The 115,343-nt window shown below is 37.3% G+C and carries 103 protein-coding genes and 3 pseudogenes (1 of these 106 running past the window's edge); 55 read left to right on the top strand and 51 right to left on the bottom strand.

Annotated elements, in window-relative coordinates; genetic code table 11:
* Positions 1-308 precede the first annotated feature (308 nt).
* Positions 309-863 carry a gamma carbonic anhydrase family protein gene (locus tag Q4493_RS12820; protein ID WP_303453272.1) on the top strand — a complete coding sequence of 185 codons (555 nt, stop codon included), beginning with the start codon at positions 309-311 and terminating at the stop codon, positions 861-863.
* Here the strand turns inward: Q4493_RS12820 and Q4493_RS12825 are convergent.
* The 3 genes from Q4493_RS12825 to Q4493_RS12835 all read right to left on the bottom strand — a co-directional run bounded on the left by Q4493_RS12825 (position 860) and on the right by Q4493_RS12835 (position 2,432).
* Complete coding sequence (locus tag Q4493_RS12825; RefSeq protein WP_303453274.1) at positions 860-1,096, bottom strand: hypothetical protein; 237 nt, start codon at positions 1,094-1,096, stop codon at positions 860-862. The two genes, Q4493_RS12820 and Q4493_RS12825, sit on opposite strands and share 4 nt — an antisense overlap.
* Positions 1,093-1,908 carry a shikimate dehydrogenase gene (gene aroE / locus Q4493_RS12830; protein WP_303453277.1) on the bottom strand — a complete coding sequence of 272 codons (816 nt, stop codon included), beginning with the start codon at positions 1,906-1,908 and terminating at the stop codon, positions 1,093-1,095. Before aroE ends, Q4493_RS12825 begins: the two co-directional genes overlap by 4 nt.
* Positions 1,909-2,060: 152 nt before the next feature.
* A complete protein-coding gene (locus Q4493_RS12835; RefSeq protein ID WP_303453279.1) occupies positions 2,061-2,432 on the bottom strand; it encodes a diacylglycerol kinase in 372 nt (123 codons plus the stop codon).
* Positions 2,433-2,545: 113 nt separating this feature from the next.
* Here Q4493_RS12835 and Q4493_RS12840 point away from each other — a divergent pair, with 113 nt between their 5' ends.
* On the top strand, positions 2,546-3,553 hold the full coding sequence (locus tag Q4493_RS12840; RefSeq protein WP_303453282.1) for a GGDEF domain-containing protein: 1,008 nt from the start codon (positions 2,546-2,548) through the stop codon (positions 3,551-3,553).
* Here Q4493_RS12840 and hemF read toward each other — a convergent pair.
* The 3 genes from hemF to Q4493_RS12855 all read right to left on the bottom strand — a co-directional run bounded on the left by hemF (position 3,520) and on the right by Q4493_RS12855 (position 6,723).
* Positions 3,520-4,431: an oxygen-dependent coproporphyrinogen oxidase gene (gene hemF / locus Q4493_RS12845; protein ID WP_303453284.1), complete on the bottom strand. Its 912-nt coding sequence runs from the start codon at positions 4,429-4,431 to the stop codon at positions 3,520-3,522. The genes Q4493_RS12840 and hemF overlap by 34 nt on opposite strands.
* Positions 4,428-4,976 (bottom strand): Sua5/YciO/YrdC/YwlC family protein, encoded by a 549-nt coding sequence (locus Q4493_RS12850; RefSeq protein ID WP_303453286.1) that lies wholly within the window; start codon positions 4,974-4,976, stop codon positions 4,428-4,430. The genes hemF and Q4493_RS12850 overlap by 4 nt, the downstream gene beginning before the upstream one ends.
* Before the next feature lie 103 nt (positions 4,977-5,079).
* Complete coding sequence (locus tag Q4493_RS12855) at positions 5,080-6,723, bottom strand: acyl-CoA synthetase (protein WP_303453289.1); 1,644 nt, start codon at positions 6,721-6,723, stop codon at positions 5,080-5,082.
* A gap of 347 nt (positions 6,724-7,070) precedes the next feature.
* On the opposite strand from Q4493_RS12855, the gene purE reads away from it, so the two are divergent.
* Positions 7,071-7,553: a 5-(carboxyamino)imidazole ribonucleotide mutase gene (gene purE / locus Q4493_RS12860; RefSeq protein WP_303453291.1), complete on the top strand. Its 483-nt coding sequence runs from the start codon at positions 7,071-7,073 to the stop codon at positions 7,551-7,553.
* A 10-nt stretch (positions 7,554-7,563) separates the two neighbouring features.
* Complete coding sequence (locus Q4493_RS12865; RefSeq protein WP_303453294.1) at positions 7,564-8,724, top strand: 5-(carboxyamino)imidazole ribonucleotide synthase; 1,161 nt, start codon at positions 7,564-7,566, stop codon at positions 8,722-8,724.
* Between the two features lie 40 nt (positions 8,725-8,764).
* Here Q4493_RS12865 and Q4493_RS12870 read toward each other — a convergent pair whose 3' ends face one another.
* The 4 genes from Q4493_RS12870 to Q4493_RS12885 form a co-directional block, all read right to left on the bottom strand.
* Positions 8,765-9,325 carry a topoisomerase DNA-binding C4 zinc finger domain-containing protein gene (locus tag Q4493_RS12870; protein ID WP_303453297.1) on the bottom strand — a complete coding sequence of 187 codons (561 nt, stop codon included), beginning with the start codon at positions 9,323-9,325 and terminating at the stop codon, positions 8,765-8,767.
* Between the two features lie 129 nt (positions 9,326-9,454).
* Complete coding sequence (locus tag Q4493_RS12875) at positions 9,455-9,928, bottom strand: DUF494 family protein (RefSeq protein WP_303453300.1); 474 nt, start codon at positions 9,926-9,928, stop codon at positions 9,455-9,457.
* A gap of 12 nt (positions 9,929-9,940) precedes the next feature.
* Positions 9,941-11,029: a DNA-processing protein DprA gene (gene dprA, locus Q4493_RS12880; protein WP_303453302.1), complete on the bottom strand. Its 1,089-nt coding sequence runs from the start codon at positions 11,027-11,029 to the stop codon at positions 9,941-9,943.
* Between the two features lie 124 nt (positions 11,030-11,153).
* Positions 11,154-12,242: a LysM peptidoglycan-binding domain-containing protein gene (locus Q4493_RS12885; protein WP_303453304.1), complete on the bottom strand. Its 1,089-nt coding sequence runs from the start codon at positions 12,240-12,242 to the stop codon at positions 11,154-11,156.
* Positions 12,243-12,368: 126 nt separating this feature from the next.
* Between Q4493_RS12885 and def the strand changes: the two genes are divergently transcribed.
* The 4 genes from def to trkA are packed head-to-tail and all read left to right on the top strand — an operon-like array spanning position 12,369 to position 16,573.
* Positions 12,369-12,884, top strand: coding sequence for a peptide deformylase (def, locus tag Q4493_RS12890; RefSeq protein WP_303453307.1), 516 nt, complete (start codon positions 12,369-12,371; stop codon positions 12,882-12,884).
* 28 nt (positions 12,885-12,912) lie between these two features.
* Positions 12,913-13,887 (top strand): methionyl-tRNA formyltransferase, encoded by a 975-nt coding sequence (gene fmt, locus Q4493_RS12895; RefSeq protein WP_303453309.1) that lies wholly within the window; start codon positions 12,913-12,915, stop codon positions 13,885-13,887.
* Between the two features lie 4 nt (positions 13,888-13,891).
* Positions 13,892-15,187, top strand: coding sequence for a 16S rRNA (cytosine(967)-C(5))-methyltransferase RsmB (gene rsmB / locus Q4493_RS12900; protein WP_303453311.1), 1,296 nt, complete (start codon positions 13,892-13,894; stop codon positions 15,185-15,187).
* Between the two features lie 6 nt (positions 15,188-15,193).
* A complete protein-coding gene (trkA, locus tag Q4493_RS12905) occupies positions 15,194-16,573 on the top strand; it encodes a Trk system potassium transporter TrkA (protein ID WP_303453313.1) in 1,380 nt (459 codons plus the stop codon).
* 9 nt (positions 16,574-16,582) lie between these two features.
* Here trkA and Q4493_RS12910 read toward each other — a convergent pair whose 3' ends face one another.
* The 5 genes from Q4493_RS12910 to Q4493_RS12930 form a co-directional block, all read right to left on the bottom strand.
* Positions 16,583-17,332 (bottom strand): ABC transporter substrate-binding protein, encoded by a 750-nt coding sequence (locus Q4493_RS12910; RefSeq protein ID WP_303453316.1) that lies wholly within the window; start codon positions 17,330-17,332, stop codon positions 16,583-16,585.
* Between the two features lie 168 nt (positions 17,333-17,500).
* The gene (locus Q4493_RS12915; protein ID WP_303453319.1) at positions 17,501-18,952 is read right to left on the bottom strand and encodes a TrkH family potassium uptake protein; all 1,452 of its coding nucleotides are present in this window, start codon (positions 18,950-18,952) and stop codon (positions 17,501-17,503) included.
* Between the two features lie 30 nt (positions 18,953-18,982).
* Positions 18,983-19,594, bottom strand: a complete 612-nt coding sequence (locus Q4493_RS12920; RefSeq protein ID WP_303453321.1) for a YigZ family protein — start codon at positions 19,592-19,594, stop codon at positions 18,983-18,985.
* A 17-nt stretch (positions 19,595-19,611) separates the two neighbouring features.
* Complete coding sequence (gene pepQ / locus Q4493_RS12925; RefSeq protein ID WP_303453568.1) at positions 19,612-20,931, bottom strand: Xaa-Pro dipeptidase; 1,320 nt, start codon at positions 20,929-20,931, stop codon at positions 19,612-19,614.
* Positions 20,932-21,076: 145 nt separating this feature from the next.
* Entirely contained in the window at positions 21,077-22,987 is a 1,911-nt protein-coding gene (locus Q4493_RS12930) for a transglycosylase SLT domain-containing protein (protein ID WP_303453322.1), read from the bottom strand.
* A gap of 143 nt (positions 22,988-23,130) precedes the next feature.
* On the opposite strand from Q4493_RS12930, the gene Q4493_RS12935 reads away from it, so the two are divergent.
* Together Q4493_RS12935 and tusA are read left to right on the top strand one after the other, a co-directional pair.
* Complete coding sequence (locus Q4493_RS12935) at positions 23,131-24,030, top strand: SPOR domain-containing protein (protein ID WP_303453323.1); 900 nt, start codon at positions 23,131-23,133, stop codon at positions 24,028-24,030.
* 14 nt (positions 24,031-24,044) lie between these two features.
* Complete coding sequence (gene tusA, locus Q4493_RS12940; RefSeq protein ID WP_303453324.1) at positions 24,045-24,287, top strand: sulfurtransferase TusA; 243 nt, start codon at positions 24,045-24,047, stop codon at positions 24,285-24,287.
* A gap of 111 nt (positions 24,288-24,398) precedes the next feature.
* On the opposite strand, the gene glyS is transcribed toward tusA, so the two are convergent.
* From glyS to dnaA, 6 genes are all read right to left on the bottom strand, one after another.
* On the bottom strand, positions 24,399-26,465 hold the full coding sequence (glyS, locus tag Q4493_RS12945) for a glycine--tRNA ligase subunit beta (RefSeq protein ID WP_303453326.1): 2,067 nt from the start codon (positions 26,463-26,465) through the stop codon (positions 24,399-24,401).
* Positions 26,466-26,472: 7 nt separating this feature from the next.
* Positions 26,473-27,387, bottom strand: a complete 915-nt coding sequence (gene glyQ / locus Q4493_RS12950; RefSeq protein WP_303453329.1) for a glycine--tRNA ligase subunit alpha — start codon at positions 27,385-27,387, stop codon at positions 26,473-26,475.
* A 256-nt stretch (positions 27,388-27,643) separates the two neighbouring features.
* Positions 27,644-30,088 carry a DNA topoisomerase (ATP-hydrolyzing) subunit B gene (gene gyrB, locus Q4493_RS12955; RefSeq protein WP_303453332.1) on the bottom strand — a complete coding sequence of 815 codons (2,445 nt, stop codon included), beginning with the start codon at positions 30,086-30,088 and terminating at the stop codon, positions 27,644-27,646.
* 10 nt (positions 30,089-30,098) lie between these two features.
* Positions 30,099-31,184, bottom strand: coding sequence for a DNA replication/repair protein RecF (gene recF / locus Q4493_RS12960; RefSeq protein ID WP_303453333.1), 1,086 nt, complete (start codon positions 31,182-31,184; stop codon positions 30,099-30,101).
* Complete coding sequence (dnaN, locus tag Q4493_RS12965) at positions 31,185-32,288, bottom strand: DNA polymerase III subunit beta (RefSeq protein WP_303453335.1); 1,104 nt, start codon at positions 32,286-32,288, stop codon at positions 31,185-31,187. It abuts the gene before it with no gap.
* A 28-nt stretch (positions 32,289-32,316) separates the two neighbouring features.
* On the bottom strand, positions 32,317-33,681 hold the full coding sequence (gene dnaA / locus Q4493_RS12970; protein WP_303453337.1) for a chromosomal replication initiator protein DnaA: 1,365 nt from the start codon (positions 33,679-33,681) through the stop codon (positions 32,317-32,319).
* Positions 33,682-34,138: 457 nt separating this feature from the next.
* On the opposite strand from dnaA, the gene rpmH reads away from it, so the two are divergent.
* The 5 genes from rpmH (at position 34,139) to mnmE (ending at position 38,054) form a co-directional block, all read left to right on the top strand.
* The gene (gene rpmH / locus Q4493_RS12975) at positions 34,139-34,273 is read left to right on the top strand and encodes a 50S ribosomal protein L34 (RefSeq protein WP_033080930.1); all 135 of its coding nucleotides are present in this window, start codon (positions 34,139-34,141) and stop codon (positions 34,271-34,273) included.
* 40 nt (positions 34,274-34,313) lie between these two features.
* On the top strand, positions 34,314-34,667 hold the full coding sequence (gene rnpA, locus Q4493_RS12980; protein WP_303453344.1) for a ribonuclease P protein component: 354 nt from the start codon (positions 34,314-34,316) through the stop codon (positions 34,665-34,667).
* Positions 34,637-34,885, top strand: coding sequence for a membrane protein insertion efficiency factor YidD (gene yidD, locus Q4493_RS12985; RefSeq protein ID WP_303453346.1), 249 nt, complete (start codon positions 34,637-34,639; stop codon positions 34,883-34,885). The genes rnpA and yidD overlap by 31 nt, the downstream gene beginning before the upstream one ends.
* A gap of 6 nt (positions 34,886-34,891) precedes the next feature.
* Entirely contained in the window at positions 34,892-36,535 is a 1,644-nt protein-coding gene (yidC, locus tag Q4493_RS12990; protein WP_303453348.1) for a membrane protein insertase YidC, read from the top strand.
* A gap of 148 nt (positions 36,536-36,683) precedes the next feature.
* Complete coding sequence (gene mnmE / locus Q4493_RS12995; protein WP_303453350.1) at positions 36,684-38,054, top strand: tRNA uridine-5-carboxymethylaminomethyl(34) synthesis GTPase MnmE; 1,371 nt, start codon at positions 36,684-36,686, stop codon at positions 38,052-38,054.
* 4 nt (positions 38,055-38,058) lie between these two features.
* Here the strand turns inward: mnmE and Q4493_RS13000 are convergent, their stop codons facing one another.
* Positions 38,059-40,470: an RND family transporter gene (locus Q4493_RS13000; RefSeq protein ID WP_303453352.1), complete on the bottom strand. Its 2,412-nt coding sequence runs from the start codon at positions 40,468-40,470 to the stop codon at positions 38,059-38,061.
* Positions 40,471-41,337: a VacJ family lipoprotein gene (locus Q4493_RS13005; RefSeq protein WP_303453354.1), complete on the bottom strand. Its 867-nt coding sequence runs from the start codon at positions 41,335-41,337 to the stop codon at positions 40,471-40,473.
* Between the two features lie 173 nt (positions 41,338-41,510).
* Between Q4493_RS13005 and Q4493_RS13010 the strand changes: the two genes are divergently transcribed.
* The 20 genes from Q4493_RS13010 to glmS all read left to right on the top strand — a co-directional run bounded on the left by Q4493_RS13010 (position 41,511) and on the right by glmS (position 62,451).
* Positions 41,511-41,954, top strand: coding sequence for a flavodoxin domain-containing protein (locus Q4493_RS13010; RefSeq protein WP_303453356.1), 444 nt, complete (start codon positions 41,511-41,513; stop codon positions 41,952-41,954).
* Positions 41,955-42,359: 405 nt separating this feature from the next.
* Positions 42,360-44,249 (top strand): tRNA uridine-5-carboxymethylaminomethyl(34) synthesis enzyme MnmG, encoded by a 1,890-nt coding sequence (gene mnmG / locus Q4493_RS13015; protein ID WP_303453358.1) that lies wholly within the window; start codon positions 42,360-42,362, stop codon positions 44,247-44,249.
* A 33-nt stretch (positions 44,250-44,282) separates the two neighbouring features.
* The gene (rsmG, locus tag Q4493_RS13020) at positions 44,283-44,906 is read left to right on the top strand and encodes a 16S rRNA (guanine(527)-N(7))-methyltransferase RsmG (RefSeq protein WP_303453360.1); all 624 of its coding nucleotides are present in this window, start codon (positions 44,283-44,285) and stop codon (positions 44,904-44,906) included.
* 24 nt (positions 44,907-44,930) lie between these two features.
* On the top strand, positions 44,931-45,695 hold the full coding sequence (locus Q4493_RS13025) for a ParA family protein (protein ID WP_303453362.1): 765 nt from the start codon (positions 44,931-44,933) through the stop codon (positions 45,693-45,695).
* A 51-nt stretch (positions 45,696-45,746) separates the two neighbouring features.
* Complete coding sequence (locus Q4493_RS13030) at positions 45,747-46,649, top strand: ParB/RepB/Spo0J family partition protein (RefSeq protein ID WP_303453364.1); 903 nt, start codon at positions 45,747-45,749, stop codon at positions 46,647-46,649.
* A gap of 176 nt (positions 46,650-46,825) precedes the next feature.
* A complete protein-coding gene (locus tag Q4493_RS13035; protein WP_303453366.1) occupies positions 46,826-47,218 on the top strand; it encodes an ATP synthase subunit I in 393 nt (130 codons plus the stop codon).
* 33 nt (positions 47,219-47,251) lie between these two features.
* A complete protein-coding gene (gene atpB / locus Q4493_RS13040; RefSeq protein WP_303453368.1) occupies positions 47,252-48,019 on the top strand; it encodes a F0F1 ATP synthase subunit A in 768 nt (255 codons plus the stop codon).
* 41 nt (positions 48,020-48,060) lie between these two features.
* Positions 48,061-48,282: a F0F1 ATP synthase subunit C gene (gene atpE / locus Q4493_RS13045; RefSeq protein ID WP_076417406.1), complete on the top strand. Its 222-nt coding sequence runs from the start codon at positions 48,061-48,063 to the stop codon at positions 48,280-48,282.
* Between the two features lie 45 nt (positions 48,283-48,327).
* Positions 48,328-48,798: a F0F1 ATP synthase subunit B gene (gene atpF, locus Q4493_RS13050; RefSeq protein ID WP_303453371.1), complete on the top strand. Its 471-nt coding sequence runs from the start codon at positions 48,328-48,330 to the stop codon at positions 48,796-48,798.
* Between the two features lie 14 nt (positions 48,799-48,812).
* The gene (gene atpH / locus Q4493_RS13055; protein WP_303453373.1) at positions 48,813-49,346 is read left to right on the top strand and encodes a F0F1 ATP synthase subunit delta; all 534 of its coding nucleotides are present in this window, start codon (positions 48,813-48,815) and stop codon (positions 49,344-49,346) included.
* Between the two features lie 13 nt (positions 49,347-49,359).
* Positions 49,360-50,901 (top strand): F0F1 ATP synthase subunit alpha, encoded by a 1,542-nt coding sequence (gene atpA, locus Q4493_RS13060; protein ID WP_303453374.1) that lies wholly within the window; start codon positions 49,360-49,362, stop codon positions 50,899-50,901.
* A gap of 28 nt (positions 50,902-50,929) precedes the next feature.
* Positions 50,930-51,790 carry a F0F1 ATP synthase subunit gamma gene (atpG, locus tag Q4493_RS13065; RefSeq protein ID WP_303453376.1) on the top strand — a complete coding sequence of 287 codons (861 nt, stop codon included), beginning with the start codon at positions 50,930-50,932 and terminating at the stop codon, positions 51,788-51,790.
* 44 nt (positions 51,791-51,834) lie between these two features.
* Positions 51,835-53,220 carry a F0F1 ATP synthase subunit beta gene (gene atpD / locus Q4493_RS13070; RefSeq protein ID WP_303453379.1) on the top strand — a complete coding sequence of 462 codons (1,386 nt, stop codon included), beginning with the start codon at positions 51,835-51,837 and terminating at the stop codon, positions 53,218-53,220.
* Positions 53,221-53,279: 59 nt separating this feature from the next.
* On the top strand, positions 53,280-53,699 hold the full coding sequence (locus Q4493_RS13075) for a F0F1 ATP synthase subunit epsilon (protein WP_303453381.1): 420 nt from the start codon (positions 53,280-53,282) through the stop codon (positions 53,697-53,699).
* A gap of 248 nt (positions 53,700-53,947) precedes the next feature.
* Entirely contained in the window at positions 53,948-55,501 is a 1,554-nt protein-coding gene (locus tag Q4493_RS13080; protein ID WP_303453383.1) for an alkaline phosphatase, read from the top strand.
* Positions 55,502-55,533: 32 nt separating this feature from the next.
* Entirely contained in the window at positions 55,534-57,435 is a 1,902-nt protein-coding gene (locus tag Q4493_RS13085) for an alkaline phosphatase (protein WP_303453386.1), read from the top strand.
* Positions 57,436-57,492: 57 nt separating this feature from the next.
* A complete protein-coding gene (locus tag Q4493_RS13090) occupies positions 57,493-58,227 on the top strand; it encodes a hypothetical protein (protein WP_303453388.1) in 735 nt (244 codons plus the stop codon).
* An 86-nt stretch (positions 58,228-58,313) separates the two neighbouring features.
* Complete coding sequence (gene glmU / locus Q4493_RS13095; RefSeq protein ID WP_303453390.1) at positions 58,314-59,672, top strand: bifunctional UDP-N-acetylglucosamine diphosphorylase/glucosamine-1-phosphate N-acetyltransferase GlmU; 1,359 nt, start codon at positions 58,314-58,316, stop codon at positions 59,670-59,672.
* A gap of 162 nt (positions 59,673-59,834) precedes the next feature.
* Complete coding sequence (locus tag Q4493_RS13100; protein ID WP_303453393.1) at positions 59,835-60,596, top strand: DeoR/GlpR family DNA-binding transcription regulator; 762 nt, start codon at positions 59,835-59,837, stop codon at positions 60,594-60,596.
* A gap of 22 nt (positions 60,597-60,618) precedes the next feature.
* Positions 60,619-62,451, top strand: a complete 1,833-nt coding sequence (gene glmS, locus Q4493_RS13105) for a glutamine--fructose-6-phosphate transaminase (isomerizing) (protein ID WP_303453395.1) — start codon at positions 60,619-60,621, stop codon at positions 62,449-62,451.
* A gap of 104 nt (positions 62,452-62,555) precedes the next feature.
* On the opposite strand, the gene Q4493_RS13110 is transcribed toward glmS, so the two are convergent.
* The 9 genes from Q4493_RS13110 to Q4493_RS13145 all read right to left on the bottom strand — a co-directional run bounded on the left by Q4493_RS13110 (position 62,556) and on the right by Q4493_RS13145 (position 69,043).
* Positions 62,556-62,906 carry a YciI family protein gene (locus Q4493_RS13110; protein ID WP_303453398.1) on the bottom strand — a complete coding sequence of 117 codons (351 nt, stop codon included), beginning with the start codon at positions 62,904-62,906 and terminating at the stop codon, positions 62,556-62,558.
* A gap of 13 nt (positions 62,907-62,919) precedes the next feature.
* Positions 62,920-63,765: a VOC family protein gene (locus Q4493_RS13115; RefSeq protein WP_303453400.1), complete on the bottom strand. Its 846-nt coding sequence runs from the start codon at positions 63,763-63,765 to the stop codon at positions 62,920-62,922.
* A gap of 17 nt (positions 63,766-63,782) precedes the next feature.
* Complete coding sequence (locus tag Q4493_RS13120) at positions 63,783-64,172, bottom strand: YciI family protein (RefSeq protein WP_303453402.1); 390 nt, start codon at positions 64,170-64,172, stop codon at positions 63,783-63,785.
* A 108-nt stretch (positions 64,173-64,280) separates the two neighbouring features.
* Positions 64,281-65,540: an RNA polymerase sigma factor gene (locus Q4493_RS13125; RefSeq protein ID WP_303453404.1), complete on the bottom strand. Its 1,260-nt coding sequence runs from the start codon at positions 65,538-65,540 to the stop codon at positions 64,281-64,283.
* A 114-nt stretch (positions 65,541-65,654) separates the two neighbouring features.
* Positions 65,655-67,043 (bottom strand): MATE family efflux transporter, encoded by a 1,389-nt coding sequence (locus Q4493_RS13130; RefSeq protein WP_303453405.1) that lies wholly within the window; start codon positions 67,041-67,043, stop codon positions 65,655-65,657.
* A 356-nt stretch (positions 67,044-67,399) separates the two neighbouring features.
* A complete protein-coding gene (locus Q4493_RS17755) occupies positions 67,400-67,501 on the bottom strand; it encodes a hypothetical protein (protein ID WP_368506787.1) in 102 nt (33 codons plus the stop codon).
* A 10-nt stretch (positions 67,502-67,511) separates the two neighbouring features.
* Positions 67,512-67,751 (bottom strand): hypothetical protein, encoded by a 240-nt coding sequence (locus tag Q4493_RS13135; RefSeq protein WP_303453407.1) that lies wholly within the window; start codon positions 67,749-67,751, stop codon positions 67,512-67,514.
* A 102-nt stretch (positions 67,752-67,853) separates the two neighbouring features.
* Positions 67,854-68,408, bottom strand: a complete 555-nt coding sequence (locus Q4493_RS13140; RefSeq protein ID WP_303453409.1) for a dihydrofolate reductase family protein — start codon at positions 68,406-68,408, stop codon at positions 67,854-67,856.
* Positions 68,409-68,422: 14 nt separating this feature from the next.
* A complete protein-coding gene (locus Q4493_RS13145; protein ID WP_303453411.1) occupies positions 68,423-69,043 on the bottom strand; it encodes a glutathione S-transferase family protein in 621 nt (206 codons plus the stop codon).
* 151 nt (positions 69,044-69,194) lie between these two features.
* On the opposite strand from Q4493_RS13145, the gene Q4493_RS13150 reads away from it, so the two are divergent.
* From Q4493_RS13150 to Q4493_RS13160, 3 genes are all read left to right on the top strand, one after another.
* Positions 69,195-70,154 carry a YafY family protein gene (locus Q4493_RS13150; RefSeq protein WP_303453414.1) on the top strand — a complete coding sequence of 320 codons (960 nt, stop codon included), beginning with the start codon at positions 69,195-69,197 and terminating at the stop codon, positions 70,152-70,154.
* 396 nt (positions 70,155-70,550) lie between these two features.
* Positions 70,551-71,258: a helix-turn-helix domain-containing protein gene (locus tag Q4493_RS13155; protein WP_368506788.1), complete on the top strand. Its 708-nt coding sequence runs from the start codon at positions 70,551-70,553 to the stop codon at positions 71,256-71,258.
* A 101-nt stretch (positions 71,259-71,359) separates the two neighbouring features.
* The gene (locus Q4493_RS13160; RefSeq protein ID WP_303453421.1) at positions 71,360-72,274 is read left to right on the top strand and encodes a DMT family transporter; all 915 of its coding nucleotides are present in this window, start codon (positions 71,360-71,362) and stop codon (positions 72,272-72,274) included.
* A gap of 317 nt (positions 72,275-72,591) precedes the next feature.
* Here the strand turns inward: Q4493_RS13160 and Q4493_RS13165 are convergent, their stop codons facing one another.
* Together Q4493_RS13165 and Q4493_RS13170 are read right to left on the bottom strand one after the other, a co-directional pair.
* Positions 72,592-73,950: a DUF1501 domain-containing protein gene (locus Q4493_RS13165; protein WP_303453423.1), complete on the bottom strand. Its 1,359-nt coding sequence runs from the start codon at positions 73,948-73,950 to the stop codon at positions 72,592-72,594.
* Positions 73,951-73,967: 17 nt separating this feature from the next.
* Entirely contained in the window at positions 73,968-75,671 is a 1,704-nt protein-coding gene (locus tag Q4493_RS13170) for a DUF1800 family protein (protein ID WP_303453425.1), read from the bottom strand.
* A gap of 253 nt (positions 75,672-75,924) precedes the next feature.
* On the opposite strand from Q4493_RS13170, the gene Q4493_RS13175 reads away from it, so the two are divergent.
* The 3 genes from Q4493_RS13175 to chrA all read left to right on the top strand — a co-directional run bounded on the left by Q4493_RS13175 (position 75,925) and on the right by chrA (position 80,207).
* Positions 75,925-78,267, top strand: a complete 2,343-nt coding sequence (locus tag Q4493_RS13175; protein WP_303453427.1) for a TonB-dependent siderophore receptor — start codon at positions 75,925-75,927, stop codon at positions 78,265-78,267.
* Positions 78,268-78,282: 15 nt separating this feature from the next.
* Positions 78,283-78,963, top strand: coding sequence for a Fe2+-dependent dioxygenase (locus Q4493_RS13180; RefSeq protein ID WP_303453430.1), 681 nt, complete (start codon positions 78,283-78,285; stop codon positions 78,961-78,963).
* A gap of 89 nt (positions 78,964-79,052) precedes the next feature.
* A complete protein-coding gene (gene chrA / locus Q4493_RS13185; protein WP_303453432.1) occupies positions 79,053-80,207 on the top strand; it encodes a chromate efflux transporter in 1,155 nt (384 codons plus the stop codon).
* 94 nt (positions 80,208-80,301) lie between these two features.
* On the opposite strand, the gene yihA is transcribed toward chrA, so the two are convergent.
* The gene (gene yihA, locus Q4493_RS13190) at positions 80,302-80,919 is read right to left on the bottom strand and encodes a ribosome biogenesis GTP-binding protein YihA/YsxC (protein WP_303453435.1); all 618 of its coding nucleotides are present in this window, start codon (positions 80,917-80,919) and stop codon (positions 80,302-80,304) included.
* Positions 80,920-81,120: 201 nt separating this feature from the next.
* Between yihA and Q4493_RS17760 the strand changes: the two are divergent.
* The 11 genes and pseudogenes from Q4493_RS17760 to Q4493_RS13240 all read left to right on the top strand — a co-directional run.
* A pseudogene (locus tag Q4493_RS17760) lies at positions 81,121-81,771 on the top strand (cytochrome c); the annotation flags it as partial.
* Between the two features lie 117 nt (positions 81,772-81,888).
* Positions 81,889-82,383, top strand: a pseudogene (locus Q4493_RS17765) (cytochrome c); the annotation flags it as partial.
* A gap of 166 nt (positions 82,384-82,549) precedes the next feature.
* On the top strand, positions 82,550-83,182 hold the full coding sequence (locus tag Q4493_RS13200) for a paraquat-inducible protein A (RefSeq protein ID WP_303453441.1): 633 nt from the start codon (positions 82,550-82,552) through the stop codon (positions 83,180-83,182).
* Positions 83,166-83,789 carry a paraquat-inducible protein A gene (locus Q4493_RS13205; RefSeq protein ID WP_303453444.1) on the top strand — a complete coding sequence of 208 codons (624 nt, stop codon included), beginning with the start codon at positions 83,166-83,168 and terminating at the stop codon, positions 83,787-83,789. Before Q4493_RS13200 ends, Q4493_RS13205 begins: the two co-directional genes overlap by 17 nt.
* A complete protein-coding gene (locus Q4493_RS13210) occupies positions 83,779-86,796 on the top strand; it encodes an MlaD family protein (protein WP_303453446.1) in 3,018 nt (1,005 codons plus the stop codon). Before Q4493_RS13205 ends, Q4493_RS13210 begins: the two co-directional genes overlap by 11 nt.
* A 30-nt stretch (positions 86,797-86,826) precedes the next feature.
* Positions 86,827-88,323: a DUF418 domain-containing protein gene (locus Q4493_RS13215; RefSeq protein ID WP_303453448.1), complete on the top strand. Its 1,497-nt coding sequence runs from the start codon at positions 86,827-86,829 to the stop codon at positions 88,321-88,323.
* 160 nt (positions 88,324-88,483) lie between these two features.
* Positions 88,484-90,175, top strand: coding sequence for a M1 family metallopeptidase (locus Q4493_RS13220; RefSeq protein WP_303453451.1), 1,692 nt, complete (start codon positions 88,484-88,486; stop codon positions 90,173-90,175).
* A 232-nt stretch (positions 90,176-90,407) separates the two neighbouring features.
* The gene (locus tag Q4493_RS13225) at positions 90,408-91,337 is read left to right on the top strand and encodes a tetratricopeptide repeat protein (RefSeq protein WP_303453453.1); all 930 of its coding nucleotides are present in this window, start codon (positions 90,408-90,410) and stop codon (positions 91,335-91,337) included.
* Positions 91,338-91,445: 108 nt separating this feature from the next.
* Positions 91,446-92,018 carry a HutD family protein gene (locus tag Q4493_RS13230; protein WP_303453454.1) on the top strand — a complete coding sequence of 191 codons (573 nt, stop codon included), beginning with the start codon at positions 91,446-91,448 and terminating at the stop codon, positions 92,016-92,018.
* Positions 92,019-92,145: 127 nt separating this feature from the next.
* Positions 92,146-93,651, top strand: a complete 1,506-nt coding sequence (locus Q4493_RS13235; protein ID WP_303453457.1) for a S10 family peptidase — start codon at positions 92,146-92,148, stop codon at positions 93,649-93,651.
* 174 nt (positions 93,652-93,825) lie between these two features.
* A complete protein-coding gene (locus Q4493_RS13240) occupies positions 93,826-94,209 on the top strand; it encodes a PleD family two-component system response regulator (RefSeq protein WP_303453460.1) in 384 nt (127 codons plus the stop codon).
* 84 nt (positions 94,210-94,293) lie between these two features.
* On the opposite strand, the gene Q4493_RS13245 is transcribed toward Q4493_RS13240, so the two are convergent.
* From Q4493_RS13245 to tatA, 11 genes and pseudogenes are all read right to left on the bottom strand, one after another.
* On the bottom strand, positions 94,294-97,137 hold the full coding sequence (locus Q4493_RS13245) for a pitrilysin family protein (protein ID WP_303453463.1): 2,844 nt from the start codon (positions 97,135-97,137) through the stop codon (positions 94,294-94,296).
* A gap of 36 nt (positions 97,138-97,173) precedes the next feature.
* The gene (locus Q4493_RS13250; RefSeq protein WP_303453466.1) at positions 97,174-98,565 is read right to left on the bottom strand and encodes a pitrilysin family protein; all 1,392 of its coding nucleotides are present in this window, start codon (positions 98,563-98,565) and stop codon (positions 97,174-97,176) included.
* Positions 98,549-99,889, bottom strand: a complete 1,341-nt coding sequence (locus tag Q4493_RS13255) for a pitrilysin family protein (RefSeq protein WP_303453469.1) — start codon at positions 99,887-99,889, stop codon at positions 98,549-98,551. Before Q4493_RS13255 ends, Q4493_RS13250 begins: the two co-directional genes overlap by 17 nt.
* Positions 99,890-100,065: 176 nt before the next feature.
* Positions 100,066-100,932 carry a DMT family transporter gene (locus Q4493_RS13260; protein ID WP_303453471.1) on the bottom strand — a complete coding sequence of 289 codons (867 nt, stop codon included), beginning with the start codon at positions 100,930-100,932 and terminating at the stop codon, positions 100,066-100,068.
* On the bottom strand, positions 100,933-101,973 hold the full coding sequence (gene hemB, locus Q4493_RS13265) for a porphobilinogen synthase (RefSeq protein ID WP_303453474.1): 1,041 nt from the start codon (positions 101,971-101,973) through the stop codon (positions 100,933-100,935).
* Positions 101,966-103,312: a diguanylate cyclase gene (locus Q4493_RS13270; RefSeq protein ID WP_303453476.1), complete on the bottom strand. Its 1,347-nt coding sequence runs from the start codon at positions 103,310-103,312 to the stop codon at positions 101,966-101,968. The genes hemB and Q4493_RS13270 overlap by 8 nt, the downstream gene beginning before the upstream one ends.
* Positions 103,309-104,097, bottom strand: coding sequence for a TatD family hydrolase (locus Q4493_RS13275; protein ID WP_303453477.1), 789 nt, complete (start codon positions 104,095-104,097; stop codon positions 103,309-103,311). Before Q4493_RS13275 ends, Q4493_RS13270 begins: the two co-directional genes overlap by 4 nt.
* Before the next feature lie 10 nt (positions 104,098-104,107).
* Complete coding sequence (locus tag Q4493_RS13280) at positions 104,108-104,653, bottom strand: hypothetical protein (RefSeq protein WP_303453479.1); 546 nt, start codon at positions 104,651-104,653, stop codon at positions 104,108-104,110.
* The gene (tatC, locus tag Q4493_RS13285) at positions 104,640-105,407 is read right to left on the bottom strand and encodes a twin-arginine translocase subunit TatC (protein WP_303453481.1); all 768 of its coding nucleotides are present in this window, start codon (positions 105,405-105,407) and stop codon (positions 104,640-104,642) included. The genes Q4493_RS13280 and tatC overlap by 14 nt, the downstream gene beginning before the upstream one ends.
* A 59-nt stretch (positions 105,408-105,466) precedes the next feature.
* Positions 105,467-105,757 (bottom strand): annotated as a pseudogene (gene tatB, locus Q4493_RS13290) (Sec-independent protein translocase protein TatB); the annotation flags it as partial.
* A 3-nt stretch (positions 105,758-105,760) separates the two neighbouring features.
* Complete coding sequence (gene tatA / locus Q4493_RS13295; RefSeq protein WP_303453486.1) at positions 105,761-105,991, bottom strand: Sec-independent protein translocase subunit TatA; 231 nt, start codon at positions 105,989-105,991, stop codon at positions 105,761-105,763.
* Positions 105,992-106,186: 195 nt separating this feature from the next.
* Here tatA and Q4493_RS13300 point away from each other — a divergent pair, with 195 nt between their 5' ends.
* Positions 106,187-107,122 (top strand): hypothetical protein, encoded by a 936-nt coding sequence (locus Q4493_RS13300; RefSeq protein ID WP_303453488.1) that lies wholly within the window; start codon positions 106,187-106,189, stop codon positions 107,120-107,122.
* Between the two features lie 17 nt (positions 107,123-107,139).
* Here the strand turns inward: Q4493_RS13300 and Q4493_RS13305 are convergent, their stop codons facing one another.
* Both Q4493_RS13305 and rpoH read right to left on the bottom strand, forming a co-directional pair.
* Positions 107,140-109,758, bottom strand: a complete 2,619-nt coding sequence (locus Q4493_RS13305; protein ID WP_303453490.1) for an EAL domain-containing protein — start codon at positions 109,756-109,758, stop codon at positions 107,140-107,142.
* Positions 109,759-109,926: 168 nt separating this feature from the next.
* A complete protein-coding gene (gene rpoH / locus Q4493_RS13310; RefSeq protein ID WP_303453492.1) occupies positions 109,927-110,793 on the bottom strand; it encodes an RNA polymerase sigma factor RpoH in 867 nt (288 codons plus the stop codon).
* A 243-nt stretch (positions 110,794-111,036) separates the two neighbouring features.
* Here rpoH and Q4493_RS13315 point away from each other — a divergent pair, with 243 nt between their 5' ends.
* The gene (locus Q4493_RS13315) at positions 111,037-112,251 is read left to right on the top strand and encodes an EAL and HDOD domain-containing protein (RefSeq protein ID WP_303453494.1); all 1,215 of its coding nucleotides are present in this window, start codon (positions 111,037-111,039) and stop codon (positions 112,249-112,251) included.
* 57 nt (positions 112,252-112,308) lie between these two features.
* On the opposite strand, the gene ftsX is transcribed toward Q4493_RS13315, so the two are convergent.
* Genes ftsX through ftsY form a run of 3 tightly spaced genes read right to left on the bottom strand, consistent with a single transcriptional unit; the run spans position 112,309 to position 115,201 of the window.
* Positions 112,309-113,295 carry a permease-like cell division protein FtsX gene (ftsX, locus tag Q4493_RS13320; protein WP_303453497.1) on the bottom strand — a complete coding sequence of 329 codons (987 nt, stop codon included), beginning with the start codon at positions 113,293-113,295 and terminating at the stop codon, positions 112,309-112,311.
* Between the two features lies 1 nt (position 113,296).
* The gene (gene ftsE / locus Q4493_RS13325) at positions 113,297-113,980 is read right to left on the bottom strand and encodes a cell division ATP-binding protein FtsE (RefSeq protein ID WP_303453500.1); all 684 of its coding nucleotides are present in this window, start codon (positions 113,978-113,980) and stop codon (positions 113,297-113,299) included.
* A 27-nt stretch (positions 113,981-114,007) separates the two neighbouring features.
* The gene (gene ftsY / locus Q4493_RS13330) at positions 114,008-115,201 is read right to left on the bottom strand and encodes a signal recognition particle-docking protein FtsY (protein ID WP_303453503.1); all 1,194 of its coding nucleotides are present in this window, start codon (positions 115,199-115,201) and stop codon (positions 114,008-114,010) included.
* Between the two features lie 113 nt (positions 115,202-115,314).
* Here ftsY and rsmD point away from each other — a divergent pair, with 113 nt between their 5' ends.
* Positions 115,315-115,343, top strand: partial view of a 16S rRNA (guanine(966)-N(2))-methyltransferase RsmD gene (gene rsmD, locus Q4493_RS13335; protein ID WP_303453505.1) — the beginning only. 577 nt of this gene lie beyond the right edge of the window; 29 of the gene's 606 nt are visible here — the first part of the coding sequence; the start codon lies at positions 115,315-115,317; its stop codon lies off the right edge, out of view.

The following is a 115,343-nucleotide window of genomic DNA, read 5'->3' on the forward strand; positions in this document are numbered from 1 at the left end:
ATCAATACGGATAACTAAACCACTTAAAACTCGCTTCTCAGGTCTCCCTTAAGAAGTGGAGCGCATTTTAGGGATTTCTGTGAGAACGTCAACAACTATTTTCAATTAAATATTTGTTTGCTTGGTTTTCGTACAAACCGCATGTTAATTGACGTTTATCCAACAGTTATCGCTAGATTATTAACCAGCCATCTCTTGTTATGTCGTTTATCCTCAGTAAAGTTCTAATAATTCAATTCGCGTTATTTAACGATAAAGCGTACTCTTTTATTATTGATTTTGTTAAAACGTATACTAAGAGCTCGTTTATGAAAAATAATACCTTAAGATCTTACAAAGGAATTACGCCAACTATTGGTAATAATTCTTATGTCGATGAAAGTGCCGTGTTAATTGGTGATATTGTTATTGGTGTTGATGCTAGTGTTTGGCCATTGGTTGCCGGAAGAGGAGATGTAAATAAGATACGTATTGGTGATAGAACGAATATACAAGACGGTACTATTTTGCATGTTACTCGACGATCTAACCATCAACCAGATGGGTTTCCACTAATAATTGGCGATGATGTTACTGTTGGACATCAATGTATGCTGCATGGTTGTACTTTGGGCAATAGAATTTTAGTTGGTATGGGCGCGATCATTATGGATGGCACTGTTGTTGAAGACGATGTTTTTATCGGTGCTGGCACCGTTGTTCCTCCAAATAAAGTACTACGCAGTGGTTATCTTTATGTCGGCAACCCAATGAAAGAAGCACGATTACTCAAAGATAAAGAGCTGGAATTTTTAAAGCAATCTGCTGATAACTATGTCGTTTTGAAAAATGAATACTTAGAGGAATGCGTAAACGAAAGTTAATCTTTCATTTTTATATGAATTTCATCCCCCTCTGGTTCGTTTTTTTCGAGCCAGAGTTCCGCCACTTCTTCTAAATCAAATTTAGTGCAAGAATCAATGTTATCTAAACGCCCTAACGAGAAGGAATGAAAATAAAGCGTAATACATTGTCCTGACATCATACCAGTAAAGCACCAAGCATCATGATTTTTGTCGAACCTTAGGTCATCATTAAAAATTATCGCTTGATTCATTTCAATATTTCTTCTCTTAATAACGCTAAAACTTGTTTTGTCTCTGGCTGAGTATTTCGCCAGATAGCAAAGCTAACTGCAGCCTGGCCAACTAACATTCCTAAGCCATCAATTAGTTTTACCGCGTTTCGTTGCTTAGCTAGTTGTAAAAATGGCGTTAATGTTTTGCCATAAGTCATATCATAACAAGTGACATTTTGCTGTATCACTTCTTCTGATATAGGTAACGCTTGCCCATTTAAACCTGCTGACGTTGCATTAATAATGACATCGAACTTATGATCAGTGACCTCTTCAAAAGAACAACAAGTTATAGGATGTTTTGGATATTGCTGAATAATTGCTTCGGCTTTCGAAACAGTTCGATTAGCAACCACTAGTTGTGCTGGAGATTGTTCTAATAAAGGAAGTATCACACCTTTTGCTGCCCCACCCGCACCTAACAGCAATATTTTTTTATTCTTCAACACAACATCATTTGCTAGTAAGTCATTGACTAAGCCATCACCGTCGGTTGTATCGCCCCATACTTCGCCATTAACAAAAGAAAGTGTGTTAACTGCTCCCGCTAATTTTGCTCGTTCTGTTAATTTATCGCATAACGCCATCGCTTCTTCTTTAAATGGTGCCGTAACATTCGCACCTTTACCACCAACGCTTATTAAGTGTTGAACCGCTTGAGCAAACTCACCTATCTCAACATATTCACTTTGATAATTTAATTGCTCATTTGTTTGTTCAGCGAATTTTTGATGTATAAAAGGCGAGCGAGATTGCTTTATAGGGTTTCCGAAAACGCGATATTGATCCATAACGACTAATGATAAAAAGAATGTGATAAGGGTATAACCATAATAAACCTATAAATACAAAATAACAGGGATTAACTATCGATAACCTCTGTTATTTTATTATGAGTTATATAGATTTTAACTTACATACATGCGGTGCACTAGAAAATACCTTAAAAGAGCAGCGTGTAAAATTTATAACCCCACACTAATAGAAAATATAAGATAGCAACAAAGACGGCTGCTGAGCCTAAGTCTTTCGCTCGACCGCTTAATTCGTGTTGCTCAAGGCTAATTCTGTCGATTGCGGCTTCAATGCCAGAATTAAGCAATTCCGCAATCAAAATACCAAATATTCCAGAAATTAATAAACAAAATTCGACAAAATCATTTGCCAAAAAAAAAGCCGTGGGCAATAAAACAATGAGTAAAAACACCTCTTGCCTGAATGCTATTTCGTACTTATATGCGGCTTTCAAGCCCAATAAACTATGTTTAATTGCAGGAATGAATCGACCAAGATGAGTATGTTGTTTAGCTGACAAAGTAAGACCTAACCTATTTAATAACAACAAAAAAATAACTGTTCAAAAAGTTAAATTAAATCATTGCTGCTATACTAAAATTTAGATGAAATAACTAAGTAGATCATATTAGAATGCTAGCAAGAAGTACACTACAACAACGGATCCTGTGCGTAATGCCTTGTTTATCGGCAGCCGGGATTCTGCCGTTAACTATTTATCGATTTATTCAAGCTGAATGGGATATGGCCTTACTAGATTTAGCTATTTTCATTTTAATGTGCATAATTGGTTACTTTGCTTACCATCGAAAGCACGTCAGTACTATTAGACTACTTTTTTGCGTATTAGCCGTTATCGGCAGTTTATCTACTCTTTATTTAAAAGGCGAAAGCCAATTATTTTGGTGTTATCCAACGATAGCAATGCTCTTTTATTTCTTGACTGTTCGTGTAGCGGCAATCAGTAGTCTGTTAACATTAATTGGAGTTGCTATATTAGCCGCGCCTTTATTATCAAATTTATTACTTGCTAATGTGCTCATTACTTTAATGATCACAGCCAGTTGTTCATTAGCTTTTAGTTATGAGACAAGCAAACAAAATGAACAGTTAGAAACCTTGACTAAAACAGATCCTCTTACCAAAACACTTAATAGAAGAGCATTTACGGAAGTCGCTGAGCGGCAGATAAGTAATTTTCAACGCAATCCAATTGCAACAAGTATGATTTTACTCGATATAGATCATTTTAAGACTATTAATGATCAATATGGCCATAATCAAGGCGACGATGTATTAATCAAAGTGTGTCAATTAATACAACAAGAGCTCAGAAACAATGATTATCTATTTCGTATCGGTGGTGAAGAGTTCATTATTTTGCCCTACGCTATTAATCAAGATCACGCTATTCAACTTGCTATTAAATTAAAAGAGCTTATAGCAGAGCATAATTTTATTGAAAATCATCGAGTAACAATTTCATGCGGTATCGCGGAATATACGAATAAAGAGGAGACACTAAAAGAATGGTATGCTGAAGCCGATAGCGCGTTATACCGAGCAAAATCAACGCGCAACACCGTTTGTCCAACCAAAGGAAACTGTTATTCAGATAGCCAATCTCGTGCCACTAAATAATCAGTTAATTTGGCTTCTTCTGAGCCTTGTTCGGCTTGAAAGTTGTACTCCCAACGTGCCAAAGGAGGCATAGACATTAATATTGATTCAGTGCGACCACCAGATTGTAAGCCAAATAATGTACCGCGATCGAACACTAGGTTAAATTCAACATATCTGCCACGACGATAAAGCTGAAACTGTCGGTGTTCATCATTAAACTTAGTCTCTTTACGCTTTTCCATAATTGGCACATAAGCATCAATGAAACCTTGACCAACCGCTTTGATATAATCTAAACAAGTGTCAAAGTCCCACTGATTTAAATCATCAAAAAATAAACCGCCTACACCACGTGTTTCATTGCGATGCTTTAAATAAAAATATTCATCACACCACTTTTTATGTTCAGCATAAATATTCTCACCAAAAGGAGTACATAAATTTTTTGCGGTTTGATGCCAATGAATAACATCTTCCATAAAAGGATAAAAAGGCGTTAAATCAAAACCACCACCAAACCACCAAACCGGATCCTCACCTTCTTTTTCTGCAATAAAAAAACGTACATTAGCGTGTGAAGTTGGAATAAATGGATTTTTGGGATGAATCACTAATGACACACCACACGCTCGCCAAGTTCTACCAGCAAGTTCAGGGCGATGAGCCGTTGCTGAAGGCGGTAGTTTATCTCCAGAAACTTCTGAAAAGTTAACTCCGCCTTGCTCAATCACTGTACCATTAGTTAATACTCTTGTTCTGCCACCGCCGCCTTCGGCACGAGTCCAATTATCTTCAACAAATTTGCCGTTACCATCTGCTGACTCCAGTGATTGACAAATGTTGTCTTGTAATTGTTTTAAAAATTCGATGACTTGTTTGAAATTCACTTGGCTCATGCGCGAAATTGCTCTCCGGTTAAAGCATCAATAATAGTTGACGGTTGTTTGTACCCTAAAGTTTGCCCTTTAATAATAAAGTCTATTTTATCAATTAATTGGCTCGATAATGACTGCCAAGTTCGCGCAGGTAATTCACCTGATAAGTTAGCACTTGTTGAAACAATCGGTTTATTTACTTGATTACATAATGCAACAACGTCTGCTTGGCTAGTGATACGTACAGCAATAGAGTCGAATTTTCCCGATAATAAGGCATGGCAGTTTTTATTTTTCGGAACGACTTGAGTAATGCCATCCGGCCACCTAGAAAGTACAGTAAAGCGTTTATCTTGCGGAATTTTAGCGTCATCAATATACGGCAATAATTGTGAATAATTTGCCGCTAACAAAATGAGGCCTTTTTCAGGTGAACGCTTTTTAAGTAACAAAAGTCTTTCTATAGCGTCAATATTATCAGGGTCACACCCTAAGCCAAATACGGCTTCAGTTGGGTAAGCGATAATGCCGCCATTTAAATAGCTGTCTACTGCGGTTAACGTCATAATAAAAAGTTACTAAAATTAAATTAGCAGTGATTATACGGAGTTTTTACCCCGGTTGCCTAATGAAAACATACTGTTTAACAATTTAAATGGTCGTTTTCTTCTATTGAGTTTCATCCTCAAACAACTCTTTGACTTTCGCACGTAAAATAAATTTTTGAATTTTACCGGTAGACGTTTTGGGTAAATCGCTAAACACGATTGTTTTTGGCGCTTTGAAGTTTGCCATATGCTCCCGACAAAAAGTAATAATCTCAGATTCTGTCGCATTTTTTCCTGCTTTTACACTGACAAATGCGCAAGGAGTTTCACCCCATTTTTCATCTTTTCTCGCAACGACTGCCGCTTCTAAAATAGCAGGATGTTGATATAGCACACTTTCAATTTCTACAGAGGAAATATTTTCACCGCCTGAGATGATAATATCTTTAGAACGATCACGAATTTCTATAAAACCATCTGGATGTTTTACCGCTAAATCTCCCGAATGAAACCAGCCACCTTTAAATGATTCCGTCGTTGTCGTGTCATTTTTTAAATAACCTTTCATGGTGGTATTGCCGCGAAACATAATTTCACCAATGGTTTCGGCATCAGCTGGAACGGCTTGCATTGTATCGGGGTCTAAAACATCAACTTCTTCTTGAGTAGGATAACGCACACCTTGTCTTGCTTTTAATGCCGCCCGCTCATCGTCATTACATTGATTCCATTCTTCTTTCCACTCACTGACCACACACGGTCCATAAACTTCAGTTAAACCATAACCTTGCGTAATATCAAAGCCTCTAGATTCCATGCCTTTGATCACGGTTGCTGGTGGCGGAGCACCTGCAGTCATAATACTAATTCCGCGAGGTACTTTATTTAATAAATCATTTTCGGCATTTAAAATCATATTTAAGACAATTGGAGCCCCACAAAAATGACTCACTTGATGATCAATTAAGCTGTTAACAATGGCATTGACTTCAACTTGTCGCAAACAAACTTGCGTTCCAGCCATTGCAACAATTGTCCATGGAAAACACCAACCATTACAATGAAACATAGGTAGCGTCCATAAATACACCGACTGATTATTAATCGGCCAAATCATATTATTACCAACAGCATTTAAATACGCACCACGATGAGAGTAAACCACACCTTTTGGATTACCTGTGGTGCCCGAGGTATAATTGAGCGCTAACGCTTGCCATTCATCAACAATATGATTGCCTTGATAGTGTTTATCTCCTTCAGCTAATAGCGCTTGATATTCAATTTCTCCGAGACATTCCGCCTCTTCACAATCTACATCATCGTCGATATCTATCACAAGAGGCTTACGTGAGCACAATGCTAAAGCTTTTTTAACCACTGGCGCAAATGCCGTATCCGTTAGTAATACATCACATTCACCATGATCTAAAATAAATGCAATTGCTTGCGCGTCTAATCGAATATTAATCGAGTTCAGCACAGCTCCCGTTAATGGCACGCCATAATGTGCATCTAAAAAGGCAGGAATATTAGCGGCAATAATACTGACAGTATCTCCCGTTTTTACACCTCGCTGAACTAAAGCAGACGCTAAGCAACGAACATTATTTCGGTATTCTCGATAAGTAATCTTTTGCTCACCATGAATAATAGCCACTTTATCAGGATATACATCAGCGGTTCGGTTTAAGAAATTGATCGGAGTTAAAGGTTGGCTGTTGGCAGCGACCTTGTTTAGTCCTTGATGATAAATATTACTCATGACTCAACCTCACTATTTTAATGTTATGACTTTGCTAAGCATAATGTTAGATATGGTTATTTTACGTACATTAAAATTTTTACCTATCCTCCTTTGGTCTAATACTGTCGACAATTAATAGATTAATTTTTAAAAAATGCCTACATACCGGATGAAATAAGAATTATTGTCTACAACAAAACAGTTCTGTTTTTATATATCAAAACAATCTTATTTTAGTCATCGCTTTTACAAACAAAATAGCCCAACATATTTCCGTATTAAAGCAAACGAAGGTATAATGCGCGGCTTATTTTCGGTGATGCTACAATCACTACTTCGGCACTTAAACTATAAGGTGATAAATCATGAAAGTCGGTATAATTATGGGGTCAAAGTCAGATTGGCCAACAATGCAACACGCAGCAGATATGCTTGATTTATTAAAAGTTCCTTATGAAACAAAAGTAGTATCGGCACATAGAACACCTCATTTACTGGCTGAATATTCTGAAACAGCAAAAGATCGTGGCATTAACGTAATTATTGCCGGCGCTGGCGGTGCAGCTCATTTACCAGGTATGGCAGCCGCTTTTACACCCCTCCCCGTTTTAGGTGTACCAGTACAATCAAAAGCGCTAAATGGTCAAGACTCTTTACTTTCAATTGTTCAAATGCCAAAAGGCATTGCTGTAGGTACATTAGCAATTGGTACTGCTGGTGCTGCGAATGCAGGCTTATTAGCCGCACAAATTATTGGTACGCATAATCCAGAAATCATGGCAAATATTGAAGCTTTTAGAAAAGAACAAACAGAAACTATTTTAAGTAACCCAAACCCCGCTGAATAGGTTTATTACAATGAAAAAAGTGTTGGTATTAGGCGCAGGACAATTAGCCCGAATGATGGATTTAGCGGGCGCTCCGTTAGGTATGGACATTAAAGCATTTGACGTACGAACGAATAAAGTTGTTCACCCTGTTGATCCTGAACATATTTATGGGGATTTACCTAACGGTATTGCACAGTGTGATGTGATCACCGCAGAATTTGAACACGTTGCTCATAACACTTTAAATGAATGTGAAAAAAGCGGTAAGTTATTACCAAGCAGTGATGCGATAAAAATTGGCGGCGATCGTCGGCTTGAAAAAGCTCTACTTGAGTCGTGTAATGTAGCCAACGCAAAACATGTAGTAATAGCTACGAAAGCTGATTTTGAACAAGCGCTTCAGCAACTAACTTTACCAATAATTTTTAAAAGTGCTTTAGAGGGCTATGATGGCAAAGGCCAATGGCGGTTAAAATCTCTAGAGCAAGCAGAGGCCATTTGGCAAGAAATGGCAGCATTTATCGCCAACGCAACATCTTCCGTAGCTCAAGGCATTGTGGCTGAACAAATGGTACCTTTCGATCGAGAAGTATCATTAGTTGGCGCACGAAATACTCATGGTGAAATCGCTGTTTATCCTTTAACTGAAAATCATCATACCGATGGTATTTTAAGTGTTTCAGTAGCTGCGCCTAGCGAAGTAAGCCTACAGTCAAATGCTGCTGAAGTATTTGCAAAAATTGCTGAAAAATTAAATTATGTTGGGGTACTTGCGATAGAGTTTTTCCAAGTGGGCGAACAGTTACTAGTGAATGAAATTGCCCCAAGAGTACATAATTCAGGACATTGGACACAACAAGGTGCCGACACTTGTCAATTTGAAAATCACCTTCGCGCTATTTGTGGTTTACCATTAGGCGGCACACAACTGATTCGTCCAACAGCTATGGTCAATATTATTGGTGAAGACGATATTTCTGATGAAATTTACTCAATACCAAGTGTTGCAATGCATTGGTACGATAAAGCCAAGCGTGAAGGTCGAAAAATGGGCCATATCAATCTTTGTGGTAAAGACGAAGCAGAATTAGCCGAGCGTCTAGTTCAATTGTCATCGTTATTAAAGCAAGAATCTTTTCCTGATTTAAACGATTTTGCCAAACGTTACCTCGCGAAGGTATCTCAATAACTTATAAAAGAACAGCATAAAGACCGTAGTGTTACGGTCTTTATGCTGTTTGAAAATGACTACACTTTTTCTGCGCACATTGCAGTTTTTTACCCGCCGACATATTTCTTTTCAACAACAGCTCAAAACCACATTGCTGACATGTTCCGGCAACGGGTGGATGATTGACAATAAATTTGCACTTTGGATAATTATCACAAGAATAGAAAATTTTACCGTAACGACTGGTGCGTTCGATTAACTCGCCCTTCTTGCATTTAGGGCAATTAACGCCAGCATCTTCATGATGGTTTTGGTCTTCAATATGGTGGCACGCAGGAAAATTGCTACAACCGATAAACATACCGTAACGACCTTGTTTAACTGCAAGTTCATGACCACACTTAGGGCATTCACTTCCCGCCAAAATTTGATCTTCAACTTTTTCATGTTCAACAATGGGGCGAGTAAAAGCGCAAGCCGGATATGAAACACACCCCCAAAAAGCGCCCGATTTACCATGTTTTATCGCTAATTCACTACCGCATTCAGGGCAAGGCTCATTCGCTTTTTCAAGTGCATGTTCATGATGTGAAAACATTGAATCGTCAGGATCAGACATATAAAAAACACAAGTAACATAATATACGACTATTATGCCATAAGAGGGGTTTGTGAGAATAGCCTAATTTATATTCGACTATTCTCGCTAGCTGATATGAAAAGCTTAATTAACGTATGGTCCGTTTAATTAATGTAACGGCCCTTCTTGTTCATCGAAGATCAAATCTTCCATTTGAGAATAAGCAGATTCTTTACCGGGTACATTAAATAACACCATTAAGACAACCCATTTTAAATCATCAATAGTGAAGTACTTGGTATCAAGCTCCATGACCCTATCAATCACCATTTCACGCGTGGTGAAATCTAGTACATTTACTTGTTCTAAAAACATCAAAAAGCCACGACATTCTTGATCAAGTATTTGGCTTTCGTCTTCGGTGTAAATACGAAATGAACGACTGGCTTCACGCGAATAATACGGATAGCTGTCGGTGTCTTGCAAAGCGGCTAATTTTTCTAACCAAGCAAGTGCTTTATATATTTCATCTTGGTGAAAGCCAGCCCGTGTTAATTCATCAGTGAGTATGTCGTGGTCTACCATTACCTCGGCTTCACTATGAATATAGTTTTCAAAAAGGTACATCAAGATATCAAACATATTTAGCCCCTATTAATTTTTAAGGTAGCCCCCTGGCACCGCAGACACCAGACCTCTAAGCTCAAGCATTGTTAATCGGGTTAGCACTACGTCTGTGGGTAGTTTACTCCGAGAAACCACCGTATCTACGGGAGTGATTTCATATCCCACACTAGCTAACAATGAATCGTTAAACAAGTCCTGATCACAACTTTTTTTTGACTCTTTTTCTTTCTCTTTGTTTCTACTCTGCTTTAATCTTAAGTCTAGACTATTTTTTGAATCAAAGCTTACTTCTTCCATTATATCGGCAAGTTCCTCAACTAATTTAGCCCCTTGTTTAATTAACCAGTGACAGCCTTTAATTTGCGGATTATTAATATTGCCGGGCACAGCAAAAACATCTCGATTTTGTTCCAGAGCAAAACGTGCAGTAATTAACGAGCCGCTTCTCATTGCCGCCTCGATAATCAACACGCCAGCAGACAAACCACTAATAATACGATTTCGTTTTGGGAAATGTCCCGCTTTAGGTGGAGTACTTGGTAAAAACTCACTGACAATGGCCCCGCCATTTTCAATAATTGCTTTTACTAAAGGTTTATGGCGAGCCGGATAACAGCTATCTAACCCTGTGGCGATAACCCCAATGGTTGCACTGTTATTATCAACAACTCCTTTATGAGCATGAGCATCAACACCTAACGCTAAACCACTTGTGACAACAATTCCTTGTTGAGATAATTCACGGGCAAATCGATACGCCGTTTCTCGGCCGTGAACACTGACATTGCGGCTACCGACAATCGCAAATTGAGGGCGGTTTAGCACTTTACAGTCGCCTTTAACGAACAACACCAAAGGCGGATCATATATTTCTTTTAGTTTATGTGGATAATCAGCATGATCAAAAGGAATAATAGTGGCGTCGAGTGACTTTACACTTTCTATGATGACGTCTATTCGCTGCCAATCGGGCGAGATTAACGCTTGATATTGTTTCTCTGTGAGTGAGATATTGCTATGAAGCGGCGGTTTGGTAAATAAATCTATAATGGTATATTGCTCAACGAGCGCTAACTTTTTATGAATGGCAAGTCGTGGAATAAACTTTAAAGCCAACCAAAACCGCACATTATTTGTGTGGTTCGGTTGGCTTAATGCTTTACTTTTTGTGCAGCTTCATCCTGAGATTGCATCTGTTTTCTCCTTAAAACAGTCCAATAATATTTATTACGCGGTTTTTTTATGGCGCCGTTACTGAATCTTGAAGCCTTAACGGTTTTTCAGAATTCAAAATGATCGCCATACTGACTTGTTCAAACACTTTGAAAACCATCATTTTACCAATAGCTTCTTTCGGCATTTGATAATCAGATTCAGCGTCGTTAGCCATTCTATTCCAACGAGATGCATCAGTCGTATACACAGGACCATCGTTAGTTTCTACTACGCCAGGGCTTAATCGATTTACCGATAAAACATCACCTTGTTTTACGCCGTGGCTATTACCTTGGTCAATAAACACCACTTCAAGCTTGCCAAATTCTCGCATGCCATTGGATGCTTTAATGATTTCACCTTGAACGTCATGACTTGCCGCTTGCATGGTAAAAAATGAAGGTAACATTTGTCCTTCATTGACTGGTTTTACAATATCGCCAGCACGAATTTCTCTTAAAGCGCCTTCCACATAAATAGTGGCTGGCGTTTTACTGGCTTTATCACCTTGTCGAATCGCTTTACCAGTGCCAACTAAACGAGCATGATAACCAATAATTTCTTCAGTGGAAGGTGAAATGATTGCATCGGCTTTTTGATAAACCCCATAAGACTTACCTGTCGCTAAATCACCGTTAACGTAAAGCTTAACGCCATCCACGCTTGATTTATAACCGTCATCACTGCCTAAAATATAAGGGCCGCTTTCAATGTCTTCTCCTGAAAGTACGGTGTCATATTTAACAAAAGGAGATAGAACATTAAGCGAAATGGTTTCAACCGGATTTTGATCTTTAAGTGCAGTACGAACTTTAGGAGACCATTTTAATGCAGGTTTTCCTTTCACCAACATTGGACGACCTTGTTCATCATATATAAGGTTCAGTTCTTCACCTGGATAAATTAAATGAGGATTTTCAATGTCAGGGTTAATTCTCCATAATTTTGGCCATAACCATGGTTGCTGTAAAAATTTTGCTGAAATGTCCCAAAGTGTATCGCCTTTTTTTACAACATAAGACGTTGGTGCATTCTTCGTCAACTGAAGCTCATCTGCTATAACACTCAACGGCAAAATTAAACAAAATATCGTTAACGTTATCCTTTTTAGCATATTTATCCGCCTATTCTTCTTTCAATTAACCTAAAGTAACGTAAAGCACTAGGATTAATTATATTTAATGGCTAAAATTGAAACATAACACTCTATGCGAAATTTCGCGAATTCTTTTGAAAAATTATGGCTATATTAGACGTTTTACGATTTCCAGATGAAAGACTACGCACTAAAGCAGCGCCCGTTGCTGAAGTGAATGAAGATATTAAAAACATTGTTGCTGACATGTTTGAAACTATGTACGCAGAAAATGGTGTGGGCTTAGCGGCAACCCAAGTAAATATACATCAACGGATCGTGGTAATTGATGTTTCCGAAGACAAAGAACAATCTTATGTTTTAATTAATCCTGAAATTATCAAGAAAAATGATGAAATCATGATTAACGAGGAAGGTTGTTTGTCGGTGCCAAGCAACTATGCAAAAGTAGAACGCCACACAGAAGTCACTGTAAAAGCACTTGATATCAATGGCGAAGAATTTGAACTAGACGCAACCGAGTTATTATCAATTTGTATTCAACATGAGTTAGATCATCTTGATGGAGTGCTTTTTGTGGATTATTTATCACCACTAAAGCGTAAGCGTATTCAAACAAAGTTAGAAAAAGAAGCTCGTTTAGCAAAAGCTGGCGCTTAATCACTATTATTAAGAATAGAATCTACCTATGTCACAACCTTTAAATATTATTTTTGCCGGTACTCCTGATTTTGCCGCCAAGCATTTAGCTGCACTGATCAATTCTCACCACAATGTTATTGCGGTGTATTGTCCACCGGATAAACCTGCTGGCCGAGGTAAAAAACTCACGGCATGTGCTACTAAGCTGTTAGCCATTGAAAACAATATTCCCGTTGAACAACCGCAGCATTTCAAAGAAAGTAAAGATCAAGCAACATTATTAAATTACCATGCAGACATTATGGTGGTGGTTGCCTACGGTTTATTACTGCCTAAAGTTATATTAGACGCGCCCCGACTAGGCTGTATTAATGTTCACGGTTCTATTTTACCTAAATGGCGTGGCGCCGCCCCTATTCAACGCGCTGTTGAAGCAGGTGATGTAGAAACCGGTGTTACCATCATGCAAATGGATGAAGGTCTTGATACTGGCGATATGATTTTAAAAGCGATTTGTGAAATCAGCCAACAAGATACCAGTGCTAGTATTTATGAGAAACTTGCCGAATTAGGGCCTCAAGCTTTAACCGAAACATTGCAGTTAATGGCTGAAAATAAACATCACGCTGAACCACAAAGTAATGATTTAGCCACGCACGCAGCTAAACTTAATAAAGATGAAGCAGAATTTGACTGGCAATTATCAGCAAAAACTTTACATCAAAAGCTTCGTGCTTATATTCCTTGGCCTGTCGCTCAGTTTACTTTTAATGATGACAAACAAAAACAACACCGTATTCGCGCTTGGCAAGCCAGTATTGTTGAAGATGATTTTAGCGAGACTCCTGGCACCATTATCAATGTCGATAAAACAGGTGTCACCGTAGCTACTGGTGATCAGGCGTTAAAATTAGAAATTTTGCAATTACCGGGCAAAAAAGCGCTGCCGTTTTCTGACATATTAAATGGACGCGCTGAATGGTTTCAAAAAGGTCAATCTATTAATGGTTTAGGTGAATAACATAATGGCAACAAATGTAAGAGCCCTAGCCGCTAAATGTACTTATGCCGTCATTGATAAAGGACGTAGTCTTGCTGATGAGTTACCAACACAGCAAGAAAAAGTAGTAGGTAAAGATAAAGGGCTACTACAGGAGTTATGTTATGGCGTATTACGCTACTTACCTGAATTAGAGCATGAAGTAAGACAACTGATTCAAAAGCCATTAGTCGCTAAACAAAGAGCGGTGCATTTTTTGCTGTTGGTAGGTATTTATCAAATAAAGTATACCCGCATACCAGATCATGCAGCAGTCAGCGAAACCGTTGCTGCCACTAAACCTTTGAAACATCAACATTTAAAAGCTTTAGTTAATGGTATTTTGCGTAATTTTCAGCGTAAGTCATCTGATAACAATGAAAATTTGCCTGATGCAATAAAATTTAATCACCCTGGCTGGTTTATTAAAAAAATACAAAATGCTTACCCAAATGACTGGCGGGCCGTTCTAAACGCCAATCAAGAAAAACCACCAATGTGGCTAAGAGTTAATCAACAGCATCATACGATTAATCAATATCTCGAATTATTAGCAAAGGCTGATATCGAAGTAGATAGCTGTGATGAATTCTCTGGAGCAATAAAGTTAGCTCAAGCAACAGATGTAAATAATCTGCCGGGCTTTGAGCTTGGCCATGTATCGGTACAAGATGGCGCGGCTCAGCAAGCGGCTGTACTTTTAGATTGCCAACCCAATGATCACGTACTTGATTGCTGTGCAGCACCCGGTGGTAAAACATGTCATATCTTAGAGCTTAGTCCGTCGATAAAATCAATGACTGCCATTGATATTGAAGATAAACGCTTATTACGTGTAAAAGAAAATCTCGCTCGACTTAACCTAACTGCAAAAGTTATTGCCGCCGATGCGTCTAAACCTGAACTATGGTGGGACAATCAAGAATATGACCGCATATTACTTGATGCACCTTGTTCTGGCACTGGTGTGATCAGGCGTCACCCAGATATAAAATGGTTAAGAAAATCAACAGATATTGAAGCACTGACGTTATTACAACAACAAATATTGAAAAATATATGGTCATTGCTTAAACCCGGTGGTACTTTGCTTTATGTTACTTGTAGTATTTTACCTGAAGAAAACTGTGAACAAATTCAGCAGTTTATTTCAGAAAATTCCGATGCAGAGCTGATAGCAATAGAAAATACCCAACAGAAAATAGGCTGGCAAATATTACCGAATGAACAGTCTATGGATGGTTTTTACTACGCTAAGCTAAAAAAGAAAAATAACGGATAGCATCCAATGAAAATAGTCATAATTGGCGCAGGACAAGTTGGTGGCACACTCGCGGAAAATTTAGTGGGTGAAAAAAACGACATCACTTTAATTGATACCAACGCAGAAATATTGCGCGAGTTGCAAGATAAAATGGACCTGCAAGTGGTAGTAGGTCAAGGTTCACACCCTGATGTATTAAAACAAGCGGGTGCTGAAGATGCTGAACTTATTGTTGCCGTAACCAGTGACGATGCAACCAATATGATTGCCTGCCAAATTTGTTATTCATTATTTAATACCGCCACAAAAATAGCTCGTATACGTTCTGCTAAAATTTTGAAATATCAAGATGAGTTATTTCAGCACGAAAATATTCCTGTCGATCACGTTATTGCACCTGAAGAATTAGTTACTCGAGATATCGCTCGATTAATTGATTACCCAGGTGCATTACAAGTATTAGAATTTGCTAAAGGTAAAGTGAGTTTAGTTGCTGTTAAAGCCTATTATGGCGGTTTATTAGTAGGTCATGCCCTGTCAACTCTGCGAGAACATATTCCTAATGTTGATACGCGGGTTGCTGCTATATATCGTAACGGTAAGCCTATTCGTCCACTTGGCACAACCGTGATTGAAGCAGATGATGAAGTGTTTTTCATTGCCGCTACTATTCATATTCGTGCTGTTATGAACGAATTACAAAAACTTGAGCCTGCTTACAAACGAATCATGATTGCTGGTGGTGGTAATATTGGAGCTGGCTTAGCTCGCTTATTAGAAAAAAATCATCAAGTGAAACTAATTGAGCACACACCTAAACGTGCCGCTTATTTAGCTTCTGAGCTAAACGATACCTTAGTCTTTGTCGGTGATTCATCAGATCAAGAACTATTGATGGAAGAACATGTTGACCAATTTGATGTTTTTATTGCTGTCACAAACGATGACGAAGCCAATATTATGTCATCTTTACTCGCAAAACGTTTAGGTGTGCGCAAAGCCATGGTGTTGATACAACGTAGCGCCTATATTGATTTAGTCCATGGCAGTAATATCGATATCGCCGTTTCTCCACAACACGCAACAATTTCAGCATTATTAACTCATGTACGTAAAGGTAGTATTAATAATGTTTATAGTTTACGAGGCGGTGCAGCGGAAGCGATAGAAATTGTAGCCAAAGGTAATGAAAACTCATCTAAAGTTATTGGCAGAACTATTGCTTCATTAAAGTTACCTCCAGGTACAACCATTGGTGCGATAGTGCGTGATGAAGAAGTTATCATCGCCCACTCTCATACTGAAATTTTAGCCGAAGATCATGTGATTTTATTTTTAGTGAATAAGAAATATATTTCAGATGTAGAGAAATTATTCTATGTTGATCCGCTTAAGTTCTTTTAAGGGAATAGACTAATTTACAGAGCAAGTTACGTGCAGGTTATCGATATAATGTTGCTTTAATTGTCCGCTAATACGCATTTCTTCTAAAGCTTTATTAAATTTATCAATAAAACTCTTTGAAACTGTCTTTTTATTAAACAAAAAATATATCGGGGTTTCATAAAGTACTGATGAATGAATAGTTATTTCAGGGAAAGGGAGTCGATTTAATTCGTGACATAGAACAATACTATCGTCGATAACAATATCTACTCGCTCATAATTAAGCATTTTTAATCGCTTACTCACCGTGTCACTATAAATAAAGTTATTACTATCTGCTTTTGCTTTTTCAATTTCCTCGCCATACCAACCAGCAAGGTTTATAGCGATGATTTTATCTGATTCAATAATATTCTTAATATTGGTAGATTCACTAATACTCCTATCATTTGTACGATAGGCAAATTGATTGATTTCATGTCTATACTGGTTACTATACCAATATGCTTGAGCTCGTTCCTTATTAAAGCTAGCGCCAAGACCAATATCAACATTACCTTTTTTTAATTCAAACAAAGAACGTCTTTCAGGAAAATGTACGACTTTTAATTCACAGCCAACTTCATTTAAAATAATTCGAAGTAACTCAATATCAGCTCCCATGCTAACCCCTTCAGGGCTCATATATATGTATGGATACCAATCAATCGTTGAAGATAATATTAATGGGTTTTCGCAACCGAAGTTTTTAGCAATAACTTGACAGTTAAAAAGCAAAAAAATCATAGTTAAAAAATAAGTACTAAACTTGTTAAATGCTGTGTTTTTAAACATAACTAATTATATGAATTAAAATAATAACTTAAGCCTAGTGTATCGCGAAGATATTTTCAAAATTCAGCAGTCAGACGAATATTCTCATTAGAGTTTATTTTATTAGTCGATTCACGAACGCCAAAACGCAGGGGTAAATAACACCAACAAGGTAAATATTTCTAACCGTCCAAATAACATCGCTAAAATAAGTACCCATTTACTCGAATCGCCCAGGCTAGCAAAGCTAGACGCAACCTCGCCCAAACCAGGCCCTAAGTTGTTTAAACAGGCTGCAACAGCAGTAAAGGCTGTAATGTCATCAACACCTGCAGCTAATAATGCCAACATACAGAGTACAAACACCGCCGCATATGCCGAGAAAAAGCCCCATATTGCTTCAACGACTCGATTAGGTAGCGCTTTATTGCCAAGTTTAATGGTAAAAATAGCTTTAGGATGAACAAGCTTATTAAGTTCTCTTAATCCTTGTAGATACAATAAAACTACCCGAACAACTTTCATACCACCGCCAGTACTACCTGCACAACCACCAATAAAACTAGAAAATATTAATAAAATAGGTAAAAGCGTAGGCCATTCAGCAAATGACGTGGTTGCAAAGCCTGCTGTTGTACTAATTGATACCGATTGAAATAAAGCCTGATCGAAAGCTTCAAAGCCTGTTTCATAAACACCAACAGACATTAATACGGTAAAACAGAGCAAGGTTAAGGCAATTTGAATTGAAATAAACACTTTAAATTCTGGATCATAAAAATATGCCCGCAATGATTTACTATGAACAACAGCAAAATGCAGCGCAAAATTAACACCGGAAATAAGTAAGAAAAACACACAGACAAAATTAATTAAAGGACTATCAAAATATCCCATACTTAAGTCATGAGTAGAAAAACCACCAATTGCTATGGTAGAAAAAGCATGGCAAATGGCATCAAAACCGCTCATACCAGCTAACCAATAACTGATTGAGCAAGCGATCGTTAATGAGAGATAGATAAACCATAAATGTTTGGCGGTGTCAGCGATTCGAGGCGTCATTTTTGAGTCTTTCACTGGCCCTGGTGTTTCAGCGCGATATAACTGCATGCCACCAACTCCAAGCATAGGAAGAACCGCAACCGCTAACACGATAATGCCCATACCGCCTAACCATTGTAATTGTTGTCTATACCACAAAACCGCATGTGGCAGGCCGTCTATTTTAGTGAGTATCGTCGCGCCAGTGGTTGTTAAACCTGAAAAAGATTCAAAAAAAGCATCAGCTACCGACAAGTTAGGTTGGTCTAATAACATCAAAGGTATTGCTGAGAAACTGGCTAAAACAGTCCAAAACAAAACAACAATTAAAAAGCCCTCTCTGGCTCTTAAATCACTTCGTTCCTCTCGGTTAGGATACCAAGCAAATAACCCTGCGATTAAGCAGAATACAAAAGACATTAAAAATGAAACACCGCCACCATCACGATAAATTAAGGAGATTAAAGCAGGTGGCAGCATAGTGACGCTCAGTATGGTCACTAAAAGTCCTAATATGCGGATAATATTTTTATATTGCACGACTAATGGTACTTCTTATTATTCATGTGACTAAACTGACTTTAAGATTAATTGACCAGATGACAACGTTTTTAATTGTTCTTTTAATAACAATACGTTGGCTTCTGGAATAGCTAATGTTAATGCAACATCCACTTGGTAGCATTGTTCAACCACCTCACCACCGATAGTACTAAGTAAATGTAGCACATCATTCACTTGAGTATACTGACATGCTAACGTTTTGTGTACCATAGGAATTTTAGTTTTTGTCTTTAATAAAGTCAGGGCTTGCCTAACACTTCCCCCGTATGCCCTTTGCAGACCGCCAGTGCCTAGTTTTATACCGCCAAAATAACGAACCACTACCGCGCAAACTTCTCCTATGTTACTACCTTGCAGTACATTTAACATTGGACGACCAGCGGTACCTGATGGCTCGCCATCATCTGAAAAGCCATAACATTGGCTATTTTTAGGATGCGAACTGACAAACGCGTAACAATGGTGTCGCGCTTGTGGGTGCAATTCGATGACTTTTTTTAAGAAGGTTTTAGCGGCTTCATTAGACGCACAAGGTGATAGATAACAAATAAATCGACTTTTATTGATAATTGTTTCGTCTGTTACTTCACTCGCCGCTATTTGATATGTTTGTGACACGTTAAACTTTTACTTTTTTAGTCTAATTCTAAATCACGAGTCATATTTTCGTTATGCGATTGATGCACTATAATATTATCTTCAATACGAATACCACCAAACTGGCGCATTTCATCGACATTTTTCCAATGAATCATTTCGCCATTTTTAGATTGTTTTAAATCAGATAATAATGAGTCAATAAAATATAAACCAGGTTCTATAGTAAACACTTGCTCACTTTCAATAATGCGAGACGTTCTTAAGAAAGGGTGATTTTCTGGAGTATTAACATGTGTACCTCGTTCATCTGCCATAAAACCACCAACGTCGTGAGTTTGCAATCCTAAGTGATGACCAAGTCCATGTGGGAAAAAGGTACTCACTACACCAGCTTCAGCAGCCGTTGCCGCATCTACCGTTAAGTAGTCAAATTCATGTAATACATTGGCGATCTCATGATATACGTTGATATGTAAATCAACATAACTTTTACCTGGTTGAAGCCCATCAACCGCATTCAGCATTAATTGATCCATGCGAGCAATTAATTCAGCAAACTTATCACGTTTATATGAGTAGGTTCTGGTAATGTCTGAGGCATAACCATGAAAATTTGCCCCCGCGTCAATTAAGAAAGAACGATGCGCTTGAGGTACCCCTCTTTCTAATGCCGTATAATGCAAAATAGCGGTATTTTCATTAAGCGCCACTATATTACCGTATGGAGTTTCACTGTCGGTTTGTTGGCTAGCTTTTAAATAAGCTTGTTGGATATCATATTCCGATGCGCCATCAAAAAATGCGGCTTTTGCGGCTTTATGTGCTTTAACAGCAATACTATTCGAAAGTCGCATACATTCTTGCTCATATGATGTTTTATAGGCACGATGAAAATGCAAATAATTCAATAGTGTATCAGGGTTGATACTGTCAAATCCTAGCGCTTGGGCCACTTCAACATGTGCACCTATATACGCATACCCTTTTTTATCATAAGGTAAAAGTTGGTCTACAGCTGACGCTTTGTTAAGTATTTTAATATCAAAAAACTCATTCCAGTAACTTTCTGACAACGCAATAACTTTATGCCAAAAGTCAGTCGGCTGGTAATAAATAAGGGTCGGCTTATCTTCACCATTTATAATCAACCAAGAATTGGGGATGTTCACCAAAGGAAGCCAATGTTTAAAATGAGGGTTCACTTTAAATGGGTAGCTTAAATCATCTAAGAATACCTTTAATTCTTGTCCTGAATGAATGACCATTCCCTGCAAATTGTCTCGTTTAAGTGCATTTTTGGCTCTTATTTGCAGTTCAGCAACATGTGCTGGATATAAGGTAGAAAGTTTACTCATTCTCATTTGATCACCCTGATGAAAAATTTTAGCTATCATATCATAGCGATATTTGCAGTTCAGCAATTGTAAGCTCAATCTGCACTAAACTCAGCACGCTGAGCTAACCACCTATACTTTTTCAAATATCAGCAAGTCGTGAATACTATAATTGAGAAATATTTAAACTGTGTAGCTGATCAAATAACGAACTTTCTTCACCTACTTTATGTTGATAAATTTCTTGGTAAGCTAGCACGCTTTTTACATATTCTCGTGTTTCTCGAAAAGGAATAGTTTCAATCCAAATATCAGCAGGTAATTCATTTGCTGATTTTAGCCACTTTTTAACTCGATAAGGCCCTGCATTATAAGCGGCAGTAGCCAGAACTTGGTTTCCTTTATGCCTATCAAGTAAATCTTTTAAATATTTTGTGCCTAAATTAATATTATTTTTACTATCCAGTAAATATTTCGTCGATACTTTCTTCCGTCTTGTTAAATGTTTAGCGGTATCAGGCATTAACTGCATTAATCCTCTCGCTCCTACGGAAGAGTTAGCATCAGACATAAATGAACTTTCTCGTCGAGTAATAGCAAAGGCCCATGCGGGATCAATTGAATACTTGCTCGCGTGTTGTTTTATTTCATCATTAAATGCTAACGGAAAACGCAAATCGACATCATCTAAGTAACCCACTTGTGATAAAGCAAAAATTGCACGGTCATACCAACCAATTTCATTAGCTAACTTTGCAGCAACTAACTTTTGTCGTTCATTTAATTGTCGCAACCAGTAATTCCACTCTAATCGCGCATGGTAATAACGACCTAAATGGAAAAATTCAAAAGCTCGTTTACCAGCTACATTTTTAAATATCTCTATTTTTTCTTGTTCGGTAATTTTCAGTGGCTTATCTTGTAAATTCACTGGCTTATCGCTGTAAGTCGCGGCTAAAAACCCGTAGTAATGGCGGCTATCAGCTAACGCTTCCATTAATTGCTTACCAACAACATCTTCGTTAGTTGCTAATAAGCTTCGGGCATACCAATATTTCCATTGTTGCTTCTGTTGATAAGCTTTAGGTAAAGAAAGTAGTTCTGTTTTAATCGTTGGCCAATCTTGTTTTCTTAATACATCGGCAATTTTCCATTGAATAATATTGTCAGTTAAGTTGTTATCGTCAACTTGCTGTAACCATTCATTAGCTAAATCATGATTTTTACTGGCTAAAGCTAAAGCAAATTTCAACGCAATTTGCTGTTGTTGATCGGTATTAAAATCAAAAGCAGTTTGTGCTTGTTTATATGATTTAAGCGCCCTATTCTGATCTCGCCAAATTAACCTTTTAATACCATAAGTAAAAATGGTGGTTTCTTTCTCGTTTTTATTTGGAAATCTCGATAATTTAGTAATATAAGCGGGATCTCTTCTTACTTTATGCCAAAGCTTTCCCAAATATTGTTCGTTTTTTGGCAACAAACCCGTCAAATATGGAATTAAAGTATGTTTTCCACCATCAGCCGCTAACGATAGACGTTGCCAAACATGCTCAGCGGTACGTAAACCTGCTTTTTGCCATCGTTCGAATAATGGATCACATGATTTAGGTTGAGACTTTCCTACTACCCATAATTCTGCAATTTTAGGGAAAAGTTCAGCTTCTTTTACACCTTTATTTAGTTGGTATTGATAGTAATGACACGTTAAATTAACGTCATAAGTCGGTTGAAAAAACTCGATAAATAACGCCTGACGGTTTCTTTTTATTAAATAGTTCAACCATTTTTTTCGTAATGGCCAATCAAGGGGCGAACCTTGGTATTTATCCAAAAAGTCCGCTATTTCTTTTATCGAAGAAAGACGCATCCGATGAATTAGCCGTTTTTGGTCTAAATAGGGTTGCAATGGATAATAGTTTAACTGTTGGTAAAGGTTTTGATAGGTAGAAGAATCAGACTTCCACAATTGTTTTTCAGCTTTTTCAAATGCTTGCCGAAATTCACCTTCTGTAGAAGCATGAATTAGAGGTACTAGACTGAAAAACAAGGGAATAATCAGAAAAAGGTTACGCATATAAAAACCTGAAATATTTATCTCTCTCTAGGTTATTCACCCTATTACAACAAAGCAAGCATATTTACTTAAAAAACTATTTCGCCATTTGGTAGTTATCAGTATTTACTGTTAATATTAAAAAAAATGTTCGAAATATCCCTATGAAAAAATTAACAATTATCTTTTTAGTAAGTGTATTACTGCCTTTTTCACTGAGCGCTCAAAATACTCACAAAGCAGGTGTAGGACTTAACTATCATCTTGATCAGGAAGATGGTCCTGGTTATCACATTTTTTATCAATGGCAATTTGGTGAATCATTTGAATTTGAAACACGTTATTTTGACAATAGTGATATTCACTTAAAAAACAATGAGTTGGATGTATTTGCTAATTACAGCCAGTTTTCGATTGGTGCCAATTTTATCAAACGCTATAACAAAGATTTATCATTAAAAGCAGGTACAGGCTTAGGGTTTGTGGTTAATAGCTCGAATGAAGCCGTGATAGAAAAGCAAATGTCACCTTATATTATGCTTGCAGCAACATATAAACTTACCAAAAATTTATCTCTTGAGTTTGGTCAGTTTTCTCACTTTAACAGTGAAATAATCGACACAAATCATAGTTTGTTTTTATCACTAAGTTATCAATTTGGTCAAAGTTTTAATAATTATACGCCTGAAGAGCGTACTCCTGAACCCACTTTAAGAACAACGACTACAGAAACGCCAAATCAAGTAAGACCAAGCGTCGCGCCAGTTTTAGTAGAGCAAACACCAAAGAATAGCAAACAACCAATACGTCCGGTTATCAACAAACCTTTCTGGTATGTGCAATTTGGTGCATTTAGTAATATTAGTAATGGTCAACAATCTTTAGTTAAATTACAGCATTCTTATCCAAACATTCATTTTCAATTAGTGAATGCCAACAATTATTTTCGAATTATTAGTCATCACTTTCAATCAAAACAACGGGCGAATGATTTTATCAACATGATAATGACAAATTATAATTTGAATGGGTATGTCACTCAGTTAACCCTTCAAAACAATTAATTGGATAGATGGTTATGGATGAACTTTTTGCAGGCGCTGATCATCATTTAGATGCTATTGGGTTAAGGTGTCCTGAACCTGTAATGATGGTTAGATTAAACATACGTAAAATTAAAACAGGCGAAACATTGTTAGTTTTAGCTGACGACCCGTCAACAGCACGAGATATTCCTAGTTTTTGCCGTTTTATGGAACATCAACTCGTTGCACAACAAAGCGACGATATTCCCTTTCAGTACTTAATTAAAAAATCTTAATCTAGGGGCTATTGATCTTTATAACAATTTAATCATTCTTGAAAACAAAAAAGGTAGCATAACTAGCGAATAGTTAGCTACCTTACTTTTATTACCTGTAATTTATCAGAATCAACTTTGTAATAATGAAATATCTGCAATCGCTAAAAAGCTATTTCTGATTTCATTAAGTAAAGTTAACCGATTAGTTTTTACTTGTTCATCCTCAGCCATCACCATTACGCTATCAAAAAACTTATCTATCGGTTGTTTAATCTGAGATAACTCAGATAATACCGCTTTATAATCTCTTGCTTCTTGTAAAGGTTTTACTTTATTACTGATTGCTGCAAAAGTTTCGGCTAATTCAGTTTCAGCCTTTTCTGCAGCTAATGACGGTTTAAATTCTGTAAATAATTCACCTGTAAATTTCGCGAGTATATTACCAACACGTTTATTTGCTGCTGCTAATGTTTCTGCCTCAGGCATCGATTTAAAGTGACTAACCGCAGAAATGCGTTTTTCAAAATCTAAAGGTGCTGTAGGTGCATTTGCTAAAACGGCTTGAATAACATCAACTGAAATATTTTGTTCTTGATAGTGCGCTCTAAAACGACCTAAAACAAAATCTAATACGTCTTTTTGAGTATTTTCATTCGATAATTTATCACCGTACAAGGTAATACTTTCAGCTACTAACACGGCAATGTCTAAATCTAATTGTTTTTCAATAATAATACGTATCAAGCCAATTGCAGCCCTACGTAAAGCAAACGGGTCTTTATCACCTTTTGGCGGCTGATTAATACCAAAAATCCCAACTAATGAATCAATTTTATCTGCAATGGCTACCGAGCAACCAATGTTACCTTCAGGTAAACTATCTCCTGCATAGCGTGGACGATATTGATCTTCTAGAGCTTGTGCGACAGATTGGTCTTCGCCGTCATGAATAGCGTAGTATTTACCCATTGTACCTTGTACTTGAGGGAATTCTAAAACCATGTCACTCATTAAATCTGTTTTACTTAAAAGTCCTGCACGATGTGCTAGTTCCGCATCTTCATTAACTTGCTTGGCAATAAATTTACTTAAATCAGCGATACGTTCTGACTTAGCTTTTAATGTGCCTAATTGTTTTTGGAACAATACTGATTCTAAACTCGCTAACCTTGATTCAAGTGTTTGCTTTTTATCTGTCTTAAAGAAAAACTCAGCATCAGCAAGTCGTGGACGTATTACTTTCTCATTACCAAAAATAACCTTTTCTGGAGCTTTACTTTCAATGTTTGCAACAAAGATAAACTTGTTGATCAACTGGCCTTGTTTATCATTTACTGGGAAGTATTTTTGATGATCTTTCATTGAGTAAATTAACGGTTCAGCTGGTACTTGTAAAAACTCTTCATCAAAAGTCCCTACCAAGGTTACTGGCCATTCTACTAATGCAGTTACTTCATCAAGTAAATCTTGATCTATCAATGCATCTACCGATAATGCTTGTTCGGTCTGTTTAATTTGCTCGATGATAATTTGCTGTCTTGCTTGATAATCTACAATGACAAAGGCTTCTTTTAAAGTCGCTTCATAATGATCGGCATGAATTAATGTTACTAAGCCTTCATGATGAAAACGGTGACCTTGTAATAAATTATTTGACGATACGCCCAAAGTTTCACCACTAATAACTTTATCACCATACATTAAAGTTAGTGTATGCACAGGCCTAATAAATTGAATACGTTCACTGCCCCAACGCATCGGTTTAGGTATTGGTAATTTATTGACGGCATTATTTACCATTTCAGGAATAAGCATGTCTAAGGTTTTACCTGTTTGAATTGCTTTATGTAATAACCATTCGCCTTTATCGGTTTTTAAACGTTGTGCTTGCTCAATCGTAATCCCATTTGAACGAGCCCAACCTAATGCAGCTTTACTTGGTTCACCTGCTTCATCAAATGCCACATTTACAGCAGGACCACGTTTTTCAATTTCTTTATCTTGTTGCCTTTCATCTAATCCACTTACTTTTACAGCAAGTCTACGAGGTGTTGCAAACCAAGTTGCCGTTTCGAACGTTAGGTCAGCAGCTTCTAATTGCGACGTGATCTGTTCAAAAAATATTGTTGCTAATTTTTTTAACGATTTTGGTGGTAACTCTTCCGTACCTAATTCAATTAGTAATGTATCTTTCATAATCCTGTTACCCTCGCTCTTCTGACTTTTTGCACATTGGAAAGCCTAATTCTTCACGAGTTGCATAATATGCTTCTGCACAAGCCTTTGATAAAGCTCGTACTCTTAATATATAACGTTGTCTCTCTGTTACTGAAATAGCGTGCCTTGCATCTAGTAAATTAAAGGCATGAGATGCTTTCATTACCTGCTCATATGCAGGCAGTGCTAAGCCTGCTTCAATTAATTTTTGACTATCCTTTTCACACTGATCAAACTGTAGAAATAACGCATCTACATCAGCATGTTCAAAGTTATAAGCAGACTGCTCTACTTCATTTTGATGAAATACATCGCCATAAAGTACCTTGCCCATTGGACCATCAGTCCAAACAAGATCATAAATACTATCTACATTTTGAATATACATAGCTAAGCGTTCTAACCCGTAAGTAATTTCACCGGTTACAGGTGTACACTCTAATCCGCCTACTTGTTGGAAATATGTAAACTGGGTAATTTCCATGCCATTTAACCAAATTTCCCAACCTAGTCCCCATGCACCTAATGTTGGTGATTCCCAGTTGTCTTCCACAAAGCGAATATCATGTACTAATGGATCAATGCCTAGCTCTTTTAATGAATTTAAATACAGCTCTTGTATATTCTTCGGAGATGGCTTTAGCATTACTTGAAATTGATAATAATGCTGTAAACGATTTGGGTTTTCGCCATAACGACCATCTGTAGGACGACGACAAGGTTGAACATACGCACTACTAATTGGCTCTGGACCCACTGCACGTAAAAACGTCATAGGATGGAATGTACCAGCGCCTACTTCTAAATCTAAAGGTTGAACTATGACACAACCTTGACGTGACCAATAATCTTGCAATTGCAAAATTAAACCTTGGAATGTTTTACTATTAAACGTGCTCATGATTTTCCGATTTTTTACTGGTTAAATATTTACTTGCGGTAGTATACCGTTTGTCTGATTATTCGCCTAGATACCAAAGCAACTTTATCGAGTTAATACTCAATAAGTAGCGACTTATTCTTTTAATGCTATCTAAATTGATGTCCGTACATACACTAATTTAATGAAACTATCTAATCTGTTAGCAATTGCTTTTATGCTTTAATGAAAAAAGAGCCCAAAGGCTCTTTTTTAAACTAACCATATGATATTTCTACTATATATCTAAGTTCGCCACTTTTAATGCGTTATCTTCAATAAAGTTTCTACGTGGCTCTACATGATCGCCCATTAAAGTATTAAACAATTGATCGGCTGCAATAGCATCTTCAATCGTTACTTGTAACATTCTTCGTGTTTCAGGATCCATGGTGGTTTCCCAAAGTTGATCAGGATTCATTTCCCCCAACCCTTTATAACGTTGAATGTATTGTCCACGTTTAGATTCAGCCATTAACCAATCTAAAGCTTCTTCAAACGTTGTCGCATATTTAACTTTATCGCCACGTTTAACATAACCACCTTCTTCTATTAAACCATTGATGGCTGCATTAAGTGCAATAATAGAGCTAAACTCTTTTGAGTCTATAAATTCATAGCTACAATTATATTCGGTATCAATACCATGTTTGCGAACAATGAAACTTGGATAATAAACATTTCGTTCACTATCTTGTTTTACAACTACAGAATAGATAGAACCATTACCGTCTTGATTATCTAATTGGGCTAATAAGTTTGCAGTCCATGCTTCTACTTTTGCTTTATCTGAGAAATCTTCTTTATTAATCGTTGAGCTATAAATCATTTTTTCTAAGATATCAGCAGGTATCTGTCTAGATAATCTTTTGATAGTAGCGGTTACATCTCTAAACTGATTAACTAACTTTTCCAAAGCTGCTCCTGCAATTGCTGGAGCTGAGTCATTAACATGTATTGCCGCATTATCTAAGGCTAACGTTGTTAAATATTCAGTTAAGCCATCATCATCTTTAATATAACGTTCTTGCTTACCTTTTTTCACTTTGTAAAGTGGTGGTTGAGCAATATAAATATAACCTCGTTCCATAATCTCAGGCATTTGACGATAGAAGAAAGTTAATAATAACGTACGGATATGAGAGCCATCGACATCAGCATCGGTCATTATAATAATACTGTGATAACGTAATTTATCTGGATCGTATTCATCACGACCAATACCACAACCAAGCGCAGTGATTAATGTTCCAACTTCTTGAGATGAAATCATTTTATCAAAACGTGCTTTTTCTACGTTTAATATTTTACCTTTCAAAGGTAATATTGCTTGGTTTTTACGGTTACGTCCCTGCTTAGCTGAACCGCCAGCAGAGTCCCCTTCCACAATATAGAGTTCAGATAATGCTGGGTCTTTTTCCTGACAGTCAGCTAGTTTTCCAGGTAAGCCCGCAATATCTAAGGCTCCTTTTCTTCGAGTCATTTCACGTGCTTTACGTGCAGCTTCACGAGCTCTAGCGGCATCAACTATCTTCATAATAATTGTGCGAGCTACTGCTGGTTTTTCTAAAAGGTATTCACCTAACTTTTCACCCATAGCTTGCTCAACCGCTGTTTTAACTTCAGATGAAACTAGCTTGTCTTTGGTTTGCGATGAGAATTTTGGATCTGGAACTTTAACAGAAATAACGGCGGTTAATCCTTCACGAGCATCATCACCAGAAGCACTGGTTTCTGTACTGCCACCTTTCTTGGTTTTATTTAAACCTTCTTTAACCATATAGCTATTTAACGTTCTGGTTAATGCAGTACGGAAACCACTTAAATGTGTTCCACCATCTTTTTGTGGAATATTATTAGTAAAACAATGAATACTTTCTTGGAAACCATCATTCCATTGCATAGCAACTTCAACAATGATTCCATCTTCTCTCTCAAGATCAAAGTAAAATATTTCTTCATTTACTGCGGTTTTATTAGTATTTAAATAATCAACAAAAGCTTGTATCCCACCATCAAAATGGAAATGGTCTTCTTTACCTTCTTCTCGCTCATCAATTAAACGAATTGAAATACCTGAGTTCAAGAATGATAGTTCACGAATTCTTTTTACTAATAAGTCATAATGAAACAAAGTATCAGAGAATGTTTCAGCACTTGGCCAAAATCTAACTTCAGTACCTGTACGTTCACTTTCACCAATGACCGCTAATGGCGCTTCAGGCTCACCGGCTTGATAAATTTGTTCGTAAAGTTTGCCTTCCCTTCTGATATTAAGTTTTAGTTTACTACTTAATGCATTAACCACAGAAATACCAACACCATGAAGACCGCCTGAAACTTTATATCCAGAATCTTCTCCACCAAACTTACCACCAGCATGTAATACCGTCATGATAACTTCAGCTGCAGAAACTCCTTCTTCAGGATGAATATCCGTTGGAATTCCACGACCATCATCCTTTACCGAAACAGAACCATCTAAATGGATAGTAACTATAATATCACTACAATGACCTGCTAATGCTTCATCTATAGAGTTATCCAACACTTCAAAAACCATATGATGTAAACCAGTGCCATCATCAGTGTCACCAATATACATCCCAGGTCTTTTACGAACTGCATCAAGCCCTTTTAAAACTTTAATACTATCCGAGCCATATTCATTTTCTACTGTCATAGCGTTTAGCCTACTCAATCATTGCTTTAATTTGTCCATGTTTCACGTGAAACATGTTGTAATTATTATCGTCTGGAATTAAAGGTTCCAGTGCGACCCTATCAATTGCCGATATTATTGTTTGACAATTAAGTTGCTGATTTGCACGAAACATAGCTTGTCTAGAACTATGATCTAATTCAGCTCCAATATCATCAATTAGTAAAATTGGCTTTATTCGTTTAACTTGTTCAATCAATTTTGATTGTGCAAAAGTTAACGCGAGTAAAAACAACTTTTGTTGTCCTCTTGATAAACGATGCTCAATAGAAGCGTTATCAATAAGGAAGCGGATATCAAATTTTTGTGCCCCATATAAAGAATAACCTTTCTCTAATTCTCTATATCTGTTTTCGTCTAAGATGGTTTTAAGTTCTTTTTTACTATTCCATCCCTGTAAGTATTGAATTGAAATTACGTCACTACAACTGGGTAACATAATCTTAAGCCATATTTTCAATTCTACTTTTAACTGCTCAATATATGAGTTTCTTAAACGAGCTATATTTTCAGATAAACGACTAAACTCTTCTGTCCAATAATCTAAAAGCTCTAATCCCTGTTTTGTTCTTAAACAAGCATTTCTTTGTTTATATGTTCGCTGAAATAATTTCCACTCATTTGAAAAAGAATGTTCCACGTGGAACAATCCTAAATCAACAAATTTTCTTCTTTCTTTTGGCCCACCAAAAAACAACTTAAAACTTTCTGGTGTTACTATCTGAACAGCAATATTTTTAGCTAAATCAGAAAGCTTTGATGAAAGAACCCCATTGATTTTAATCTTGCTTTCACCTAGTGAATTTCTTTGAATACCTAGTTGAGTATTATCATCTGATTTGACACTGATAATAAAAAAATCAAAATCATTTTGAATTAAACTTTCAACCCTACTGGTTCTAAAAGATTTACCGTGACCTAAATAAAATAAAGATTCTAATAAGCTACTTTTACCACTGCCATTATCACCAATCAAAAAATTTAAATCTGAATGAAGTGATAGTTTATCTGACGCTAAGTTTCTAAAATTAACAACCTGTAATTCTTTTACTGACATTTATAAACGCATTGGCATAACAACATAAATTGCTTCGCCAGAATTTTCACCTTCAATGACTACACTACTGTTTGCGTCAGCAAGAGTAAACTTAACAACAGGATCTTTAATCGCATTCAAAACATCAAGCACATAGTTTACGTTAAACCCAATTTCAACTTCATCATAAGGAAATTCAATTTCTAACACTTCTTCAGCTTGTTCTTGCTCTGGATTATTAGCGGTGATCTTTAGCTCTGAATTTGCAAAGTTAAGTCTAACCCCTTTAAACTTTTCATTAGATAAAATTGAAGCTCTTGATAAAACTTGCTTAAGCTGATCTTTATCGGTATTTAATATTTTATCGCCATTTCTTGGTAAGACACGTCGATAATCTGGAAAACGACCATCTACCAACTTACTGGTAAAAGAAAACTCTTGATCGATAATTCGAATATGATTCGATCCTAAAAATACTTGAACATCTTCTTCAACAGGATCAAGTAAACGGATAATTTCTAAAATCCCTTTGCGAGGAACAATAACTTGCCTATTAGGCAATTCAAGAGATTCATTCGCTAATTTACAAATCGCTAGTCGGTGGCCATCTGTTGCAACAGAACGGATTTCTTTTCCTTCCGTTTCAATAGACATACCATTCAAATAATACCTAACATCTTGATTTGCCATAGAAAAATGGGTACTTTCAATAAGTCTTAACAATTCAGACTTACACAATTTAAATTCTACATCACCCTTCCATTGTTCAATATTTGGAAAATCAGTTGCCGGTAAGGTAGAGAGTGAATATTTACTTCTACCTGAAGAAATAGTCACAGAATCATTTTCTGATTCAAAATTAATTAACGAACCATCAGGGAGGCTTTTACAAATATCAAGTAATTTTCTAGCAGGGATAGTTAACTTACCATCTTCACCTTGATTATCAATAACCGCATAAGAGACCATTTCAAGCTCTAAATCTGTTGCAGTTAAAGTAAGTGACTGTTCACTTACATCAAGCAATATATTACCTAATATAGGTAATGTGCTTTTTCTTTCTACCGCTCCAGAAACGAGTAATAGAGGCTTTAATAATAATTCTCTGTTTAATGAAAACTTCATTTGTTACCTACTGTTCTTAACCTTATTATTAGGATGAAAGAGTTCTAGTCAAGTTAGAATAATCTTCTTTTATATCGTGTGATTCTTCACGTAAATCTTTTACTTTACGGCATGCATGCAACACTGTTGTATGATCTTTACCGCCAAACGCGTCCCCTATTTCAGGTAAACTATGGTTTGTTAACTCTTTAGATAATGCCATTGCTATTTGTCTAGGTCTAGCAACAGATCTATTTCTTCTTTTTGAAAGTAAATCAGCCACTTTAATCTTATAATATTCAGCAACAGTTTTTTGTATATTGTCGATAGTAACTAACTTATCCTGTAAGGCAAGTAAATCTCTTAACGCTTCTTTAACAAAATCAATATTAATCGCTCGACCGGTGAAGTTTGCATTAGCAATAACACGGTTAAGTGCGCCTTCTAATTCTCGCACATTTGAGCGTAAGCGTTTAGCAATAAAAAAAGCAACTTCATCTGCTAGATTAATATGACTTTCTTGTGCTTTGCGCTTGAGAATAGCCACACGTGTTTCAAGCTCTGGAGGTTCAATAGCAATCGTTAAGCCCCAGCCAAATCGAGATTTAAGCCTATCTTCAACATCAACTTCTTTAGGGTATCGATCACTCGTTAGAATAATTTGTTGATTGCCTTCAAGTAGCGCATTAAAAGTATGGAAAAACTCTTCTTGTGTTCTATCTTTACCAGCAAAAAATTGAATATCATCTATTAATAGCGCATCAACACTTCGATAATATTGTTTAAATTTTTCCATGGCATTGTTTTGTAACGCCCTAACCATATCTTGCACAAATCGTTCAGAGTGCATATAAGCTATTTTTGCATTGGGTTTATTTAATAAAATACCATTACCAACTGCGTGCAATAAATGGGTTTTACCTAAACCTGTACCACCATAAATAAATAAAGGATTATAAGCGGAACCAGGGTTATCAGCTACTTGAGAAGCAGCAGCTCGTGCTAATTGATTAGATTTACCTTCGACAAAATTGTCAAAAGTATAATTAACTCTAACATTAGTTTTTTTAGGAATATTAGGCTCGGGATCTATATTTTGCTGAGGTCTACTCTCCTTCATTGAAGGAGCAAAATGACTATCAGAATGAGCAGGAGCAACTGCTGCTTTAGGAATACTACCAACATCGAAGCGCAATAAAGGTGGGTTGCCATTTTCTTCAAACGAAACAAGTTCATTGATCCGTGCAACATACTTATCACGTACCCAATCTAGAACAAACCGATTAGGTGCATATAAAGTCATGATATTATTATCAATAACGCATTGAAGTGGGCGGATCCACATACTAAATTGTTGAGCAGGAAGTTCTTCTTGCAAAATAGAAAGGCAACGTTGCCACAAAGAATGATCCAAGAAAAGCTCCTAGCTAATATAACGCCAACAATTTGAAAAAATGGGTAGGCTTTATTAATGTTATTTTTATTTGATATGGCATTATCTCCTTAGTTATCCACAACTTCAACATATGTCTGAAAAATAAATTAACCAACAAGCCCTAAAAACAATTAACATATTGATAAATTTATAAATAAATGACTTATAATTTATTTACTCAAAAATATAATAGATAGATTAAATTACTATTTAGAACGGTGAAAAGCACAAATAATCAACAACATGATCTGATTTTGTTATCAAACTGTGGATATTAATCAGATCCACTAAAGATCATCAAAGGATCTTTTCTTATTATATTGATATTAGTCGTTGACAATTATTCCTATTATGTATAGAATTCTGCCTCTTTTTTAGACCCAGTGTGCTCAAAACGGCGGTTATGCCAGGGCAACAACAACCGACGGATAGCGTAATGAAAAGAACATTTCAACCTAGCGTATTAAAACGTAAGCGTAATCACGGATTCCGTGCTCGCATGGCAACTAAAAACGGCCGTGCTGTAATTGCACGTCGTCGTGCTAAAGGCCGTGCAAGTCTTAGCGCTTAAGCTTTTTGTTGAATCATCAATAAAAAGAAGGTAACCCAAAATGGTTACTTACGAATTTAATCGGGAGTCACGTTTGTTGACTCCCGGTCAATTCCAAACAGTATTTTCAAAACCTCTACGTTTTGGCTCTAATCATATTACTGTTCTCATAACACCCAATCCAGAAAAAACTAATCGTTTAGGTTTAGCTATTGCTAAAAAACGCGTTAAACTAGCCGTTCAAAGAAATAGAATTAAACGCCAAATACGAGAAAGTTTTCGCCTTAACCAACACAATTTACCAGGTATAGATATGGTAATTATGGTTAAATCGGGTACTGACAAGTTAGATAATCAAGAAATTAGACGACAATTAGAAAAAATATGGCGAAAAATAATTCAACGCCACAAGTAATTGCAATATCTATCGTCAAAGCCTATCAACGTTGGCTTAGTCCACTACTTGGCAACAATTGTCGCTTCAATCCAACCTGTTCTTTTTATGCTATTGAAGCAATTAATCGCTTTGGTGTGTTAAAAGGTAGTTGGTTAGCAAGCAAACGTATACTAAAATGCCATCCATTAAATGCGGGTGGAGAAGATCCCGTACCACCACTAAAAAAAGAGAAATAACATATTATGGAATCTCAACGCAGTTTTCTGTTCATTGCGCTTATGGTAGTAACTTTTTTACTCTACCAACAATGGCAGTTAGATAACGCCCCTGTGCGACAACCGGTAGCAACTAATCAAGTTGATTCATCGGTTCCAAATACATCATCAAACTCTACAAATGATGAATTTGTTCCAGCATCAAGTACAGCAACCTCACCAATAGCTAAACCAACAATATCTAGCGCTGCTTTAGTTGAAGTGACAACAGATGTTTTAAAAATAAAAATTAATACGCAAGGTGGTGACATTGTTGAAGCAACCTTACTTGATTATGAAACAGAACAAGGTAGTGGTGTACCGTTTACCATGTTGCAAAATGGTACCTTTAAATATATCGCGCAAAGTGGATTAACTGGCGCTCAAGGTATTGATAGAGTAGTAAAAGGCCGCCCAATTTATCAGGTAGCAAATAAGCAATATCAATTAACAGGCGAAGAACCGCTAGTTATCGATTTATCATACGTTGCTGACAATGGTTTATCTGTAATCAAACGTTTTACTTTTGAAAAATCAAACTACAAAGTTAACGTAGATTACATTATTGATAATAATTCTAGTGCTGCTGCTAGTGTTGAATTATATGCACAGTTAAAACAATCTTCATTAGTTGATACTTCAAGTGCCTTAATTCCAACCTACCGTGGTGCTGCTTATTCAACAAAAGAAGATCGATACGAAAAGTATGACTTTGAAGATATTGCCGACGCAAACTTAAACGTGACAACACAAGGTGGTTGGGTTGCCATGTTACAACATTATTTCGTTTCTTCATGGATCCCTAATCAAACAGAAGCAAATTTGTTGTATACCAGCTTTACGAGTAATCAAGATGCCGTTATTGGTTTTAAATCACCAGCTATTATTATTGAACCTCAACAACAAGCGACGACTTCAGCAAGCTTTTATGTAGGACCAAAAGATCAAGATGCACTAGAAAAAATTGCAGATGGATTAGACTTAACCGTCGATTTCGGTTTCTTATTTATGATCAGTTCACCATTGCACTGGTTATTACTTCAAATACAAGCGCTAGTAGTAAACTGGGGTATCGCAATCATCATAATCACCATTATTGTAAAAGGCGTAATGTACCCGCTAACAAAAGCGCAATACACGTCAATGGCGAGAATGCGTGAATTAGCACCAAAAATGGCTCAGTTAAAAGAACGATTTGGTGATGATCGTCAAAAAATGTCTCAAGCCACCATGGAAATGTACCGTAAAGAAAAAGTTAATCCAGCTGGCGGTTGTTTACCATTATTAATTCAAATGCCAATTTTCTTAGCTCTTTACTGGGTATTTTTAGAAAGTGTTGAATTAAGACATGCGACATTTGGCTTATGGTTACAAGATTTATCTTCTAAAGACCCGTATTACATTTTACCGGTATTAATGGGTGTTAGTATGTTCATTATGCAGAAAATGCAGCCAATGACCGTACAAGACCCTATGCAACAGAAAATAATGCAGTACATGCCAGTTATGTTTACTATCTTTTTCTTCTGGTTCCCATCAGGTCTAGTATTATATTGGTTAGTCAGTAATGTTATTTCTATTATTCAAATGAAAATTATTTTTTCAGGATTAGAAAAAAAGAAAAATAGCTAACTTACCAAAAATTAAAATCCTAAAAAGCGGCTTATTAGTCGCTTTTTTATTATCTTAAAATGACGAATTTCCAGCATATCCAATCATTAACTAACCGTTTATAATAAAGCTAATTTAATGATGAATACCAAAACCGAGTTAATCTGCCATGTTACAAGCCTATAAAGAAACAATAGCTGCACAAGCAACCGCACCAGGAAGAGGCGGCGTTGGCATCATAAGAGTATCAGGTCCTGAAGTAAAAAATGTCGCCCAAGCTATTTTAGGCAAAGTCCCCGAATTAAGAAAAGCAGAATACTTACCTTTTCATGCGTTGGACAAACAAGTACTTGACCAAGGTATTGCCCTTTACTTTAAAGGACCAAACTCTTTTACCGGTGAAGATGTGCTTGAGTTACAAGGCCACGGTGGCCCTATTATTTTAGATATGCTGTTAAAAGAAATATTAAGCCTAGATAAAATAAGAATGGCAAAACCAGGTGAATTTAGTGAACAGGCTTTTATCAATGACAAGCTTGATTTAACTCAAGCAGAAGCCATTGCTGATTTAATTAATTCAAGTTCAGAGCAAGCGGCTCGCTGCGCTTTACACTCGTTGCAAGGTGACTTTTCAAAATTAGTTAATCAAATGGTTGAGTCGACCATTCACTTAAGAATGTATGTTGAAGCGGCGATTGATTTTCCCGAAGAAGAAATTGATTTTCTTGCCGATGAAAAGATTGTGAATGATCTCAAAGCCATTATTAAACAAGTAGAAGATGTTCAACAACAAGCACAACAAGGCAGCATCATTCGCGAAGGCATGCGGGTGGTCATTGCAGGTCGCCCTAACGCTGGTAAGTCAAGCTTGCTTAATGCCTTAAGTGGAAGAGAAAGTGCCATAGTCACAGATATTGAAGGTACTACAAGAGATGTCCTTTCAGAGCAAATTCATATTGATGGCATGCCATTACATATCATTGATACCGCAGGACTTCGTGACAGCGCTGATAAAGTAGAACAAATAGGCATAGAACGCGCTTGGCAAGAAATCAAACAAGCAGATCGAGTATTGCTAATGGTTGATTCCACCAAAGAGGAATATCAAAACCCCAAAGATATTTGGCCTGATTTTTTTGCAAAATTACCCGAAAACATTGGCTTAAGTGTGATCAGAAATAAAGCCGATTTATCTGGCAAAACTACAGGTATAGAAGAAAATAATGCATTACCCACTATCACCTTATCCGCAAAAACAGGGCAAGGTACAAACGAATTAAAAGAACATTTAAAAGAAATCATGGGCTATCAAGGCAATACTGAAGGTGGTTTTATGGCTCGCCGACGCCATCTTTCAGCATTAAAAGAAGCGCATCATCATTTAATAATAGGTTTAGAACAGCTAGAAGCTTATGTCGCTGGTGAAATTCTCGCTGAAGAATTACGTTTATGCCAAGAAGCACTCAATAAAATTACTGGTGAATTTACCAATGACGACTTATTAGGAGAAATTTTCTCTTCATTTTGTATCGGTAAGTAATTAACTAGCGTACATACTTCTTCAACATCACCGGCAGAATAGTCATGTCGGTGATCAATGCCACAAACATCGCAATACTCGTTAATAAACCAAACAACATACTCGGTACAAAGTTGGAAAATACCAACATACCAAAACCAATAACAATAATCACAGTGGTGTACATTAATGCATACCCTACCGATAAATTGGTTTGTTTGATGATATTCAACTTAGCGGATGTGTCTGCATTATTTATTTGGTTATTACTCGCATTCTCTTCTAAATAACGATGAACATAGTGGATAGTATCATCCATTGAAATTCCCATCGCGACGGTTGCTATGGTGATTGTCATTAAGTCTAACGGAATAGCAAACCATCCCATAATCCCCATGATAATCGCAGTTGTAATAATGTTAGGTACCAGTGAAATAACGGCTATTTTTAACGAAGAAAAAATCATCATTAAGATAATCGTCATTGCCGCATAAACCAGTAATAACGTTAATATTTGCGAATCAACAAGCTTAGTTAAAATATGCTGATATAAAATGAAAAGCCCCGTGAGTTGATAATCACTTTTTGCTAATCCTAAGTTGGCCAATTCTTGATGAATATCTTTTAATAAATCAGCGCGATTCAATGCTTGATGGCTATCTTGAATACGAGTGCTTATACGAAGCTCATTGTTCGAAGGTGAAAAATAACCACCAAATAAATCTCGTTGTATGTCTTTATCTAAGCTTTTATACAACACTGTTAGTTCATATTCGGTGAGAGGCTTACCATTGACCACTTGAGCAATGCGAGTAAAGTCAGCAACGGATGTAATATTACCAATCGCCTTTTGTTGGCTTAACATCGTTTGAATGGCGGTGATGGTTTGTACCGTTTCAGCCGATAAAATTAAATCTTTCTTTTGCTGCGCTTTAGGAATTTTATATAAGACATCGAAACTCGTTGAGCCACCAAATTCTTGATCAATAAAGGTTAACTCTCGTTTAACATCGGTAGAATCTGAAAAGTAATTTAAAAAACTATTTTCAGCCGTTAATTTAAAACACCCTACCCCAAAAGCTAAAGTAACAACGATAGTTAAAAGACTAATTTTAGTCGGCAGGCGATTTACCACGTTAGCCATGCTCGACATAAATTGTTCTATTATTGTATGTTTTGCGACGTGCTTTTGAATCGAAAATATACTCAATAATAAAGCTGGAAAAAATACCAAGCCGACAATAACACTCACCGACATGGCAATAACCATCATCCAACCAAAACTAATAACAGGCTGTACAGAGCTAAAAATTAGCGTAGCAAAACCAACGGTTGTTGTGATGGCAGCAAACAAGCAAGGTTTAAATTTACTTTTAAGGGTTGCTAATACTAAAGCAGTTTGAGTTGTAAAGCGGCCTGTTTCAACGAACTCTTGATACTGAATAATTAAATGAATGATCATCGCAAGCGACAAAATAATTTGCAAAGCAATTACATTGGCTGAGATAACCGTTACTTTTAAAGCAAAAACAGCAAGTAAACCTAGTGTAATTATCACGCTTACTGCGCAACAAAAGATCGGTAAAAACACCCAACTAAACTGTCTAAATAAATAGGTTAAAATAACAATAACCGCAATTAAGATAATACTTCCAAACAGCAATAAATCACTTTCAATAATATTAATTAATTCATAGGCTAATAAGTTATTGCCGCCAAGATAAAACTCCTTTTCTTCACCATATTTTTCAATGATATTTCTAATGAGGTTAATTTCTTTTATACGAGTGATATCAAGTGATTTAGTAATATTATCTTGTTTGATTTTTAAGTTAACGAGTTGATCTTTTTCTGATTGTGTTAAATCACGTTTAAGTAAATGTTGTTTTATGGCAAGACTTTCAGCTTGTAAATTAACGAGTGTTTTATCTTCTTGAAAAACCACTTGCAAAGCTAAAGCGGTTTGTTGTTTATTAACTAATAATCCTTCATACAAAGGATGATTTTTTAACGTTTTTTGTAAAAGTTCAGACGAGTATTTCTGAACTTGCCATGTCAGCGTATTAACATCACCAGAAAAATTAGTCGCATGAGCAAAAATAGGGACATTTGCTATGCTACGTACTTGTGCTACCCGCTCAATTGCCGCTAGTTCATTACCGAGTTTTGTTAATTTATCTAAATTTTCATGTGAAAATATATCAGCATTTTTCGGTTTAAAAGCAATTAAAATAAACTCTTGAGCGCCATAACGGTGATCACTTATTTGGCTAATAATATGATGACGATTGTTATCGACCAAAAGCGTATCAGCGGAGGCATCAATTTCAAAATGTGTCGCTTGCCAACCTAAAAACCCAGTTAAAATCACAAAGAAAAGACAAGTGATTTTTGAAAACAGACTGATTTGCTTATCTGAAAATGAAATGTTTCCCATCTAATTTTTTTCCATTTCATTCGTTTTAGTACTGATAATTACCGGTTTTTCACCAAACTCTTGATCTCTTTTACTGCTTTGGATATATAAATTTCGAATAAACTCATAACGATTATCAACTCCTTCAAGCATTTGAGGGTATTTCGCTAATAGGGGAATTTGGCGATGAATACCATTGATGATTAAAAGCTGAGAAGCCGCTTCGTCATCATTAATATGGTTAAGCGGATGGGCATAATGATCAAATGGCAAAGCGACTAACCCGCGAATATTTGACGGCCCGATAAAAGGTAAAACTAAATAAGCCCCGCGTCCAACGCCATAACTTTCAATGGTTTTCGCAAAACGAGTACGGTCTTGTTGAATATCGAACCAATCAGTCGCCGGATCAAACAATCCAAGTAAACCGATAGTAGAATTGATTAACAGTCGAGATAAATTTTTACCCGAACGTTTAAATTCACCTTGTAATAAATGATTTATTGCAGAAACAGGCTCTGCTAAATTATTAAAAAAATTACCAATACCTTGATCAATAAAGTCAGGCATAACTGCCTGATATCCGCGACTAATTGGCGTTAATAAATATTCATAAAACACATCATTAAAAGTAAAAATAGGTTCATTAATAAACCTAAGCGGATCGTCTATTACTTGATAGGTCACGACAGAAGGTAAATCTGCATTTTTCTGATAAGGCCCTAAATCAGATTGTTGCTGCGATTGATTAACCACTAAGCTATTATCGTTAATATCGTTAGGCGATGAAGAACAAGCGGTAAGTAAACCGATAAAAGATAAAACTACAAAGCCACGTCGATAGTTAAGAAATCGTGTAAAAAGTTTATCCCTGAAAATTTTTACCACTATGCTTTTCCTTCAACTCAATGTTAATAAAAAGATCAATAACTCCTAAGCACTATAACAAAATTTAACCGCGAAAGATCAACAGCCCCTATAGGAACAGAATTAAAACCTTTTAACTATGCCTAGCTAAAAATATAATGCGGCCATTCAATATAAAATTAATTAGGTGAGTTATGGCGTCATTACAAATAATTGTTGGCAGTATGTTAGGTGGAAGTGAATATGTTGCAGAAGCATGTGAAGAAATATTATCGTCTTTAAATCATCAAGCAGAAGTACATTTATCACCCGATTTTTCTCAAATCCCCATCGAAAATCAAACATGGCTAATTTGTACATCTACTCATGGCGCTGGTGAGTATCCAGATAATATTCAAGCCTTTGTTAATAACTTATCAGAATCAACTGACGATCTATCTAAGTTACGCTTCTTTACCATAGGTCTTGGTGATACAAGTTACGATACCTTTTGTTACGCCGCTAAAAACATTAATAATCTTTTAAAATCAAAAGGTTCTATAGAAATCATCCCTTTGAAAACATTTGATATGCTTGAGGATATAGATCCTGAAGAAGAAGCTAAACAGTGGATCATAGAAAATAACGATCGTATTTAATCAATATATCGAAAAGTTATTCACAGCATCACACTAAAAAACAACCAAATGTGGATAAAAATAAAATAAGCTATGAATTAACGGTTATTTTCCAGTTTGTAATAAATTAATAAATACTCATTGTGGATAACTAGATGTTTTGATCAAAGCTTATAAGCTAATTGATCAACGTTTGATCACAATAAATGATCCTACTTAGTCAATTGATCTTTATAAAGAAAAAGGACTTACCCACAGAAAATCCATTTACTAATAAGTAATAATAATAAGATCTTTAAATAGATCTTATATATTATTTAACGATCCACTGAAGATCATTTATTGAAAATGATCGTTTCACTTAACAATAAAAACAGTTAAAATACGTGCCCTTTTATTTTTAAATATTTTTCTAAGGTTTAATTTATGTGGTATCAAGAATCATACGATGTCATTGTTGTTGGTGGTGGACATGCAGGTACTGAAGCTGCATTAGCCTCAGCACGTATGGGCTGTAAGACTCTATTGCTTACTCATAATATTGATACTTTAGGGCAAATGTCGTGTAATCCAGCCATTGGTGGGATTGGCAAAGGACATTTGGTTAAAGAAATTGATGCGTTAGGTGGTTTAATGGCAACCGCTACGGATCATGCCGCTATTCAATTTAGAACACTAAACGCGAGTAAAGGGCCTGCTGTAAGAGCAACCAGAGCTCAAGCTGATAGAGTGTTATATCGTTCATTTGTAAGAAATTTTTTAGAAAACCAAGAAAATTTGACCATCTTTCAACAACCTTGTGATGATCTTATTTTAGAAAATGATCAAGTTGTCGGTGTTTCTACTCAGATGGGCTTAAAATTTAAAGCCCAATCTGTTGTGTTAACCGTTGGTACTTTCCTCGCAGGTCAAATACATATTGGTATGAATAACTATCAAGGTGGTAGAGCTGGCGATCCTGCAAGTGTTAATTTAGCGAATAAATTAAAAGATTTACCTTTTAGAATTGATCGATTAAAAACAGGTACACCACCGCGTTTAGATGCTAGAACCCTTGATTTTTCTCAAATGGAAGAACAACCAGGTGATGATCCAAGACCGGTCTTTTCATTTTTAGGATCGCGAAACGATCACCCAGAGCAAGTATCTTGTTTTATTACACATACCAATGAAAAAACTCACGATATTATTCGAGGTGGCTTAGATAGATCTCCTATGTACACCGGCGTAATTGAAGGGATTGGTCCTCGTTACTGTCCATCTATTGAAGATAAAATTCATCGTTTTTCTGAAAAAGATTCACATCAAATTTTTGTTGAACCTGAAGGTTTAACCACTCATGAGATTTATCCAAACGGTATTTCTACAAGCTTACCTTTTGATGTACAAATGAATTTAGTTCGTTCGATAAAAGGTTTTGAAAATGCTCATATCACTCGACCAGGTTACGCAATTGAGTATGACTTTTTTGATCCTCGTGATTTAAAACAAACCTTAGAAAGTAAATTAATCAAAAACTTATATTTTGCGGGCCAAATTAACGGTACCACTGGTTATGAAGAAGCTGGTGCGCAAGGTTTAATTGCTGCAACTAACGCGGCTGCCAGAGTGCAAGGTAAAGATGAATTAGTACTTGGTAGAGACCAAGCTTATATGGGTGTTTTAGTGGATGACTTAGCAACCTTGGGCACTAAAGAACCTTATCGTATGTTCACTTCTCGCGCTGAATATCGTTTATTATTACGTGAAGATAATGCCGATATTCGCTTAACTGAAATTGGTCACAAGCTTGGTTTAGTTGATGAAAATCGCTGGCGTCGTTTTAATGAAAAAATGGAAAATATTGAAGTTGAACGTCAGCGTTTAAAGTCAAAATGGATCCAAAAAGATCATCCGGCAGCAGAAAAAATAAATCCATTATTGAAAAATCCTATCAGTCGTGAAAATAATCTTGAAGATTTAATTCGTCGTCCTGAAGTTCGTTATGATGATCTTATGGAAATTGAAGGTATTGGGCCTGCGCTTGCAGATAAACAAGCGGCTGAGCAAGTAGAAATTCAAATTAAATATGCTGGTTATATTGAACGTCAATTGGATGATATTGCAAAGAAAAAACGTCATGAAGATACCTTAATTCCGCATGATTTTGATTATGCTCAAATATCAGGGTTGTCTAACGAAGTGGTTGCAAAGTTAACGGATGCAAAACCTGAGTCAATTGGAAAAGCATCACGAATTTCAGGAATAACCCCTGCAGCAATTTCACTTTTACTTGTGTATTTAAAAAAACATGGCCTTTTAAGAAAGTCAGCGTAAACTGTTGTTACTAATAGGTAAAATAATAAAAATATGTCGTTGATATCAGAATTAACATCCTTAATTAAAAAATCAAATATTAAGGTGAATGAAACGCAAGTATCCCAATTAATTCAATATGTTGAATTATTAGTAAAATGGAATAAAGCCTATAATTTAACTTCTGTTCGAGATCCTCATGAAATGTTAGTTAAACATATTATGGATAGCCTAGCGGTTGGTGAAGTTCTCGATGGTGAACATTTTATTGATGTAGGAACAGGACCTGGTTTACCTGGTATTCCCTTAGCTATTTTATTTCCAGAGCGTTCGTTTGTGTTATTAGATAGCTTAGGAAAGCGTATTACTTTTTTAAGACAAGTTGTTTTTCAGTTAAAACTTGCTAATGTTACCCCTTTACTTTCTCGTGTTGAAAAATATCAACCAGAAGTTCCTTTTGATGGTGTATTAAGTCGAGCTTTTGCCTCACTTGAAGATATGATTAATTGGTGTAAACATCTTATTGATCAAGATGGCCGTTTTTATGCGTTAAAAGGTCAATATCCAAAAGATGAATTAACTCAACTACCAAATGATGTATCATTAATAAAAAGTCATGAAATTACAGTGCCAAACCTTATCGGTGAAAGGCATGTAATAGAGCTTAAGAAAAACTAATAACAACAATTGTTCGAGGTTCTAGTGGGAAAAATTATTGCAGTTGCTAATCAAAAAGGTGGTGTTGGCAAAACCACAACAGCAGTAAATCTAGCAGCTTCTTTAGCAGCAACAAAACGTAAGGTCTTATTAATCGATCTTGACCCTCAAGGTAATGCAACTATGGGGAGTGGTATTGATAAATATGAAGTCCCTGCAACATGTTATGAATTATTAGTAGAACAGCTTCCTTTTGATCAAGTGGTTTGTAAGAACACGGAAGGTGTTTATGATTTAATTGCCGCCAATGCCGATGTTACGGCAGCAGAAATTAAATTAATGGAAGTTTTTGCCCGCGAACAACGATTAAAAAATGCCTTAGCACCGATTAAAAAAGATTATGAATATATTATTATCGACTGCCCTCCTTCATTAAATATGTTAACCGTTAATGCGATGACAGCAGCCGATTCTGTATTAGTGCCTATGCAATGTGAATATTATGCCTTAGAAGGTTTAACTGCATTAATGGACACTATTGCTCAACTTACTTCTGTCGTTAACGGCGAATTACATATCGAAGGTATTTTACGTACTATGTATGACCCGCGTAATCGACTGGCTAATGATGTTTCTGAGCAGTTGAAGCGTCATTTCGGTGATAAAGTTTATCGAACCGTTATCCCAAGAAATGTAAGATTAGCTGAAGCTCCAAGCTTTGGTGCACCTGTAATGTATTATGATAAATCGTCGACAGGCGCAAAAGCATATTTAGCATTAGCAGGCGAAATATTGCGTAAAGCAGACTAAAAAATTATCCTAAAATTAAAATAATTACACTGTAAATCAGCAAGGAATATTATGAGCCCTTCTAAACGTAGAGGTCTTGGTAGAGGTTTAGACGCATTATTAACGAATGCACCTAAAAAAGAAGAAAGCGCTGATCAAGCGTTATCGTCAAATGCTGAAGAGATCACTCCACCGCAAAGTGAATTACAAAAACTTCCCATTGAACAATTACAACCTGGTAAGTATCAACCACGTAAAGATATGTCGGCAGATGCGTTAGATGAATTATCTAATTCAATAAAATCTCAAGGTATTATTCAACCAATTGTTGTTCGCCCTATTGGTGAAAACAGTTATGAAATTATTGCCGGTGAACGTCGATGGCGAGCAGCCCAATTAGCTGAAATTGATCTTGTACCATGTTTAATTAAAGATGTACCAGATGAAGCTGCGGTTGCAATTGCATTAATTGAGAATATTCAGCGTGAAGATCTCAACGCTATGGAAGAAGCGATTGCCCTGCAACGCTTATTAACTGAATTTGAATTAACTCACCAAGAAGTCGCTGAAGCTGTAGGTAAATCTCGTACTACAGTCACTAACTTACTTCGTTTAAATAATTTAAATGATGAAGTTAAAACCTTGTTGGAGCATGGTGACATTGAAATGGGTCATGCGAGAGCGTTACTTGCATTGCAAAATGATGAACAAACCACTACAGCACGTGCCGTCGTCGCAAAAGAGTTAACCGTTCGAGAAACGGAAGCGTTCATTAAGAAAATTCAAGATCCTGCAAAAGTAAAAGAAGAAAAAGTGAAAGATCCAAACACTAAATCTTTAGAGCAAAATTTATCAGAAAAGCTCGGTTCACAAGTCACTATTTCTCATAATACTAAAGGTAAAGGTAAGCTTGTTATATCGTATACAAACTTAGATGAACTCGATGGTATTGTTGCTCGGTTTGGTTCTTTTTAATTATTCATAACATCAATAGTTAAAATTACATAATAATCGCACATAAAGAGGGCAACCACCGCCCTCTTTTGTTGCATTAGTGTTGTAATTAAGTATACTTGCGTCGGCTTTTTAAAGTAAAAGTTTTCACTTTAAAAAACTATAAATAATACGAAAAGCTTCGTTTGGAGAATCTTGTGAGTTCCACACAAAATAATGAACTTACCAAGGTTGGAAAACGTTTCGCCTTTAAACAAATTATCGCTATGTTGGTGGCTGTTATTGTTTTGGCTTTCGTGGTTTATTTTAAATGGGGAATTGAGTACGCAAAGTCAGCGTTAGCGGGCGGTGCAGTAACAATAATCCCGAATATATTTTTTGCTTTAAAAGCGTTTAGATATGCAGGAGCAAGATCGTCAGAAAAAGTGATGGAATCATTTTATAGTGGCGAAAAAATGAAAATAGTATTAACGGCCCTTTTGTTTGCGCTAGCCTTTAAATTTTTAGCGATACTGCCGGTACCATTTTTCACAAGTTTTTGTTTAGTAGTGGCAATGCCATTATTAACACCGTTTTTTATTAAACATTAGAATTTTTAAACTTTAATCATTAGGAACCTTAATATGTCTGCTGCTGAAGTTACCAGCCAAGAATATATTAAACATCATTTGCAAAATCTTACTGTTGGAGAAGGCTTTTGGGCACTCCACATAGATACGCTAGGATGGTCAATATTTTTAGGCTTGGTCTTTTTAACCATTTTCCGTTCTGTTGCCAAAAAAGCGGAAACTGGCGTACCAGGAAAATTGCAATGTGCTGTTGAAATGATCGTTGAATTCGTTGATGACAGTGTTAAAAGTACTTTCCATGGTCATAACCCTGTAATTGCTCCATTAGCATTAACCATATTTGTTTGGGTTTTACTAATGAACGCAATGGATTGGGTACCAGTTGATTTAATTCCACGTATTTTTGAGTTGTTCGGTGTTCATTATATGAAAGCTGTACCAACAACTGATCCAAATATGACTTTTGCTTTAGCCTTAGGTGTATTTGTACTAATTATTTACTATTCAATAAAAGTGAAAGGTATTGGTGGTTTCATTAAAGAATTGACCACTCAACCTTTTGGACATTGGTCTTTATACCCAGTGAACTTTATTCTTGAAATGGTTACTTTATTAGCTCGTCCATTGTCACTTGCGTTACGTTTATTCGGTAACTTATATGCGGGTGAGTTGATATTTTTACTGATTGCGACAATTGGTTTATTCCAGTTGCCAGTACACTTTTTATGGGCAGCGTTCCACTTGCTGGTTATCCCATTACAAGCGTTTATTTTCATGATGCTAACGATTCTATATTTGAGTCTAGCTCACGAAGAACACTAATTTTTAACTTTATAACTTTACTTAAATAATCGGAGATAAATATGTTATATATCGCTGTTGCTTTATTAATCGGTCTAGGTGCTCTTGGTACTGCGATTGGTTTTGGTTTACTTGGTGGCAAATTCTTAGAGTCTGCTGCACGTCAACCTGAATTAGCACCTCAACTTCAAGTGAAAATGTTCATCGTAGCGGGTCTTATCGATGCTATCGCGATGATCGGTGTTGCTATCGGCTTATACCTATTATTCGCAGTTGGTGCTTAATTTTAAGTTGTTTTTTAACCGCGAATTTGAATAGGAGATACATAAATGAATCTTAATATGACCTTAGTTGGTGAATTAATCGCATTTATCGTATTCGTAATTTTTTGTATGAAGTATGTATGGCCGCCAATTATTGGTGCCATCGAAGCTCGTCAAGCAACTATTGCTGACGGACTTGCTGCTTCAGACCGTGCTGCTAAAGATCTTGAGCTTGCTCAAGAGAAAGCTACTGCACAACTAAAAGAAGCCAAAGCGCAAGCTGCTGAAATTATTGAAGCTGCTAAAAAGCGTGAAACGCAATTAGTTGAAGAAGCTGCTGAAAAAGCACAAGCTGAGAAAGAAAAAATCTTAGCTGCTGGTCATGCAGAAATAGAGACTGAACGTAACCAAGCGAAAGAAGAATTACGCCAACAAGTGGCTGTTCTTGCGGTAGCTGGTGCTGAGAAAATTCTCGAGCGTTCAATTGATGCCGCTGCACATAGCGACATTTTAGATAAACTTGTAGCTGAACTTTAAGAGGGAATAGAGCTATGTCTGAATTGACAACCGTCGCTCGTCCCTATGCTAAAGCAGCGTTCGATTTTGCTGTAGAAGCAAAAGCAATAGATGCTTGGCATGAAATGCTAACATTTGCTGCTGAAGTTTCTAAAGATGCCACTATTACAGAATATATTTCTGGTGGTGCATCAGTTGAACAAGCCACAGATCTTTTCTTAAAAGTATGTGATGTTCAATTAGACAGTAACGGCCAAAACTTAATAAAAGTGATGGCTGAAAATCAACGTTTGTTGGTGCTACCACAGGTATTAACGCAATTTAGCGAATTAAAAGCTGAATTCGAAAAAGAAATATCTGTCGATGTTACCTCTGCTGTGAAACTAAAAGTAGCACAACAGAAAGTAATTAGCGCCGCGCTTGAAAAGCGTTTGGCAAGAAAAGTAAAGCTCAATTGTAGTGTTGATAAAAACGTAGTTTCTGGCTTAGTAATTAAAGCTGGTGACATGGTGATAGATGGTTCAGTTAGAGGTAAATTGAACCGCTTAGCAACAACAATACAATCTTAACGGGGAACAGAGCATGCAACTGAATTCCACTGAAATCGCTGAACTGATCAAGAATCGTATTGAACAGTTTGACGTAGTTAGTGAAGCTCGTAACGAAGGTACTATCGTTTCTGTAACAGATGGTATTATTCGTATCCATGGTCTTGCTGATGTAATGCAAGGCGAAATGATCGAACTTCCTGGCAACCGCTTCGCAATAGCGCTTAACCTTGACCGTGATTCGGTAGGTGCGGTAGTTATGGGTCCATATGCGGATCTAGCTGAAGGCGTAAAAGTTAAAGGTACTGGCCGTATTTTGGAAGTACCAGTAGGACGCGGTTTATTAGGCCGTGTAGTAAACACTTTAGGTGAACCAATTGACGGTAAAGGACCAATCGAAAACGATGGTTTTGCACCAGTTGAAGTTGTAGCACCAGGTGTTATCGATCGTAAATCAGTTGATGAGCCAGTACAAACTGGTATCAAATCAATTGATGCAATGATTCCAATCGGACGTGGTCAACGTGAACTTATCATTGGTGACCGTCAAATTGGTAAATCAGCGATCGCACTAGATGCAATTATTAACCAGAAAAACACTGGTATTAAGTGTGTATACGTAGCAATCGGTCAGAAAGCTTCTACTGTTGCGAACTTAGTTCGTTCATTAGAAGAGCACGGCGCGTTAGAAAATACTATCGTTGTTGTGGCATCTGCTTCTGAAGCTGCGGCTTTACAGTATTTATCAGCTTACTCTGGTTGTACTATGGGTGAATACTTCCGTGATCGCGGTGAAGATGCACTAATCGTATATGATGATTTGTCTAAGCAAGCTGTTGCTTACCGTCAAATTTCATTACTTTTACGTCGTCCGCCAGGTCGTGAAGCATACCCAGGTGACGTATTCTATCTTCACTCACGCTTACTAGAACGTGCTGCTCGTGTAAACGAAGCATACGTTGAACGTTTCACAAATGGTGAAGTTAAAGGCAAAACAGGTTCTTTAACAGCATTACCAATTATTGAAACACAAGCGGGTGATGTATCGGCGTTCGTACCAACTAACGTTATCTCAATTACCGATGGTCAGATCTTCTTAGAATCTAACCTATTTAACTCAGGTATTCGTCCTGCGGTTAACGCTGGTATTTCTGTATCACGTGTTGGTGGTGCTGCTCAAACTAAAATCATCAAGAAACTTGGTGGTGGTATTCGTTTAGCATTAGCACAATATGCCGAGCTAGCAGCCTTTGCTCAATTTGCATCTGATTTAGATGACGCGACTCGTGCTCAATTAGAGCATGGCCAACGTGTTACTGAATTAATGAAGCAAAAGCAATACAGCCCATTGTCAATTGCTGAAACAGCAGTATCATTATTTGCCGCAGAAAAAGGCTTTTTAAATGATGTTGAAATCAACAAAGTTGTTGATTTTGAAGAAGCATTACGTTCATACGTAAACAATGAGCACGCTGAGTTGATGGCTACTATCAACGAAAAAGGCGACTATAACAAAGATATCGAGTCTGGTTTAGCGAAAGCGATTGAAGCTTTCAAAGCAACTCAAACTTGGTAATTAGTTAACCTTTTCGCGGAGAATAGTCATGGCTGGTGGTAAAGAGATTAAATCAAAGATCGGAAGTGTACAAAATACACAGAAGATCACCAGCGCGATGGAAATGGTTGCAGCTAGTAAAATGCGCAGAGCGCAGGATAGCATGGCTGCTTCTCGTCCATACGCTGAAAATATGCGAAATGTGATCGGTCACATCGCGCTTGGTAATTTAGAATTCCGTCATCCTTATATGGAAGAACGTGAAGCTAAGCGCGTAGGCTATATCGTTGTCTCAACAGACCGAGGTTTGTGTGGTGGTTTAAATATTAATTTATTTAAACAAGTACTTGCTGATGCTGGTAAACAGCAGGAAGCAGGCGCCGAAGTTGAATTTGCTGTAGTAGGTTCTAAAGCTACTGCTTTTTTCAATAATATGGGTGCTAAAGTCGTTTCACAAATTTCAGGATTAGGTGATAACCCTTCATTAACTGACTTAGTTGGTAGTGTTAAGGTTATGTTAAACGCCTATGACAATGGTGAGATAGACAGATTGTTCATTGTATATAACAAGTTTGTTAATACGATGACGCAAAAGCCGACAATCGATCAACTTTTACCTTTGCCTAAGTCAGATGATGACGCAATTAAGCATCGCTGGGATTATTTATACGAACCAGATGCTCAAGCATTGCTTGAACAATTATTAGTTCGTTATACAGAATCTCAAGTATATCAAGGTGTAGTTGAAAATCTCGCATGTGAACAAGCTGCTCGTATGGTTGCAATGAAAGCTGCAACCGATAACGCGGGTGACTTAATTGATGATTTACAATTGGTATATAACAAAGCACGTCAAGCAAGCATTACTCAAGAATTGAGTGAAATTTGTGCCGGCGCTGCAGCGGTATAAGCAAAGGTTCTTAATTTTAAGAGCACAAGATTAGAGGATTAAACATGAGTACAGGTAAAGTCGTCCAAATCATTGGCGCAGTTGTGGATGTAGAATTCCCACAAGATGCTGTACCTCAGGTATATGACGCATTAAATGTAACTGAAGGTGACCTTTCAGGCTTAGTACTAGAAGTACAACAGCAATTAGGTGGTGGTGTAGTTCGTGCTATCGCTATGGGTTCATCAGACGGTTTGCGTCGTGGTCTGACAGTAGAAAACACAGGTGATAACATCCAAGTTCCAGTTGGTACTGCAACTTTGGGTCGCATCATGAACGTATTGGGTGAGCCTATCGATGAAGCTGGCCCAATCGGCGAAGAAGAAAAATGGTCAATTCACCGTGCGGCGCCAGCTTACGCTGAGCAATCAATGTCGAGTGAATTACTAGAAACTGGTATCAAAGTAATCGACTTAGTATGTCCATTCGCTAAGGGTGGTAAAGTTGGTTTATTCGGTGGTGCTGGTGTTGGTAAAACCGTAAACATGATGGAACTTATTCGTAACATCGCGATCGAGCATAGCGGCTACTCAGTATTTGCTGGTGTAGGTGAGCGTACTCGTGAAGGTAACGATTTCTACCATGAAATGAACGATTCTAACGTACTAGATAAAGTATCGTTAGTTTACGGCCAAATGAACGAGCCTCCAGGAAACCGTCTTCGTGTTGCGATGACAGGTTTGACTATGGCTGAAAAATTCCGTGACGAAGGTCGTGACGTATTATTTTTCGTAGATAACATCTACCGTTACACACTTGCTGGTACCGAAGTATCTGCATTGTTAGGTCGTATGCCATCAGCGGTAGGTTACCAACCTACACTTGCTGAAGAAATGGGTGTTCTTCAAGAGCGTATTACGTCAACGAAGAAAGGTTCAATCACTTCAATCCAAGCGGTATACGTACCTGCGGATGATTTGACCGATCCATCTCCAGCAACAACCTTTGCTCACTTAGATGCAACTGTTGTACTTTCTCGTGATATCGCATCGCAAGGTATTTACCCTGCAATAGACCCACTTGATTCTACTTCGCGTCAATTAGACCCGTTAGTAGTTGGTGCTGAGCATTATGAAACGGCTCGTGGTGTTCAATCAACACTACAACGTTATAAAGAACTTAAAGATATCATCGCCATCTTAGGTATGGATGAGTTATCTGAAGAAGATAAGCAAACAGTATCTCGCGCACGTAAGATCCAACGTTTCTTATCTCAACCGTTCTTCGTTGCTGAAGTATTCACAGGTTCTCCTGGTAAGTATGTATCACTTAAAGACACAATTGCTGGCTTTAAAGGTATTCTTGCTGGTGAATATGATGACTTACCTGAGCAAGCTTTCTACATGGTTGGTTCTATTGAAGAAGCAGCTGAAAAAGCGAAAAACATGTAATGTAGGTTGGTGATTACAATCGTTAACTAACGGTTTAATCACCTATTTAGGAGGTCAACATGGCAATACTTTCTGTCAATCTGAATGTAGTAAGTGCTGAAGAGAGTTTATTCTCTGGCGCTATAGAATCATTACAGATCACAGGTAGCGAAGGTGAACTAGGTATTATGCCTGGTCATGCACCTTTGCTGACCTCACTAAAACCTGGAATGGCGAGAATCGTTAAAAAAGGTGGTAACGAAGAAGTTATCTATCTTTCTGGCGGTATGCTTGAAGTTCAACCTAATCACGTAACAGTATTAGCAGATATTGCAGTACGTGGCGATGACTTAGATGAACAAGCAGCACTTGAAGCGAAAGAACGTGCAGAGAAGCATTTGAATGATCAAGGTAATGATATTGATTATGCGGAAGCTGCGTCTGAATTAGCACGTGCAGTTGCGCAATTACGCGTAATTCAAGCAACAAGCAAAAAGTAGCTCCATTCTAATACTTACATAAGTTTTAGTGATTTAAAAAACGACTTTTTACTTCGGTATAAGTCGTTTTTTTGTTGCTATAAAAAATTTATAAACCCTGTCTTAATTCCATCACATAACCGTCAAATGATAGTAACTTTAATGTAACCCAAGCTTAATAGTTGTTGTTTACTTTAGTTCAGTTTTCTTAATTTAATAAATTGAACTTGGAGCAAATATAGATGATTAAACAAGGACTATCACTGGTTATGGCCAGTATACTATCGTCTGGCGCTTTAGCCCAAACGGTACCTACTTCACAAACTTCTAATACTTGGTATCAGCAAGGCCAAGAAAAAATAATAGCAAAGCTTAACCAACAACGATCAATAAAAGCAAAAAATGTCATCTTATTTGTGGGTGATGGAATGGGAGTTTCAACATTGACCGCTGCGAGAATTTTAGAAGGTCAATTAAATGGTGGAATGGGTGAAGAGGGTTACTTAAGTTTTGAAGAGTTTCCTTATTCAGCATTAGTTAAAACGTATAATGTTGATGCTCAAACACCAGACTCTGCAGGCACGATGACAGCGATGATGTCAGGTTTAAAGAGCGACGCAGGTGTCTTGGGTGTGAATGAAGACGTTGTTCGTGGAAACTGCGCGTCAACCAAAGGAAATGAAGTTGTAACAGCTGTTGAACTAGCTGAAATAAAAGGCATTTCAACAGGTATTATTTCAACCGCACGAATAACCCATGCCACGCCAGCAGCAGCTTATGCAAAATCAGCTGATCGTAACTGGGAAGATATTTCTGATATGAATATTGCAGAAAACCCTGAACGTGCAAACTGTGAAGATATTGCTGCTCAACTTATTAACTTTGAAACGAACTTAGAAAAACGCTTTTTAGGTGTCGACGTTGACGGTATTGAAGTAGTTATGGGTGGTGGTCGCCGTCACTTCTTGCCAAAAGATGCGGCATTTAATAGTGCTGATGCGGTAAGTGCAGTGGAAGGAGATCGTACTGATAGCCGTAATTTGGTGAATGAATGGCAAGAAAAATACCCTCAAGGTCGATATGTTATGGATAAAGCGGGCTTTGAAGCTATTGATGCTGAAACGACACCGCAACTATTTGGTTTATTTAATGAATCTCATATGCAATATGAAGCGGACCGGATGAATGATATTGCTGGAGAACCTAGCTTAGCAGAGATGACAGCTAAAGCGATTGATGTACTAGACAATAACGAAAAAGGGTTTTTCTTAACTGTCGAGTCAGGTCGTATCGATCATGGCCATCACGCTGGAAACGCAAGTAATGCCTTAACGGATACCATCGAACTAGCTAAAGCCGTTAAGGCTGCAATGGATGCAACAAATGAAGAAGACACATTAATCATTGTTACAGCTGATCATAGCCATGTATTTACTATTGCGGGTTACCCTAAACGTGGTAATCCTATTTTAGGTAAAGTCGTTGGCGTTGGCTCAGAAGAACCTTCATTAGCAAAAGATGGTATGCCATATACCACTGTGGGCTATGCGAATGGCTTAGGCTATCGAGATTTAGGTAATGAAACGGATGCTGACGCTACTTATAGTGAAGGAGCAATGGCTGGGCGTATTGATTTAACTTCTGTTGATACAACGGCTTCAGGATTCCATCAAGAAACAACGGTTCCATTGGGATCAGAAACCCATGCCGGTGAAGATATTTCTGTACATGCGATGGGGCCAAGCGCTCATCTTATTCAGGGCACAGTAGAGCAAAGTGTCATTTTCCATTTAATTAATCGCGCACTAGGCCTAGTTGACTAATGTCATCCAATAATAATTAAGGATATAAACTTATGAAAAAATATATTATTTCAGCAATCACAGCTTCATTAACATTAGCACTAAGTGCATGTGGTGATGGTGATAACGGAAAAGATGGCGTAAACGGCACTAATGGAAGTAATGGTGTAAATGGATTAACAAGTTTAGTTAAGCAAACAGAATTACCTGTGGGTGACAATAATTGTTTAAACAGCGGCGTTAGAATAGATTCAGGCATTGATGCAAATAGCGATGGTGTATTAGAAGAAAGTGAATTTAGTGAAAGCCAGTTTGTGTGTGCGCCAACTATTAATGAAGTAGCCTCAGCAGATATCGCAACCAATAGTTATAATTCGTGGTTTGTTGCTGGCGCTTCTGAAATAGCTGCAGCTGAAGCTATTTGGCAAGAAGTAAGCGAGCAGGCTAATGCTACCTCATCGGCTACTAAAGTTGCTTTCGCTAACACACAAGCAGAGCTTGATAGTCTTAGAGGTACTGCAAAGAATGTGATTCTTTTTGTCGGCGATGGTATGGGCGTTTCTACAGTAACGGCTGCTCGTATTTTAGATGGACAAAGTAAAGGATTAATGGGCGAAGAAAACCAATTAAGCTTTGATAAATTTCCTTTCTCGGGTTTTGCAAAAACCTATAATGTTGATGCGCAAACACCAGACTCAGCTGGCACAATGACCGCAATGATGTCTGGAATAAAAACAGACGTTGGCGTTATTGGTGTAGATGAAGATATTGCTTATGGTGATTGTTCTACTGTAGCGGGAAATGAAATGATAACCGCATTAGAATTAGCTGAAATAGCAGGTAAATCAACAGGCATTATTTCAACCGCACGGATAACACATGCCACACCGGCAGCTACTTATGCAAAATCTGCTAATCGAAATTGGGAAGATGTTTCTGATATGCCGCAATCTGCTATTGATGGTGGTTGTGAAGATATAGCTTCTCAATTAGTAAACTTTGAAGCGAATTTAGAAGCGCGCTATGCAGGTATTAATGTTGATGGCATTGAAGTGGTTATGGGAGGTGGTCGACGCCACTTTTTACCAAAAGATGCAGCATTCAATAGTGCTGATGCAGTGAGCTCTGTAGAAGGTGATCGCACTGATAATCGTAACTTAGTGACAGAATGGCAAGGAAAATACCCTCAAGGTTCGTACATTATGGACAAAACTGGGTTTGATAGTATTGATACGAATACGACTCGCCAACTGTTTGGTTTATTTAATGAATCACATATGCAATATGAAGCTGATCGCGGTAACGATATTGCAGGTGAACCAAGCTTGGCTGAAATGACAACAAAAGCCATTGATTTACTTGATAATAATGAAAAAGGATTCTTTTTATCAATTGAGTCTGGACGAATAGATCATGCTCACCATGCCGGTAATGCCTACAACGCATTAAATGATGCCATTGAGTTTTCAAAAGCTGTGCAAGCAGCAGTGGATGCGACAAATGATGAAGACACGTTAATTATAGTAACTGCTGATCATAGTCATGTATTTACTATTGCAGGCTACCCTAAACGCGGTAACCCTATTTTAGGTAAAGTGGTTGGTATTGGCTCAGAAGAACCTTCGTTAGCAAGTGATGGCATGCCTTACACCACATTAGGCTATACCAATGGTTTAGGTTACCGAGATTTAGGTGATGAAACCAATGCTGATGCCTCTTATATGGAAGCTGCTGTTACGGGGCGTGTAGATTTAACTAACGTTGAAACACAAACGCCAGGGTTTCATCAAGAAGCATTAATACCTTTATCTTCTGAAACTCATGCAGGTGAAGATGTTGCTGTTTATGCAATGGGCCCAGGAGCACAACTTGTGACTGGCACTAATGAGCAAAGCTTAATATTTCATATCATGGACTTTGCTGCAGACTTGAGCAATGAAAATTCGATGAATTAATATTGTAATGTGACTGGATAGGGAAACCTTGTTTCCCTATTTTTATGGGAAAAATTAATGAAAAATTTTGTTATTCTTTTTTGTTTTATGGCTAGCCTGTTAATGAGCTTTGAAAGTTATGCCACGGAACAATGTATAAATAAAAATCAGCAATTAGGCGCGATTTACTTAATTGAAACCTCACATAAAGATCATGAAACTAAACCAACCAAAGGTAAATTTGAGTTGTGGCGAAATGGCCATGATATTTTACATATCAACCCATCGAAACAAACCACGAACCAGTGGCATAGCTTAAAAAATAATAGTTTTCGAAAAGTAAGTTATTTTGACCATTATCAAAAAGGTATTGAGTTTGAACCCATAGCTTTAACAAAAGCTAAATGGCAATTGAAATATCAGTTAGTTTCAGAAGAACAACTATCTAAAATGACATTAATATCAACTAAAGGTAAACGTTGTGATCGTATTGAACATTATAAATTTACAAACAAAGATCAATCGATAGAACTGTGGTGGCAGCCAGAGTTGCAACTTGCACAAAAAATTATCTATCATGAAAAAGAAACAATAACGGTTTGGCAGTTAAATAAAACCATCTTTTTAAAAAGTGACATAGAAAATACATTTAACAAAATCGAACATTATCAAATGACTGATTACGCAGACATTGGTGATAATGAATCAGATCCGTTTTTAAGAAAAATGATACGTTTAGGCTTTATTAACCATGCGGGCAGTGGTTTTTACGACGCACAAGGTAATCAACTAGCACACGATCATCAACATTAATAACAGGATGTAATATTTAAACTAGCCCAGAAGTAAATAACAAGGTTACAATATTCATTACACCCTAATTAGAACACGGAATTTTTATGTCGCTATCAGTTGTCATTCTTGCTGCGGGTAAAGGTACTCGCATGCGCTCTTCTCTGCCAAAAGTATTACATCCAATTGCTGATAAGCCTATGGTGAGTCATGTAATTGATGCAGCTCGCCACTTAAACGCTGAAAATATTTATGTGGTTTATGGATTTGGTGGAGACGTTTTAAAAGCAGTGGTTACTGGTGACGATTTAACGTTTGTTGAACAAAAAGAGCAGTTAGGAACAGGCCACGCAGTGGATATGGCATCACCTTATTTAAAGGATGATGAAAATGTTTTAGTGCTTTATGGTGATGTGCCGTTAACGAAAGTTTCAACCTTAGAAAGTCTGATAGAAGTAAAACCAGACCAAGGTATGTCTTTATTGACAGTTCATTTATCAAATCCAACCGGCTATGGTCGAATTGTGAGAGAAAATCAAACGGTTGTTGGTATTGTTGAACAAAAAGACGCCAATGAAGAGCAGTTAAAAATTAATGAATGTAACACAGGCATTCTTTTAGCAAATGGTAAAGATTTAAAGCGATGGTTAGGAAATTTATCTAACGAAAATGCCCAGGGCGAGTATTACTTAACAGATATTATTGCTGCTTGTCACCATGAAGGCAAAGAAATAACTACAGCACACCCTGAAACTGAAATTGAAGTAGAAGGCGCTAATAATCGCGTACAACTTGCGGCATTAGAAAGAGCATTTCAATTACGTAATGCTGAAGCGTTAATGATTGCAGGGGCAAGTCTTCGAGATCCTAATCGAATCGATATTCGAGGAAAAATGATGATAGGTCAAGAAGTACAAATTGACATTAATTGTATTTTCGAAGGAGAAGTGGTGTTAGCGCATGGCGTAACAATTGGTGCTAACTGTATTTTGAAAGATTGCTCGATTGGTGAAAATACCGTGATAAAACCCAATACGATTATCGAAGGTGCCGTCATTGGAGATAACTGTTCTGCGGGACCATTTGCTCGTATTCGACCAGACAGCGTAATGAACGAAAACTCTCACATTGGCAATTTTGTTGAGATGAAAAAAACCACCTTAGGTAGTGGCAGTAAATCAGGGCATTTAACGTATTTAGGCAATACCACAGTTGGCAACAACGTTAATATAGGAGCTGGCACAATTACATGTAATTATGATGGTGTTAATAAATCTCATACCACCATAGACGATAACGCTTTTATTGGTTCAAATAGTTCATTGGTTGCTCCTGTATTTATTGGTTCTGGTGCTACTGTTGGGGCTGGATCTGTTATTGCAAAAGATGTAGAAGTGGATGAGTTAGCCGTAGCGCGAGGAAAACAACGCAATATTGCCGGTTGGAAAAAACCGACTAAAAAATAATAAATTCACTTATCTGGGGTATTAAGCCGATTTAATACCCTAACCTTAATTCCTACATACGATTTCATACCACCAAATAATAAATTCTGATTGTTTTTTATCACAACTTTTGCTTAAATGGATAAGTTTTAAAACGAAACTTAATTAAGTAAATCGAAAGTTATGACAAAAAGAAATACTAAACAACGACGCCATATCATTATTACTGAACTAAATAATTCAGGGGAAGTAAGCGTTGATCAACTTTCTAAGAAATTTGATACCTCAGAAGTTACCATAAGAAAAGACTTAGCAGCACTGGAGAATAGTGGGTTATTACTGCGCCGCTATGGTGGTGCTGTTTCATTACCGAGGGAATTAATTGAGCCAAAGTGCGAAAAACTTTCAAAACGAAAGATTAGTATTGCTAAAAAAGCAGCAACTCTCATCCGTGATCATAATCGCATTATTTTAGACAGTGGCAGCACAACATCGGCACTCGTGAACGAACTGAGTAAAAAATCTGGTTTAGTGGTAATGACAAACTCATTATCGATAGCATCAGAAATACATGCCTTAGAAAATGAACCGACCTTATTGATGACCGGTGGTACATGGGATCCTCTTTCTGAATCATTTCAAGGAAAAGTAGCTGAAAGTGTTTTGCGCTCTTATGACTTTGATCAGTTATTTATTGGCGCAGATGGCATTGATATTGAGCGTGGCACTACTACCTTTAATGAATTACTTGGTTTAAGCCAAGTGATGGCTGAAGTGTCTCGTGAAGTGATTGTGATGATCGAATCAGAAAAAATTAATCGTAAAATTCCGAATTTAGAAATCCCATGGCAACAAGTGCACACACTTATTACTGATGACGATTTATCTGAAGACGTGAGAAATAAACTAATAAAACAAGGCATAAATTTAATTTGTGCAAAGTAAAAATTAAAAAGGAAAGATAAATATGTGTGGGATCGTCGGTGCAGTTGCACAACGTGATGTGGCAGATATATTAGTAGAAGGACTTAAACGTCTAGAATATCGAGGTTATGATTCAGCTGGTGTGGCGATTATCAATAATGATAAACAATTACAGCGATCTCGACGTTTAGGTAAAGTTCAAGAGCTTGCAGATGCATTAATTGCAACCCCGCTTTTTGGTGGAACAGGTATTGCGCATACTCGTTGGGCAACACATGGAGCACCAAGTGAAGTCAATGCTCACCCTCATTTATCAAGTGACAATATCGCTGTCGTGCATAACGGCATTATTGAGAACCACAAAGAACTGAGAGAAAAACTACAAACATTAGGTTATGTCTTTGTTTCTGAAACAGATACAGAAGTGATTGCCCACCTAGTACATCATGAATTGAAAACAGCTGATTCACTTGTACAAGCAGTACAAAAAACAGCACTTCAGCTTGATGGCGCATACGGCACTGTAGTGATGGACAGCCAAGATAAAGATCGAATTGTGGTTGCTCGTTCTGGTAGTCCATTAGTGATTGGTTATGGCGTAGGTGAAAACTTTATTGCTTCAGATATGATGGCATTATTACCCGTAACGCGTAAGTTCTCTTTCTTAGAAGAAGGCGATGTTGCTGAAATCACACGCTTTTCGGTTAATATTTTTGATGTTGAAGGTCTACCGGTTGAACGTGAAGCTAAAGAGCGCGAAGTCGCTCAAGACATTGGTGACAAAGGTGAGTATCGTCACTACATGTTAAAAGAAACTTACGAACAGCCTACCGCTATTCGTAATACCCTTGAAGGTCGTTTAATTGGTCACGCATTAGATGTAAACACCTTTGGTGATGGTGCTGACACTATCTTTAAAGAAATTGAACATGTACAAATTATCGCTTGTGGTACTAGTTACCATTCAGGCATGGTGGCACGGTATTGGTTAGAGTCGTTAGCCGGAGTTTCTTGTAATATCGAAATTGCCAGTGAATTTCGCTACCGAAAATCTCATGTTCCTAAAAATGCCCTAATCGTCACTATTTCACAATCTGGTGAAACGGCAGATACTTTAGCAGCATTACGTTTAGCAAAAGAGCTAGGCTATCGAGCAAGTTTAACGATTTGTAATGTCACGGGCTCTTCTTTAGTGCGTGAATCTGATTTAGCCTTTATGACTAAAGCCGGCGCAGAAATTGGTGTTGCATCAACAAAAGCCTTTACCACTCAATTGGTTGGTTTGTTGATGATGACCTTAGCCATCGGCCAACACAATGGCATGAGCGAAAATGTTCAACATGACATTGCTCAATCACTACTAACCTTGCCAAATAAACTTGATGAAGTACTCGCATTAGCTAATTCTATTGAAGATTTAGCTGAGGATTTTGCTGATAAACATCATGCATTATTTTTAGGTCGAGGTGATCAATACCCAATCGCAATGGAAGGCGCGTTAAAGCTAAAAGAAATTTCATATATTCATGCTGAAGCATACGCGGCAGGAGAACTAAAACACGGGCCATTAGCCCTGATAGACGCTGAAATGCCGGTTATCGTGGTTGCGCCACAAAACGATTTAATTGAAAAATTAAAATCAAACGTTGAAGAAGTACGTGCCCGTGGCGGTCTAATGTATGTATTTGCAGATGCTGATGCAAAATTTGAAAGCGATGACACCATGAAAGTGATCAACGTGCCACATTGTGACGACTTAATCGCACCCATTGTTTATACATTACCCCTGCAATTGTTGTCATATTATGTGGCGATTATTAAAGGCACCGATGTTGATCAACCACGAAATTTGGCAAAAAGTGTCACGGTTGAGTAACTTTTGATTGATAAATCACATTCCTGTGGGATAGTAATATAGTTTGACCCTGTTATGGGAAAGTGAAAGCCGACAATTATGTCGGCTTAGTTTTATGTTCAAGCTTAATTCAATTCATTTAACTGCATAATGGGTCTTACTTCTACTGTGCCTTTTTTAGCGGGTGGTAAACTTGCTGCTATCTCAAGAGCTTGGTCTAAATTATCCACATCAACAATATAGTAACCTCCGAGTTGTTCTGTGGTTTCGGCAAAGGGACCATCTGTGATTTGCTGTTTACCATTTCTCACCCGTAAACTAGTGGCGCTAGTAATGGGGTGTAATGGGGCAGAAGAAATCAATTTTCCTTGTGCCGTTAATGCTTCACTGATTGCTCTTGATTTTTTATAACAAGCTTCGCTTTCTTCTTCGGTCCAGCAATTTTCATCACTATAAATTAACAGTATATATTGCATAATAACTCCTTAGTTAAGCGCCATTTTCGGGCAACATGACCATCCAATTAACCCCAAATTTGTCGGTCACTTGGCCGTAGAGTGGTGACCAAAATGTTTCTGCTAAGGGCATGTTTATTTTTCCTTCTTTAGCTAAAGCAGCAAAAATTGCATTGACTTCCTTAGCTGTTTCTAGGGTCAAGGCTAAACTAAAACCGCTCATTTGGGTACCATCTCCACAACCATCTGAGGCTAAAAATCTAGCATTACCAAGCGTAAATTCGCCATGCATGATTTTATTTTTATATTCTTCGCCTGATAAATCATCAGGTAAAGGCTCTGGGCTTTCACTAAAGCGCATTAAAAAATGAATTTCAGCCCCTAGCGCTTGTTGATAAAAATTCAGCGCTTTTTCACAATGTCCAGAGAAAAATAGATAGTTGTTAACCTGAGTTTTTGATGAAGCTAGCTGTTGTCTCATTTTTTCTTCTTGTGCTAATACGGCTTCACTACCACTCACTTCTGCAAAATCCTCCATGGTGTAGAATGGGCGAATTTCAATTTCAGAATCTGCCGTCATTGGGTTAGGGCACTTTTTCACCCACTCAATAGCCTCTTCCATTGAATTTACATTCCATATCCAATAACCGGCAATGAGCTCGTTGGTTTCGATAAAGGGGCCTTGGGTAAGATCTCGATTTTCGCCACTAAAACGTACTCTAAAACCTTCACTACTTGGTTTTAGACCTTCTCCCGATTCCACAATGCCTGCATTTACCAGCTCTTGATTGTAGTTACCCATAGCCGTTAATAATTCAGCACTGGGTAGCTCGCCTTGTTCAGAACTGTTTGTTGCTTTAATCATTATCATGACTTTCATAATATTTTCCTTATAAACTAATTATTGAACTTGTTGTTGCGTGCAAGGATTTGTTGATTAATGGTTTCATCTGCACAGCGAATTTCAAACGGCCCCATTTTAACGCCCGGGTGTTTTGCCATTAAGCTAATGGCATGATTAAGATCCTTAGCCTCAAGAAATAAAATACCACCCAATACCTCTTTGGTTTCTGTGAAAGGCCCATCCAGTACATCGACATCACCACTTTTAATTCTTAATGTTACAGCGTTAGCGGCTGAACCTAAGGCTTCTCCCCCTAAAAAATGTTTACCTCGACGTAATTCATCATCGTAGGCAAAACACTCTTCCATTAGTTTAGTCTGCTCTGACTCAGGTAATGCATTCCATTTCACTTCATCAAAATATCCAAGGCAAATAAATTTCATAAATACTCCTTAATCGGCTTAACTTTAGCTTTACGTTATTGTGCTTGGTATTAAGTAATCGAATGAGTGTCAGTGAAATCGACAAAACCAGAAAATATTTTCAAAAAATTAAATTTTGTCGTTTATTGTTTTTTTATGTTGAGTCAGTTTTTGTTGCAAGTAACGTTTTTCAGGGATTTGCTTGACTAAAGATAAGGCCATTTCAAATGCCTTGATTGCTGCTGGTAAATCACCAATACGTGCTAAAAGTTCACCTTGAGTAGAATGTAATTTATGGTAATGATTTAACTTTCCCTGTGCTGATATCCCTTCGATAATCTCTAAGCCGGCTTGCGGCCCACTGCGCATGGCAACGGCTACGGCGCGGTTTAGTTCGACAACCGGAGAAGGATCCACTTTCATTAACAGGTCGTAAAGTTCAATAATTTGTTGCCAGTCGGTAGAGGTGGTTGATTGTGCATGTATTGAGGCAATAGCGGCTTGTATTGTATAAGTACCAATATTTTGAGTGGCAAGCGCTTGTTGCACCAGTGCTACACCTTCGGCGATTAAATCTGGTCGCCATAAAGCGCGATTTTGTTCTGCAAGCAGTACAATGTTTCCCTGTTCATCAACTCTAGCTTCGCGTCTTGACTCATGTAATAACATCAAAGCTAACAAGCCCATCACTTCTGAGTCGGGCAGCAATGATAAAACAAGACGGCAAAGCCTGATGGCTTCATTGGATAAATTAACTTTACACAGTAAATTACCACTTGAAGCAGCATAACCTTCATTAAAAATTAAATAGATGACTGATAAAACCGCATCAATTCTATCGGGTAAATCAGCGGCTTGTGGGATCACAAAAGGGATGTTTGTGCGTTTGATTTTATTTTTACCGCGTACAATTCGCTGTGCCATAGTCGCTGGCGTAACAAGGTAGGCGCTGGCAATTTCTTCCGTGGTTAATCCGCAAACTTCTCGTAAAGTGAGTGGGATTTGCACTTGAATATTAATCGCAGGGTGGCAACAAGTGAAAATCATGCGCAGTTGATCATCTTCTATTTCTTGTTGATTGACATGTTTATTATGTTCTTCAAGATCGGTAATTAACTGTTGAATGTCTGGCTCTAACTTAGCAATGCGTTTTTTTCTACGTAAATTATCTATTGCTTTAAAGCGTCCTGTAGAGATCAACCAAGCGGTCGGGTTTGCCGGAACGCCATTTTCTTTCCATGCCTGTAATGCCACAGAAAATGCTTCATGCATAGCTTCTTCAGCAAGGTCAAAATCACCTAGCAAGCGCACCAAAGTCGCTAATACTTTTGCTGATTGCTCTTGATAAAGTTGAGCTAAATGTTGATTATGCGGATCAGCTTGTGGCATTGAAATGTCTTTTAGTTAGGTTAATTCAAATAAATTAGGCTAAAGCGAATATACCGAGTTATTGCTTTCGAAAATGAGCCACTAATGCATTTGCATGGCCATGACCTATACCCATTAAGGTATAACTTCCTCTACTTGCAAACTTTCATTTGCTGTTTCTTGTTGTTGGGCTGATGCCAATGCACGTTTAAGCCATAATAATCCAAATAACGAGGCAATCACGCTACCAACGACAATAGATAACCAAACGGTCCACAGTTCTAATGACAATAAGTTAATGGTAATAAAACTAATCACCAGCGAAATACCAATTCTTGCAAAAGTGATCCAAAAGCCTGGCCATGATCTTCCTATTCCTTGAAAAATACTGGCTTCAATAAAAGCAACGGCAAAAAAGATATACCCCAAAGGCACGATACGAAAATATTGTAAGGCATATTCAGACACCAGAGGATCCGTGGTAAAAATAGCCACAATATAAGGAGCAAAAATAAAAACCAGCAAACTAAAGATTAGCGCAGAGCCTGAGCCATAACGGACAGATATATTTAAAACCGCGCTAACTCTATCGTGATTACCAGCACCTATGTTTTGACCAATCATAGACATTGCCGCAAACCCAAAGCCAATTGCCGGAATAAAGGCAAAAAATTCTATTCTAAAACCGATAGAAAATGCCGCAGCACCGGCTTCTAAAAAAGTTGCCGAGACAATAAACATTAATGCCGAAAAACCGAGTGGGTTAAGTACTTGGTTAAGTGAGGCGGGTAATCCAATATCTATCACTTTTTTTACTGATAGCCAATTTAACCGTAAATACTTTAAATGTAGGGGCACCATCATAGAGGGCTTCATTAGCAACCTTAAGGCTAACACGATAAAAACAGCTTGCGATATCAAGGTAGCATAGGCCGCACCTGCAATACCCAGTGCAGGGAAGCCGGCGTAGCCAAAAATAAAAATGGGATCAAGTAGCATATTGATCACGGTAGAAAGGGCGAAGAGTTTAGTCATAGTAAAATTGTCGCCCTGAGCATTATAAGAAATCGAAATCATCATCATCAAAAATGTCAGTATTGAACCTGCAATGATCACAATAAAATAAGGCGTAGCTAACGGTAATATATCGCCAACAGCGCCTGAAATAACAAGCAACTGCTCGCTAAAACTAAGCGTAACTAAAGTGAAAAGTAGCGCGGCAATAATAGTTAACAGAAAACCTTGTCCCAACACCCGTTCAGCAAGGGCTATTTTTTTGGCACCAATATTCTGACCAACCAATACCGAAGTACCCACTGAAATCCCCATGGCTAAACTGATCGTAATAAACAAAATAATTTGTGCAATAGACACAGCAGCAATGGCAGAAGCCGAAATTTTTGCCACCCAAAATGCATCCACTAAATTGTAGAGTGAATGAAAAAACATTGAGAGCATCATAGGCCACGCCAAAGACCATAACTGCTTTGGAATATGGCCACTTGTTAGATTTTGTCCTTGCATTATTTAACCTTATTTCATTGTCCCGCAGGGAGCTTCAACTGATATAAAATTGATTGAGTATTCTATTACTCAAGTGAGGCTGATACTTCACATGAGTAGTCGTTTAAGAAAACCTTAAATCGACAGGTAAGCTACATTTATCGAAATATTATTTTTAATCAAAAACTAGCTGTCGGCAATTGTTCAGCTACTAGGTTAAGTTCAATACTATGCTCTAGCCAAGCTTTTAAAGCCGCTAACACCATAGTGTAAGCACCTTTACCATCAATGGCTTGCTTGATAATTTCATCCTCACTACCTTGACCATCAGGTTCGAGTTGATCGGTGAAATTGATATCATTAGCCGTGTTTTTGGTTTACTCATGTTGCAATACATTGATTAGTTTCCCAAAGGGATCTCGAATGTAAAACCTACGAACGCCCCAAGGTTCTGATGTAGGTCCATATTCGATCTGAATTTTGTTAGCTTTAACTCTTTTTTAGCACTACATCAAGCTGGTCAACTTCTATTGACAAATCGGGAACTGGTGTACCAGAACCTCCCTCAGATGCGACACTAATTTGTGCAGTCATTTCTTCGCCAGAACTATAGGTCTTAATCCATCCGTGATCCATAACAAGCTCAAGGCCTAAAATAGACTTATAGAATGTGTTAGCATCATTGGTGTCTGATGCTGCAATATTTGAAACTATTCGTTTTACTTTCATTTAAAAAAACCTATTAGTTAACGATCTGTATTAGATATTATTTTTGCATTTAATAAACATTGAGTGAATGTCGATATTAGCATTAATGAAAAGTATGTCTTCTTAACTATTATTTACCTTATAGCGTAACTCAACCATACCAATGCCCATTTTTTGACAAGATTTCAGTTCTAATCTAGGGCTTAAAACTCGGCGCGGAAAAAGTGGCTTACCGGAACCAAGGGTTGCAGAGCCTACTTGAACAATCATTTCATCTAATAAACCTGCATCGAAAAATTGTCCCGTAAGATCACCACCTCCCACGATCCAAATATTCTTATCTTTAGCGGCTATTTGCATGTCCTTGTGAATTTGTTTTACGTCAGTGTTTACAAACTGAATATCTGCATTTTCAATGATAGGAAGCTGACGGCTGGTGAATACCCAAGTGGGTTGAGCATAAGGCCAAGGAGAGCCTGTTTCTTGAGCCACTTGCTCAGCATGCTTTACCATCCATTCATATGTGGCCGAGCCCATTACTACCGCCCCCACTTTTGCAATAAATTCTGGGTAGCTTGACTGATTTATGTCACCTAAAGGAAACAGCCAATCAAGAGAGTCGTCTTCAGTCGCTAAAAAACCGTCAAGGCTAGTTGCTGTGTAATATTGTGTTTTCACAATTATCTCCTTTATTAGTTATTTTCAAGCAAGGCATTATCTAAAGCTTCAGCGCGTTTAGCTGCTTCACGGTTTTTACAGCGTTCTACGTATTGGCTAAACACAGGGTTTGGCTCAAGGATATTCAGCATAGTATGAAAGCCAATATAACTTGCCATCACAAGATCAGCCGTCGTGAAATGTTCACCACATAAATAGGGTTGTTGACTAAGTGTTTGCTCGATAACATTCAGTGTGTCTTGAACTTGACCGCAGCCAATAGAGACCGCGCTTTTTGGGGTTATTTGCCAATTATTGGCCTTAATTGTTAAGGCCATCTCTAAAGGCCCTGCCGCAAAAAACAACCAGCGATGGTAACTAGCACGTTCAGGGCTAGCAATTGCTGGCGCAAGTCCCGCCTCAGGAAATTGCTCCGCTAAGTAACTACAAATGGCAACTACTTCTGTCACCACAGTATTATTGTGAACTAAAGCTGGCACTTTACCCATAGGATTAATGTTTAAATAACTGGGTGATTTGATATCAGCCCCGAAGGTCATGACTTTTTCATCATAAGGCTGGCCAACTTCTTCTAACATCCAACGAACCACACGACCTCGAGATTGTGGGTTAGTATAAAACGTCATAGCACTCATAAAACTTCTCCTTAATTTCTAATGTAATCACTACTATAAGTTGTGATATGTATTTGCTAACTATTGCAATAACGCTATCTTATTTCGTAAATAGGATAGAACTCGCCCTATTAATAAGTCATCATAAATTTTTTTCATAAAAGGTAAGATAATGATCAGGCCGACCACTCGAGTGTTAACCCTATTAGAGTTGCTTCAGGCTAAGGGGCTGCTTTCTGGTGCTGATATTGCCGAACGTTTAGGTGTCGACCGACGTACAGTCAGGCGTTATATCTCAGTGTTAGAAGATATGGGGATTCCCATTATGACAGAGCAAGGCCGTTACGGTGGCTACTGTTTAGTACCTGGCTTTAAATTGCCACCACTCATGTTCACCGAGGCTGAAGTGCAAGTCATAATGCTGGCGATTTTAGCGGTACGTGAACAAAATATTTTGGATGATAATATGGCCGTAGAAAGCGTGCAGGCAAAACTGCAGCGGGTTATTCCTGATCATCTAAAAAACCAGATCCAAACAATTAGTAACACTGTTCAGTTAATTCCTTCACAGCAATCATCTGGTTATCATCATCTTGTTACATTAACTCACGCCGTTCAATCTCGCTTGGGCATTAATATGGTTTACCAATCTCCCCAAGGTGAAACTATGCAACGTAGATTTGATCCATACGGGCTAGTGTTTAGGGCAGGAAAATGGTACGTAGGAGGCTTTTGCCATTTGCGTCAAGATCTTCGCTCTTTTAGGTTAGACAGGCTATCAGATATTACTTGTACAGATGTTCATTTCGAACCACCGGCCAATTTTGATGCGGCTCGGCACCTTCAACAAAGCCTTTATAAAGCGCAGAGGCGCTATGCTGTAAGCGTATTGTTCCATGCCGATTTCAATTCAGTCATGGCCTATATGAGTACAGCTACCTCTAACATAGAAGATTTAGAAGACCTATTTGTACAAGATGGCGATGGTGTATTACTCACTACCAGCACAGATGATTTTCAGTGGTTTATTTCATGGTTAGCAAGGCTGCCATTTAAGTTTGTTATTAAATCACCTGACGAGTTAAAAACAGCACTTAAAGAGCATGCTCAAAAGTTACTTTTAGCAATTTGAATTTGTTTATTGATAGTGTGTAACTTCGAAAGTTTTAAGAATGAGTGATCAGGGTTGATAAGCCCTATAGACAGACAAGTGAATTAATTTAAGGTTTTTAGTTTCAGATTTCATGAGAAAATTGCTCATAACTTCATAAATAACGAGAATATTACTATCCGATGTTGAGTTGAGTTAGATTTTCATTTAACTTGCCTTTTTGTTCAAGCGTTGATTTAAATCATGCTAGATGAGTGATGAATTAGATCAAATCTGACAGTCGCAAAAGCCACCAAAGTGGTCATAGATACTTGAAAATAAAGCATCAGTAAAAAGTAACACTTCACTTTATTATCCATTGTTCTACTATGTATAACCAGAACTAGAATGAAGTATAACCATACATTTTCTTTTATTATGATAAACCTAATATCCATTCGCTCCTACAGTACAAAACCAGCGCGTCACTCACATCACTTTAATCAGTTGGTTTTACCTTTACGTGGTGTCATAAATATATGTGTTGGTAACTTTAATGGTAGAGTTGCACCGAGTGAATGTGTTGTAGTTAAAGCCAACGAAGAGCACTTGTTCGCTGCTGATACTGAAGCTAGGTTTGTAGTCGTGGATATGGAACACCTCCCCCTAAACATTTCATCTTCACAATATATTGTTTTTGCGATTAATTCATCTCTTAAAAGTTACTTAACTTTCATCGAAAACCAACTAGAAAACAAAGTTAATGCTCAATTAGAGCAAGCAATGTTTGAAATATTTAGTTTACTGCTTGCAGAGCAACCTTTATTGCCAAAAGTAGATAATCGTATTGGTACAGCAATATCTTTTATCGAAAAAAATATTGCAGAGCAACTCCAAATCAAACGTTTGGCTGAATCTGCTTTTCTAAGTGAGACACAGTTTAAGAAACTCTTTAAACAACAAACAGGGTTGACTGTGATGAAGTACGTAACAAAACTTCGAATGGAAAAAGCCCAAGCTTTACTTACGCATACAGATTACCCGTTAGCAATTATTGGTGAAAAGATAGGTTATAAAGAGCCATCCGCCTTTAGCCGAAGGTTTTCACAATACTTTGGCTTATCACCAACTAAGTTCAAAAAGTAAACTTAGTCTGAATTGTTAACGATTGCGTCTTAATTGTTAAAAATACCTTCCATAATTAGCATACTATTTCTGTAATAAAGTTATCATAAACAGATCTCATTATGGAAAATAATCACGAAAATTTTAAAAGTGTTATAGCTATTATTATTGCCAGTTTTTTCTGGGGAACGACAGGCACCGCAGCAAGCTATGCACCTGATATAAGCTCTTTGGCGATTGGTGCGTTCTCTATGGGTATAGGCGGAGTCTTACTTGTGATCACAGCTAGAAAAAAGCTACTTATAGATTATAAAGTGATGCTCAAACAACCTAAGATATTACTTTTAGGTGCCGCTTCTGTCGCTATTTATCCATTAGCCTTTTATACCTCAATGCGTTTATCGGGTGTTGCCATTGGCACTGTGGTTTCTATCGCTACAGCACCTTTTTTTGCCGCAATCCTTGAGCGTCTTATTAGTAAAAAGTGCATATCGTTACAATGGATATTGAGCTTTGTCGTTGGGGCTATAGGTATTACGTTGTTAACTTTAGGTAAAGACCAGAGTGATAATACTGCTTATAGTGTTAATCAACAAAGTTTGGGTATTCTCTTGGGCTGTATTGCTGGATTTACTTATGCAGGTTATTCGTGGGCAGCAAGGAGTTTAATCGAAAGTGGCGTTCATTCAACATCGTCCATGTCAGGGCTGTTCGGTTGTGCCGCACTATTGTTACTCCCCTCATTATGGTTTACGGGTGATAACTTATTTTCAAGCTCAACTAATACGTTGGTATCTTTGTATATGGCCATAATTCCAATGTTTTTAGGGTATCTATTATTTGGTTTTGGCTTGAATTTTATTGACGCAAGTAAAGCTACACTCATAACTTTAATTGAACCATTGGTTGCAACTGTTTTAGCTGTTTTCATCATTGGCGAAAGATTTAAGGTTATTGGTTGGGTAGGTGTCGCTTTAGTATTACTATGTCTATTGATGCAAACCATAAAAACTCAAAAACAACTACAGATGAACTGATCCACATTAAGTGATTGATGAACTCAAGCATTATGCGTGGTCACACATATAGCTCAAATTCTCATTTGTTGACACCATTCTCATTATTTATGGCACCTCCACAATAGCCAAATTCTATATAGTGCGAATAAATCTAAAAAAATTAGAGTAAAGGCTTTACTTTTATAGAGCAGTTGCTCTATACTACATTTGTTCCTAGCGAACGCCTGTTGTAATAATTTGATATTCTAGCTTTCCCCAAAGCTACGCAACCGAAGATTTTATCTTCGGTTTTTTTTTGCCTGATTTTCCTCTCTCGTTTTAAAATTGATAGGTTATTAATTAGATTGTAAAAAATTTATATTGTTTTGGTCGAATCGAGACAAGGTTGGAAACACTTGGGCAACTTCTGCATCGGTTAAACCAAACCATTTTGCTAATTGCGCGCCGTATTCTTCACTTGATGTGGTAGGGATCATTCTTCCATCGGCCAAATCATTTTGGCTATTTAACGCAAGTTCAGGCATTTCACCATAAAGTTTACCGCCATTTACCGCGCCGCCCATCACCAATTGATGTCCACCCCAGCCGTGATCTGTGCCATCGCCATTGCTGGTTAATGTTCTACCAAAATCAGAAGCCGTAAATGCCGTAACAGACTCTGATAAGCCAAGTTCGTTAATTGCATCATTAAAACGATGTAGGGCAAGGCTTAAGGTATTTAATAAACGAGGGTGATCTAACAATTGGCGATCATGGGTATCCCAACCACCAAAACCGATAAAAAACACCTGTCGATTCATACCAAGTGCTTCTCTAGCAGCGATTAATTTAGTGGTCATTGCTAGTTCTTGTGATAGTGAGTCTTGATCAAAAGTCGTTGCTAGTATTGGTAAACTGTCTAGCGCTTGATTTACTTGTAGCGCATTAGTTCGTGCTGTTGACATAATTTTTTTATAGGAATTTCCTAATACATGATTATCGAGCGCAATGAGTTGATCAAATAATGCTATTCGCTGACTATTCCAATTGTGGAGCGGGTTTAATGCGTCAAACATGGGCGCACCGTCTGCGGTCATTGAATACGGTTGCACAATTTTGCCGGTTTGCATGACATTATTGCCAGCTAAAGAAATATTCATTGATAAGCTGTTGGCAGAAGTGTCGGTGATCAAATCCGCCATTCTGCCTGCCCAGCCAGATAATTCATTAATATTACTACCTGCGGTTTCCCATAATTTTTGTTGGTCGTTATGAGAAAATAATTGTGGCGGTAATAGCGCACTGCCGTTTTCAATATTCGCTTTGAATGTCGGCTCAACTAACGGACCAACGTTATTAATAAATGCTAAACGGCCTTGATGAAATAATTCGCTCACCGGGCTCATATAATCAGGAACACCTAAAGCGTAAGGTAACGACGAACTAGTGGAGAGCGGAATTAAGGTCTCCTGCGCAATTGCGAGGTTTTGTCTCACGTCGGCATAGGTTTGATAATCACTAGTTTCTGTTGGAATTAACATATTGTACGAGTCATTTCCGCCATATAAAAATATACACACTAGTGCCTTGTAGTTTTCAAGCGGTGCTGCTTTAGCTGAAGCATTAATCATGGCTAACTGTTGGCCAACCGCTGAGTAACTTGATAATCCAACCCCTGAAGCGAGTATCGACTTTAAAAATTGACGTTTATTCATGGCCTGTTTCCTTGTCGTTATCGCTGAATGGCATATTGTGGCGCCGACATAATCAGAAAAACGAGATTAGCAATTTTGCTTTCAATGTCTTGTTGCTCGCTTTCTTCAAACGCGTTTACTAATAGCGTGATTGCTTGGTCATTTAACGCTCCTGCAGTGAGCACAATGTTTAAGTGTTCTAGCAGGGCTTGGGCACCTTCTTCTTCAGCAATACTAACTTCAGTGGAGAAATCTAAATAAAGTTCGTCTTCTTCCGAAATATCGGTATTTTCCACCTCGCCAGAAAAGTGTCGCCATAAACCGTACCAAGCAAAAAAATTAATGGTGTTGGTCATGGTTGATTCCGTGGCAATTTGTAATTCTGGCGCGACCAATCCATAACTAGCGTTTAATTCAATTGGACTATAATCTGGCCGATAAAAATTAAACACAGAAGGTGATGCTAAGGGGGCTTGACCGAAAAAATAATCTGGCCAACTGAAATCTATTCGATCACTAATATAGGTTAGGTTAAAGGCTCGCCACATATGAGTGGCACGAATAATAGGCTCTCGCACTTTACCAAAGCTTTGTGGGGCAAGATCATGGCCGAATCTTGCTTCTTCATCTAACAATATTGCTTTTATAACGGCAGCTAAGTCGCCACGTTCGCCAAAACCGTTATCAATAAAAACACGTGCGATTCTTTCGATATATTCAGGCGTTGGATTGCTGGTTATTAACTTTTGAATTAATTGCTTAGCAATAAAGGGGGGGACATTACTATGATTGGCGAGTGCATCAAGGGCATCAGACAAATCTTTTTCAGGTGTTTGATTGGCAGGAAGCAACACGCCAGAAAATAAATGCTTCTCTTGGGCGTCATGATAGTGAGTAACAGCACTCATTGGCTCTAATAAGTTAAAATTTTGCCACCAACGATACCAAGTGTCCTCGGTGGTTCCGTTAAAATTCCAACCAGTAAACACATGCGCAAAGCCTTTAATCACGGTTTGATCATATGTAGGAATGATTTGACCTGCGCTATCAAGCTTTAGGCTGCCGTCGATATTTAGCTCCACTAAACCAACTGAGAATAATTGCATTACCTCACGAGCATAGTTTTCATCAGGGCGTATATTTCGTGCAATGTTAGGCTTTTCATTTCCTAACATACTTAAATACACGCCCATTGCCGGAGACAAGGTGATTTTTTCTAGTAAATGTCGATATGAGCTAAAAGCGTTTGTAACTAAAATATCGTAATAGTTAGCCAGTGCTTCTGGTGAATCAAACAACACACCATTGTATTCAGAAACGACAAATATTTCGCTTAATGCAAAGGCAACCCGTTGTCTTAATTGATCTTCTCCGTATAAAGTATTTTGCCACCACGCCGAAATGCGATAGGTTCGCCAAAAATCATCATTATCAATAAAGGGCTCTACTAATGGGTAATGTAGGCTAGGAGGTATGTTTAATTGCTCTTCAATCCATGCTTCTTCGCCACGTGTTATTAGATAGTTTATATCAGTTAGGGTAGCACCAAAGGTCGCTTGGTTAAGTAAACGCGCGGCTTGAATTTTTTGCTGATAGGGATCAACAGGCTCTGGAGTTGGCGGGGTGGTCGTTGTCGGTGGATTATCGATAACAGGCGGTGATGCCGTTGTATTGTTTGCAGAATCTCCGCCACACGACACTAGCAAGACAATTGAAAATAGAAAAATTGATGATCTCATCATAACGAAATCCAGTTAAAGAAGTGCAACTTATTCAATTTTTAGCCTAGGCAGCCTTTAAGGGGAAGTCAAATTGACAAAGTAAAGCCCTATCTATTATTAAGCTTTAGAATGCGTGTCGTTATGACATTTAGCAATATATAATACGAAAAGATTAGAAACCAAACACAAATGATATTAATTATCATTTGTGTTTGGTGTGTTGCTTATATATAATTCCTGTCACTTTTTAACGCTCTCATAAAAAATTAACAACATGAAATTAGACTCTCAAATAGAAAACAAAAATAGAATGGCATTAGGTGCACATGCTGTAGCTGCTGCTTTAGCAATTGGAAGCCCTCAATTATACGCAGCACAAAGTACTGATAACTGCGACAATAATAATGCTGTAGCGTGTGAATCGAAAAAAACTAATACCTCTGATGAAGCATTAGAACGCATCGCGGTGCATGGGGTAAAAAGTTCTGTTTATTTATATGAAGCTTCTGGTGATATTCGTCGCGTAGCTGATTTAGTCGATACGCCACAAGTGATAACTGTGTTGACGCAAGATCAAATTTTAGAAGCAGGTAAAACCGACCTTAAAGATATTTTGGCTGCTCAAGCAGGTGTTACATTGGGTACTGGTGAAAATGGCAACGCCTTTGGTGACCGCTATATCATCCGTGGTCATGAAGCTCGTAGTGACGTATTTGTTGACGGCTTAAGAGATCCGGGCATGAGTACACGTGAAAGCTTTGCTACTGAACGTGTTGAAATAACCAAAGGGCCAAGCTCTACTTTTGCTGGTCGAGGTTCATCAGGTGGCGCGGTTAATAGTGTTACTAAAAAAGCATCTGTTGCTTATAACTTAGGCCGTGTTGAAGCTGGTTTAGGAACGGACGACTTTTCACGCATTACTTTAGATTATAACCTTCCTCTTTCTGATACTTCTGCTATACGAATTAACGCTTTATCGTCAGACAAAGATAAGCCTGGTCGTGAAGGAATTTCAAGCGAAAGAACGGGTTTACAAGTTTCAGGTGTTTACTTACCAACCTCACGATTGTCTTTTACTCTTGATGGTTATTATTTAGATGCTTCTGATGTGTCTGATTTAGGTAGCTACTTCGATAGTACAACTCGTAAACCTGTTAAAGACATTCCTGTTTATGCACAAGAATCTGACTTTCTCTCTTCTGAAGTGAAAACATTAACGTTACGTACTGAATACGAAGTTAACGATTATGTGACTTTATACAATGCTACTCGTATTGGTGAAACAGAAAACGGTTACATAACAACAGGTGCGAGGGGCACATCACGAGCTGAATCTGACCCATTAGCGCCTGGAGCTGCAACGATAAGTTTAAGTACCCATCAAGGTAATCAAAACGTAGATTATAAGAGCACCCAGTTTAATTTATTTTGGGATACCAATGTTTTAGGTTTCGATAGCAATTTTGTTTTTGGTTTGGAATTTACTGATGAAAATGTTGATAACGGTGTTTATGACATTGACTATAATAACCCAACGAACTGTGTAACTGCAGGCCGTCGAGGTGATACGAATAGTTATTGTATTATTGATGCTGCTGGTAACAAGGTTAATAATATCAGTCAATTAATGGGTAGAACCTATGTTGATGACTATGATGACGCTTCAATGAATATTGAAACCGTATCAGCTTATATGATGAACACGGTTCATTTAAATCAACAGCTTGATCTTTACTATGGTTTAAGAGTTGATAGCTTCGATTACAATAATGATACCTTAAGCCGTGGCACTGAAACGACTTATGAATACTCTGATACCATGTACAATGGCAATATTGGTTTAATTTATGATTTGTCTGAAAATGTAAATATTTATGCTAATTACAGTACTGCAACGAACATTAATGGTGGTGAGTCTGATTTAGGGGCAAGTTGTGGGTATGGTGGTGTATGTGGTACAGCGAGTCAAGTACCTGATTCAGATCCTGAACGTGTAGAAAACGTAGAGTTAGGCACTAAATTTATGGCATTTGATGATAAATTTATGTTCACTGCATCCTTGTTCCAAATTACCAAAAGTGATGTGATGGAAAGTGTCGGTGAAGATGACTATGCTGCACTTGGTACATTAAACACGGGTGAAAACAAAGTTAAAGGTATTGAAATTGGTTTTGTTGGTAATATCACCGATGAATTAAGTGTACAATTTTCGGCGACCACTATGGATGCTGAAGTTACTGATTCTATTAATGAAAATAATATTGGGTTAACGTTAAGTAACTTTGCAAAAGACAGTGTATATTTACAAGTTAGATATGAATTAAATGATTCAATAGTGATTGGTGGTGATTACGCCTATCAAAGTGAAATGTATGCTGGACAACCAGACTCTGCCGCAGGTTATGACAGTGCAAACAGCCGTTATAGTATTGTGGTACCTGATTACCAAGTAGTTAACTTATTTGCTAATTACTACGCAACAGATGCATTAACTTTTAGGCTAAATATTGGTAACGCTTTTGACGAAACATACTACACAGCAGCATATCGTAGTGGTGCATTCATGTATTTAGGTAATGCGAATAATACCAAGCTTACTGCAACTTACGAGTTCTAGTAAAAGAGGCAAGCAATGATTGTTATTGAAAAAATATTATCAGAAGAAGAAGTGACCTATTATCGTCAACAACTTGCCAATGCGCCTTGGGGTGATGGCAGTAAAACGGCGATGGGCATGGCAGCTTCGGTAAAAAATAACAATCAAGCCGATGCAAATGATGAAAGCGTGAATCACTTAGCGAACCAATTATTGGCTCGTATTGGTGAAACGCCAAAAATTGTGTCGGCTGCCTTACCTGATAAAATTTTCCCTCCTTGTTTTAATCGATATAGTGAAACAGAGGAATACGGCTATCATGTTGACTCGGCCATAATGCGTATACCGAATTCCGCGCAAGTGTTACGAAGTGACTTGTCGATGACGACGTTTTTAAGTGATCCTGAATCATACGACGGCGGAGAGTTAATCATTTCAACCGAGTTTGGCCAACAGCAAATCAAGCTACCGGCCGGATATGCCGTGCTATATCCTTCAAGTAGCTTGCATAAGGTAACTGCTGTTACTCGCGGACAAAGAGTGGCTGCAATCACTTGGATGCAAAGCATGATTTCAGATACAAGTATCCGACAAAACTTATATCAGTTAGATCAAACTATTCAAAATTTAATAAAAGAAAACAACACCTCAAGAGCTGAACTCGATAATTTACACAACGTTTACCATAACTTAATACGTCAATTTGCGAAGTTGTAATGTCATAATCAAGGTGTATGATCGGTGGTTAACTGACTAAAGTGATACATCACTTTACTTTTAATCCCTTATTTATATTGACCGATTTTATGAATAGCTATTTTGACATCTTCAAACAGTTCTTATTATTAGGCGCTATTAGCTTTGGTGGACCTGCTGCTCACATTGGCTATTTCCATCAAAAATTTGTTCAGCAACTGCGGTGGATCTCACAAGAAAAGTACGGTCAAATCGTGGCTCTCAGTCAATTTTTACCTGGCCCAGGTTCCAGCCAAGTTGGCTTTGCTTTGGGTTATCACAAGGCAGGCATTGCTGGCGCAATTACCGCTTTTATTGCGTTCACGTTACCATCGGTTATTTTAATGTTAGCGCTTGCTCAGTTAAGCAATCAACTGAGTGACAACAGCTATTTTTATGGCATTACTCACGGTTTAAAATTACTTGCCGTTGTGGTGATAACTGATGCGGTGGTAACTATGTTTATCAGTTTTTGCCAATCAACATTAACCAAAAGCATAGCCGTTTTCACTGGTATCATTTTATTAGTATTTTCTACTCTGTTGATGCAATTAGTTGTCTTAGTCGTTGCAGGCTTGATCGGCATGAAATACTTAACCAATTCTGCTTTAGAAAGCCAACCAGTCAAATCTACTTTTTCTTGGTGGCCTTTAAGTCTATTTATCGCATTACTGGTTTTATTGAGCGCTTTTTCTTCAGAATCCATTTACTGGCAACTTGCGGCTGACTTTTATCAGGCTGGCAGCATGGTTTTTGGTGGTGGACATGTGGTTATACCCTTATTACAAAACTTATTAGCCGGACAACTTTCAATCGATACCTTTTTAACTGGATATGCTGCGGCTCAGACAGTGCCAGGCCCAATGTTTACTTTAGCAACGTTTCTGGGCTTTCATTTATCCCCAGATGCTCCTTATATCGGAGCAATTATTGCTACTTTAAGCATTTTTCTCCCGGGTTTTTTATTAATGTTGACCTTGTTGAAGCATTGGCAAAATTTAGCAAAACAGCCGAAATTGATGGGAGCAATGCAGGCCATTAATGCGGCAGTAGTAGGCTTGTTGGCGAGTGCGCTTTATTTTCCTGTTTTTACTTCATCAGTTCTGAATGCGGTTGATATGGCGGTTGTGGTATTAGGCTTTTATTGTTTAAGACAATTAAAGGTGCCCATTGTCGGACTTGTTTTAGGCTTTGGTCTGTTAGGGATAATAATTAATTTAGGTTAGATGAATAAGCTTGTTATCAATGATGTTGGTCATGATGGTGAGGTAGGCTAAGTATCATATACGCTTACCTCGATTCAATGATTACCTTGTCTTATTATTCACTAGCTTCGGTTGATAACCAATCACAAATAATTTTATTGGCTTGCTCTGCCCCTGTTTTTTTCAATGACGAAAATGCCTGCACTTTAATGTCAGCATTTAATGGTGCGAGGTTTTTCTTTACTTTCAACACTTCAGCACTGGCTTTACCTTGCGATAATTTATCTGATTTAGTTAATAGCGCCAAAACAGGCAAATTGCTCTCAGCCGCCCATTCAATTAAGTTTCGGTCTAAGTCTTTTAACGGATGACGAATATCCATTAACACAACTAATCCTTTTAAACTTTCACGTTTTTCTAAATATTCACCTAGTGCTTTTTGCCATTTCTTTTTCATTTCTAAAGGGACTTTGGCAAAACCATAACCTGGTAAATCGACAAGTCGTTGCGTGTCGCTTACTTCAAAAACGTTGATTAATTGCGTTCGACCTGGAGTTTTACTGGTTCGCGCTAAGCTTTTTTGATTGGTTAAAGCATTTAATGCGCTAGACTTTCCTGCATTTGAACGGCCCGCAAAGGCTACTTCAATGCCCGTATCTTCAGGTAGTCGACGGATATCAGGCGCACTAATTGTAAAAGTGGCTTTAGAAAGGTGGACAGCAGCGTTAGACAAAATAACTTCCAGAACATTAGAATTAAAAAAGTAATTATATCTCTTTTTATAAAATAATAATTAAAACCTTGCATTTTTTAATGTTTTTTTTCTTCAATCGCTTAATTATTATCAACATTCGTGTAAAATGCCGCGGTAAATTTACTCATTTAAGCAATGCTTGGCTACAATTAATCAAGTCATTAACACAGAGAGTTCCTTATGAAAAAAGTCTTTTTCTCAATAATCATCGGATTAAGTATGTTAGCGCATGCTAATGCGTTTGAAGGCGACGCCAAAGCTGGTAAAACTAAAGCTGCTACATGTGCAGGTTGTCATGGTGCTAATGGTATTGGAATCATGGGTGCTTATCCAAATATTGCAGGACAGCATGCGGATTACATAGTTAAACAACTTAAAGCATTTAAAGCAGGAACTGATCGTAGTGATCCTGTGATGTCACCAATGGCTGCCGCTTTATCTGAACAAGACATGGCAGACATTGCTGCTTATTTTTCAAGTTTCGGACGCGATGGTTCGGCACCTGCTAGCGAAGAAACTGCAGCATCGAGTGATGACGCTACCGCATCGCCAGCACAAGTAACACGAGCTCCAGCGAAAGCTGTGTATGTTGCTAATGCTGCTACTGGTAAAGCCTTGTATGAACATGGCGACAAATCGCGTGGCATAACCGCATGTATTGATTGTCACGGTAAAGACGGTAACAGTGATGTTTTGATTAACCCTAATTTATCTGCACAACATCCTGAATATATTGAAAAACAATTAAAGGCGTTTAAAGCCGTAACTCGTCATAATGCTTCGATGAATCAAATATCGGGTAACTTATCTGACGAAGATATTGCTAATTTAGGCGCTTACTTTAAAGATCCTGCTGCTGTTGGCGAAGTAAAAGCTTCTGCCGCAAAAGTTGTTGTTAAGTCATTTACTGGTGATGTAACTGAAGGGAAAGTAAAGGCGGCGACTTGTGCTGCTTGTCATGGTGCTGATGGTAATGCGTTAGTGGCGATGTACCCTTCTCTAGCTGGTCAAAGTGAAGCGTATTTAGTGAAACAAATAACCGACTTTAAAACAGGCAGCCGTAAAGATCCTGTAATGGCGGGTATGGTTGCTGCTTTATCGGCAGATGACATTCAAAATATTTCAGCTTATTTTGCCTCACAAACGTTGAATCCAGCTGTGGCTGAATCAAACGAGCGGGGCAAACGTTTATATTTAAGTGGTAATGCCAAAGCTGGGATCACAGCATGTGTTGCTTGTCATGCTATCAATGGTAAAGGTATGGACAAAGCCGGTTTTCCTGCAATTGCCGGTCAAAGCGCAACGTATTTAAAATCTCAACTTGAGAAATTTCGCACTAAAGATCGTACTAATGACACAAATAGTATGATGCAAAATATCGCGTTAAAATTAACCAAGAAAGATATTGAAGCCGTGGCAAACTATATGGCTTCATTAAAGTAATTAGCATTTCATTTTAGAGCGCTTAATGTTAGTTAATTAATCGCTCTCCTCTACAAAAAGCAGCGAATGACGCTGCTTTTTTATTACGTTAAATTCATCATTTTATTGGCGAAAGTGCCTTAATCTCTTACACTAAAATTAACTTCCATCATTAATTGTTTAGTTTTTGAGTAATTTAGACGACGAAAATGAATTAATCGCCTGTAAGCATTGCGACTCTTTGGCAAGGTTACCGAAATTAACTTCAGGTGAATCGGCATTATGCCCTTGTTGTGGTCGAACGTTTTTTTCTCGAAAGGTAGATCCTGTTAACCGTACTTTAGCGGTTTCTTTTGCTGGGTTATTGTTATTGGTGCCGGCTTTTTCCATGCCTATTATCGGCGTTAGCGTAGCCGGAAAATACAATGATGCAACGTTATTAGATTGTATTATGCTAATGATAAATGCTGATTTTTATATTATCGCTTTTTGTGTTTTTTTATTCGCCATTGCCATTCCTAGCATTAGAATATTTTCAGCGTTTTACCTTTCATACAAAATTAAAAGAAGACAGTTTGGCGCATCGTTGCTTACTTTTTATCGTTCTTATCATTTGTTTGATAGCTGGAGCATGGTTCATGTGTTTTTCTTAGGTGTGATAGTTTCTATGTATAAACTTATTACATTAGACGAGCTAAGTGTTGGCAGTGGTTTAATTAGCTTATTGTTATTATTGTTTTGCTCAACCTTAATTAGTATCACATTAGATCAGCGGCTTATTTGGGAATTATTGGAGGATGAGCTTGAGCCAAAAAGCTAAGCATTTAGGGCTGGGGAGCTGTCCTTGCTGCCAAAAAATTAACAAAATGACGGCGGAACAACAGCGCTGTATTAGATGTCATCAAGTATTCAGTCAACGTAAGCAATATAGCGTGCAATTTACACTTGCTTGGACATTAGCCGCCATTGTGATGTTTATTCCCGCTAACATCTATCCAATGATGGTATTTTACAAGCTAGGCAGGCCAGAACAATCGACCATCATCGAAGGTATAGCATCTTTTATTAAACAAGGGCTATATCCTATTGCTTTTATTATTTTTCTTGCTAGTTTTATCATACCGTTAGGTAAAATAATTGGCTTATTAATTTTACTTTATAATACAAAAAATTATTCGAAAATATCAAAAAGAAAACAAACACAAATGTACCACTTAATTGCCTCGCTTGGGCCTTGGTCTATGCTGGATGTATTTGTTGTTGTAGTGATGGCCTCTGTAGTTAATTTTGGCTTTTTCACTTCTATTGAGGCCGGTATAGGTATTACGTATTTCACCTTAATGGTTATTTTCACTATTTTTGCCGCTGAAAGCTTCGATCCTAGATTACTCTGGGATATAGAAAGAAGGAAAAACCATGACAGATAATAATGAAGGCAGGCATCCTAAAGCCTATGTCACTCGTAAAAAAGGCATATCTGCTATCTGGATTGTTCCTATTATCGCCTTAATATTTGGTGCTTGGTTAATCATTAAAACTGTCTCCGAAAGAGGCACATTCATTACTGTTCAGTTTGATAATGCAAATGGTATTGCCGTTGGAAAAACCGAAGTGCGCTATAAAGGTTTACCTACCGGCATAGTGACTGGACTTGAAGTTTCGGAAGATTTAAAAAGTGTCATCGTTGAAATTGAAATGGTGGCAAGCGCCAAAAATATGTTAACCGACAAGACCTTATTTTGGGCGGTAGCGGCTGATATTTCATTTCAAGGCATATCCGGATTAGAAACTATATTGTCGGGTAACTATATTAATATTCAGCCGGATTTTGAAGGCAAAGGGGTCGCGCAAAAAAAGTTTATCGCCTTAAGTGAGCCACCAATTCTTAGTGAAACGACACCGGGCTTACATATTAATCTACAAGCCGATAAGTTAGGCTCCATCGGGCGAAATTCACCCGTTAGTTATAAACAAATCAACGTTGGCCATGTTTCTGGTTATCATTTTGATAATCAAACTAATAAGGTCAACATTAAGGTGTTTATTGAACCTGACTATACCCATTTAGTAAAAGAAAATTCTCGTTTTTGGAATGCCAGTGGCTTTGAAGTCACAGGTTCATTAACCTCTGGTGTACAAGTTAAAACTGATTCGTTAGCATCGATAGTCACAGGCGGCATTGCGTTTTCAGACGCCAAATATACCAAGGCACTACCGCAAGCAAAAAATGGTCAGCGGTATCCGTTATTTTCAAGTTTTAAAACAGCGGAAATGGGCCATGAAATAACATTATCCCTACCATGGGACGCAAACATTGAACAAGACGCAAGCATTATTTATCAAGGATTAACACTTGGTTATATCGACGCTTTTTCGGCTATTGATCCAACAACGAGAACCATAACCGCGATTGCAAAAATGAATCCAAGAGCAACGCCTTTTTTAACGAATCAAACGCAGTTTTATGTAGCTTCACCGCAACTCAGTTTACGTGGCATTTCCAATGTTAGCGGACTAATAAAAGGCACTCATATTAGTTTGTTGCCGTCATTGCAGGGACAGTCTCAACAGCATTTTACGGTTTTAAATACTAAACCTGCATATCGTTATGACGAACCTGGCTTACATTTAGTGTTAACCGCGAGTCATGTTGATTCATTGTCAGTAGGTTCAGGAATTTTTTATAAAAAACAAAACATTGGAACTATTCAATCTATTGTTAATAAGTCAGCTGATGAATTTAATGTTCATATTCATATTGCAGAGAAGTATCAAAATTTTATTAATAGTAATAGCCATTTCTGGCACTCCAGTGGCATAAAAATAAAGGGTGGAATACAAAGCTTTGAAGTGCAAGCTAACTCGTTACAATCTATTTTAACTGGCGGGATAGCCGTTGATTCCCCTGATTTTACAGATAATTCAACGGTTCAAAATGGTGCTAATTTTACATTATTTAATACACAAGAATCAGCACTACAGCGTTCGACTTTCCAATTAACTACTCGCTCAGCAAAAAATTTAACCACGAATACTCGTATTATCTACCAAGGTGAAGTTGTTGGCTCACTTCATAAAATACAACATCTAGAAGATCGTGTAATGTTATCGGCAGGCCTGTTTCCTGAGTTTGCCTTTTTATTAAAAGAGCAATCTCGGTTTTGGTTAGTTAATGGTGAACTGTCTTTTACCGGTTTAAGAAATGCCGATGCTTTATTGGGTGGTAGCTATATTGCTGTTAACGCTGGCAGCGGCAATGAACACGCAAATTTTGAGTTATCGCTTACCCCTCCCGTTAAAGATGTTAGTGCACGCGGACTACAATTAACCTTACAAAGTCAAGAAGGTCCAGCGGTGTATCCAGGTAATCCGATTAGCTATCGCGGTATTAATATTGGCCAAGTTGATAATGTTTCATTAGCTCAGAACCAAAAAGATATAAAAATAAATCTTACTATCGACGAAGAGTATCAACATTTAATTACGCCTTTTAGCCGGTTTTATAATGCCAGTGGTTTTACTATATCAGGAGGTTTGAACCGTTTTACTGTGCAAACAGAATCTGCGGATACTATGTTACAAGGAGGCATTAGTTTATTTAATCCAGAGAAATTGCTTGATGATGAACAAGTAAGTGAAGGCGCAACGTTCACCTTATTTAATCACGTACAAGAGGCAGAGATGGCAGGTGTCGCCATCACATTAAAGTTTAATGACGCGAAAGGATTAACGGAAAATTTAGTTATTAAATACCAAGGGCAACAAATAGGCATGGTCACACGTGTAGCGCTGGATGAAAGTAGTTTCGGGGCGAACGTTTATGCGGTGTTATACGACAAAGGCAAAAAATTTGCCGTTGAAGGCACTCAATTTTGGCTTAGCAGCACCGCTTTTAGCTTGTCAGGAGATAATCATGTTAGAGATATTTTAGCAGGTAGTTTTATCGATATTTTGCCAGGCAAAGGTGAGCAAAAATATAGCTTTTTAGCCGAAGATATTGCTCCCGTGATAACTCACTTACCCTATGGATTAAATCTTAAATTAACGGCTCAGTCACTGGGATCAATTCGCGTAGGAAACCCTGTTTTGTATCGTCAAGTGAAAGTAGGCAAAGTGATAGGTGTTGGTTTATCTTCAACGGCAAATAATGTTAATGTATATATTAATATTGCGCAGCGTTATCAATCACTTGTAAATTCGAATAGTAAATTTTGGAATACCAGTGGTGTGAAAATAGATGCCAGTATTTTTTCAGGGATTAATATCGACTCACAATCAATCGAAACCTTACTTGCCGGTGGAGTCGCTTTTGCTACCCCAGAAGTAAAGAGTCTGGATAACACCTCTGCTATTCAACAGAATCATGAATTCAAACTTTATGATGATTTACAACCACAGTGGCTCAATTGGGCTCCTAAAATATTAATTAAATAGCTCAAATATATAATAACAAGAAGAGAAAGCATGGAAACGACAACTAACACTGGACATGAAATGCCAGCACGCTTAAGCCCTGTTGAAGATATCAATCGAATTCAAGTCATGGATTTACTAAGGGGCTTTGCCATTATCGGTATTCTACTTATGAATATCGAGTGGTTTAATCGACCCATTAGTGAATTATTAAGCTTTGATATAAAATTAACGGGTTTAGATTGGGCGGCAAGCTGGCTCGTAAAAGTATTTGTAGAGGGCAAGTTCTATCGAATATTTTCCTTGTTATTTGGTATGGGGTTTGCCGTGATGCTGTTAAAAGCGCAAGCCGTCGATAAGCCTTTCGGTGCTTGGTTCAGTAGACGAATGTTAGCTTTATTTATCTTTGGCATGTGTCATCTATTATTTCTATGGAATGGTGATATTCTTCATGATTATGCCGTTGGAGGAATGTTGCTGTTAGGCTTAGTGTTTTTAATGCGCAGCAAACGTTTTGTCAAACACAATCACCCTAAAACCTATTTAAAAATTGGTTTGTGGATGATGGCATTACCGTTCTTTATTTCAATTGCCGTCTCACTCTTTTTTGGTATTACCCGCACTCATCAAGTGATGACCAATGACTGGCGTGAGCAAGTCACTATCATCGAGCAATCTGAAATACAGCTTGAATCAATAAATGCACAGGCAAAAAAACAGGCATTATCCAGTCCAGAAATAGAATCTCCTGAACAAACGCATGCAGTCACGGGTACTGAAGAAGATGAAGAGCCTGATTTAGAGAATTTAACACCGGAAGAAAAAATTGCATACGAGATAGAAAATCGCGTTGAACATAAGTTAGAAACACAACAAAAGCATGAAGAAGAATATGAGGCATTTACCCAATCGAGTTATGCTGTTGCGACAGAGTATCGTATTAAACAAGCCATCTTCTCATTAAAAATCACGCCGGTGATGGCAATATTTATCTGTTTACCTTTGTTTTTAATTGGCTACTGGTTAGTGGCCAGTGAACGGATAACCAAGCCTCAGTCTCACCAAAATTTCTTTAATATATTATGTTGGGGCGGGTTAATTTTTGGTGTTGTCTTAAATATTTCGGGGACCTATTTAGTGTTGCATCCAGCGACTCAAGGAGCTGTTGAAATATCAGTCATTGGAGAGAGCTTACAATACTATGGGCAATTAGTATTAGCTTTTGGCTACTTAGGTTTATTGGTAAAACTTTCACAAAAAGCCAGCTTTATGAAGTATTTTTCATGGTTATCACCGTTAGGCAGAATGGCGCTGACAAACTATATTGGTCAATCAATAATCCTCACCAGTATTTTTTATGGTTATGCTGGCGGCATGTTTGGTCAAATAGCCCGTGCAGAGCAAATATTAATAGCCGTTGTGATAATTATTGCACAAGTTATTTTTAGTAAACTATGGCTAAATCATTTTAAATTTGGTCCTTTAGAGTGGTTGTGGCGTTCAATAACCTATTTACAGTGGCAACCTATCAAAATAAATAATCAGTAAGTAACTTTCGCTCCTCGTTGCTTATTTAAGTGCGAGGAGTTATTTAGAATAATTCGCCCTTTACGTTAAATTCTATCAACAATTATTCATGTAATTTGCACTGTGACACACCAATCAATTAATGTATATTGTATAAAACTAGGTTTATCATGGAATAATTATGAAAAAAATCACAAATAAGATGATTAAAATAGGTTTTCTTTCTTTACTATCGCTTTTATCTCAGGTTGCAACAGCAGCTGAATTGTTGAGTGAAAACAGTACTATTAGCCGACAAGATATTCTAAGAGGAGCAATTACCCCTGAACGTGCATGGTGGGATTTAGGGCATTATCATTTAGATATTAAGGTTGATCCTAAAGCAAGAACAATTTCAGGTACAAACACCATGAAGTACCGTGTTTTAGCTGAAAAAAAACGCTTACAAATTGAATTACAAGCACCAATGAAATTAGAAAAAGTGGTGCAATCGGGTAAAGAGCTCAGTGTTGAAAAAGACGGTTATAGTTATTTTATTACCGTTGAAGAATCACATGAAATTGGCTCAGAACAACAAATTACCCTGTTTTTTTCGGGGGCACCACAAGTTGCCATTCGTGCTCCTTGGGATGGTGGCATTACCTGGTCTAAAGATGAAAATGGTATCGACTTTATTGCATCGAGTAATCAAGGCATTGGCGCTAGTATTTGGTGGCCAAACAAAGACCATGCTTATGACGAACCTGACAACGGCATATTAATGAGTGTTGAAGTGCCAGAACATTTAGTCGATGTCTCGAATGGCCGCTTAATTAAAGTTGACCACAATAAACAAGCTAAAACAAAAACTTATCATTGGCAGGTGGTTAATCCCATTAACAATTATGGTGTCAATATTAATATTGGTGACTATGTACATTTTGGTGAAAAGTACCAAGGTGAAAAAGGTCAACTAGATATGGATTATTGGGTGTTAAGGCATAATTTAGCGAAAGCCAAAAAGCAATTCAAAGATGCTAAACGCACTATTGAAGCTTTTGAGTATTGGTTTGGCCCTTATCCTTTTTATGAAGATAGCTTTAAACTTGTTGAAGCACCTTATTTAGGTATGGAGCACCAAAGTTCAGTGACTTATGGTAACGGTTACCAAAATGGTTACTTGGGACGTGATCGCAGTAGCACAGGCGCAGGTATGTTATTTGACTTTATTATTGTGCATGAAGCTGGGCATGAATGGTTTGCTAATAATATTACTCATAACGATATTGCAGACTTGTGGATCCATGAGAGCTTCACTAATTATTCAGAAAGCTTGTTTCTAGAATACCATTTTGATCAAGAAACCGCGTCTCAATATACACGAGGACAACGACTGAACATTGCTAACCAAACGGCCATAATAGGTCAATATAATGTTCATCAAAGAGGGTCAAGTGACATGTATGACAAAGGCGGTAACATGTTACATATGATGCGTCAGATCATTGATGATGACGACATTTGGCGTGACATTCTACGTGGATTAAATAAAGACTTTTATCATCAAATAGTCACTACTAATGATATTGAACAGTATATTAATCAGAAATCAGGTAAAGACTTCACTAAAGTATTTGATCAATATTTACGTGATATTCGCATACCAACATTTGAATACTTTATTAAAGATAACACCATGAAAATACGTTGGGGTAATGCCGTTCAAAATTTTGATATGCCAGTAAAAGTTAGTATTAACGGTAAAACACATTGGTTATCGCCGACCACACAATGGACAACGGTAACGTTAAAAGAAACTAACCCAAGCTTAATCGTTGATGCTAATTTTTATATAAATAGCCAAAATGTTTTAGGTTCACCTTCCCAAGAGTAGCAATAATTTTTTTCTCATTGAGTAATGAGAATCATCAGATGTTAACGAGATGATTCTCCTTGTTAAATACTTGTAAATTTATGGCTAAATTGTTTTGTAAATAGCGATTTGAGGTTAAATTTCATTGTAATAGTCGTTCACTTGTTTACTATTGGTTAACCTTAATTACCACTGTAGATAGTGCTGAAAAGCAATGGCTTATATTTTTAATAAAAAAAAGATGGCTTTTATCATGCTTTTGCATGGATTAGTTGTATTTGCTGCCACTGCCGATTCACAGAATGCTCAACAAAAGAAGGTAACTAGTAACTTAAGTTTACCTGTTATCGCCAATATTTGTTTAACTTCACCTTTTACTTGTTTACAAAAGGTTGATGAAGCCTTGTTGTCTGCTCCTCAAAATAGTCGAATATATTTTGAAATTTTACAATATAAGATGGAAGCGCTTTTTAACTTACAAAGACCTGACGCGCTTTATCAAGAAAGTAAAAAATGGCTTAACCAACCTGAACTCCCTTTACCATTTCAGGTTACTAATGCAATCTATTTTGCGAAAACCGCTTGGTATCGTGGCGAAAAAGAAGCCGCCAAAAAAAGTTACTTTTTAGCAAAATCGTTATTAGCACAAATGAATGAAGTTTACCCCTCTCCTTTAAGGTTAGTTCAGTTTGCAAATTTGCAAATGCAATTGAAAGAACATCAAGCCGCTTATGATTTATTGTCAGATTTGGCAAAGAAATACCCAAACAGTCCAGACACACGCTTTATGGTAGAACTTCATGGTAACCTTGGACATGTTGCAAACCGATTGGGAAACTATAAAAATGCATTATTGCATTGGCAAGAAACGAAAAAATGGGTATTTCTTTTTGGTAATAAACAACAAATAGCGGTGGTACTGTTTAATTTGGCCGATATACACAATAAATTATCACAACATAAAGAAGCGGTACAAAATTACCAGAATGCCATTTCATTTTCGGTTGAGGCGGGTGACTATGTTAAAGCTAATCAAGCTAGGTTTCGCCTTCTTAAAACCCAATTAAAACAAGGCGAAGTATGTAGTAAGGATTCAAATTTCAACGAAATTGAACCTCAATATTTACCCAACAAGCCTACATACAATTTAGACCAGTTAAAAGCTCAATTAAGTGCATGTTAATTGTCGATTAAGTCACTTGACCATCTCGCGTCTTATATTAATTCATTGAATTTAATCAAGTTGTAAACGACACTAACGACCTTACATTTTATTACCTATTTGAACACTATGATAAAGATCATTTCTGCTCAGTCTTTTAAAACAATACCGTGGAAAAATGGTAAAGGGGTGACCACCGAACTCGCTATCAATCCAACAGGTATCTTAGATAGCTTTGATTGGCGATTAAGTATCGCCACGGTTGCCGAAGATGGCATATTCTCTGACTTTTCCGGTTATACAAGAAATTTAGTGTTAATTGAAGGTGATAGCATTTCATTAACGCATAATGAGAATAAAACCGATACGCTGACAAATATACTGGATTTTGCAACCTTTGATGGCGGCAGTAAAACAGAAGGTAAATTGCAAAAAGGTGGGATTAAAGACTTTAATATTATAACCTCAAAAGTCGCATGTGATACCAAAGTACGAACCTTTACTCAGCCAACCAATCAATCGATCAATTTTAACGGACTCGTATTTGCTTATAGTTTATACGCAAGTATTGAAGTGATTGATCCACAAGGCGTTATTCATAAAATTGATCATGGTGATTTATTGCAGCTTACTCAACCTAAAGGTGTAGAGTTATCAGGGACAGACTTAATCCTAATTTTCATTAAAAGCATCAACGAGTAAGTCAGGCAATCAACGCAAATACAATGGTATTCAACGGAAATACTCTGACAGCTATTTATTTATACTCTATGCTTGTTATACCTAAAAATAAGCAAGAAATTTCAAAAAATAAAGGGTTATCAAGGTCATGAAAACACTCATTCAGTTCGCTCTTCTTATCAGTTGTCTTACTTCTTTTGCTTACGCTGACAATATGCGTAAGTTAGAAATAGACACAAAAAATTTGACTACTCACACGACAAAAATAAACGGTAAAAAGGTAAACTATACCGCAACAACCGGCACACAACCTGTTTGGGATGATGAAGGCAATCCAACCGCCAGTTTATTTTATACCTACTATCAACGCAGTGATGTAAAAGATGACAGTTCACGACCCTTATTAATTTCATTTAACGGTGGACCAGGCTCTGCTTCTGTTTGGATGCACGTTGCTTATACCGGCCCTCGAATTTTAAATGTCGATGATGAAGGTTACCCTTTACAACCTTATGGGGTAAAAACGAACCCTTACTCGGTATTAGATGTTGCTGATATTGTTTTTGTAAACCCAGTGAATACTGGCTATTCACGCGTATTGCCCGATAAAGATGGAAAAATGCCATCAAAAGAACAACAAAAGAAAATGTTTTTCGGGGTAAATGCCGACATAAAATATTTAGCCGATTGGATCACAACATTTGTATCACGTAATGATCGCTGGCGTTCACCTAAATATTTGATAGGTGAAAGTTACGGTACAACGCGTGTTTCAGGTTTAGCGTTGGAGTTGCAATCACGTCAATGGATGTATTTAAATGGTGTGATATTAGTTTCACCTACTGATATTGGTATTAAACGTGAAGGCCCAGTAAAAACAGCCAACCGTTTACCTTATTTTGCTGCAGCTGCGTGGTACCATAAAGCGCTAGACAGTAACTTACAAAAGAAAGCCTTATTAGAACTCTTGCCTGACGTTGAAGCTTTTACTATTAATCAATATTTACCTGCTCTAGCCAAAGGTGCGTTTATTAGTGATCAGGAAAAACAAACTATTGCGCAACAAGTAGCTCAGTATTCAGGCTTATCAACACAAGAAGTTTTACGTAGTAATTTAGACATTAGCAATAATTACTTTTGGAAAGAGTTATTGCGAGACCGCGAGCAAACGATAGGTCGTTTAGATTCTCGATATTTAGGTATCGACAAAAAAGCCGTGGGCGCTCGACCTGACTACAATGCCGAGTTAACTTCTTGGTTACACAGCTTTACGCCAGCTATTAATTACTATTTACGTGAAGAACTTAACTATAAAACCGACATCAAATACAACATGTTTGGCAATGTTCACCCTTGGGATCGTTCAAATAATAATACTGGCGAAAACCTTCGTTTAGCGATGGCGTCAAACCCATACTTAAATGTGATGATTCAATCGGGTTATTTTGATGGTGCAACGAATTATTTTGATGCGAAATACACCATGTGGCAGCTAGATCCTAGTGGTAAAATGAAAGACCGTTTATCATTTAAAGGGTATGAAAGTGGTCACATGATGTATCTACGCCATGAAGACTTAAAAACATCAAATGACGATATTCGTACCTTTATGAAAAACACCTTACCGAGCAAAACACAAGCCGCTAAGTATTAATTCACCCATTTAAATGGTAAAGCCTTAATAATAAGGTTTTACCATCTTATCAATAAGTTATATTTATTCTAATCGTGTAGAAAATACAGCATTTAACGCAACGAAGATTTCTTTACAAGTTAACCGTCTCTATCTAGTATTAATTTACCCCCTAATTATTGAGATGGATAAATCATGGTAGAGTCATTAGAAACGAGCATATTAATCGTCGATGACAGTACTATAAACACGCGTATTATTGCTAAAATGATCAGTGATTTAAACCATCAAGTTCTTATTGCTCAAAGTGGTTTGGAAGCTTTAAAATTACTAACAACATTCAAACCTAGTTTAATTTTACTTGATATAAAAATGCCAAATATGGATGGCTTTGAATGTTGTAAACGTATCAAAAAATCGAACAGTAGAGCCGATATTCCTATTATTTTTATTTCAAGCTCAGATTGCCCACACGATAGGGCAAAAGCAAAACAATTAGGTGGCGCTTGCTATCTAACGAAACCTGTCAATGCCAATCAGCTTTTAGAAGAAATAGAATTTCATCTACCCTGGGCTTAGTTTGTAATAATAAAAAAGGTTAACCAATCAGCTGGTTAACCTTTTTATTTTAATGATTATATTTTGTTATTTGGTAATCAATCGTTAAATTTTATAGTCAATCACTTCATAACCTAATGCTTCGAGTTGCGGTGCTAACGTTTTAGCATCACCGACTACAACCATGAACATATCTTCAATATTTAAATGTTTTTTCGCTAACGCATTGATTTCATCTTTGGTAATTGATTCAACGATTTTAGCGCGCTGCTTAACAAAATCAGCTGTTAAGTCATGCTCTAAAATTTGTGCCAAAAAGCCTAATTTTGCACGTGGTGTTTCATATTTTAAGGCATCTTTTTGATTAATAGCATTACGCATAAAGCTTAATTCTTCAGCGGTAATTCCTTTGTCATGATACGCTTTTATTTCATTAACAAATTCTACGATAGATTTATCTGTAGCATCGGCACGCACTTCAGCAGAAGCGGTATAATTTCCAGAAAATTTATCGGCACTAAAGTATGAACGAGCACCGTAAGTGTACCCTTTGTCTTCACGAAGATTTAAGTTGATACGACTATTAAAAGCACCACCTAACGCAAAGTTCATTAAGTATGATTTATAATACTCACCCGTAATATCTTGCGTCATAGAGCGCTTACCAATGCGAATAGCTGATTGTGCTGCTTCATCTTTATTGACTAAATATATTACGCCTGTTTTGGTGTCAGGTTCGGCTAACACGAGTGATAGTTTTTCTCCTTTACCTTGCCATGCACTAAAAACATCCAATGATTGTGTTAATGTTTTTTCTTGTAGATCTGATACAACAATCAACTGGCTATCAAAAGGTTTAACCTGCTGCTGATAAAATACTTTTACATCTGATAGCGTAATATTATTGATACTTTCTTCACTACCTTGGCTAGATACAGAGGCAATATTATCAGCTTGAAGCAATTGACGATAAGCTGTTGAAGCTAAGTAGCCAGCGTCTTTTTTGCTATTAATAATCCCTTGAATAGCATTGCTTTTATTGCGAGCAAACTCTGACTCGATAAAAGCAGGCTTTAACAATTTTTCGTTTACTAATAACAAAGTGGCGTCTAAATTTTTAGTTAACGTACTGACATTAACATTAAGATATTGACTGCCGGCTGAAATATTTATCGAGCTACCAAGTTTTTGTAAAGCATTACTCATTTCTTCAGCACTACGTTCAGTGGTTGACTCATTTAATGCACTCGCAAGTAATGAAACAACCCCGGCTTTTTCTTTATCAGAATAGTAATGACCCGCAGGTATTTTTAATAATAATGTAGTGGTTGGGGTTTCAGTGCTTTGCGTTCCTAACACTTTAATGCCATTGGCAAGAGTTTTTTGCCACATTTGGGGCACATCAACCGCTTTATTCGCACCTGATGTCGGGATGACACTACGATCAAATGTATCTTTTGCTTTACGAATAACCAGCTCTTCTGAGGATGTTTCTGATAAAACTCCTGCGCTTCTTAATGGCGGAGTAAAATTATCTTCTGCAGCAACTAAGTCGGTTTTTCCTTTTGGAATCACACTCATGATGACCCCGTGTTGCCCCTTGATGTATTGCTTAAATACACGCATTACATCGGCTTTTGATACATTTGCATAACGAGCAATATCTTGAGCAATATAATTAGGGTTACCTTTAAATGTTTGATTGGAAGCTAACGTACTTACCTTGCCCGCAACACTCTGTAGGCCAAAAATATAGCTTGCTTCCATGCTCGCCTTTACTTTTGTTAAATCGTCGTCTTCAACGCCACGCTCTTCAAATTCAACCAACGTATCGCGGATCACCTTTTCAATATCAGCAAGGGTCTTTCCAGAGGCTGGATGAGGTAAAGCAAACAAGTTAAAGGTACATGCTAATTCAGCACAAGGATGGCTCACAGAAGCTTGAACGGCTAATTGATTTTTCACTAAATTTTTATAAAACAATGAAGTTTTACCACCGCCTAAGATACTGGAAAGTACATCAAGTGGCGCTTCATCTTCATGACGAATAGAAACTGTTGGATACGACATGTATAACAATGGAAGATGAACATTGTCTTCCATTGAAATATAACGATCATCTTCTACCGTCACAGTTGGCTTTTCTGGCATGGCAACTTCAGGGCCACGTGGAATAGAGCCAAAATACTTGTTCACTAAGCTTAGTGCCTGCTGCTCATTAATATCGCCACCAATGGTTAAGGTTGCATTATTAGGACCATACCATTTTAAGAAAAAGGCTTTTAAGTCATTAACGTTTACGCGGTTAAGGTCATCCATATAACCAATTATCGGCCATGAATAAGGGTGACCAGCTGGATAAAGAGCTTCAGAGACACGTTCATTTAATCGGCCGTAAGGGCGGTTATCAACTCGTTGACCACGCTCATTTTTTACGGTTTCACGCTGCACTTCAAATTTTTCTTGTGTCACAGCATCAACTAAAAAGCCCATTCTATCGGCTTCAAGCCATAACATTTTTTCAAACTGATTCGCTGGTACTGTTTGAAAATAGTTGGTTCTATCACTATTTGTCGTACCATTCATGGTACCACCGGCTTCTGTAACTAATTTAAAATGTTGTTCATCTTCAACGTTTTCAGAGCCTTGGAACATCATATGCTCAAAAAAGTGAGCAAAGCCAGATTTTCCTATCTCTTCGCGTCCTGAGCCAACATGATATGTCATGTCAACATGAACTAATGGATCAGAATTATCCTGATGTAAAATAACTGTTAAGCCATTATCTAAGGTATATTTTTTGTAAGGAATAACCGTTTTACCTGCCTGTGCGGTAACTTCTTCAATAAAATTAACACCTGGCGGTAATATATTTTCTTCGATAGGTGTACTTGCTTGTTCACACGCGCCTAAACAAGCAATGACTAAAGCAATGCTCCACTTTTTCAACAGACTTCTCCTTTGTATTTTGATTATATTTTTATGCTATTTAGTTTTAAAACCAATATCACTAATGTTCACTTCAATTATTTCACCATATTTATTCAGTTTATCCCGAATAGCATCAGCTTGGCCAACGACAACAAATTGAAGATTTTCTTGTGGGAAATATTGTTGAATTAATTGTTTAGTTTTTTCAATCGTTAACGAGTCAACTTGCTGTTCAAAGGTATTGATATAGCTTTCATCAAATTGATAGCCATACATATTGACTAGTAACGAGGCAAGCTCGCTAGACGTTTCAAATTGTGGTGGAAATTGACCTTTTACGTATGCCTTTGCTGAAGTTAGGGTTTCATTATCAATGCCTTTTTCCCATAACCTTGCGTAAGTTTTCAATGCTAAATCTATGGCTTCAATCGTGGTATCGGTTTTAGTAAAAGTTGATATAGCAAAACTGCCGTCTTGACTGTATGAACTGAATCGACTTCTTGCACCATATGTTAAGCCAGCATTCACCCGTAATTCATCGTTTAACCATGAGGTAAAGCGAGCACCTAAAATAGTATTTATTACCGAAATACCAACCCGATCAGGATTGCTTTGTACTATACCTTTACCGCCAATTAAAAACGTGGACTGACGTGCATCAGGTTTATTCACCAATAATAATTTTGATGTGGTTGCCTTGGCGGCTTTAGCAACTTTAGTGCTTGTTATTTCTTGAGTGTTTTTCCAAGGCGCAAATAAAGTTGTAAGCTGCTTTTTCATTTGTTTACTGTCAAAATCACCGACAACAATCACCGCACTATTACTTGGTTGATACCATTGTTGATAGTGTTTTTTTAATTGTTCCAGTGTCAGGTTTTCAATGGATTGACTATCTCCTTGTACAACAGAGCCATAACCCTGTTCGCCAAAAACAAGTTGGTTAAAATAGTGATTGATCACCGAACCAGGGCGTTCTTTACTTTGTTGTAAGTTTAAAATATGTCGTTGTTTTAATTTTTCAAATTCATCATTATCAAAACGAGGCGATATTACTAGGTCGCGCACAATAGGTAGAATTTTTTGCTTATCTTTACTAGCAAGTGAGGCACCAATGGTAACAAACTCTAAGTTTGCCGTACTGAAAATATCAGCACCAACAAAGTCTATCGTTTCATCCAATTCATTTTTATTTAATGATTGCGTACCTAAGGCAAGATTTCTTGCGGTAAAATAATTTAAGCCTGATTGTTGGCCATCTTCAATAGCCCCTGCTTTTATGACAACACTGATATCAATTAACGGGACTTCTTTTTGTTCCATTAAATAGATGACTAAGCCATTGTCTAATGTAAATTTCTCATAAGTAGGTAAGGTATAATTTGCCATACTAACGGCACTAAAAACTGTTGCACTGAGCAAGAATAAATAATTAAAGATCCGCATCATTGCTGTCCTCTTGTGAAGATAATACACCGACTGTTCTATTCGCTTTTCTCAAATATGTTTTAGCGACTCTTTGCACGTCAGCTAAAGTAACTTTGCTATATTCTTCTGGGGCAGTAAAAAGCTTTTTATAATCGCCAAAATAAATTTCATAACTACCAATCGTATTTGCTTTACCATTTATCGTTGCCATTTGACGGTAAAAATTAACTAATTTAGTGTTTTTAACCTTTTGTAATTCTTGTTCGGTAACACCTTCTTTTATAATGCTATTTATCTCTGCAATAATACTTTTTTCTAATTGCTCAGCACCAATGTCTTTTGCTGCTATGGCATAAATATAAAACAGGTTAGGGTCAATCGACTCCGGTTGATAACTAAAAACAGAACTGGCAACTTGTTGTTCGTTAACTAAAGACTTTTGCAAGCGTGCACTATCACCTGTGGTTAAAATATCATTTAAAATCTCGAGTGCGTAAAAATCTTGATGCTGGGTTTCTGGCACATGATAAGCCATTAAAATATTCGGTGTAGTAACAGATTTCTTTTGTAAATAAACCCGTCTTTCACCTTTTTGTTCCGGCTCAATCGTATGTACTTTTCTCGGCGCTGGTTGCGCAGGGATAGGTTCAAAATATTGTTTTGCTAAGCGTTTTACTTGTTCAACCGTGACATCGCCTGATATAACAACTACGGCATTGTTAGGAGCATAATAAGTTTTATGATATTGCTTTAAATCTGTAAGGCTCCAATTATCGATATCAGATTGGTGACCAATTACTGACCAACTATAAGGATGGGCGCGAAAAGCCGCATTTTTCACTTCTACAGAAATACTGCGATAGTTGGAATTTTCAAGGCCGGTACTGCGCTCTGAAGTCACCACTCCTCGTTCACTTTCTACCATTTTTGCATCAATGGCTAAATTAGCGATTCGATCGGCCTCTAAATCAAAAATGGTTTCAATAGCAGTAACCGGGAACCAATTGGTATAAACCGTCAAATTTTCAGTTGTATAAGCATTATTACTACCGCCAGCCGCTTCCATCGTACGGTCAAACAATTTCGGGCCATATTTTTTAGCACCGTTAAACATCATATGCTCAAAAAAATGCGATAAACCGGTAATGCCGGGATATTCATTTCTCGATCCCACTTTCCAAAATAAGTACATATTGGCGTTAGGAATAGAATGATCTTCTAACACCATAATTTTCATTCCATTGCTTAAGGTGAATGTTTTGACATCCTCGGCTTGGGTTACTGCTTGGAGGGGTTGACTAACAAACAGCATAACCAAAGCAATAATGGTCAATAACGACTTCATATAATACTCCGTATTACTTTCATGAAAGGTTAATTGATAAAAGTTCTTTAGACTTTCATCATGTTTTATAACAAAAATTTAACATAATTTGTTGCGAAACGTATATTTTATTCCGTTGAAAGTAATAAAATATACGTTGAAAGGCCGTTTAGCAAAGCGATCAAACCATAGACAAATCACTCGTGATTGCGTAATGCCCACACATTAGTTGCTAAAACAATAATACCGCCAATGGACATCATTAGCGAAATAGTTTCATTAAGAAGGAAATACGCAGCAATAATGCCGTAAATAGGTTCCAAACTAACTGCAATACTTGCCGTTTGTGCAGTGATTGTTTTTAATGAGTAGTTAAAGAGTGAATGAGCAAAAGCTGTAAATACAATGCCTAATAAAGCTAAAAGTACTACTTGTTCAAAAGATACTGATTTGGCGCTTTCGAGTATAAATGGTATTAAGAGTATCGCGGCAAAACTATTTTGATAAAAAGAGATGGTCGTTGCTGAGCTGTTAACGACAAAGTTTCTATTTAATAAGGTTAATATTGCAAAAGAAAAAGCCGAGGCAATGCCCCAACAAACCCCGTTAACTATGCCGCTATTATTGATGTTTTCCGGCAAAATAAAATATATACCTAAGATGGTCAATAACGCCTGAAAAACAGCACGAGGAGCGAGTTTTTCTTTAAAACAGATCGGTTCTAATAAACTGACAAACACAGGAAAGGTTGCAAATGTGATCAAACCTATTGCTACATTTGATACTTGAATGGCTTGAAAAAAACTCCCCCAATGAATCGCTAAAATTGCACCGGTAATCATTAGTGCAAATAAAGTATGGACGTTTATTTTTAACGATTGCTTTTTAAACAAAATGATAAAAGCAGCCAGAGAGATCGCCGCGAAAAAAGCCCGTCCAAAGACGATGAACATTGCTGGTAAAGTTAGCCATTTAGCAAAAAGCCCTGAAAGCGCAAACAGCAACACTGCACCGTGAATGGCTAGTAATCCATGCTTTTTCTGTTGACTAACTTTATTGTTCAATTACTTGGTGTCTTCCTTAAGCCAGCGGGCAACTTGTTTCGCAAAGTAAGTAAGAATACCGTCAGCGCCAGCTCGTTTAAACGCTAATAACCCTTCCATTACGCATGGTTTTTCAGCCAACCAACCATTTTGAATGGCGGCCATATGCATTGCGTATTCACCACTCACTTGATAAGCATAGGTAGGAACTTGGAAATTATCTTTTACTCGACGGACAATATCTAAATAAGGCATGCCGGGTTTCACCATAACCATATCGGCCCCTTCAGCAATATCTTGTGCAATTTCATGCAATGCTTCATTGCTGTTTGCTGGGTCCATTTGATAAGAATGCTTATTACCCCCTTTAATATTGCCGGCAGAACCAACCGCATCTCGAAAGGGGCCATAATAATTAGAAGCGTACTTTGCGGAATACGCTAAAATACGAGTATTTACCAAGCCCTTTTCTTCTAATGCTGCTCGAATAGCACCAACTCGGCCATCCATCATATCTGAAGGCGCCACTACGTCAGCACCCGCTTGAGCATGAGAAACGGCTTGTTTTACTAGAATTTCTTTAGTGACATCATTTAAGACATAACCTTGGTCGATACCGTTTAATCCGCTGTCGCTTGTGCCTAAAATACCATCTTGACCATGAGTGGTGAAAGGATCTAAGGCGACGTCTGTAATGACGCCCAGCATAGGGAATTTTTCTTTTAACGCTCGCACCGTTCTTTGTGCTAAGCCTTCGGGGTTATAGGCTTCTTCAGCCATTAATGATTTTTTATCATTTGGTGTGACTGGAAAAATAGCGATAGCGGGAATGCCTAAATCAACGAGTTCTTGTGCTTCTTCAAGCAGTAGATCAATACTTTTTCGTTCTACCCCAGGCATTGATTGTATCGTTTCTCGTTGATTTTCTCCTTCAAGCACAAATACCGGATAAATTAGGTCGTTTACCGTTAATTGATGCTCGGCCATTAAACGTCTAGAAAAATCATCTCTGCGCATTCTACGCATGCGGCGTGCTGGAAATTGACCAAATTCATTACTCATCATTTTCTCCTAATTGCAGACTAAAGGTTGCTGCAATAATTTCTTTTATTTGTACTTGATTACGGCCATCGGCTTTCGCTTGGTATAAGGCTTTGTCGGCACCATCAAATATATCGATAGGGGTAACATTTTTTTGTTGTTGATAAGTACAAACACCGCAACTAATCGTTAAATTTATCGACGTGCTATCAAAATTAAATGACGTTGCAAGCACTAATTCACGTAATTCTTCAGCAAAGGCTACGGCACCATCAATATTGGTTTCAGGCAAAATTAAGCAAAATTCTTCACCGCCGTAACGACAACCAACATCACTACTACGACGTAAAACTTGTTGAATTAATTTACCCAATATTATGAGACATTTATCACCAGCTGAGTGGCCGTAGGTATCATTGACTTGTTTAAAATGGTCAATATCAACTACCACTAAACTAAGCGGAGTTAAATTGCGTCGGCTTCGTCTAAATTCAGCCAATATTTTTTGATCATAAAAACGGCGGTTATATAAACCTGTTAATTCATCTAGGGTGTTTTTTTCTTTTAATTCTCGGTTTACTTCTTCGAGTTCTTGTAAGGCAATATTTAACTCTAACGTGTGCTCTTGAACGCGAGATTCTAATAATTCTTGGTCTTCTTCTTGCTGAATTAACAGTTTTTGATAAGCAGCTTGATACTGTTCAGATTCGGCGATTGCTTCAGCTTTTGACGCCTTTATTTCTGCTTTTGATAACATCGCCTGTCGATTTAAAACATATAAACACACCATCACCAGTAGCCAATAACATACGCTGAATATTCCCCCATTTAATTCATGCCAGCCAAATATAAGAATATTGCTTGTTACGCTAATCAGATAAATAAGGGACAGCGCGGTAAAGTAAGGTACTAAATTATGCTTTTCTTTGAATAATAAATAATTGACTGCAAATAAGATAAATAACGTTAAAAATAAGGCGATATGAGTCAACAAATACACAAATTCTGATGGTGAGAATACTGTCATCGTGCACAGCAAAGTTACTATAGCGATTAACAATTTTACCGAATAGCGCTTTAATTTAAGTGCTAAAAATTCTTGCAAAAACATCAATAAAAAAGGGAAAGATATAAACAACAAAAGCGTCGATATTGTGTCATTATCTCTTAATTCGACGGATGAAAAAAAATCTACGTTCTGTATGGTTGAAAGGGTGAAGAATGTCAGTAAACAATACGCTGACAAATAGCCATATGTTTTGCTTTTATTTACCCAAAAAACACTAAATAACACTATGGCAAGCGTGAATATACCACCCAAAGCAATACTGTCGATAAAATATTGCGCGATGATATTCATTGTATTTCCCAGGCAAAAACTTGTTGAGAATTTTCAAAAGTTTTCTGCATGATTTCCGATGCAGAATATGGGGTTAATTCTGCTAATGTGGCGACCACATAAGGCAAATAACTTGGCTCATTTCTACTGCTTTTCGGTTTCGGACGTATGGTCCGAGGCGTAAGATAGGGCGCGTCAGTTTCAATCAGCAAACGATCAAGAGGAATATATTTCACAATATCACGTAAAGTTTGACCTCTGCGTTCATCACATAGCCAGCCAGTTATTCCTACATACATATTTACATCTAAGCATTGTTTTAATTGCGATAAGTCGCCGGTAAAACAATGGGTCACCATAGCAGGAACTTTATCAATATACGGTGATAAAATATCAAACCATGGTTGAAAGGCATCTCGTTGGTGTAAAAAAAGGGGTAAGTTGATTTCACTAGCTAACATAACTTGTTGAGCAAAAACGTGTTGTTGATTTTTAGGTGTAGAAAAATTGCGATTAAAGTCTAAACCGCATTCGCCAATCGCTTTTACATGATTATGTTCAGCCAATGATTTCAGCTGCGCAATAAAGTTATCATCAACCTGATCGGCATCATGAGGATGAACGCCAGCAGTGCAGGCTAAATAGGGGTAATATTCTTGACAAAAAGATAAGGCTTTTTGGCTTTCAGCAACATTTGTTCCGGTTACTAAAAGTCCTTTAATATTTGCTAGTTTTGCTCGTTCAATTACGGTTGATCTGTCTTTGTCAAAGCGAGCGCTAGTTAAATTAACACCTATATCTATCAAAATAAGTTCACTATTTCCTGCGTTTAACTTTAATTCTTCTGTTCTGATTCTCAGTTTTTAAATATATAACCCCTAGCATTCCTTTAGATAATTTGACACGGTCACCAGGTAATACTTTTAAAAAATTATCATCGGTTTGATACCACACTTGTCCATTCTTAAAAGTGACAACGAGTTTATTTTGCCTCACTCTCTTTACTGATTTAACTGTAAAAAATACTTCCTCGATACTTTCTTTGTCTTTCTTTAAGTGCTCGCCGCCGAAATCATCAACTTGTTTTTGTTTTTGTGGCTGTTGAACAACCACAGGCTTAGCTTGACTCGGACGAATGGCTACAGGAGTGGTGTGATCTTTCGGTTCTGTTACTCTTAATGAGTCTGTTGGTTTTGATGAAACGTGGCTATCTAACCATTTAACCACATTGTCATAGCATTCTAATCTTTCTAAGCTGTCTTTATTTTCTGCACATTTTTTAAGATCAACTAAAGTATCAGCGTGAACATTAAACATATACACAGCAGTAATTAACAATATAACGAGTTTACTTAATTTCATTTTCTGCTTCCTCGGAGTGTTCTTCATCATCACTCTTTTTATAATAAATCGATGAGATAAGCACACCGACTTCAAACAACAACAACATAGGTACTGCTAATAATGTTTGTGAAATTATATCTGGTGGCGTTAATAACATGCCAATAACAAATGCTCCCACGACGACATACGGTCTTTTTAAACGTAAGCTTTGCGGTGTAGTAAAGCCTGTCCAGCATAATAAAATGATGACGATTGGAATTTCAAACGCGACACCAAAGGCAAAAAATAACTTGAGCACGAAATCAAGATAACTACTAATGTCTGTTGCAATATTCACTCCTTCTGGCGCCACCGAAGTAAAGAACGCAAAAACTATGGGAAATACCACAAAGTAAGCAAAAGCAATACCGCCATAAAAAAGAAAGCTACTACCGAACATAAGCGGACCAACTAACCTTTTTTCATTTCGATACAATCCTGGTGCGATAAACGACCACACTTGATACAAAATATATGGCATCGCAATAAAAATAGCTAAAACAATGGTCAATTTAAAAGGGGCAAAAAATGATGATGCTACATCGGTTGCGATCATCTGCCCCCCTTCAGGCATCGTTGCTATTAGAGGCTTAGATACGTATTCATAAATATCATTAGCAAAATAGATCATTGAACAAAACACGATTAAAACAGCTAATACCGCTTTAAGTAATCGAGAGCGCAATTCTAATAGATGATCAAATAATGTGTATTGCTTAGTAGATGAACTCATTAGGTATCATTTTCTTTTTTGCTTTTAGACTCAGTGCCCTTTTCAGCATCAGCGTCTTTTTTGTATGGATGATTCACGGATTCTGCTGCTTCTTGTAACGTTTTTAAAGACTCTGCAACTTCTGGAGACAAATTTTGTAAATTTGTTTCTTCTGCTTTTTTTAAATTAGCATGCAGTTCTTGAATACGCAGTTCTTCTGTTAATTCAGTTTTAACACTATTACTAAAACTTTTTACGCCACTGATCCAGCCTCGTACCGTTCGAATTGCCACGGGCAATCGTTCTGGTCCTAAAACAAATAAACCAATAATGGAAATTAGCAGCAATTCCCAAAAACCAATATCAAACATCAGTTAAACTTTTTCTTTATCTTTAGCGTCGGCTTCAACTTTAGCTTCTGTGTTTGAACTATCAGTTAAGGCATCATTTTTTGCTGTTGTGCTATCGTCATCCGCTACTGACTTTTTAAATCCTTTCACTGCTGAACCAAGGTCAGAGCCTAAGTTACGTAATTTTTTAGTGCCGAATAATAAAACCACTATGACTGCAATTATCACTAATTGCCAAATACTTATACCACCCATAAAAAAAACTCCTATAATTCAAGTGAATCCATTATAAAGTTAATTGAAAAAAAAGCACCATTTAGCCAAGTAAAATATGAGGTAAAACAAACTTTGCAGCAAAAATTATTTATTATTTTTTCAAATATCTTGTTCGGAACAATAATAGCTATTTTTATGGTTAGTAGTGCTTTTGCACAATCGTCGGAAAAAGCGATGTCTATAGAAACAAAAGCCGTCGAACAAAAAAATGATGATGAGATGAAAAAAGCGGCGGCAAGTGCACTTTCTAAAGGAGATTACTTGTGGATGGAAAACCTTCATCAGTCAATAGCGAATTCAGTCTATCAATCGGCGGTATGGTTTGATCAATTTTTTTTAGATGAAAACACCGAACAATCTAAACCTAGAACTAATGCCCGGATACGTATCGGTTGGGAGCCTAAAGCTCGAGATTGGAGTGAAATAGACACGCGATTTCGTATCAAAGTGAAATTGCCACATTTTAAAGATAAAATTGATTTGATTTTATCGGATGATGACGAGCTTGATCAAAGCAATTTGCCGCTAGATTCCCCTAAAATGCATCAAGAAGGGAATGAAGAGAGTTTTGCGGCAGCAGTAAGGTTTACCCATAAAAAAGATAAAAACCGGTTACTTGAGTCTCGAATCGGCATATCTGGTGGCGATATCTTTGTGAAAGCAAGACATAAACGTCGATATACATGGGATAATACGCATAGTTTTAGATTTGAACCCTCCTTATATTACTTTCTTGATGATGGTTTAGGGGCAAAACTGTTACTTGAGTATGACTATCAACTAAATAAGCATTCACAGCTTAGAGTTAATTACAGCATACGTGGTTCCGAGGCCTTTAGTGGTATTCGATGGAAGCATGGCTTTTACCAATTAACGCAATTAGAACAAAACTCTGCAACAATTCTTGCATTGAAAGTTGAAGGTGAGCGAAATGGTGAAAAGGGGTTTTTAATTGATAACTATACGTTAAGTTATCGATATCGCTTTAATGCATTAAAAAGCTGGTTATTTTTTGAAGTCGAGCCATTTTTAGAGTGGTCAGAACAAGAAAATTACACCACAACACCTGGAATTGCCTTAAGAGTTGAAGGCTTTTTTTATAAGGGGTAACTCATATAAAAATGAAGCTAAGCTCTCGCTTTCGGTAAATCTTGTTCGGCTTTTTGAGGTTTGGCAATTTTGGCAGGACGACTAATATGATAGCCTTGGCCAAATTCACACCCTACTTGTTGAAGTCTGTCTAACATATCTTGTGATTCTATGCCTTCTGCCACTAAGCGGTAACCAAACTTGCTACCTAGGTCATGCAATGCTTTTACCAAAGATATATTCTCAGAATTTGAATTTAATGAACGAATAAAGCTGCGATCTAATTTAATAAATTCAAATGGATAACTGTGTAAAAAGTTTAATGACGATAAACCTGCACCGTAATCATCTAATGCCAGCTTAACACCAAACTCTTTTAGTTTTCGTAAGCCTTTTAACGCTAATTCTGTATGTTGGCTAAACGCAGATTCATTAAACTCCAAAATTAGTCTTTCTGGCTCAACGGTATTTAATTTAATTAAATCTATTAAATGCGACAATTGATTTGCTTGCGTTAAATGTCTGCCTGATAAATTTACCCCAATGAAAGCATGCTGATATTCGTCGCTGGTTTGCCAGCTTTTTAACTGCAAACAAACTTCTTCAATCACCCAGGTTTCAATGTCAAGAATCATCCCTGTTTCTTCCGCCATAAACAAAAATTCGCTTGGCGTTAATAAACCTTTCGTTGGATGTTGCCAACGTAATAACGCTTCAAAGCCAATGGTACTTGTTAATTCAAGGTCGGATATTTGCTGGTAATGTAATTCAAATTGCTTTTCTTTAATGGCGATACGCAATTCTTGTTCAAGCGTCATACTAGCAATAAGTTGTTCACGCATACTTTCATCAAAAAAGACATAACGACCACGCCCCAAACTTTTAGCTTGATACATGGCAGCATCGGCATCTCTTAATATTTCATTGGAATCTTTATATTGCTGGCCGCACAAGGCAATACCAATACTCGCGTTTGAATATAATGTATGGCCGTCTAATTCAAAGGGTTTTTCAATCGCACTAATGATGCGCGAAGCGACTTCTTCAACATCATCTTGAGACTGTAAAGAATCTAATAAAATAACAAATTCATCACCCCCCAAGCGCGCTAAAATATCATTATCTCGAACGCAATCACTTAAACGAGCAGCAATTTCAATTAAGAATTCATCACCGGCATGATGACCTAAGGTGTCGTTGATTACTTTGAAGCGATCTAAATCGATAAACAATACCGCTGACCGATTGTTAGGATGACGTTTTAAATGACTTAATGCATAAGCTAGTCGGTCTGAGAACATTGCTCTATTAGGTAGCTTTGTTAACGCATCATGATTGGCTTCAAAATATAATTGTTCTTCAGCTTTTTGGCGTTCTTCAATCTGCATTCGCAAATTAAGGTTAGTTGCCTGTAATTCTTGTGTGCGTTGATTGACTATTTTTTCTAATTGTTCATGACTTTGCTGCACTGCTTCTTGAGCTTTTTTTCTAATAATTGCTGAAGCAATATGCTGACTAACAAAGCGAATTAATTCTAAATCACAATGCTGATAGGCATGTTCATCTTGATAATGTTGAACCGCTAATACACCAATAATTTTACCATTTTCAATTAAAGGTGCGCCTAGCCATGCTTTTGGTAACTGTTTTGCAGGATAAGTTAGCGAAAATTTTTGCTTATTAATCGTGCCTTGCTCAGACAAAATATAGACACTTTCATCAACAATTAATAAAGGTAGTCCGGTTTTAATCGCTAATTCAGTTAAACCATTCGCTAATTTTCTAGGTGTAGGGCTGGCAACTTTTTCATCTTGATAATAAGGAAAAAATAACTCTGTTTTATCATCAGATAATAACGCAATGTATAGGTTTTTTGCCGGTAAAAAGCTATTTACCTCACCATGTAATATTTCGTAAAAACTGTTGATATCTTTGCCTGAAGAGGACAATTCTGATATCGCCAATAACGCTTTATGCATTTTAACGGCTTTTTGGCGCTCAGCAATTTCTTGCTGCAATTTTACATTGGTGGCGGTAAGTTTTTGTGTTCGTTGTCGAATGTTTTTTTCAAGTAATTCACGACTTCGCACTCGATCAATGGCAGTAACTAAATGCTCGGCAATAAATTCTAATAATTGACAATCCCGGTCATCAAAAAAGAGTTTTTTATCGTAACTTTGTAAAGCGATTACCCCGATGGTTTGATAACCGCGTTTTAATGGAACACCTAACCAATCAACACAGGGTGACCCATAAAAAGCAATTTTTTCTGTGCGAACTAACGCCATTCTTTCTGCAGAACTACAATGAAAAGATTCACTTTCTTCAAACACTAATCCGGTTAGTGAATGTTGCCAATGGTTGATCTCAAAATGTTCTAAAATTTGTTCTTCTTTCGAGTTGTGGCTATATGCAAGGGAAAGTTGGCGAGATTTATTTAACAAAACAATATGAAAGCTATCAGTCACTAAAAGCGTTTTGATGACTGATTCGAGGGCAGGATAAAATGATGCCATATCGGTGACTGTACTTGCCAACTCTGAGAGTTGAAGTAATCCCGACTGCATCGTTGTAATTTGACGATATTTTTTTAGTAACGACTTGAGCTTAGGCAATTGGCGTGCAGCTTGAAGGTCGTTTTTCGCCCTTACTTCCATTAAGGCTAACCCATTATATTTATTATTAGTATTATTATTGAGCGATTAGTCTACCAAAATATGATTACTTTACTAGTGTAAATATGCTAAACATGTCGCTATTTTATTTATACCTATAAAAAAGCCGACTATCTTGTCGGCTTTAATCAGGTTGATACACCAATTAGCTTACGAGGCCATGCCTGCTTTTAACTTATTTAGTGCATTTTTTTCTAACTGACGAACTCGCTCTGCTGAGATGTCATATTTATCTGCTAATTCTTGCAATGTACTTTTTTCGTCATTTAACCAACGTGTCTTAACAATATCTTGACTGCGATTATCTAGAGTTACCAAAGCATTCATTAAACGTTTGTTAGCATGATCTTCCCAGTTCTGATCTTCCACTTCCGTGGCTAAGTCAGACTGTTTATCTTCTAAATATTGTGCCGGTGAAAAATTACCTGAGCCCATCGCATTGTCATCATCATCTGAAGACAATTCAAACGCTTGGTCTTGACTAGTCATCCGAGATTCCATCTCTAAAACATCTTTTTCACTTACACCAAGTGTTTCAGCGACATTAGTAATCTCATCGTTACTAAACCAACCTAAACGTTTTTTATTCTTACGTAAATTAAAAAATAATTTACGTTGAGCTTTTGTAGTAGCGACTTTAACAATACGCCAGTTTTTAAGCACAAACTCATGAATTTCTGCTTTAATCCAATGAACAGCAAATGATACCAAACGTACACCAACTTCAGGATTAAAACGTTTAACGGCTTTCATTAATCCAACGTTACCTTCTTGAATTAAATCAGCTTGCGGTAAGCCATAACCGGCATAACCTTTTGCTACATGGATAACAAAGCGTAAATGCGACATAATTAACTCTTGCGCCGCTTGTAAATCATTTTCTGCATATAAACGAGTTGCGAGATCATGCTCGCGCTCAGCTGTTAGCATAGGGATGCTATAAGCAGATTGCATATATGATTCAATACTGCCGCTTTGTGGAACCGTTAGCGCCATTGTTTGAATATTATCACTCATTTATTTAAACCCTTTTTTATACCTGGCTCGCGATATTAACACGAACCTTTTCTTTGATCGAGTATTTACTATACTCAACATAACTTACTAGACACGGCGATACAATAAATGCTTTCATAGTAACGAAGATAATTTGTGTAAATTTGTTAAATTAAATAGATTTTTAAAGTAATAACAAGATGTTGCCTACTAAATTACATATTTATTAAATTTTGGTTTAGCGTATTTGTTAGAGGTATTATTTTGTATTCATATGTAGCCAGACAACCTATTTTAGATATTAATAAGAATGTTATCGCTTATGAGTTATTATTTCGTGATGGAAAAAGCAATAGTTTCCCAAATATTGATCCCAATTTAGCCACTTCAAATATTTTAACAAATAATCATTTAACCTTAGGTATTGAACAAATTACTGGTGATTTACCTGGTTATATTAATTTTCATGCCATCACCCTTATTCGACGGTTCCCAAGTTTTCTTGATCCTAAAAAAGTCGTTATCGAAATTTTAGAAGACCTTGATGTTTCGAATAAGCTTATCGAGACCGTAAAATTACTTAAAGAAAAAGGCTACACGCTAGCATTAGATGATTTCGATTTTGATAAAAAATGGGATGTTTTACTTCCCTTTATCGATATCATTAAAGTTGATGTATTAGCTTTTTCTCTATTAGATATTAGTAAATTAATTCGTACACTTCCGGACTCAAATATTACCTTGTTAGCAGAAAAAGTAGAAACATTAGAACAATTTGAAAAGCTAAAGATGCTAGGTTTTACTTCATTTCAAGGCTACTTTTTTGCGAAACCAGAAATCCTAAAACAACGAAAAATCACTACTGCTAAGCAAAACATTTTAGATCTGATTGGCCAAGCAAGTAAGACTGAATTAGACAATGAAGTGATTGGCGATATCTTCAGTGCTGATCCGGGGCTAACCTATAAATTATTGCGCTTTATCAATAGTCCCACTTATGGGAATAACCAGGAAATTACTTCTTTAAAGCATGCCCTTGTTTATATTGGGGAGCTTGAATTAAAGAAATTTATCACCTTATTAGCTTTATCAGATTTAAATGCAGGAAAATGTGATGAGGTGATGCGCTTATCTTTGAATCGAGCAAAATTCTGTGAATTAGTTTCACAAACTAAGCTGGATGAAGAAAACCCCCCTAAGGCGTTTCTTACTGGCATGCTTTCAATGATTGATGGCGTATTAGATCATGATTTAGAGTTTGTTTTAAAAGCTTTACCCATTCACCCAGAGATTAAATCTGCCTTACGAAATGAAAGTAATTATTTAAATGATTATTTAACATTAGCTAAGTTGATTGAGACCGGAGATTGGCAAAAAAGTGAAGCGTTTGCGAAAAAAATAGACTTAACCGCTGAGTATTGTTTTGAAACTCATCAAGAAGCGCTTGCTTGGACGGATGGCATGTTATCAAATCAATAAGTGTTAACCTGAAAGCTCCCATTTAAGAAATATTGAGGCTCTAAAGGTAAATATAGTTTAATCAGCGGTAGGTTCTATCGCTCTAATATGCTTTCTTACTGAAATATAACTGCCTGCTAGCCCCAATAAAATAGCAAAGGTAATCAAGATAAACATTTCAGCAGCGTCTAAACCAATTAACTGAAAGTCACTTTGGTATAAATCCGTTAAATTGATTAATGCTCCGGTAAAATATTGTGCCAATATCGCCACACAAATCACTGCTACAGCCCCGCCTAGCACTCCATACCAAACACCAGAATATAAAAAAGGACGTTGAATAAAGCTATCAGTTGCGCCAACTAATTTCATCACAGCAATCGCATCTTTTTGATTAAGAATCGCTAAGCGTATTGTGTTACCAATAATTAAAACTACTGATAAACAGAGCAATATTGCAATACCTATCACGATATCCTCAATCAATAAGGTTATTGCTTCTAATTTGGTTAACCATTCTAAATCTAGCTTACCTTGTTCTACTTCACGTTCATTTTCTAATTTTTGTAAAAGTTCTCGGGCGGCTTGAGTTTTACTTGCGCGTTGCGTTGGTGTAACAAGGATAGTGGCAGGTAAAGGGTTTGATGATAAATACTCTAGAGCTTCGCCAAACCCTGATAATTCTTTAAATTCTTTTAATGCGCTTGTTGCAGATATATATTTAACTTCTGCCACTTCAGGATATAAATTTATACGCTGGACAAGGTTTTTTGCTGATTTATCATCGACTGAAAGCTTTAAAAACAAGCTAATTTCTGAAGCAGAATCCCATTGCTGAGAAATAGATTTAGCATTTTTAACAATTAAATGAAGAGTCGCTGGCAAGGTTAAACTGATCCCTAAGACCAATATCGTCATCATCGAAGTAAAGGGTGTTCGCCATAGATCACCTAAACTACCAATCGCTTGTTGTAAATGACGAATAAGACGTGCTGAAATTTTTGCCGCTACATTGGGCTTATCAGAATGACGATGCGAAAAGCTGCTGTCAGAAAATTTAGTCAATTTATTCTCCTCCCAGCCCTTCAATTAAGCCATCATCGATCATCGCACCTTGTTTAAGTGTAAGCGTACGATATTTTAATCGAGCAATTAACCCTAAATCATGAGTGGCAATTAATACAGCAACACCCATGTCATTAAATTCTTCAAAGAGTTTTATGATATCAAGTGAAAGTTTAGGGTCGAGATTACCTGTCGGTTCATCCGCTAATAAAATTGGCGGCTTGTTTACCAACGCACGTGCAATTCCTACGCGTTGTTGTTCGCCACCTGAAAGCATATTAGGAAAACAACGAGATTTATCAGATAAATGGACTTTATCTAAAGCTGCATCAACACGTTTTTTTGTTTCTTTATGGCTAAAACCTTCGATAATTAGAGGTAGAGCAATATTGTCAAAAACTGTGCGATCCATCAGTAGGTTATGATTTTGAAAAATCATGCCTATGCCACGTCGAACATAAGGAATTTGTTGATAAGTTACCGTCGACAAGTCAACATCATTGATCATCACTTGGCCGCTAGTGGGCTTTTCCATTAAACTCATCAGCTTTAATAATGTACTTTTACCCGCTCCAGAATGTCCTGTTAAAAATGCCATTTCACCGGCAGCAAGACTAAAGCTGACATTATTTAGCGCGATAAAGCCACCGGGATAAGTTTTATTGACATGATTAAAGCGGATCATTAATTTAATTTCTTATCGGTTGGTTTTCTATGAAGCATCGGGTGAATTATTATCAACAAATAATGCATCGATAAAATCTGCGCCATTAAATGGACGTAAATCATCAATGCCTTCACCAACACCTAAATAACGAATCGGCATCTGGTATTTATCAGCTACCGCAAATACAACACCACCTTTTGCAGTTCCATCTAGTTTAGTTAGCGTTAAACCTGTTAAACCAACCGCCTCATTAAATAATTGTGTTTGACTTAAGGCATTTTGTCCCGTTCCTGCATCTATGGTTAACATCACTTCGTGCGGTGCATTTTCATCTAATTTTTTCATCACACGGACAACTTTTTTAAGCTCTTCCATCAAATGGTTTTTATTTTGTAAACGGCCAGCCGTATCAGCAATTAAGACGTCGACTTTTCGTGCTTTAGCGGCACTAATGGCATCAAAAATCACTGAAGCACTATCAGCACCCGTATGCTGAGCTATCACTGGGATATCATTTCGCTCACCCCATACTTGTAATTGTTCGACAGCTGCAGCTCTGAAGGTATCTCCTGCTGCTAGCATCACGGACTTACCTTGTGCTTGAAATTGTTTGGCTAATTTACCAATTGTGGTGGTTTTACCTACGCCATTTACTCCAACCATTAGGATAACAAAAGGGCCTTCGCCTTCAGGAATTTCAAGAGGTTGGCTAACGGGTTCGATAATTTTTTGCAATTCTGCTTTTAACAATTCATATAAAGATTCCGCATCTTTTAGCTGACGACGAGAAGCTGAGTCAGTTAATGAATTGATAATTTTAGTCGTGGTTTCAACACCCACATCGGCTAGCAGTAGATGTGTTTCTAACTCTTCAAATAACTCATCATCAATTTTTTTCCCACGAAATAAATCAAAGACGCCACCACCTAGGTTTTGACGAGTTTTAGATAAACCTTGCTTTAATCGAGTAAAAAAGCCAGATTTTGGTTCTGGTTCTGGTTCTGGTTCTGGTTCTGGTTCTGGTTCTGGCTTAGATTCTGTTAGATTATCTTCAATCGTCGGATGCGATTCATCAACAGTTTCCTGTTTTATATCAATCGTTTCTGATTGATTTTCACGGTTATTTTCAACGGAGTCTTGTTCGCTTTCTTGACTTGCTACATCAACTAACTCTTTTGCTGATTCTTCTTTTTGGCCACCAAGACCCAACCAAGAAAACATACCTTTCTTTTTCGACATACGATTATTTCTTTCTCTGCATTATGAATAGTTGTAGTCATAACGCGTTAAACAAGGATAAAATTGAATAATAACACCTAAACTGCTGACAAAAAACTAAAGTAGCTTAACTTATGCGCAAAACCAGAAATCATCTTTCAAA

The sequence above is a fragment of the Colwellia sp. 1_MG-2023 genome (assembly GCF_030546755.1).
In the GTDB taxonomy this organism is placed as follows: Bacteria; Pseudomonadota; Gammaproteobacteria; order Enterobacterales; family Alteromonadaceae; genus Thalassotalea_H.

What these genes read in the sequence shown, in the direction of transcription:
- Q4493_RS12820 (WP_303453272.1), top strand. Translation starts at nt 309, where the DNA reads ATGAAAAATAATACCTTAAGATCTTACAAAGGAATTACGCCAACTATT.
- Q4493_RS12825 (WP_303453274.1), bottom strand. Translation starts at nt 1,096, where the DNA reads ATGAATCAAGCGATAATTTTTAATGATGACCTAAGGTTCGACAAAAAT.
- aroE (WP_303453277.1), bottom strand. Translation starts at nt 1,908, where the DNA reads ATGGATCAATATCGCGTTTTCGGAAACCCTATAAAGCAATCTCGCTCG.
- Q4493_RS12840 (WP_303453282.1), top strand. Translation starts at nt 2,546, where the DNA reads ATGCTAGCAAGAAGTACACTACAACAACGGATCCTGTGCGTAATGCCT.
- hemF (WP_303453284.1), bottom strand. Translation starts at nt 4,431, where the DNA reads ATGAGCCAAGTGAATTTCAAACAAGTCATCGAATTTTTAAAACAATTA.
- Q4493_RS12850 (WP_303453286.1), bottom strand. Translation starts at nt 4,976, where the DNA reads ATGACGTTAACCGCAGTAGACAGCTATTTAAATGGCGGCATTATCGCT.
- Q4493_RS12855 (WP_303453289.1), bottom strand. Translation starts at nt 6,723, where the DNA reads ATGAGTAATATTTATCATCAAGGACTAAACAAGGTCGCTGCCAACAGC.
- purE (WP_303453291.1), top strand. Translation starts at nt 7,071, where the DNA reads ATGAAAGTCGGTATAATTATGGGGTCAAAGTCAGATTGGCCAACAATG.
- Q4493_RS12865 (WP_303453294.1), top strand. Translation starts at nt 7,564, where the DNA reads ATGAAAAAAGTGTTGGTATTAGGCGCAGGACAATTAGCCCGAATGATG.
- Q4493_RS12870 (WP_303453297.1), bottom strand. Translation starts at nt 9,325, where the DNA reads ATGTCTGATCCTGACGATTCAATGTTTTCACATCATGAACATGCACTT.
- Q4493_RS12875 (WP_303453300.1), bottom strand. Translation starts at nt 9,928, where the DNA reads ATGTTTGATATCTTGATGTACCTTTTTGAAAACTATATTCATAGTGAA.
- Q4493_RS12885 (WP_303453304.1), bottom strand. Translation starts at nt 12,242, where the DNA reads ATGCTAAAAAGGATAACGTTAACGATATTTTGTTTAATTTTGCCGTTG.
- def (WP_303453307.1), top strand. Translation starts at nt 12,369, where the DNA reads ATGGCTATATTAGACGTTTTACGATTTCCAGATGAAAGACTACGCACT.
- fmt (WP_303453309.1), top strand. Translation starts at nt 12,913, where the DNA reads ATGTCACAACCTTTAAATATTATTTTTGCCGGTACTCCTGATTTTGCC.
- rsmB (WP_303453311.1), top strand. Translation starts at nt 13,892, where the DNA reads ATGGCAACAAATGTAAGAGCCCTAGCCGCTAAATGTACTTATGCCGTC.
- trkA (WP_303453313.1), top strand. Translation starts at nt 15,194, where the DNA reads ATGAAAATAGTCATAATTGGCGCAGGACAAGTTGGTGGCACACTCGCG.
- pepQ (WP_303453568.1), bottom strand. Translation starts at nt 20,931, where the DNA reads ATGAGTAAACTTTCTACCTTATATCCAGCACATGTTGCTGAACTGCAA.
- Q4493_RS12930 (WP_303453322.1), bottom strand. Translation starts at nt 22,987, where the DNA reads ATGCGTAACCTTTTTCTGATTATTCCCTTGTTTTTCAGTCTAGTACCT.
- Q4493_RS12935 (WP_303453323.1), top strand. Translation starts at nt 23,131, where the DNA reads ATGAAAAAATTAACAATTATCTTTTTAGTAAGTGTATTACTGCCTTTT.
- tusA (WP_303453324.1), top strand. Translation starts at nt 24,045, where the DNA reads ATGGATGAACTTTTTGCAGGCGCTGATCATCATTTAGATGCTATTGGG.
- glyS (WP_303453326.1), bottom strand. Translation starts at nt 26,465, where the DNA reads ATGAAAGATACATTACTAATTGAATTAGGTACGGAAGAGTTACCACCA.
- glyQ (WP_303453329.1), bottom strand. Translation starts at nt 27,387, where the DNA reads ATGAGCACGTTTAATAGTAAAACATTCCAAGGTTTAATTTTGCAATTG.
- gyrB (WP_303453332.1), bottom strand. Translation starts at nt 30,088, where the DNA reads ATGACAGTAGAAAATGAATATGGCTCGGATAGTATTAAAGTTTTAAAA.
- recF (WP_303453333.1), bottom strand. Translation starts at nt 31,184, where the DNA reads ATGTCAGTAAAAGAATTACAGGTTGTTAATTTTAGAAACTTAGCGTCA.
- dnaN (WP_303453335.1), bottom strand. Translation starts at nt 32,288, where the DNA reads ATGAAGTTTTCATTAAACAGAGAATTATTATTAAAGCCTCTATTACTC.
- rpmH (WP_033080930.1), top strand. Translation starts at nt 34,139, where the DNA reads ATGAAAAGAACATTTCAACCTAGCGTATTAAAACGTAAGCGTAATCAC.
- rnpA (WP_303453344.1), top strand. Translation starts at nt 34,314, where the DNA reads ATGGTTACTTACGAATTTAATCGGGAGTCACGTTTGTTGACTCCCGGT.
- yidD (WP_303453346.1), top strand. Translation starts at nt 34,637, where the DNA reads ATGGCGAAAAATAATTCAACGCCACAAGTAATTGCAATATCTATCGTC.
- yidC (WP_303453348.1), top strand. Translation starts at nt 34,892, where the DNA reads ATGGAATCTCAACGCAGTTTTCTGTTCATTGCGCTTATGGTAGTAACT.
- mnmE (WP_303453350.1), top strand. Translation starts at nt 36,684, where the DNA reads ATGTTACAAGCCTATAAAGAAACAATAGCTGCACAAGCAACCGCACCA.
- Q4493_RS13000 (WP_303453352.1), bottom strand. Translation starts at nt 40,470, where the DNA reads ATGGGAAACATTTCATTTTCAGATAAGCAAATCAGTCTGTTTTCAAAA.
- Q4493_RS13010 (WP_303453356.1), top strand. Translation starts at nt 41,511, where the DNA reads ATGGCGTCATTACAAATAATTGTTGGCAGTATGTTAGGTGGAAGTGAA.
- mnmG (WP_303453358.1), top strand. Translation starts at nt 42,360, where the DNA reads ATGTGGTATCAAGAATCATACGATGTCATTGTTGTTGGTGGTGGACAT.
- rsmG (WP_303453360.1), top strand. Translation starts at nt 44,283, where the DNA reads ATGTCGTTGATATCAGAATTAACATCCTTAATTAAAAAATCAAATATT.
- Q4493_RS13030 (WP_303453364.1), top strand. Translation starts at nt 45,747, where the DNA reads ATGAGCCCTTCTAAACGTAGAGGTCTTGGTAGAGGTTTAGACGCATTA.
- atpB (WP_303453368.1), top strand. Translation starts at nt 47,252, where the DNA reads ATGTCTGCTGCTGAAGTTACCAGCCAAGAATATATTAAACATCATTTG.
- atpE (WP_076417406.1), top strand. Translation starts at nt 48,061, where the DNA reads ATGTTATATATCGCTGTTGCTTTATTAATCGGTCTAGGTGCTCTTGGT.
- atpF (WP_303453371.1), top strand. Translation starts at nt 48,328, where the DNA reads ATGAATCTTAATATGACCTTAGTTGGTGAATTAATCGCATTTATCGTA.
- atpH (WP_303453373.1), top strand. Translation starts at nt 48,813, where the DNA reads ATGTCTGAATTGACAACCGTCGCTCGTCCCTATGCTAAAGCAGCGTTC.
- atpA (WP_303453374.1), top strand. Translation starts at nt 49,360, where the DNA reads ATGCAACTGAATTCCACTGAAATCGCTGAACTGATCAAGAATCGTATT.
- atpG (WP_303453376.1), top strand. Translation starts at nt 50,930, where the DNA reads ATGGCTGGTGGTAAAGAGATTAAATCAAAGATCGGAAGTGTACAAAAT.
- atpD (WP_303453379.1), top strand. Translation starts at nt 51,835, where the DNA reads ATGAGTACAGGTAAAGTCGTCCAAATCATTGGCGCAGTTGTGGATGTA.
- Q4493_RS13075 (WP_303453381.1), top strand. Translation starts at nt 53,280, where the DNA reads ATGGCAATACTTTCTGTCAATCTGAATGTAGTAAGTGCTGAAGAGAGT.
- Q4493_RS13080 (WP_303453383.1), top strand. Translation starts at nt 53,948, where the DNA reads ATGGCCAGTATACTATCGTCTGGCGCTTTAGCCCAAACGGTACCTACT.
- Q4493_RS13085 (WP_303453386.1), top strand. Translation starts at nt 55,534, where the DNA reads ATGAAAAAATATATTATTTCAGCAATCACAGCTTCATTAACATTAGCA.
- Q4493_RS13090 (WP_303453388.1), top strand. Translation starts at nt 57,493, where the DNA reads ATGAAAAATTTTGTTATTCTTTTTTGTTTTATGGCTAGCCTGTTAATG.
- glmU (WP_303453390.1), top strand. Translation starts at nt 58,314, where the DNA reads ATGTCGCTATCAGTTGTCATTCTTGCTGCGGGTAAAGGTACTCGCATG.
- Q4493_RS13100 (WP_303453393.1), top strand. Translation starts at nt 59,835, where the DNA reads ATGACAAAAAGAAATACTAAACAACGACGCCATATCATTATTACTGAA.
- glmS (WP_303453395.1), top strand. Translation starts at nt 60,619, where the DNA reads ATGTGTGGGATCGTCGGTGCAGTTGCACAACGTGATGTGGCAGATATA.
- Q4493_RS13110 (WP_303453398.1), bottom strand. Translation starts at nt 62,906, where the DNA reads ATGCAATATATACTGTTAATTTATAGTGATGAAAATTGCTGGACCGAA.
- Q4493_RS13115 (WP_303453400.1), bottom strand. Translation starts at nt 63,765, where the DNA reads ATGAAAGTCATGATAATGATTAAAGCAACAAACAGTTCTGAACAAGGC.
- Q4493_RS13120 (WP_303453402.1), bottom strand. Translation starts at nt 64,172, where the DNA reads ATGAAATTTATTTGCCTTGGATATTTTGATGAAGTGAAATGGAATGCA.
- Q4493_RS13125 (WP_303453404.1), bottom strand. Translation starts at nt 65,540, where the DNA reads ATGCCACAAGCTGATCCGCATAATCAACATTTAGCTCAACTTTATCAA.
- Q4493_RS13130 (WP_303453405.1), bottom strand. Translation starts at nt 67,043, where the DNA reads ATGCAAGGACAAAATCTAACAAGTGGCCATATTCCAAAGCAGTTATGG.
- Q4493_RS13135 (WP_303453407.1), bottom strand. Translation starts at nt 67,751, where the DNA reads ATGAAAGTAAAACGAATAGTTTCAAATATTGCAGCATCAGACACCAAT.
- Q4493_RS13145 (WP_303453411.1), bottom strand. Translation starts at nt 69,043, where the DNA reads ATGAGTGCTATGACGTTTTATACTAACCCACAATCTCGAGGTCGTGTG.
- Q4493_RS13150 (WP_303453414.1), top strand. Translation starts at nt 69,195, where the DNA reads ATGATCAGGCCGACCACTCGAGTGTTAACCCTATTAGAGTTGCTTCAG.
- Q4493_RS13155 (WP_368506788.1), top strand. Translation starts at nt 70,551, where the DNA reads ATGATAAACCTAATATCCATTCGCTCCTACAGTACAAAACCAGCGCGT.
- Q4493_RS13160 (WP_303453421.1), top strand. Translation starts at nt 71,360, where the DNA reads ATGGAAAATAATCACGAAAATTTTAAAAGTGTTATAGCTATTATTATT.
- Q4493_RS13165 (WP_303453423.1), bottom strand. Translation starts at nt 73,950, where the DNA reads ATGAATAAACGTCAATTTTTAAAGTCGATACTCGCTTCAGGGGTTGGA.
- Q4493_RS13170 (WP_303453425.1), bottom strand. Translation starts at nt 75,671, where the DNA reads ATGATGAGATCATCAATTTTTCTATTTTCAATTGTCTTGCTAGTGTCG.
- Q4493_RS13175 (WP_303453427.1), top strand. Translation starts at nt 75,925, where the DNA reads ATGAAATTAGACTCTCAAATAGAAAACAAAAATAGAATGGCATTAGGT.
- Q4493_RS13180 (WP_303453430.1), top strand. Translation starts at nt 78,283, where the DNA reads ATGATTGTTATTGAAAAAATATTATCAGAAGAAGAAGTGACCTATTAT.
- chrA (WP_303453432.1), top strand. Translation starts at nt 79,053, where the DNA reads ATGAATAGCTATTTTGACATCTTCAAACAGTTCTTATTATTAGGCGCT.
- Q4493_RS13210 (WP_303453446.1), top strand. Translation starts at nt 83,779, where the DNA reads ATGACAGATAATAATGAAGGCAGGCATCCTAAAGCCTATGTCACTCGT.
- Q4493_RS13215 (WP_303453448.1), top strand. Translation starts at nt 86,827, where the DNA reads ATGGAAACGACAACTAACACTGGACATGAAATGCCAGCACGCTTAAGC.
- Q4493_RS13220 (WP_303453451.1), top strand. Translation starts at nt 88,484, where the DNA reads ATGAAAAAAATCACAAATAAGATGATTAAAATAGGTTTTCTTTCTTTA.
- Q4493_RS13225 (WP_303453453.1), top strand. Translation starts at nt 90,408, where the DNA reads ATGCTTTTGCATGGATTAGTTGTATTTGCTGCCACTGCCGATTCACAG.
- Q4493_RS13230 (WP_303453454.1), top strand. Translation starts at nt 91,446, where the DNA reads ATGATAAAGATCATTTCTGCTCAGTCTTTTAAAACAATACCGTGGAAA.
- Q4493_RS13235 (WP_303453457.1), top strand. Translation starts at nt 92,146, where the DNA reads ATGAAAACACTCATTCAGTTCGCTCTTCTTATCAGTTGTCTTACTTCT.
- Q4493_RS13240 (WP_303453460.1), top strand. Translation starts at nt 93,826, where the DNA reads ATGGTAGAGTCATTAGAAACGAGCATATTAATCGTCGATGACAGTACT.
- Q4493_RS13250 (WP_303453466.1), bottom strand. Translation starts at nt 98,565, where the DNA reads ATGATGCGGATCTTTAATTATTTATTCTTGCTCAGTGCAACAGTTTTT.
- Q4493_RS13255 (WP_303453469.1), bottom strand. Translation starts at nt 99,889, where the DNA reads ATGAAGTCGTTATTGACCATTATTGCTTTGGTTATGCTGTTTGTTAGT.
- hemB (WP_303453474.1), bottom strand. Translation starts at nt 101,973, where the DNA reads ATGAGTAATGAATTTGGTCAATTTCCAGCACGCCGCATGCGTAGAATG.
- Q4493_RS13270 (WP_303453476.1), bottom strand. Translation starts at nt 103,312, where the DNA reads ATGAATATCATCGCGCAATATTTTATCGACAGTATTGCTTTGGGTGGT.
- Q4493_RS13280 (WP_303453479.1), bottom strand. Translation starts at nt 104,653, where the DNA reads ATGAAATTAAGTAAACTCGTTATATTGTTAATTACTGCTGTGTATATG.
- tatC (WP_303453481.1), bottom strand. Translation starts at nt 105,407, where the DNA reads ATGAGTTCATCTACTAAGCAATACACATTATTTGATCATCTATTAGAA.
- tatA (WP_303453486.1), bottom strand. Translation starts at nt 105,991, where the DNA reads ATGGGTGGTATAAGTATTTGGCAATTAGTGATAATTGCAGTCATAGTG.
- Q4493_RS13300 (WP_303453488.1), top strand. Translation starts at nt 106,187, where the DNA reads ATGTCTATAGAAACAAAAGCCGTCGAACAAAAAAATGATGATGAGATG.
- Q4493_RS13305 (WP_303453490.1), bottom strand. Translation starts at nt 109,758, where the DNA reads ATGGAAGTAAGGGCGAAAAACGACCTTCAAGCTGCACGCCAATTGCCT.
- rpoH (WP_303453492.1), bottom strand. Translation starts at nt 110,793, where the DNA reads ATGAGTGATAATATTCAAACAATGGCGCTAACGGTTCCACAAAGCGGC.
- ftsE (WP_303453500.1), bottom strand. Translation starts at nt 113,980, where the DNA reads ATGATCCGCTTTAATCATGTCAATAAAACTTATCCCGGTGGCTTTATC.
- ftsY (WP_303453503.1), bottom strand. Translation starts at nt 115,201, where the DNA reads ATGTCGAAAAAGAAAGGTATGTTTTCTTGGTTGGGTCTTGGTGGCCAA.